This window comes from Erwinia sp. AC075 (assembly GCF_979253995.1).
In genome coordinates, this window is record NZ_CEEDEU010000001.1 from 3,364,704 (window position 1) to 3,480,046 (window position 115,343).

Below are 115,343 nucleotides of genomic sequence, written 5' to 3' on the forward strand. Positions count from 1 at the left end.
ACTTTGCGTTCACCCCTCTCTCCCTGAGCAAATCACCAGCACACCCAGACGACCTGCGCGCTAACAGCAAAAGCCCACACTCACCCTGCCACCAGCACATCCAGACGACTCACGCTAGCAGGCGAAAGTCATCCAGACGACCTGCGCTATTTACTCTTCTTTCTCGATCAGCAGCGTTTCCAGCAGGTCGAGATCGTGCAGCAATTTCTGCATGGTTTCGTTGCTGATTTTCTGCGTGGCGCGCAGGTGATACAGCTCGCCTCGCTCGGCCCGCAGTGCCGTCAGGCGGAAGCGGCGCTCCAGATTCTCGGCGTACAGCGCGCGCTCCAAATCCTCTTTGCCGTCGACGCGGCGGCGCAGGTTGCCGGTCACGCGCGAACTGACCTCTTTTACCAGCTCCGGATCGATGTTCTCTTCGGTATCGGCGGCCAGACGCTCTTCCATCTTGTGCAGACTTTCAATCGCCGTGCCGGCCATCACTGCCCGCGCCATCTGCACTTCATGACGATGGGCGGTTTTATCCATCCCTTCAATGCCACGCAGCAATAATGGCAGCAGAATCACACCCACCAGCAGCGAGAACAGAATCACGCCCGTCGCCAGGAACACCAGCTCGTAACGTGCCGGGAAGGCATCGCCATTGGTCAGGAACAGCGGAATCGACAGCACACCGGCCAGAGTGATCGCTCCGCGCACGCCGGCAAACGAGGCAATCAGCAGCTCACGCGTTGAGTAACTGGTAAACTCCATCGGCTTCTTCTTCAGCAGGCGCTTGCTGATCTGCTGCATCGCCCACAACCAGCTAAAGCGCACGATCATCAGCGCGGCGTAAATCAGCACCACCGACAGCGCCAGCATCCAGAAATCGACGTTAGGATCGGCTTCAGCCAGATTCATCGAGTTGGTGAGGATGTCCGGTAGCTGCAGGCCCAACATCAGGAACACCATGCCGTTAAACACGAATTCCAGCATCTGCCAGACGCTGTTAGCACGCAGACGCATCGCCAGCGGTGCCTGACGGATAATGCCGGAACGGGAAATGGTCATCCCCGCCGCCACCGCCGCCAGGATCCCGGACACGCCGATATGTTCGGCGATCAGGTAAGAGGCAAACGGCAACAGCAACAGCAGCACGGTTTGCGTCGCCGGGTCATCACCGCTCCAGCGGCTGAGCAGACGCAGCGATTTACCGTACAGCCAGCAGATGGCGATACCGGCTAACAGCCCGCCAATGGCGACCTTCAGGAACTCGATGGTGGCCCCGGAGACGGTAAACACCATGGTGCCCATCGCGACCGCGACGGCAAACTTCAGCGACACCAGGCCAGAGGCATCGTTCATCAACGCCTCGCCCTGCAAAATCGCCATGATTTTCTTCGGGATGCGCCCTTCCCCGACAATGCCGGACAACGCCACGGCATCGGTCGGTGACAGCACCGCTGCCAGCGCAAAGGCCGCCAGCAAAGGAATGCCCGGCACCAGCCAGTAAATCAGATAGCCAATCCCGACCACGGTGATCAACACCAGCACCAGCGCCAGCCCGATAATTTCGCGGCCGTGGTTCAGAAACTCACTGGTCGGGGTTTTCCAGCCATCGGCAAACAGCAGCGGCGGGATAAACAGCACCAGGAACAGCTCGGGATCGAAGTCGACGTGCAAACCAAACGTCGGCCAGGCGAGCAAGGCACCCATGGCGATCTGCACCAGCGGCAGCGGGATTTGAAACGGAATGATGCGGGCAGCGACGCCTGAGAGCGACACCATCAGCGTCAAAATGAGGATGGTAAAGAAGATTTCCATGTTGTCCTTATCTGTCTTCCTGCGAAATACACAAATGCCAGTCGGAACGATCGACCTGAGAGAATAGTAAAACAAAAATGCGGTGGGTTTAAAAACAGGAAGTGCGCTATCGGGGGATTAATGCATTTAAAGGCTAAAATCAGGGGCCGACGGGCGGCCCCTGACGGTTTAGATCGCCCAGCCGCCGGCATAGAATGCCACCAGCGCCACCGCGATAATCACCGTGCCAGCGTTCAGCTTGCGCCATTCGCCCGCAAAAATACGGCCAATCACCAGTGAACCGAAGCCCAGCATGATGCCGGTCACGATATTACAGGTCAGCACGATAAACACCGCGGCCAGCAGGCCGGACATCGCATCAACAAAATCGTCAAAATTGATTTTTGATACGTTGCTCAACATCAGCAGGCCGACATACATCAGCGCCGGTGCCGTGGCATAACCCGGCACCAGATAGGCCAGCGGCGACAGGAACAGGATCACCAGGAACAGCAGGCCGACGACGATTGCCGTCAGGCCGGTTTTGCCGCCCGCCGCCGTTCCGGCCGCCGATTCGATATACACCGCCGCAGGCGATGCGCCCACCAGACCGGCGAAGATGCTGCTGACCGAGTCGGTGGTCAGTGCCTTGCCGCCGTTGATGATCTGATTGTCTTTGTCCAGCAGGTTAGCCTGCCCGGCAACGGCACGGATGGTGCCGGTGGCGTCGAACACCGCAGTCATCACCAGCGCCAGCACGCTTGGCAGTACCGCAGGCTTCAGCGCACCCAGAATGTCCAGGCTGAACACCAGCGAATGACCATTGGCATCATTCAGGCTTGGCATGGCAAACAGCCCCTGGTACTTCACCGCCGGATCAAAAATCAGCCCGAGAATGGAAATGGCGATAATGGTCAGCAGAATGCCGCCCGGCACGCGTAGCTTTTCCAGACCGAAAATTGCCGCCAGGCCAACCATCGACATCATCACCGGGAACGAGGCGAAATCACCGAGCGCCACAGGCAAGCCCGGCGCAGGGTTTTTGACCACCAGGCCAACGCCGTCCGCGGCGATCAGCAGCAGGAACAGGCCAATCCCAACGCCCGTGCCGTGCGCCACGCCCATCGGCAGATTACGCAGGATCCACGAACGGATGCCGGTAGCGGAGATGATGGTGAACAGGATCCCCATCAGGAACACCGCACCCAGCGCCACCGGCACGCTGATATGCTGTCCCAATACCAGGCTGAAGGCGGTAAAGGCGGTCAGTGAGATTGCACAACCAATCGCCATCGGTAGATTGGCCCACAGGCCCATGATCAGCGATCCGAAGCCCGCTACCAGACAGGTGGAGACGAAGACCGCCGTCGGCGGAAAACCGGCTTTGCCGAGCATAGACGGCACCACGATCACCGAATAAACCATGGCAAGGAAGGTGGTCAGGCCCGCCAGAATTTCCTGACGGACCGAACTGCCGCGCGCAGAAATGTTAAACCAGCTGTCCAGCGAACCGCCGGGCTGATGAGAAGGAGTCGACATAGTGAAAAATCCCCTGAGATTTCTTATGAGTTATTGATGCGTGACGCATGAAGCTGACTGATTCAACGTTTCACCATCCCAGGACGCACTGTTCACAGACCGCGAAAACCCGTTAGCCGGGCAACGGTCGGAAAAAAGGCAAACGTTTACTACGTCACGCATTAAGCCGCACTATTTTAAAGGCAAACGATTATCCAGCCTTTATCAGTGCATTATCAACTCCTGATCGCACCTATATTTGCAGCAACCTGAAACGCAGGGGCATTTCAGGCAGAAATCCATTCAGTCGAGCTTCACTTCACCACCCTGTTGCAGGGCACGCTGCCAGGCGGCACGGTTTTGCACTTTCGCAAGCCAGGCCTGGATGGCCGGGGAGTTGGCGGCACCGCCTCGCGCGGTCAGCGCCTGGATCGGGAAGCTCATCTGCACGTCGGCAATGCTGAACTGCTCGCCGGCAAACCACGCGTGGCTGGCCAGATGCTGTTCGATAAATTCGCGATGGGTCGCCAGCTGTTTATCCAGATAGCCTTTCTGCACGCCCTTACCAAAGGCATTGCCAATGGGACGCAGCAGCCACGGCACCGGCGGCTTGCCCATCCGGCTGAAGATCAGCTTCATCACCAGCAGCGGCATTAACGACCCTTCGGCATAATGCAGCCAGTAACGAGACTGCAGGCGCTCGTCCTCATCATTTAGTTTCAGGCGATTTTCTGCGTCATAACGCTCGGCGAGGTATTCAAGGATCGCGCCGGATTCGGCAATCACGCGATTTTCGTCGGTGATGACCGGGGATTTACCCAGCGGATGCACTTTTTTCAGCGCGTCCGGGGCCAGCATGGTGCTCTCACGCTGATAGCGTTTGATCTGGTAAGGCACTTCCAGCTCTTCCAGCATCCAGAGCACACGCTGCGATCGGGAGTTATTCAGATGGTGAACGGTGATCATGCTCTAACCTTGTGTTATACGAAGAGTTATCAGTATAGACCCTCCGCCACAGCCTGATGCCGCTCACTTCCGCTAAGACTCCAGCAGGATTGCGCCGGTGCCGCGCTCGCTCAGCCTGTCGTCCGGGTTGCGCAGCGGGCAATCCTGCATCGACAAACAGCCGCAGCCAATGCAACCGTCCAGATCGTCACGCAGCCGGGTTAAGGTTTCGATGCGCCGATCCAACTCCTCGCGCCATTTCTCGGTCAGCACCTTCCACTCTTTCGGCGACATGCGGTTTCCCGCCGGCAGCTGCATCAGATGGTCACCAATGGTGGCCAACGGAATACCGATGCGCTGCGCAATTTTCACGATCGCTACCCGGCGCAGCACGTCGCGGTGATAGCGCCGCTGGTTACCGGCATTGCGGAAGCTGGTGATTAACCCTTTGCTTTCATAGAAGTGCAGCGCAGAGACCGCCACGCCGCAGCGTTGCGCTACGTCGCCTGGGGTCAGTTCTCGCTTGTTGGGGCAGTTGCGACTTTTTTTCACTTAGCTCTTTACCTCAAGTTAACTTGAGGAATTATACTCAGCAGCCATTGAGAAGACGACCAGAAATTATTTCGCCAGGGAGAAGAGCAGCATGCATGACGACATCATCCACACCCTTACCGACTGGATTGAAACCAACCTGGATAAAACCCTGTCGATTGATGAAGTGGCCGCGAAATCGGGCTATTCGAAGTGGCATTTGCAGCGGATGTTCCGCACCGTCACCAAACAGACGTTGGGCGGCTATATTCGTGAGCGTCGGCTGACGCTGGCGGCCGAAGCGCTGAGTCAGACCCAGCGCCCGGTTTTTGATATTGCCATGCAGTACGGTTACGACTCGCAGCAGACCTTCTCCCGCGTGTTCCGCCGCCAGTTCTCGCAGACGCCGACTGCCTACCGTCACACCATGCGCCGTCAGTCGCTGACCCGCCAGGTGAGCTACAGCTTCGACTGCAGCGACTTTGCCAGCTCCGCTTACGGCAAAGTGCAGCAGGACAGCAACAGCCCGGCCTGCAACTAGGCCCGGTTACGCATCTTTGGCGCGGCCTGCGGATCCTGTCCCCAGAATGACGGGGAGAAGTACCAGCCGCCGCCCAGTTCCTTGATGTGGTACATCGCCGCATCGGCCTGGGCAATCATCGCCTCGCCGGTGCGGTGATTTTTGGCCAGCGCCACGCCAATACTCAGCGATTGCGCCACCGTCTTGCCGTCGGTCAGCCTGATTGGCTCGCGCATCGCTTCGATGACGTTTTCAGCCATTCTGGCCGCCTGCTCACCGTTTTCGATGCCCGCCAACAGCACCGCAAACTCATCACCGCCCAGACGCGCCACTAAATCATCTTTCCTCAACCTGCCACGCAGGCGATGTGCCGTTTCCGTCAGCACGTTGTCCCCGGCAGCGTGACCATAGGTATCGTTCACCTCTTTAAAGCGGTCAACATCGATAAACAGCACCGCCACCCGATCGGCGGTTTGCGGATTGTTCATCAGCGTGTGCAACGCCTGCTCAAACGCTGTCCGGTTAGGCAAATCGGTCAGCGCATCATGGCGTGCCTGATGGGCCAGCGAGTCGTTTTCGCGCTGCAGATGGGTCTGCCAGTCTGACAGCTCATCCAGCAGGCTGTTGAAATCCCCGCTTAGCTTGTTCAGCTCGGCAATCGACGATGACGGCACCCGCAGCGAGAAGGCGCGCCGTCGGCGTACGTCGTGCGCCACTGAGGCAATATTTTGCAGCCCGCTGAGGATCCCCGCGTGCATGCGGTTGGACAGGCACGAGGCCAGCAGCGCGGTCACCAGCAGGCTGCCGCTCAGCCACTTCAACGCCTGGCTAAGATAATGCAGCACCCGGCTGGCATCACCGCTCAACCACACCTGTCCAATCACCTTGCCGTTGTGCACGATTGGCACGTTGGCAGGCTGCGGGAAAATCCAGTGGGTGACCAGCTCCCCGGCGCCCTGATGATGTTGCGCCCCGGATGGAGGCCAGTTCACCAGCAGGCGATTACGGGCATCGACAATTCTGGCGTGGCCAAACTCCGCCTTCGCCCCGATTTGCCGCACGATGTCGTTAGCCGCATCCGCATCGCCCGCCAGCACCGCCGGCTGCACGCTGTAGCCGAGGGTGGTGGCCACCAGCTGGAGATTGTTTTCCGCATAGCTGCGCAGGGCAAACATCGACAGCACCGACAGCGAGATGCCGCTGAACAACAGCGACACCACGATGATCACCAGATGAATGCGTTGCAGACTTTTGCGTAAGGTCAGCAGCGGTTTTTTAGCCGTAGAATTAGCCTTGTGCACGGAGTGCTTCCACAGAGGTAATGTGGCCCTGTTGGTTGTGCTGGACCCGTAACACGTAGTGGCTACTCAGGATCGCCACGTCATCAGGCGTCAGCGGGCGCTGTTTTGCGTCAGTCGAAAACACAAAGCCTCCTTTATTGTTTTTATTGCTCCGTTACCGCATTTCGCTTTAGCGAATATGGCGTGAGCTGTATTTGAGGTGTAGAGATCCCGCCCTGTGGAAATGGAAGGGAATGAGTTATAAGGATTTTTACCATGAAAAATCCTACAACCCATTGGCGGGTTGTACAACTTTTAAGAGGTCAGATTCATCTCAAAGAGGAAATTTGACTTAAGTCGCGTCAAATAAAAGCTAAGTAAGGTTTAAGTATGGAACAACCCCGTTAATTGCTAGCAATATCAAGCACCTGTTTTTGCTGAGTTTTCATCAGTGCCGTTGAAAATAAGAGGTGGAACCGGACGATCGGGCTAATCATTTATAATGAGTTTAATTGTCATTTGTCGTCTCAAAATAAAGCTAACTGCCTTAAATTAAAGATAAAATTGATATCGGAGAGTAATTATTTTCCAAAATATAAGGAATTATGCGCAGTAATATAGCCTGTAAGACGGTTTTCATTCTTTCCCTATACGGATTATTCCCCATATTTTGGAATTAAATCGGTAAACCTCAGTTAATAAAAGGCTTAATGTTCCACTGACAAAAAACTACCATACCAGGCCTAAATTTTGTTCAAATTTTAAAATCGAGTGATATAATGTGACCGTCATCACACTTCTGTGACCTGTTATGTCCGTTCAAGTGAAAAGCAACCTGGCAACTTTTCGTCTGGATCGGTGATGACACCGCCTCTTGTCAGGGCAGTAAATCTCGGAGTTTGAACGATATGGGTACCTTAACCGCTAGCCTGGTATTGATGAGATGGGAACTGGTTAGTGCAGTAATGATGTTTATTGCCAGCACCTTTAACGTGAAGTGCCGTCAGGCCAGCCACAAAGGCATTGCCTTTGTCTTCACCGGCGTGGGTATCGGCATGTCATGCTGGTTCGTTACCGGGCTGTTAGGTATCACTCTGAGTATGGATAACCTGCATAACTTCTGGCACATCACCAAAGATGTGTTTATCGACGTGATGAGCCACACCCCAACTGATTATCCTATGCCCTGAAAACAAACGAGCCGCTGACTCAGAGAGTCAGCGGCTCGTTATTGTATTCGGCTCAATCAAAACTTCTTAAAGGCCACCGGCAGCGGCGTAACGCTTCCTGACGTTGCTGGCAATACGGCTGCTTTGTGTTCCTGCAACCACATATCACCCATCATCTTATCCAGGCCCATATCCAGCCCGGTCACCATGCCGGCACCTGGCGTAAAGGTCAGCTCACCAAAGAAGATTTGCCCTTCGCTGATGTACCAGTCAACGCGAACATAGTCGAAGTCACTGGCCAGCTTTTTGCTCAGCTCCAGCGCCTTCTTCAACGTTTCCATATCCCCGCTGATATCCAGTCCGGTATCGCGGATCTTGTAGAAGCACTGCTCCAGGTTGTTGACGTAGAAGTTCATCGACAGCGGTGAGTTGCCACAGCGGTTGTAGATGATCTGCAGCACGTACTCAAAGTTGCCGTCTTTCTTGTTGAACATGTGGAATTTGTAATCGATGGCGGCAAACTTGCCATCACCAACATACTCTTCCACCAGAATGCGCGGCTTAATGTAGCGATAATGAATTTCCCGCGACTGATGCGAGAAATCACAGCGCAACCACTCTTCACAGCGGCGCACCAGCAACTGTTTTTGAATACAGTCTGGTTCTTCAAGAAAGATTTCTACCATACCAGAACCGTGGTTCGGTTTAATAACGGTGTTTTTTAAGGATTTAAGCCCCAGCAATGAAATCGGATCGGCCGTTTCATGCAGCAAAGGAATTAAATACTCTTCACCAATTGTTTTTGCTATGTAATCGCGCACTAAAACTTTATCCGAAAGATTCCCATAACGAACATAGTCGCCAGTGACGAATTTGCGGTACAGAATTTTCTCATTAAACAGTTTCGGCTGGCGAATGTTAGGTAACCGCTTAAAAGTGTGAAAATAGTAAACTCGGTCCTGATAAGACCATGGCATTTTCTTGAGCAGGTATAAGACGCCTTTTCTCAATTCTGCTTTGAGTTTTAACATTTTTTACCTCATTTGTATGTTTTGTAGTTAAGTGAGGAAAGCTGTATTTTAAGAATGACGGCATTCTTAAAGAAATAATTCATTACGGTCAGGGAGAGCAGTTCGGTGACCAGAACGCTCCAGGCTGCGCCTGTTAATCCCCAGAAACGGATGAAGAACCAGTTGGTTGCCACGCTAATTACGACCAGCACCACGATCTTGACCAGCAGGTAATTAAAACCACCTTCCTTCACCATGTAGCGGTAAGCTACTGTTCCCATTGCCGAAAAGCAGGTTGCTAACGACAATAACGTAACGAGATTTCCTGATTGTGTGTAGTCATGCCCATAAAGGGTAGTGATGATCTTTTCGCCAAACAGCGCGACGACAAGAAGCATCAAAAAGGAAACTGCCATTACATAGCCATTCAGCCTTGCGGCCAGTTTTACTGCCACATCCGCACGCTCCCTGAAGATCTCAGAAAAGCAGGATGTAATGATCGCTACCGGGATAAAAATCCACGAAGCAGAGATAGTGTTGGCGGCGGTAAACAGCCCCAGCTCATGCGCTGAGCCCACGCCTACCAGGAAAAATTGTGCCAGCTTAACCTGTATTGAGATGAACACGCTGGAGATGGCCAGCGGGAGTCCCGCATGTAACAGGTAGCGCAAATAGCTTCTGTGCTTGCGCTTAGGCGGCGAGCTGATGGTGTTCGCCTGAAGGAACCGGCTGCGCTTGATCATGTACGGCACCAGCGTGACCGCCACGATTGAAAACGACAGCAGCAAAGGACTCAGTTTGAACCAGGCCACCAGAAAGCTGATGCCAAAACTGATGATCATTCCCGTGGCATTCGCCACCGTGTTCATCCGGGACTCTAACCGGGCATTGTTGTAAACGCTGAAGATATCCTGCGTAACAAACATTGCCGACAAGAATGACGCGACCGCAAAAACCAAAAAGTTTTCCCGCATCTCCAGCCAGACGTAAATTAATACCGGCAAAGATAAGACTAACAACAAAACCATTCTCAGCTGTTTGGCCACCGCCATCAGCCGTATTCCTTTTGGCGCACTTTTGCTGATACTTTTAAACAGAATGGTTTCAGTACCGAAAATAGCGATAGTCTGAACAATTGAAAAAAGTGATGCAGAAAATGCTATTTGCCCGAATATTGAGGGGCCAAAGGATTTTGCGACATAGGATGTGACAAATATCACTCCAAATACGGAAACGACCTTTTCCGACATCATCCAGATGGCGTTTGACATTGCGCTGTGTTTCATCGAAGCATCCTTTGTAAAACTAATCACTTATTGCAATAACTCGGCACGTCCATGTCGAAAACGGAAAAGATTAACGCTCAATATACCTGGCGATAAAAATGGACCTAAAATTTATAATACGGACAATTCCTAATCCGCTCGCAATCAAATGCGTTTTTTTGTCTGAGCGCTTCACCGCTGAAAAATAGCCAGGGTAATTACGCGCTTAAATTCATGTAAACCTTTTCACAAGTCACTTTTTGGCGCTAATTATCATGGCACAAATTTCAGGCTGCACATGCGGGAGTATTCTGAATCACATGTTGGCATTGAAGATTTCATGAGACGAATTTATATCAAAAACCTGCATATCGAAAGCTAACTAAGGGGTTTGGAAATAAAATAGGAGAAATCCCATGATGATATTTCTTCATAATCACTTAACTTAATCCCTGCCATTCAAATCGCGCACTTAACGACACTGCTGTGATTTTTGGAATAATCAGATCCACTAATTATTGCAGTCGTTCTCATCACATTATTGTTAAGAAAGGGAAGAGCATTTATGAGAAAGTCACGATATACAGAAGAGCAAATCACCAGTGCCATTAAAGCATCGGAATGCGGTGTAAAGGTGAAAGAGATCTGCGACGAACTGGGTATCTCTGAAGCGACCTTCTATAGCTGGAAGAAGAAATTTGCCGGTTTATCTTCTGAAGAAGGCCGTAAAATCAAAGACCTGGAGGAGAAAGTGCATAACATGGAGCGCGAGCTGCAGACCCTTAACTCCGACAAAGAGATGCTGCAAAGCGTGCTTAAAAACTTCTTTACTACCAATGACAAGCGCCAGGCCGTTAATTACCTTCAGGATACCTTTGATATCGGGACTCGCCGCAGTTGCCGCCTGCTGGATATTAGCCGTAGCGTGTATCATTACCCGTACAACATTGAAAACCATTAATTGAGATCCACAGCACGTTTCTATATTAGACGCAGGACCAAAATAAAATATTCCCAATGCTAATTGAAAAGTACGGTTCGATTTTCTGGAGACGCTTTTTCTTGATGAGTTAATTGTCTGGATTGTCCCCTGTTAGGCTGTATATTTACTAACCACCAGCTAAAAACCCATCTGTTTCAATCCCTTCTGAGCGCATTTATCTTTGAACCCAAAGATAAATGCGCCTTTCCTGACATTAACCTCGCTAACCGGAAGGTCAAAAAACACCCGCCCACCTTCAAATTCCGTTAACATTCTCTTTTAATCAATGGTTCATGGTTTTCATCTTTTGGGCAAAAGTGCATTTCATATGCTACTCACCAATTTGGCTTAAAACCCCGCCTGATGGTGCATCCGTCACGATCAGAGCCAGTCATACTGTAAGAAACCATAAAGTAACACTTAAGATTTACACCCTTTAGGCCTCTGAAGCGTTCGCCAAAGGAATCATAATCACGGATTTTCTAATGTGTTCGCCCTTACCTTTCGCCGATATTAACCTTTAGATGAACTGGAAATTTGAGTTAAGGCTGGTTTGAGAATATAAAAACCGTCTCAAAAAGCGCGCCTTTACCATTAAGAAGCGTCCGTACACTGTCCAAAAAGCGGGTGATTATCATTAACGATTATTCTTATAGCGGAACAATTAGAGACTGTGCCTGGTAAAAGAGTGCGGTGTAACCGCTATTCGGCCTGCGGTATTGTCCTAAAAACACGGTGCGCTTCACAGATTTGACATAATAAACCGCGCATTTGCGGCCAGCCGAGAAAGAAGCTTTACCCGCGGGATTGGTGGGAGAGTGAGCAAAGAAGCAGGCAGGCTATAGCCCGCAGGCAGCCTGAACAAGCGCACCCGTGAACCGGGCTTGAGTCCAATAGCCTCATTAGCGGGCCGTTTATCACCTTGATTTGCCTTAAGTCGTCAGCAAATTAAACGCCGCTTCAACCGACTGCGAACAGGGCCATTCGCGGCCAGGATGTTTACCAAACGTTGAGCGTGATCATGGTTGACTGTCATTTTCATCCCTGGAATGCCGACCATGACCGATACCACACTCGTTCCCCATCAGGAAAACAGCCTGACCTTTTTTCTGTCACTGATCTCCGGAAAAGTTAAGCCGGGCAAGTTGTGGTATGACCCGGAGTATCGCATCAAGTATCTGTTCCGCTCGCTGGCCTGGCCTGTCGCCACCCACAAGATGCTGACGGCGATCACCGAAGAGCCGGTGATGCGCGAGGTTCTGCCGATCCAACACACGCTGCCGAGCAAGATCCACCGCCCTTACCTTTATAATGGCATGCCGATGGCCGCGCGCACCCACGCCATCATCAGCCATTACCAGTATGTGAAGCAGCTGTCCTCCCTGCGCTTGCGCCAGGCGATGCTGACCCAACAGGGCGTGGAGCTGGTGAATTTTGCCGGTAAAAACGGCGAAACCTTTACCGTCACCCTGGCCTGTACCGGCCGGTGCGAACGTGAAGGTGAAGTGAACCTGCTGTTCCGCCGGGATGGCGTGCAGCTGGCGATGCTGACCTTTGCAGTGACAACGGTCGACGGTGAGAAGGTGGCGATGATTGGCGGTATTCAGGGTGCTCATCGCGATACGCCGCATGAGCTGATCCGCGAAGCGACCAAGGCGTGCTATGGCCTGTTTCCAAAACGGCTGTTAATGGAAACCCTGTCGCTTATCTGTGCCGAGACGGGCGTGACGAAAATTGAGGCGGTCAGCGACAATGGCCACATCTTCCGCAGCCTGCGCTATCGTCTGAAGAAACGCAGCCTGTTCCATGCCAGCTATAACGAGTTTTGGGAAACGCTGAATGCCCAGCCGTCAGGCAACAAGCTCTACTCGTTGCCGCTGAGCTTCCCAAGGAAGCCGCTGGAAGAGATCGCCAGTAAAAAGCGTTCGGAGTACCGTAAACGGTACGATCTGTTGGATACGCTGCGTGAGCAATTCAGTCAGGTCATCGCCTGATATCAGGAAGGTCCAGCCCTGTGCAGAGGTCAGGGCTGCTTATTCTCTTCTTTTTCCACGTCATCGATCTTCCAGATCGCGCCTTTTTTTTGCAGTGTCACCACCAGCAGCTGTTGATCGTTGGGATCGTTACCCAGAGTGACGTCGCCCGTGGCGGTAAGCCCGTTCAGGGTAAAGCGCCCGACGCTGACATGATCGACCCAGGAATCGCTGTAATCCTGATCCTGCAGGAAGAAATCATCGTCCATGCCATCCGGACTTTTGATCAGCACATTGATTTTGCTCAGCAGCTCAGGCGTCACATAGGTGTTGAGCAGCGGATCGTGCTCATCGATGGGACTCTCATCTTTGCTTAACGCTGTCAGATACCAACTGTAAAAACTCTGGCTGACCGCTTCAGGATCGCTGCGGTGTTCTGCCGCCGCAACCTGCCAAGCCATCAGCACGATAACCGGTGCCAGTAACCATCTTTTCATCTAATGCCATCTCTACCCGGGAATGCCAAAATGCCCCGCTAATTTACCCTTTCGCGACAGTATTTGAGCGATTATCTGCGTTATTTTTGGTAAATGTTTATAGCGGATGCGCCGTCAGCCAGCGCGTCATCACCGTGGCCAGCGCTTGCGGCTGTTCCAGCGGCAGCATATGGCCGGAATCTTCAATCACGGTAAGCGTTGCACCGGCAATGTTATCGCGCAGCACTTCGGATTCACGTAACGTCCGCATCCGATCTTCAGCTGCAGCAATCACCAGGGTTGGGCAGGTTATCTGCGGTAAAAGTGCCGTGTCGCTGTTGCGGGCCATCAGCAGCTGACGACAGTACGCTTCCCTTCCCATCCGCTGGCTCATGGCGAGCACCTGCTGCTGTAATCCTTCATCGCCGGCATGCTTTTCACTGAGCGACAGCGCAATGGCCTTATGGCCAAGACCGCGAAACGCGCCGCGTGCAGACTGCAGCGTTTTCGCCGTCGCCGCCTTAAAGGCCTGAGCCTGTTCACTGTCCTGCTGGCTGGAGGTGGCAATCAGTATCAATTTTTCCACCCTTTCTGGCGCCTGACGGATCATTTCGCGCGCCACAAATCCGCCCATCGAAAAGCCGACCAGCGTGAAGCGTTCGGGTGCCTGTTGCAGTACCCGCGCCGCCATCGCCTCCAGCGAGCTATCCTGCGACAGATCGCCAAATACCAATGGACCAAACGCCGCCAGCTCGTCGGTCATTGCCTGCCGTAATCCGGCGTCACACATTACGCCCGGCAGTAAAACCAGTCCCGCCATCTTGTTTTTCCTTTGTTTTTTGCCTGCCCGCAGGATAGCAGGCGACGCTGGTGATGGCGATTGGCTCAGCGGATGCATTGCCGGCGTGATAAAGGTATAGTGTTCATATATACGCACAACCGCACACATATGGAATGGTTATGAATGATGTCGTTCGCTCGGCCGCCCGGGTTCTGGATTTGCTGGAGTATTTCAGTGAGGACGAAAGGGAAGCCAGCCTTGCCGCTATCTCCGAGACCTTCAGCCTGCCGAAAAGCAGTGCCCTGGGGTTACTGCGTACCCTGTGCGTGCGCGGCTACCTGGTTAAGAACGATCGCGGCATCTACCGGCTTAACGAGATGTTTCGTCTGCATGGCTTCAGCTGGGGCGGCGCGAAGCTGACTCAGGTGCTGTCGCTGGCCAAACCGATCATGGAGCAGATGGCCAGTGAGCTGGAAGAAACCGTCAGCCTCGGCGTGATGACCTCTGAAGGCAAGATCCGTCTGGTGCATCAGGCTCTCTCCTCACAGGCTATCCGTTATGAGATGTCGCCAACCATGCTGCTGCCAATCCACTGCACCGCGATGGGCAGGATGTTTTTGTCATTCAAAAACCCGGCGCAACGCCAGGCGTTGCTGGCCCGCAGCCCGTTGTCACCCTGGACAAAATACACCGTGACCGATCCGCTTGAACTGGAAGCGTTGATCAACCAGGCCGGTGCGAGAAATTACGCCATTTCCGCAGATGAGGTCGACGTTGGCGGCACCGGCGTCTGTACGGCGATTTGCGACAGCAACGGCGAGCCAATTGCTGCGCTGAACGTCTCATCGGTTTCGGCCCGCTTTAGCGATAAAAAATCCGCCATTATCCGCACGGTGTTGGAACAGGGACAGCGTTTAACGGCGCTGTTCCAGGCTGCGGAGAAGGGCTGATCGGGTTCTGCGAAAATGCGCAGAATGATACGAACTTCTTATTTCTCACTTTTTTATCTGGCCTGCTGGCTGATGTTCACCACAGTGTTTAACGCTGCATATAAACCAACGGAAGGTGAGTAATTTCACCTTTCTCATCATCACCACTCTTTAATACTACAAACCCGCATAAATTCGATCACACCGCCGCGCTAAATTGACGATTTTTTGCCCTGTGCCGATGTTGCCGGCAGGCTGGATCTGCTTTCAGCTGTGTGTCAGGATGAATTCATATATGAGAATTTAAGTTCATATATATGAACATTCATTTTTCATGCAGTTCTGACTGAGAGCCTGACTATGAGCCAAGACCAGTTCACCCAGGAAATGAATCTCTATCCTGCCGACAGCCTGACGCGGCACAAGCGGCGGCAGTTGTTTGCCGCGATGATCGGCAATGTTCTTGAATACTATGACTTCATTATCTTCGCCTATATGGCCACGCTGATCGCCCGTAATTTTTATCAGGGCGATGGTGCCACCGGTCTGCTGGCCAGCTTTGCCACCTTTGGCGTTGGCTTCCTCGCAAGACCATTAGGCGGTGCCGTGATTGGCCGCATTGCCGATAAATATGGCCGCCGCGTGGCGCTGCGTATCACCATCTACGGGATGGCGCTCGGCACCGTCGGCATTGGCTTACTGCCGACCTACGAAACCATTGGCATGCTCGCACCCATATTGCTGGTCACCATTCGCCTGATCCAGGGCCTGTCTGCCGGCGGGGAATGGGGCACCGCCACCGCCTTTGTTGTCGAATCGGCCCCATCGGACCGCCGTGGTTTCTTTGGTGCGCTGGGCCAGGCGGCCATCGCTTCTTCGCAGCTGATCACCAGCCTGGTGGTGGCGGGGATCACCCTGATTTTCAGCGAGCAACAGATGGTGGACTGGGCCTGGCGCATTCCGTTCCTGCTGGGTGTGCTGCTGCTGCCGGTCGGGGTGTATATGCGACGGAATCTGGAAGAGACCCCGGCTTTTATTGAAGCCCAGGGCAAGCCGAAAGCGGTGACCAAAACCCCGATGGGACCGGCGATACGCATGATGGCGCAGACTTTTGGTTTCGCCATCATCTGGACGGTTTCCTATTATGTGATGCTCTCTTATATGCCCACCTTCCTGAATAAGCAGGTCGGCTTCACCCAGACCCAGGCGCTGACCTCCAACGCCATTGCGCTGGCGGTGATGGTGCTGACCATTCCGTTTTTTGGTGCCCTTTCCGACCGTATTGGCCGCAAACCTCTGCTGCTGATGTGCTGCGCGGCTTTCGTGATCCTTCCCTACCCGTTGTTCTCGCTGGTGCTGGCGTATAAGTCCTTCTACGTGGTGCTGGCGGTGCAGATCGTCTTCAACCTGTTTATTGCGGCCTTTTCCGGTGCGGCGCCGGCTGCGCTGTGCGAAATCTTCCCAACGGCTTCGCGCACCATGCTGCTGTCGATTGGCTACAGCTTGTCCACGGCGATTTTTGGCGGCTTTGCGCCGTTTATTGCCACCGGGCTGATCGAATTTACCGGTTCACCGGTATCGCCGACCTTCTATCTGATGCTGGCAGGCCTGGCATCGGGGCTGGTGATTATGCGCCTGCGTGAAACGGCCACTGAAGCCCTGCGCTAACCGGAGAACAACCATGAGCAAAGATATTTTGATTTGGGGTGCAGGCGCGATCGGCGGAACCGTCGGGGCCTGGCTGCTGCGGGCAGGCTATGACGTTACCTTTGTTGACGTCGATAGCCAGCATGTGGAGTGCATTCGCGATCCGCACCGCGGACTGAAGATTACCGGCGAGGTCGACAGCTTCACCGTTCAGGCTAAGGCGTTTCACCCTTCGGAACTGAGCGGTAAGTGGCAGCGCATTTTTCTGGCGGTGAAGGCGCATCACACTGCGGACGCCACGCGCCAGCTGGCGCCTTTCCTCGACGCCGACGGCTATGTGTTATCACTGCAAAATGGCCTGTGCGAAAGCACCATCAGCCAGATCGTCGGTGAAGAGCGCACCGTCGGCGCCTTTATTAATTTCTATGCCGACTGGACCGCGCCTGGAGAAATCAACTATTCCAATCGGGGTGCTGCGGTGATTGGCGAGCTGGATGGCAGGCTGACACCGCGTCTGGCCACGCTGCACGCCGATTTAAGCCACTTTGAACCGGGCATTATCCAGTCTGAAGAACTGTCGGGCTGGCTGTGGGGAAAACTGGGCTATGCCTCGCTGCTGTTTGCGCAGGCAGTGGGTGAAAAAGGCATTGCCGATTGTCTGGCGCGCGAGGATATCCGCCCGGTTCTGTTGGCGCTGGCGCGGGAGATTGTGCAGGTTGCTGATGCCGAAGGCATTGCGTTGAAGGGCTTTAATGGCTTCGATCCGCAGGCTTTCCGCGCGGGTGCCAGCGTTGAAGCCATTAACAGCACCTTTCATAACATGGTCGAATTTAACCGGCCTAATACCAAAACCCATTCGGGAATATGGCGCGATCTGGCGATCCGCAAGCGCCCGACGGAAGTGGACGGTCAGCTGGGCATCGTTGTCCGCATCGCCGGCGATCACGGCATTCCAACGCCTGCACTCAACGCGCTGATCGCCCAGATCCATCAAATCGAACGCGGCGAACGTCCGCTGGTCGAAAACAATCTTAATGAGCTGCTTATATGACCCTTTCATTCAGTGGTAAACGCATCGCAATCAGTGGCGGTGCCATTGGTTTCGGCCGCGAGATGGCGCTGCATTTCGCCTCGCTTGGCGCAGAAGTGCACGTATGCGATATCCGTGCGCTGGCCGGGCTGGAGCAGGAAGGCATTATCAACTGGCAGGTGGATTTGTGTGACCGCGAAGCCGCCGCCAGCTGGATTGCGGAGCTGAGCCAGAATGGCAGCCGGCCGGTGGATATTCTGGTCAACAATGCCGGTGGCGTGGCGGGCCAGCAGGGAAAAGCAATTGAAGAGGTGAGCGATGCCGACTGGGACAGCGTGGTCGACATCAATCTGGGTGCCACTTTTGCCCTGTGCCGGGCCGCCGCGCCATTAATGAAGCAGGCCGGGCAGGGAAACATTATCAACATCAGCTCCGGTGCGGCGTTAAAAGCTTCGCTGACTGGCGTGCAGGCCTATTGCGCCTCCAAACACGCGGTACTCGGCCTGACCCGCCAGCTGGCCCATGAACTCGGGCCGTTTGGTATCCGGGTTAACGCCATCGCGCCAGGCTTTGTCTTCACCAATGAAGCCACGAAAAAACAGTGGGATAACTTTGGCGAGGAACGCCAGCAGCAGCTGCTGAACAGTATTGCGCTTCGCCGTCTGGGCACCGCCCGCGATATTTCGAATGCCGCCGTGTGGCTGGCGTCCGATCTGTCTTCATTTATTAACGGACAAATCATCTCAGTTGATGGAGGTAGTTAAGCCCATGCACCCGACAGAATCACAGCAGGAACCCTGGCAGTGGCCGGACGAAATCTGGCAGCAGAAGGTTAATCACGTCAGAGCGGGGAAAACCCTGAAGCCTACGCACTGGCCGAATAACGCGCCCTTCGCTATCGCGCTCTCTTTTGACAGCGACCATGAAACCAATGAGCTGCGGGAAGGCGGAAAATCCTTTGGCCGCATGAGCTGGGGCCAGTTTGGTACCCGCGTTGGCATTCCCCGTATCGAAGCGCTGCTGAGCAAGGCGGATGTGCCGGCCAGTTTTTACGTCCCGGCGGTGTGCGCCCTGCTTTACCCTGAAGAGCAAATCAGACTGACCGCACAAGGACACGAAATCGCGCTGCATGGCTGGATCCATGAGCTGAACTCGGTGCTGTCGTATGAGGATGAACGCAGCCTGATGCTGAAAGCGTCCGAGACGCTGGAAAAGGTAACCGGCAACCGGCCTGTGGGGATGCGCACGCCCTCGTGGGATTTCAGCCCGCACACGCTGCGGATCGCCAAAGAGATGGGGTTGCTGTACGACTCTTCATTAATGGCGGACGAGAACTGCTACGAGCTGCTGCTGGACGGTGAACAGACCGGCGTGGTCGAGCTTCCCGTGGAGTGGATCCGCGATGATGCGGTCTATTTTATGATGAACCGTTTTCAGGCCTTACGCCCTTATACGCCACCGGAAGCGGTGTACGATATTTTCCGCCGCGAGCTGGAATATGCCCATCAGGATGGCGGCTTGTTCCAGCTCACCATGCATCCGCATATTATTTCTGCCCGTTCGCGGGTGTGGATCCTGGAAGAGATCATCAAGCTCGGTCGCTCGCATGGCGCCTGGTTTGCCACCCATGCCGATATCGTGCGATGGGTAAAGGAACACGCTGAATAGCCGATCCGTCCCTCTCCGTAGAACAAGCGCGGAGAGGGAATGATGATGAAGGCGGGCGATCAGCATTGGGATATTTGCCGGGATAGGTTAACTTCGGAACGCTGGGGCCATGCGATCCTGCTCGCGGTTTGGCAGCCCCAATCCATTCGCAATCACTCGCCATTGAGCCACAACATCACTGAAATTTTCGATGATTTCGTTGGCATCATCCGAGCGAACACGAAAGTAACCTGCAACTTCCCGTGCCAGTTCAAGATCAAGCGCATTATCAGCCTCAGTGATATTCAATTTGAGACCATCCGCGAAGGGGACAGGATTCATGTCATAGGCTTCTGAAAGCCGCCATCCGGCACCGGGAACCAAAATAAAACCATGATTACGCAAGTGATCGTCCGTATTGGACACCAGAATGTTGAATACAATTCTTGACCACAACTCGCGAAGATCTTTGTTGGTCTGAGAACCCTGCCTGATAAGGACATCAGCAAGTTCAAGATAGCTAACGCCGTTGGAGGCATCATCGCCATCAAGGTGTCGGGTCATTGTCATCGCCGAGGCAAAATGCAGGCGCCGCCCGTGTTCTGTGCGATCAAAACGTCTGACCATAAAACAGTGATAGTCGCTCGCAAATTTTCTGGCCTCAGCAGCGGCCACATTCAGTCCACATCCTTTCGCCAACACATTCACTACCATTTCCCAGCCACCGACATCGTAGTCGTCTCGTGCGCTGGGAAATTTTGCGATACACAGCCTGCCCTGATCGTCAGCCACACTGGCTTTAGGTCTTGCTCCCCCCAGGGATCCGCCCGGTGCAATAAGCATTCGCAACCACTCCTGCCCCTGAGGATCACGGTTATCAGGATCCTGCTCCAACGCGATGCTGGCCCTTTCCAGAGCATGAATTTCCGTAAAGGGTGGCGCGGCGATCCCTGCTCTGTCGTCAAGAAACTCCCCACGATCTTCACGGCGATAACGAAGCGCACCGACTCTATAGAGATCGTGTACACCCAGCAGATAATCCGACTCATAAAGCCGTGTTCCCCCGGGCTCAGTGCCGGCTCTGATATCCCTTTCAAGACGTCGATCCATCAGGACTCGCCCCCATCTATCAGGACTGGAATCACCAATGACCCCGAAACTCTCGCGATGCTGAGAAGGGTATTGGGGTCCCGGATACAAATGAATATCAGGGTCAAGTTGCAGATACCCCAGGCTGGGATCGGCTAATGCGAGGGGATCATACTGAAACTCAAATAATTCCCGCGCACGTGTCTTACGGACATGCAGAAATCCAATTCGTTTCGCAGCAGGCAGTCCTTCCCAATCTGCATAGACACCGATCATGGTCATTGTCAGTCCTCATCCTTTTTGTTGACTGGTTTCAGTAGGGCAACCAATTCGGTTGCCGTTTTACCTACTGCTGCGGGTTCTCTCAATCCCTTGTTCTGCACTGACTTATATTCAGGGCTGGCCGGCTCTTTAGCGGAGGAGTTATCGAATGTGGCAATCAGCTCGTCTGATTTAACCGTGGCGGCTTTGGTCCGATTGCGTCGCTCAATCTTATCGGTCTGAATTGGTTTCCTGGCTCTCACAGTTTTCTCACCCATCAGACGGGCGTCCTGAAGCTGTCGACCAAGCTCATCATCGGCAATCATCTTTGCCAGATCGTTTTCCAGCCCAAGGACCTGCATAACTGAAAGCCAGGCACCTATTGTCACTCCCGCGCTGCCAGACTCCAATGAGCGAAGGGTTACCGCTGTCATGCCCGCACGCTCTGCAACCTGTTTGGCGGTCAGTTTCCTTCGTAAGCGGGCCATTTTCAGACGCTCGCCCAACCCTGCCAGCAGCTTTTGGGTATGAGGTAATAAGGGAGCTGTTTTTTGTGCCATAACGATACTATTTCCGCTTTTTAAGGATAAAAACGTCATAATATTATCACTTTTAAAAATACTTTCCATCTATTGCGCGTTTATTGAGCGATACAATAACGATAATATTTTATCGTTATTGGGTGTTTTTCAATAAAATACTATCATTTTACCCACCACTAACAGGCTTCACTCCCCGCCAACCTACATCACCCTTTTCCCTGTGATTTGAGCAGGAAAATAAAGTACGGCGCGCCGATAAAGGTGGTGAGCAGTCCGGCCGGGATTTGGTTGGGGAATAACACCATCCGGCCACACCAGTCGGCCAGCAGCATCAGCAGTGCACCGACGATCGCGGCCATCGCCAGTTGCGGCATCGCGCGGCGGAAACCGAGCATGCGCGCCATATGCGGTGACATCAGCCCGATAAAACTCAATGGGCCGACCGTTAAGGTTGCGCCCGCCGTCAGTATCGAGGCTAACAACAGAACGATCAGTCGGGAGCGCATCAGCGGTACGCCCAGCGCTCTGACGGTATCGCCGCCCAACGGCATAACGTTCAGCCAGCGACGGCACATCGGCATTAACAGCATTAGCACCAGGGCGAGCACCGCACTGGCGATGGCCTGCGGCGGCTCGACGCCGTAAGTCGAACCGGAAATCCAACTCAGCAGGTTACCGAGGCGCGGATCGCCGCTGGCCAGTAACAGTGAAATGATGGCAGAAAACAGCGTGCCTAAGGCAATGCCCGCCAGTAACAGGCGCTGGGTGGAGAAATGGCGCCTGCCCGCCACCAGCAAAATGGCCGCCAGGGTGATTGCCGCGCCGCCGCTCCCCGCCACTAACATCGCTGCGAATCCGCCGGCGGGCAGCAGGAACAGAGTGAGCACCACCCCTGACGCCGCGCCGGCGCTGATGCCTAACACTTCCGGACTGCCCATGACATTGGCGGTGAGTTTCTGTATCAAGGTGCCCGCTGCGGCGAGCATCACACCGGCACTCAACGCCGCCAGGGTGCGCGGCCAGCGCCAGGGCCAGACGCGCCAGAGGTCGCCACCCGCCCAATGAATGCCCTGGCTGTCGCGTCCGAACATCAGCACCACCACTAATGTCGCCAGCAGCAGAACGCCGCCACCGGCAATCCATCCTGCTGGCCGCTGGCGCTCAGTCGGTAACTCGCCATACTGGCCGGAGACTGCAGGCTGGCTGGCGTGTCGCAGGCGGGGTAACAGCCAAAGCAGAACGGGTGCGCCGATCAACGCCGTTGCCGCGCCCGTCGGCACCTCTTGCCAGACGCGCGCCAGCATCACCATCGCCTGATCGGACAGGCACAGCAGCAAGGCCCCTAACACCGGCGCAAGCAGTAGCCGGTGCAACAGGCGTCGGGCACCGAGTAATTTGGCCAGCAATGGCGCAAACAGGCCGATAAAGCCGACCACGCCGACGGCATTCACCATAAAGGCGCTCAACACCACCGCCAGCGCCAGCGCGACAAAGCGGGCAGACGACAGCCCCAGCCCTAACTGTTGGGCCACATCATCATCCACACCCAGTAAGGTCAGCGGCCTGACCAGCATCAGCGCCAGCAGCAGGCACGGGATCAGCCTTGGCAGAAGAGACTGTACCGCTGACCAGTCCTGCTGATTGAGCGCCCCGCTGCTCCATAAAAACAGGCTCTGAAGTTCCTGAAAATGGAAGATCGCCAGCAGGCTGTTAAGGGCACTGCAATACAGGCTCAGCACCAGCCCCGCGAGGATCAGGGTGACGGGAGAAAGCTTTTTACCCCAGGCGGTGCCAAACACCACCACGGCAATCACCAGCGCGCCCAGCATTGCGGCACCTTGCTGACCGACAATACCGGCGGGCAACATGCCCAGGCTGGCCAGGGTGACGCCCATTTGCGCGCCGCTGGCGACGCCAAGGGTGGCGGGTTCGGCCAGCGGATTGCGTAACACCTGCTGGAATAAAACGCCGGCCAGCGCCAGCCCCGCGCCAACCAGCAGCGAGATCGCCACGCGAGGCAGGAAACTGTAATAAAACAGAACCTGTTGGATATCGGTTTTATCAGGATGGAGGATCGTCGCCGCCCACAGATGGTGGGGAAGCAGCTGCTGCGCGTTGCTGAGGCTCAGTATCAGCGTGGCGGCAACCGCCAGCGTCAGCAGGATCAGCGCAAAGGGTGTGCGGTGCGGTTTGCCTGCCCGCCGTGCGTTCAACGTCACCATTGTTTCTCCAGTCCCTGCAGCATGCGGCAAAATTGCATCGCGGTGAGGGTTGCGCCAAAAATCCAGATGGCGGGCACGGTACGCACGCTGTTTTGTCGTACAAAGGGAATCGCCTGCCAGACCGGCGTGGCGCGAATGCGCGTCCTGGCGGCTTCATCGCCATGATCCAGACAAATCGCCCGGCAGGCCGGCAGGCTGGCTAAACGTTCAATCCCCACCGTTGCCGTTCCCCAAAAGCCGTTATCTCCCTGCCAGGCATTTTTAATCCCCAGTTGCTGCATCACGTTACCAAACAGGCTGGTTTCACCGAGGATCACCGCATGTCTTTCATCAATAAGTGAGAAAACCAGTAACGGCTGATGGCGGTAAGCCGCCAGCTGTTCGCGCGCGTCAGCCAGCTGGCGATCGAACCAGGCCAGATGATGTTGCGCAGCCGCCTGGCAATTCAACCGCTGCGCAAGCGTCACCAGCCCTGCCCGCACCGTCTGCAACGGCTGGCCGTGCTCATCGGTGAACGCCACCGCCTGTGCTGGTGAGATAGCGCGTAACTGCGCCTCGCGCGGGCCATAGCCCTGCGAATAGAGGATCAGGTCAGGCTTCAGTTCAGCGATGTACTCAAGATTGGGTTCGGAACGCGTGCCGACATCAATCACGCTGGCGGGTATCGCCGGTTCGCGCACCCACAGCTGATAATCGCGGGTATCGGCCGCCGCCATCGGGGTGATCCCAAGGGCAAACAGCATTTCCAGCGGCAGCCATTCCAGCGCAATAATGCGCCGGGCAGGCTCAGCCGCCCGAAGCGGAAAGCCCACCAGCAGCGGCGACAGCATCAACGCGGTGACCAGGCGGCGACGCGGTCTGTCGATGCTGGCTGACGTGCCCGGCGCTACGCTATCAGAAGGCATAGGAGAGATTGACGGAGTAGTTGCGTTCATCGCCATACACCGCGTAGTCGCTCAGCCAGGAGTAATAGGTGCGATCGAAGACATTGTTGACGTTGGCCTGCACCGCCAGCTGTTTGGTCAGCTGGTAACGGGCAAACAGATCAACCAGCGGATAGCTGCTTTGATAGACGCGCGTCGTTTCGCCATCCGGCCCGGTAGCGTCCTGGAAGGTCTTGTTCTGCCAGTTTACGCCGCCACCGATGGTCAAATCGGGCAGCATCGGCAGCTGATAACGGCTGAACAGTTTGAGCTGCGTTTGCGGCATATTGCTGTTTAAGCGCGCGCCGGTATCATCCCTGGCCACATAGCGCGTCGCGCCGAAGGTCAGCTGCAGATTGTCGGTCACCGCGCCATTGATTTCGAATTCAGCCCCCTTACTTACCGTGCCCTGCGCGGCATAATAGGCCTGCTCGCTGCTGTCATTGACGAAGTTGGAGCCATCGGCCTGGCCCACGTTCTCCTGCTCGATGCGGAAGATGGCGAAGGTGGCCGTCAGACGCCCGTTCATCCAGTCAGATTTCAGGCCGGTTTCGTAGTTCTTTCCGGTCACCGGCGAGAGGTAAGTGCCGTTGCGATCGCGATAGGTCTGCGGCTGGAAGATCGAGGTGTAGCTGGCGTAGGCCGACAGAGAGTCGTTGATGTCATACACCAGGCCCGCATACGGCGTGAGGTTGTTTTTATGCACGTCGCCGCTGGAGCCGATGGTGCTCCACTGGGTGTAACGGCTGCCTAAAATCAGCGACAGCGGATCGGCCAGTGAAAAACGCGCGGCGATATAGCCCGCTTTCTGACGAACGGTGTCGTCCAGGTTCTGATACCAGTCGCCCCACTCCGGTTCGGCGACGTTGCCGTCCCAGTTACTGCCAAAGCTGCCCATTTGTTCGCTGTCTATTGGACCATCCGCGCTGTAGGTGGTATTGCGCTGACGGCTGTAACTCACCCCGGTGATCAGCTCATGCTGGCGGCCAAACAGGTCGAACGGCCCGCTGGCATAGGCGTCAACGGATTCAAGCTTACGCGTTCCTCGATCCTTACTGCCAAAGCCGGTGGTGCCTTCGCCCGTCGTGGCATCCGGGAAACCTTCTATATACAGCAAGGCATCGTTAAAGGTCTCTTCGGCATGGGTGCCATTGACCCGGAAGCTCCAGCCGTTATCAAAATCATGGCGAATATTGGCGAAGACCTTGCGCGAGTTGATGTCGTAATGCGTCCAGTCGGTCGAGGTGCTGGTATTGCGGGTGTAATGGGTTTTCACCCCGTTGCTGTACCAGGTTGGCAAGCCGCCCCAGGTCGGGTCGCTGGTGTTGGTTTGCTGATAGTCGTAGCCCAGCGACAGCGTGGTGTTTTCAGTCAGATCGGCATCGACCACGCCGTAGAGGAATTTCTTGGTTTTGTGGTAGCGATCCAGCTGCCCGTCCTGATCCTGATAGCCCGCCACCACACGGCCGCGCACGGTGCCCGCCTCGTTTAAGGGACCGGAGACATCCGCCACAGAACGCTGCTTGTTCCAGCTGCCGTAGCTGGCGCTGACGTTGCCGGTAAATTCACGGCTGTCCGCCTGCTTACGCACCATATTGACGGATGCCGCCGGGTTTCCGGCACCGGTCATCAGGCCGGTAGCACCACGGACCACTTCGATGCGGTCATAAATCGCCGTGTCTTCTGCCGCATCGCCAAAGTTCCAGGTATCGCTAACCGAGCTGGGAATATCATCGTAGGTGTAGCTGCTGATCATAAATCCGCGGGAGAAGTAAGATGCGCGCTCGCTGTCGATCACTTCCGTCGAAATACCGGTGGTGTTATTTAACACATCGCCGACCGACTGCAGGTTCTGGTCCTGCATACGCTGTTTGGTCACCACGCTGAGCGACTGGGGCACATCGCGTGGCGTCAGCAGCATTTTGGTGCCGGCGGTGGTGGTTTTTACGCTGTAATCCTGCTGCTCGTCGGCAGAATCGTCCACCGTTGCGCCAACCACCATATCCTGCTGAGTGGTGGATGGAGCAGAAGAGGTTTTGGCCGGGGTTACGGCGGCATTTGCTGCCGGAGCAGCGCTATTACTGTCGGCGGCCTGCACCAGCGCAGGGTTTACCAGCACCAGCATCGCCAGTGCCGGGAGTGAAAAATTGACGCGTGTTTTGTTCTCAGGCGCGCGTGATTGCGGCCCTTTTTCCCTGCCAAATGAAGACATAACCGTATCCCATAGAATTTTATTATTGGAAGCTGAGGCTTCTTTTTTGTCTTTCTACGCCGGTGCAGCTTGCCACTGTTATCCGGCTGAACTCACATCAGGTGCGATGCGCACGAAATGAGAATGTGAATAGTAATCATTTGGCTTCAAGGAATCTTGCAAAGGTTCACTGCGATTACGTAACAGAATGTAAGGCGAGGGAAAGCAGAGGGATACGGGGAGAAAGCTGGTCGCGCAGGCATAAAAAAACCCCGCCGGAGCGGGGTTTTTATGAGAGGTTCAACGACATTCTGAAATCAGAATGGGATATCGTCGTCGAAGTCCATTGGTGGCTCGTTGTTAGCCGGCGCGCTGTTCTGCTGTGGCTGAGCCTGCGGACGTGCCTGCTGGCCGCCGCTGAACTGGTTGCCGCCGCTCTGTGGCTGCTGTGGCTGGCCCCAGCCGTTGTTGCTGCCCTGACCGCCGCCGCCAGCCGGTGCGCCTGCACCGCCACCCTGACGTCCACCCAGCATCTGCATGGTGCCGCCAACGTTGACGACCACTTCGGTGGTGTACTTCTCAACGCCAGCCTGGTCAGTCCATTTACGGGTCTGCAGTGCGCCTTCGATATACACCTGAGAACCTTTACGCAGGTACTCTGCCGCGACTTCCGCCAGTTTGCCAAACAGCACAACGCGGTGCCATTCGGTTTTTTCTTTGGTTTCGCCGGTTTGCTTGTCACGCCAGCTTTCGGACGTGGCCAGCGTGATGTTGGCAACGGCGCCGCCATTAGGCATGTAGCGGACTTCCGGATCTTGACCCAGGTTGCCCACCAGGATCACTTTGTTTACGCCTCTGCTGGCCATGTTCGAGTCTCCGATAATTGTTCTGCTTTAAGTCTAAGCCGGAAATTCTAACATGCCACTCCCTGAGATCCTACTTTCAGATCCGGATCTCAAAGGCCTTTATCACGCTTGCGCCGTTGCAGATTGCGGCCTGAGCAGGATCGAGATTTTTTACGGCCAGGTCGCAGCCTGCATCAGGATCCTGCTGAGTGCTTTCGGCAAAACACTGGATATCCAATCAGGTTATTTTGTGCCATAATTACAGGCTTAATTCTGGCCATGCCGGACCGGCATGGTGAGATCTGTGTTAATCCGGGAATTGTGAATGGATAAGATCGAAGTACGGGGTGCACGCACCCATAATTTGAAAAATATCAACCTGACCATCCCGCGCGACAAACTGATCGTTGTCACCGGCTTGTCAGGTTCCGGTAAGTCCTCGCTGGCGTTTGATACGCTGTACGCCGAGGGGCAACGCCGCTATGTAGAATCCCTGTCGGCCTATGCGCGCCAGTTTCTCTCGCTGATGGAGAAACCGGATGTCGATCATATCGAAGGTTTGTCGCCAGCCATTTCGATCGAACAGAAATCCACCTCACACAACCCGCGTTCCACCGTGGGCACCATCACTGAAATTCATGACTACCTGCGCCTGCTGTTTGCCCGCGTCGGCGAGCCGCGCTGCCCGGATCATGACATTCCGCTGGCGGCACAGACCGTCAGCCAGATGGTGGATAACGTGCTGGCGCTGCCAGAAGGCCGCCGGCTGATGCTGCTGGCGCCGATCGTGAAAGAGCGTAAGGGCGAACACACTAAAACGCTGGAAAATCTGGCCTCGCAGGGCTATATCCGCGCCCGTATCGATGGGGAAGTGTGCGATCTTTCCGATCCGCCGAAGCTGGAACTGCAAAAGAAACACACCATTGAAGTGGTCGTCGACCGCTTTAAGGTGCGTGAAGATCTGCAGCAGCGGCTGGCTGAATCGTTCGAAACGGCGCTGGAGCTCTCCGGTGGCACCGCCGTGGTGGCGGATATGGACGATGAAAAAGCGGAAGAGCTGGTGTTCTCCGCGAACTTCGCCTGTCCGGTCTGTGGCTACAGCATGACCGAACTCGAACCGCGCCTGTTCTCCTTTAACAACCCGGCCGGTGCCTGCCCAACCTGTGATGGCCTGGGCGTGCAGCAGTATTTCGATCCTGACCGGGTGGTACAGAATCCTGAGCTGTCGCTGGCGGGCGGCGCAATCCGTGGTTGGGATCGCCGTAACTTCTATTACTTCCAGATGCTGCGCTCGCTGGCGGAGCACCTGAAATTTGATATCGAATCGCCGTTTGAGTCGCTGGAAGATCATGCCCGTCAGGTGATCCTGTTCGGCTCCGGTAAAGAAACCATCGAATTTAAGTACATCAACGATCGCGGCGACACCTCGGTGCGTCGCCATCCGTTTGAAGGCGTGCTGCACAATATGGAGCGCCGCTATAAAGAGACCGAATCTTCCGCCGTGCGCGAAGATCTGGCGAAATTTATCAGCAACCGCTCCTGCACCAGCTGCCACGGCACCCGTTTGAAGCGCGAAGCGCGCCACGTGTTTGTTGAAAACACCACGCTGCCGACCATTTCCGATATGAGCATTGGTCATGCGATGGAGTTCTTCCAGAACATGAAGCTGAGCGGCCAGCGTGCGCAGATTGCTGAAAAAGTGCTGAAAGAGATTGGCGACCGCCTGAAGTTCCTGGTCAACGTCGGTCTGAACTACCTTTCGATGTCACGCTCCGCCGACACGCTGTCCGGTGGTGAAGCGCAGCGTATCCGTCTGGCAAGCCAGATTGGTGCGGGCCTGGTCGGCGTAATGTACGTGCTGGATGAGCCGTCAATCGGTCTGCATCAGCGCGATAACGAACGCCTGCTGGAAACGCTGGTGCATCTGCGCGATCTCGGTAATACGGTGATTGTGGTTGAGCATGATGAAGATGCGATCCGCGCCGCAGACCATGTAATTGATATCGGGCCCGGTGCCGGTGTGCATGGCGGCCAGGTGGTGGCGGAAGGCACCGTTGATGACATTATGGCGGTGGAGGAATCTCTGACCGGTCAGTACCTTAGCGGCAAGCGCGGTATCGCCATCCCGAAAGAACGCGTGAAGGCCGATCCGAGTAAAGTGCTGAAGCTGACCGGCGCGAAGGGCAACAACCTGAAGGATGTGACGCTGTCGCTGCCGGTCGGGTTATTCAGCTGCATTACTGGCGTCTCCGGTTCCGGTAAATCCACGCTGATCAACGATACGCTGTTCCCGATTGCCCAGCGTCAGCTGAACGGGGCGACCATCGCCGAAGCGGCACCGTATCGCGATATCACCGGCATGGAAAACTTCGATAAGGTTATCGATATCGACCAGAGCCCGATTGGCCGTACGCCGCGCTCGAACCCGGCCACCTACACCGGTATTTTCACCCCGGTGCGTGAACTGTTTGCCGGCGTGCCGGAATCCCGTACGCGCGGGTACACGCCTGGACGTTTCAGCTTTAACGTCCGTGGCGGCCGCTGCGAAGCCTGTCAGGGCGACGGTGTGATCAAGGTAGAGATGCACTTTTTACCGGACATTTATGTGCCGTGCGACCAGTGCAAAGGCAAGCGCTATAACCGTGAAACGCTGGAAGTGAAGTACAAAGGCAAGAACATTCACGAAGTGCTGGAAATGACCATTGAAGAAGCCCGCGAGTTCTTTGATGCCGTGCCTGCACTGGCGCGTAAGCTGCAAACGCTGATGGACGTCGGCCTGTCTTATATCCGACTGGGCCAGTCGGCGACCACCCTTTCGGGCGGTGAAGCGCAGCGCGTGAAGCTGGCGAGAGAACTCTCCAAGCGCGGTACCGGCCAGACGCTGTATATCCTTGATGAGCCGACCACCGGTTTGCACTTCGCGGATATTCAGCAGTTGCTGGAAGTGCTGCATCAGCTGCGCGACCAGGGTAACACCATCGTGGTGATTGAGCACAACCTTGATGTGATCAAAACCGCGGACTGGATTGTCGATCTGGGTCCGGAAGGCGGCAGCGGCGGCGGGATGATCCTCGCCTCCGGCACGCCGGAAACGGTCGCAATGTGCAAAGAGTCGCACACCGCACGCTTCCTGAAACCGCTGTTGAATCTGGATTAAGCTAGCTGCCGTTTATCGCAAGGATAAGCGGGAGATTCAGGACAGTTCGGGCAAAGTGTGAGCAAGGGGCGGATTTCATCGCCCCTTGTTTTTTTCGCCGCCGTCCGCCGGGCGGATGACAGTTTTATTTGATTTACATGAAGAAATAAACTCCACACTCAGCAACAAATTAGCGTCCTTTTCCCCTTCCTTTTGCCGCTTCAGAGCAAATCCTGCAGGATCAGGCAAGATTTAGACAGGTTCCGGCATACCCCCTTTGCCAATAGCTAACTATCCTTAATGGGCTCGACTCCCTACACCGATTCTGCCAGCACGGTCTGTCAGAACATCCTCTAAGCAATAAGTTCTAAACACTTTCAATGACTGGAGACACCATGAATATTACGCATGCTTATGCCGCACAGGACGCCAAATCAAAGCTGGCTCCGTTTGAGTTCCAGCCGCGCGAACTGCGTGAACACGATGTCCAGATTGAAGTTATGTTCTGTGGCGTCTGCCACTCGGATCTGCATCAGGCCCGTAACGAGTGGAAAAACACCATTTTTCCTGTCGTCCCTGGTCATGAAATCGTCGGCCGTGTTACCGCTGTTGGCGGACACACCCATAAATATAAAGTGGGCGATTTAGTTGGCGTTGGCTGTCTGGTTGATTCCTGTCGCGAGTGCGACAGCTGTAAAGAAGACCTGGAGCAGTACTGTGAAAACGGTTTCACCGGCACGTATAACGGCGAAGACCGCATTTCCGGCGACATCACCTACGGCGGTTACTCCACTCAGGTAATCGTTAACGAAGACTTCGTGCTGCGTATTCCTGAGAACCTGGATCCGGCTGGCGCAGCGCCACTGCTGTGTGCGGGCATCACCACCTTCTCGCCTCTGCACCACTGGAAAGTCGGTCCGGGTAAGAAAGTCGGTATCGTTGGTCTCGGCGGCCTGGGTCACATGGGCGTGAAAATTGCCCATGCGATGGGCGCACATGTGGTGCTGTTCACCACTTCGCCCTCTAAAATCGAAGACGGCAAGCGCCTGGGCGCAGATGAAGTGGTCATTTCCAAAGATCCTGAGCAGATGGCGGCGCACACCAACAGCTTCGACTTTATTCTCAACACCGTTGCCGCTCAGCACGATCTGAACCAGTTCATCACCCTGCTGCGTCGCGATGGCACCATGACCCTGGTCGGCGTGCCAGAACATGACCACCCGGCACCCCAGGTGGTTAACCTGGTGTTCAAACGTCGTAGCGTGGCCGGTTCTCTGATCGGTGGCATTAAAGAAACGCAGGAGATGCTGGATTTCTGCGGTAAGCACAACATCACCTCTGATATCGAAATGATCAAGATGGATGAAGTGAACGACGCCTACGAACGTATGCTGAAAAGCGATGTGAAATACCGCTTTGTGATCGACATCGATACCTTACGCAACCAGTAAGGCCGATGGGCACAACCGGCCTCAGATTGTAGTGGCCGGATAATAAAGAAAGGGCGGAAGGGTTTCCGCCCTTTTTTGCGTCTGAACCGCCGGACACTCCCTCGCCCGTCAGCTTGCTTCCGCATAGGCGGCGCTATGGAAATCAATTTCCCACTTCAGTACCTTGCCATACAGGTCAGACAGCGCGAATTTCTGCTCGGCGCTCAGTTGTGCCGCACAGCGATCCAACTCCGTTTTTAACCAGCTGGCCTGCAGGAAAAATTCCTCTTCCGCGTGCAGCTCAATCCACCGTCGCACATCTTCATCGGATTGCGTTTTCAGGCTGACGCGCTTGCACCAGTGGTAATACATCCACTCCGCGCCGAACATCAAGGTGATGATCTCTTCATAGCTGCCGCGCTGGGCTACGTTCAGCATGCCGTCGCGAAATCGTCTGACGCCAGGCAGATCGTCCGTATAACCGGCCGGATTGACCTGCCGTTTGGCCAGCACCGTGTCAAACCAGGCAATCTGCGTATCGACCAGCGCATTCAGCACGCCGATCAACCAGCGCTGCTGACGAATATCGGGCGCTTTACTGACGCCCAGCGCGAAGATGGCGATGGCGGTGGCGACAAAGTTACCTTCAAACACCAGGTAGCGATTGAAAACGTCGGCAGACAAAACGTCCTGCTCAATCTCGCAGACAAAGCGATGCTGCTGCATCTCATGCCAGGCTCCCTGATGCTCCCGCAGCAAACGATCGCTGAAGGTTTCCATCTATTCGCCCTCCAACACGGACGCCGCCGCAGCCATAAAATGCTTCACCCGCGCCAGCTCAACCTCATTCCACCAGACGCCATCCACCTTCAGCGCGCTGGCGACGATCACGCCCTGGGTACGCGACAGGATCTGGCCAACGTTATCCGGCGTAACGCCCGATCCCACCAGCAGCGGCAATTCGGTGGCCCCGCGGATCTCATCAATTTCGCTCAGCGTGGCGCTGTCGCCAGTGCGCTGACCGGTGGCGATCACCGCATCGGCTTCAAAGAAGTCGACGTCACGGGTCAGTTCCTGAATTGAGCGGTCGGCGACGATGGCATGGCTGCCATGCTTAACGTGGCTGTCGGCAAAGACCTTGATGTGTTCAGCGCGCAGCTGGCTGCGATAGCGCAGCGCTTTGGCCGCCGCACCTTCGATAAAGCCTTCGTTGGCGATGTAGGCGTTGGCCCATTGATTGACGCGGATAAAGTCGGCGCCGCCGGCAAGCGCGGTAGCCAGCGCAGGGATCGCCGCATTTGCCAGCACGTTGATGCCTAACGGCACGTTAAAACGGGTGCGCACCTTTTCGGTGATCACTGCCATCAGCGCCGCCGTTTCCGGGCCGATATCTTCCGGTTTAGAAAAAGGAATATCGCCGTGGTTTTCAATTATCAGGCCATGAACGCCGCCGGAAACATAATTATCCGCATCGCGTAACGCACGCTCAATAATATCCCCGATTGTTTTCCCTCTGTATTTCGGCGTGCCGGGAAAAGGGTCACAATGAATAACACCAATGACCACTTTCTTACGTGAAAAAATAGCTTGTATTGCGTCTGTTTTTCCTGCTGATATAGAAACCATCTTCTTCATCCTGTTCAAGGAAACACTATGCGTGTTTATGTCACCGGGAATATAGCCGTCGATGAAATCTGGTCAATTCCCGATATTCCCACAAAAGGCTCATCCATTCATGGCAATAAAATGTCACAAGATATCGGTGGCAAAGGCGCTAATCAGGCAATATTACTTTCCCGCTGCGGCATAGAAACGACGTTAGTTGCCGCGATCGGAAATGACAGTAATGGCAAGTGGATCAAAGAGCAGATGCTCGCTGAACCGCTGCAACTGTTGCCTGACACGTTATTCCCTTGTCACAGTGATACCTCAATTATTTTCAATAGCGCCGACGGTGATAATGCCATTATCACCACCACCACCGCGGCGGATTCATTATCGCTCACCGGGATTACGCAGGCGCTTTCTGCCGCCCAGCCCGGTGACGTTTTGCTGCAACAGGGTAATTTCTCCGTTGAGAAAACCCGTGGCCTGTTCGCGTTCGCCAAGGCCCGTGGCATGATCACCGTGTTTAACCCTTCACCGGTCAAAGCCGCCTTCGCTGAGCTCTGGTCTCTGGTCGATATTGCCGTCCTCAATCAGCATGAAGCGGCGCTGCTGAAGCCAGAAGGGGTCAAAACGTTAGTGGTCACTCACGGTTCACAGGGCGCGTTGCTCAAAGCCCCTGATAACGAAGCGTTTTGTCGCGCAATCGCGGTGACGGCTGTCGACAGTACCGGCGCTGGCGATACCTTTCTGGCAGTGATGCTGGCCTCTGCGTTGCTGCGTCATACAGAGATTGATAAGTTAGCACTCACTCACGCCAGTCAGGCGGCTGCCATTACCGTTAGCCGTGCCGGAACCTACAGCGCGTTCCCCAGCATCAGCGAACTGACCGCCTTACTGCAAAACTAAACTGCAGGGCCCACAGTTTCATGTGGGCCTTCAGCCTTATTTAAACAGCGTGCGATAGGGACCGACATTGTCTTTGGTGACCACGGTTGCCGGCACCAAAATACGCTTCGGTACCGTTTTACCGGCGGTAATCTCATTCAGGGCTTTTAACGCTTCTTCGCCCATCTTCTGCGGATCCTGCTGCAATACCGCGGTGACGTAGCCACCATCAATGCCGCTGATGGCTTTCGCGGTCAGATCCCAGCCAAAGACTTTGATATCTTTCTGGCGACCCTGGTTTTCTACCGCCGCAATCGCGCCAAGCAGCGCCGGTTCACCTGTGGCATAAATTGCGGTGATATCCGGGTTACCGGTGATCAGGTTTTCCGCCGCGGTCATCGCGTTGTCTTGAATATTCTGGCCATCGACCACGTCCGCAACGGTAATCTGTTTATTGCTTTTAATCGTCTCTTCAAAGCCTTTCTGACGGTCATTCTGAATAGCCGAGTTCAGCGCACCGACGATGCCGACGCGTGCCTTACCACCCATGTCTTTTTTAACGTAATCAACGAAGTATCGGCCAAGGATTTTGCCGCCTTCGATGTTGTCCACGCCCACCTGCGCGGCCTGAGGACCGTCTGGCAGCACGGCATCAATGGCGATCACCGGGATTTTCGCCGCTGCGGCTTCTTTAATTGCCGGCATAATACCGTTCACATCAATCGCATCGACTAATATGCCCTTCACGCCCTGCTGAATATAGTTTTCGATGGCATCATTCTGAGCAACGGGATTATCCGTGGCGTTAAAGATCACCAGATCTTTGCCGCTGGCTTTCGCCGCGTCTTGCGCACCTTTATTCATCAGGTTGAAAAACAACGCCTGCTGATTAATCTGCACTAATGCATAAGTCGGTGCTGCTGCCAGCGCCGAGGTCATATAACTGCCAGAAGCCAGTAAAACGGTTGTCAGGGCTACAATTCGCAATTTTCCGGTGTTAAAAACCATCATCATGATCCTCAATGGGAGTAAATCTCTACCTCGGCGTAAAATACACCGGGCGGAATTATGGATGGCAGGGCAAATAGTAGCGTGATGGCGTAAACACCCGGTAGAAATGGGGCGTTAAGGTGAAACCGTGAAAAAAACATTTAGGCAGCCGGTCCATTTCGGTGCAGGGATAAAATGTCTCTTAAACGGGTGGGAATCTCTTCCCGGGTCATGCAGGTAAACTGCCTATTACAATTCTCTCTGGCCGTTTTTTTGTCAAGCGCTATTTTTGCCAGCGCGAATTGCAGCGAAAAGGGTATAACAGCGGCGCTTAACTATGTTACAGATACCCTTCTTTTTCTGATGTGGCCGGCATGATGATTAAAAAACGCGTTTTGCTCTCCGATGTGGCATCCCATGCGGGACTGTCGAAAGCGACGGTTTCCCGCTATCTGAATAACAGTATTGTGCTGCCACAAGAGACCATTGCGCGCATTGAATCCGCGATTGCCGAGCTGGATTATCGCGGAAACAGCCTCGCCCGCCGGCTGAGTAAAGGCGGCAGCGAAACGCTCGGCCTGGTGCTGCCGGATATTACCAACCCCTTTTTTGCCGAACTGGCCGATGCGGCGGAAGAAGCCGCTTTCGAACACGGTTACAGCCTGGTGCTGTGCATCACCCGGAACAATCCCGAAAAAGAAACGCAGTTTATTCGCTGGCTGGATACCTGCCAGGTTGATGGCCTGCTGTTTACCACTAACCGCCCGGATAACGGCCTGTTATGTCGTGAGATCCAGCGCCACCAGCGCATTGTCCTGCTGGATGAAGATATCCCCGGCAGCAAGGTACCAAAGGTGTTTGCCGACAACGTTCAGGGTGGCTTTATCGCCACCCAACAGCTGATCGCCGCTGGCCACCAGCAGATCGCCTTTATCGGCGGGCCCGATGAGCTGATGAGCGTGCGCGAACGTTACCAGGGTTTTTGCACCGCGCTGGCGCAGGCCGGTTTGCACTGTCCGCCAGAGTGGGTGATGTACGGCGAATATCAGCGCGAGTTCGGTCAGCAGGCGCTGCACACGCTGTTCAGCAAGGCGATCCGCCCGACGGCGATCTTTGCCGCCAGTGATTTTCTGGTGCTCGGTTTGTTAGATGGTTTGCGGGAACTGGGCCTGCGTGCACCAGAGGATTTATCGCTGGTTGGCTTCGATGACGCCAGCTACGCCGATTTCACCCAACCGCGCATTTCCACCATTCGCCAACCCGCACGGGAACTGGGCAGAACCGCGGTCAGCCTGATGCTGCGGCTGCTAAAAGGCGAGGAAAATGTCCCTGCCGAAACCCGCCTGCCGGTCACCTGGATTGGACGCGATTCCATTCAATCACGTTAGCCCGGTCCAAAATAGCGCAGTAATCGCACAACTTTGGCGCAAAAACTGTTCAACCCTTTCAGGCGATGAGTTATCTGGTAAACCGGTTTACCGATACATTTAAAATTATCCCATTAGATTACAGCCAATTAGAAATCCTCTCTCCGCCCTCCTCACAAGCCTGGCATGGAAGCTGCTTAGTCATCAGTGGCGAACAAATAGTTAGCGTTTTGTCCCGATGTGCACTGGAGACAGTTCCGCTGTTCAGGTAAACCGGTTTACAAGAAGTAGACCGCGACCAGCGGAACCCTTTTCGGCCATCACCGTCCCGGGTAATCGATGTCTGGCGAGAGGGTTTTCCCTCATAAACGAACTGCGATGGGAGTCAACGATGCAACAGCCACAGCCTGCCAGAGCGCGGGTAGAAATGGTCAATATCACCAAGACCTACGGTGCGATCCGCTCGCTGCGCGGGGTGAACCTCAAGCTGGCGCCGGGTGAAGTGTTGGGCCTGGTGGGTGATAACGGCGCGGGGAAATCCACGCTGACCAAAGTGCTTTCCGGCGCGGTGGTGCCCACCAGTGGCGCGATCCGCATTGATGGTGAAGAGATGCACTTTACCAATCCGGCGGACGCCCGCCGGTGTCATATCGAAATGGTTTATCAGGATCTGTCGCTGTGCGACACCGTTGACGTGGCCGGAAATCTGTTTATGGGCCGCGAACCGCTGAAGCATCTGCTGGGCATCCCGTTTCTCGACCAGGCAAAAATGCATGCCGATGCGCGGGAAATGCTGAAAGGATTGGGCATTTCGATTCCGGATACCCGCCTGCTGGTGCGCAATCTCTCCGGCGGTCAGCGCCAGGCGATTGCCATTGCCCGCGCGGCCGCCTTTGAGCCAAAGGTACTGATCATGGACGAACCGACCGCCGCGCTGGCGGTGGCCGAAGTGGAAGCGGTACTCGAACTGATCCGGCGCGTCAGCGCGCGTGGCGTCAGCGTTATTCTGGTCACCCACCGATTGCAGGATCTGTTCCTGGTCTGTGACCGCATCATGGTGATGTACGAAGGCACCAACGTGGCGGATCGTCAGGTGGCTGATACCAGCCTCAGCGATATCGTTAACCTGATTGTCGGCGAGAAATTCACCGCACATTCTGCCGCCGCGCACTGAGGTAAACGGGATGAGTATGATCAATTTAAGCGGTACACGCATGATCCGGCATTCGCTGCCGCGTCGCCTGCTGCACAGCCATTCTGGCGTGGTCAGTATCGCGCTGTTTTTCATCTTCTGTTGCGTGGTGTTCTCGTTTATCACCAGCAACTTTCTCAGCAGTACCAACTGGCTGAATATTATCCGTCAGAGCGCCCCGCTGCTGATTGTCGCCACCGCAATGACGCTGGTGATCACCACTGGCGGTATCGATCTGTCGGTCGGCTCCACGCTGGCGCTGGTTGGCGCGCTGTCGGCCATTGCCCTGAATAGCTGGGGACTGCCCTGGCCGGTGGTGCTGATTGGCGGCCTGATGCTCGGCGCGCTGGTTGGGGCGATCAACGGCTTCTTTATTGCTTACGAAGGCATTCCCGCCTTTATCGTCACTCTCGCCACGCTGGCAGTGGTGCGCGGGGTGGCGCTGCTGATCACCCAGGGCTATTCGATTCCGATTCCGGCTGACAGCCCGTTTACCTTGATGGGCCGCGCGTGGGTTGTAGGCATTCCGATGCCGGCATTGATTGGCATCGTGGTGCTGCTTGTCGGTCATATTGTGCTGAATCATATGCGCTTTGGCCGTTACGTCACCGCCATTGGTGCCAACACCGAAGGCGCACGCCGCAGCGGGATCAACACCAAAGCGGTAACGATGCGCGTCTATATGATCAGCGGCATGGCGGCGGCACTGGCCGGGATGATTATCACCGCGCGTCTGGGCAGCGGTTCCTCAAACCAGGGCGAAGGCTTTGAATTGCAGGTGATTGCCGCGGTGGTGCTGGGCAGTACCAGCCTGTTTGGTGGCTTTGGCACCATTATCGGCACGCTGCTGGGTGCTCTGTCGATTGCCATCATTCAGAACGGTTTGATCCTGTCGCATATCTCGCCGTTTTATACCCAGATTGCCACCGGCACCATCATCCTGCTGGCGATTTGGCTGAACACCCGCATTCTTAACCCGGCGCGCGCGCCCTCGAAAGGATAGCTGATGAAAGGGTCTATTTTTCGCCATGCCGATCCCCTACCCGTTGGGGTAAGCAGTGGCCATGTGATGACCGTATTGGGACCGATGCCGCTGAGTGAGATGGGCGTGACGCTGATGCACGAACACATTCTGCTGGATGCGTCCGGCAAGTGGGTGGCGCCTTGCTGCTGTAGCGATCGTCATGTGGCCGAGATGCCGGTCAAAATTGAAAATCTGGGCGAGCTGTCGCTTAACCCGTTGATGAGCCGCGATAACTGCCAGCTGTTTGATGTCGATGTCGCCATCGAGGAGCTGATGAAGTACCGCGCGCTGGGCGGCCAGACGGTGATCGACCCGACCAACATTGGCATCGGCCGCGATCCCAAAGCGTTGCAACGCATTTCCCGACTGACCGGGCTGAATATCGTGATGGGCACCGGCCTGTATCTGGAACCTTCGCATCCCGAATGGGTGAAGACTATCTCCGTTGAACAGCTGACCGCAAAGCTGATTTACGATGTCGGCGGCGCGGAAGAAAAGCCGGAGGTGATTGCCGGTCTGATTGGCGAAATCGGCGTTTCCAGCCGCTTTACCGCCGATGAAGAGAAGTCGTTGCGGGCCGCCGGCCGGGCCAGCGCGGCAACGGGCGTGCCGATTGAGGTGCACCTGCCGGGTTGGGAACGACTGGGCCATAAGGTGCTGGATATTCTGGAACAGGAAGGCGCCGATCTGCGTCATACCGTGCTGTGCCATATGAACCCCAGTTTTGCTGACAAACGTTATCAGCGTGAACTGGCGCAGCGCGGTGCCTTTCTGGAATACGACATGATCGGCATGAGCTACTACTACGCCGATGAGTCTGCGCAGTCGCCTTCTGATGAAGAGAATGCGCGGGCGATCCGCGAGCTGATCGATGACGGCTTTATTCAGCAAATTCTGCTGTCGCAGGATGTTTTTCTCAAAACCATGCTGACCCGCTACGGCGGCCACGGTTACGGCTACATCCTTAAACATTTCGTTCCCCGTCTGCGCCGCCATGGCGTCAGTGGTGAGCAGCTTGAAACATTAATGATTGCTAACCCGCAGCGCGTATTTGGCGGGTAAAGGGAGAGAATAATGCCAAAGAAAATTCTGCTGGTCGGTGAATCCTGGACCAGCACCTCGACACACGTTAAGGGCTTCGACCAGTTCGCCACGGCAACCTGGCACAACGGTGCCACCGATTTTCTTACCGCGCTGGCGGACAGCGATTACGCCATCACGCATATGCCGGCCCATGAAGCGCCGGTGAGTTTTCCGCTGACGCTGGCAGGCTTACAGGAGTGGGATGCGATTATCCTGTCCGATATCGGTGCCAATACGCTGTTGCTGCATCCCGATACCTGGCTGAAAAGCCAGCGCACGCCGAATCGTCTGGCGTTGATCCACGATTATGTTGCCGGCGGCGGCAGCCTGATGATGATTGGCGGCTATTACAGTTTCCAGGGGATCAACGGTGGCGCGCGCTATCGCAACACCGCGGTGGAAAAGGTACTGCCGGTTCGCTGCCTGGCCTGGGATGACCGGATTGAATCGCCGGAAGGCATTTATCCGGAGATCAAAGAGTCACACGCGGTGTTCAACGATATTTCGGGCGACTGGCCGTGGCTGCTGGGCTACAACGAAGTGGAGATGCATCCGGAAGGCACGCTGCTGGCGACCATCGCGGGCACTGAGCATCCTCTGGTCGCGGTGCGCGAATATCAACAAGGGCGCTCGTTAGTCTGGACCAGCGATATGTCTGCGCACTGGCTGCCGACGGAGTTTGCCGCCTGGCCGGGCTATCGCCAGCTGTGGGTCAACTGTCTGGACTGGCTGACGGAGAAGGCATAATGGCCGTGGCTAACCTGCTGTCCCCACCTGAGGAGTCCGGCGCATGACCGATCGAACGCTTCAGCTTGCCCAGCGCCTGCTGGGCTTCGATACCATTAATCCGCCCGGCAACGAAGCGGCCTGCATGGCCTTTTTTGCCGGCTGGCTGGAGGACAATGGCTTTGAGGTGACGCTCAGCGGGTTCGGTGAGGATCGCGTGAACCTGATCGCGCGGATCGTCGGCGAAACCGCTGGCGATCCGCTGGGCTTCACCGGCCATCTCGATACCGTGCCGTTGGGCAATCAACGCTGGCAGCGCGATCCTTTTGGATCGTCGATCGACGGGGATCGTCTGTACGGTCGTGGCGCCAGTGATATGAAAGCGGCCGTGGCGGCTTTTGCCGTGGCCTGCGTGGGCAATCTGGCGACGATCCGCAAGGGTTCAGGCGTGGTACTGCTGCTCACCGGCGGAGAAGAAACCGGCTGTGACGGGGCGAAAGCGCTGATTTCGGCTGGCGATCTGCCGGCGGTGGGCGCATTGATCGTCGGTGAACCCACGGCTAACTATCCGGTGATTGGGCATAAAGGCGCGTTGTGGTTACGGTGCGAAACGCGGGGCAAAACGGCGCACGGTGCGATGCCGGAGCTGGGGATCAACGCCATTTATCTGGCGGCGGAAGCGTTAGGCAAGATCCAGAGTTTTACGCCTGGCGCGCCTCATCCACTGATGAAGAAGCCGACAATTAACGTTGGCCGCATCCAGGGCGGGCTGAATATTAATTCGGTGCCGGACCGCACGCAGTTTGATGTGGATATTCGTACCGCACCCAATCTGCAGCACGCCACCATCCGTCAGAACCTCACCACCACGCTGGGCGAAAAGGTGATAGTGTCCACGCTGGTCGATCTGCCTGCGGTGCTGAGTGAAGAGGATAACCGCTGGATTGCCGGCGTGTATCGGCGTTGTCAGCCGCTGCACGACCAGCCGATTGAGGCGAAAATCGTCCCCTACTTTACCGATGCATCGTTGCTGTTGCCGGCAATGGGCAATCCGCCGTGCATTATTTTGGGGCCAGGAGAGCCGACCATGGCACATCAGACCGATGAGTATTGCCTGCTGAGCCGCCTTGCCGAAGCGGAAAGGCTGTATGGCCAGCTGATAGTTGACTGGCAAAACGGCTGAATTTTAATGGGCGCCGCGGGTATCCAGCGCTTTTTGCAGCGAGGCATCGACCAGATAATAGATCTGCGAATCCTTTAAGGTGCCGTCCAACAGGACGGTACTCCAGTGCGACTTATTCAGATGGTCGCTGGGACGGACGTCGGTATGCGCTTCACGCAGTAAATCGGCCAGCGCCGGTGTGGCTTTCAACGCCACGGCCGGTCGGCCATCCACCTCATGCACCAGCGCAAACAGCACATCATCCACTTTAATTTGCGTCGCTTTCCAGTCGCTGTGCACGCTTTGCTCCGCGCCTGGCTTATCCATACAGTAAGACAGAAGATCCGATACGTTCATCTTTTACATTCTCCTTTCAGCCTGGCAATGTTGTCGGTTTTTTGCCCGGCGTTGGTAGGTGAGTATAGGCGATCTGGCGTATCTGACGACTTATTCGCCTTGCAGCGTGGCAACAATCTGCCGCGATCCGCCCTGCACGCGGTGCTCACCGAGCCAGATCCCCTGCCACGTGCCAAGCATCAAACGCCCACGACTGATGGGCAATAGCAGCGACGTGCCTAACAGCGACGACTTGATATGCGCGGGCATGTCATCTGCCCCCTCATAATCGTGTTTGTAAGGCGCGTTTTCCGGCACGGCGCGCAGGAAATGCTGTTCCATATCGCTGCGCACCGTTGGGTCGCAATTCTCATTCAGGGTCAAAGACGCGGAGGTGTGTTGTAGCAGCAGATGAAGCAGCCCAACCTGCACGTCGCTCAAGCGCCGCAGCTCGTCGACGATCTCTTCGGTAACCAGATGAAATCCGCGAGATTTGGGGCTTAAGGTAATCGTCTGCTGATACCACATTGTCTTGTTCCTTTAACTCAATGAGTGCTGGCGTGCAGTTACATTACTGCAGCCATGGCTTCGGCCACCTGGTGAACGTTTTGGCTGTTCAGCCCGGCGACACACATGCGGCCGCTGGCGATCAGGTAAACGCCGAACTCTTCACGCAGGCGATCAACCTGTGCTGCGCTCAGGCCAGTGTAGCTGAACATGCCACGCTGCTTCAGCAGGTAGTCGAAGCTTTTACCCGGCATCGCCTGGGTCAACGCGTCAACCAGCGCCTGACGCATAGAGGAGATACGTACGCGCATCTCTTCTACTTCGGCCAGCCAGCTGGCTTTCAGTTCAGCATCGTTCAGCACGCAGGACACCACCTGGGCACCGAAGTTGGGTGGGCTGGAGTAGTTGCGACGTACGGTCGCTTTCAGCTGGCCCAACACGCGAGAGGCTTCTTCCGCATCATCACAGACCACTGACAGACCGCCAACGCGCTCACCGTACAGCGAGAAGATTTTAGAGAAGGAGTTGCTGACCAGCGCCGGCAAGCCTGCGGCGGCAATAACGCGGATGGCGTAGGCATCTTCTTCCATTCCGGCACCAAAGCCCTGATAGGCGATGTCGAGGAACGGGATCAGATCGCGGGTTTTCAGCACTTCGGTCACGCTGTCCCACTGGGCGTTTGTCAGGTCGGCACCGGTCGGGTTGTGGCAGCACGGGTGCAGCAACACGATGGTCTGCGCGGGCAAGGTGTTCAGCTTGGCCATGAACTGGTCAAACTTCACGCCGTTGGTCGCTTCGTCGTACCACGGATAGGTGCTGACTTCGAATCCGGCACCGCTGAAGATCGCCACATGGTTATCCCAGGTCGGATCGCTGACGCACACAGACGAGCCAGGGAAGTAGGTTTTCAGAAAATCTGCACCGACTTTCAGCGCGCCAGAGCCGCCCACCGTCTGGATGGTGGCGATGCGGCCGGCTTTCAGCGCCGGGTGATCCTGCCCAAACAGTAACGGAGCCACCGCGCTACGGTAAGGTGGCAGGCCATCCATCGGCAGGTACACCGAGGCATTCTGTGCCTGGGCCGTCAGACGCGCTTCCGCCTCCGCCACGGCTTTCAGCTGTGGGATCACACCGTGGCCGTCATAATACAGGCCGATGCTCAGGTTCACCTTTTGCGGTCGGGTATCCTGCTTGAACGTCTCCATCAGGGAGAGAATTGGATCGCCAGCGTAGGCATCAACGTTTTGAAACACGGTGCAGATCTCCATTAATTGGTGTGGTGCTGTAGGTTAACAACTTATCAGACGTAATAGCGGCCAGGGCGATGGTTCATGGCAATGATCAGATTGAGGATCAGCGCGCCAACGATTGAAGCGGCCAGCATCGGCATGGAAACCACAAATAACGACGCCAGTACCACGCAGGTATCGACGCCCATTTGCAGCTTCCCGGCACGAATACCGTACCGATCCTGCAGCCATAACGCCAGAATATTGATGCCGCCGAGGCTGGCTTTATGGCGAAACAACACTATAAACCCAATTCCCATTATCACGTTACCGAACAGTGTGGCGTAAAAGGGATCCAACGCGGAAAAGTGGATGAAAAGCGGATGTAAATGGGTGAACAGCGAAACCAGCCCGACCGCGCAGAAGGTTTTCAGGGTGAATGCCCAGCCCATGCGGCTTGCCGCCAGCCAGTAGAACGGCAGATTGATCACAAAGAAGGCCACGCCGAAAGAGGTGTGCGTCAGGTAACTGATCAGGAAGGCGATGCCCGCAGTGCTGCCGGTTAACGCACCAGCCGTTTTCAGCAGCGTAATGCCAAAGGAGACCAGCAGCGTACCAAACAGGATCGCCAGCGCATCTTCAACCAGGGTGTGGGGGACTTTTGTGGGGGAAACGACATTATCCATGGTGCTGATTCTCAGAGAAATAGTCTCTGGGTATAGCAAAAATCGCACCAATCCGGCAGTAAAGACGACTGCCGGATGGTGCCAGCGAATTATCCCATTGAATACAAGGCGCTTTACTACTTATTTTCGTGCATGAAAGACGGGCTACTCCGTCAGATCACGCACTCGAATTCTTTTTACTACACGCTTCACGCATCAACACCGCGTTTCATGCACTAACACGATCCACCCGCGCACTGTTTTGGTGCGCTCAGCCCTCAGGCGGGGATCATCACGCCGTTCTCTTTCAGACGGGTTAACACCACGGACGTTTTGACATGAGATACGCTTTGGTGACCGGCAACCAGCTGGCTGATTAAGGCACTGAGCCCGGCCAAATCCTTCACCGCCACCTTCAGTAAATAGTCGGCATCGCCAGTGGTTTTATAAGCATCAACAATCGCTGACTGCTCGGCAACCATGCTGTGGAAGCTGTCAACGTAATCTGAAGTATGGTTAATCAGGCGCACTTCAATCAGCCCAATCATGCCTAAACCGACGGCATCCGGCGACAGCCGCGCGTGGTATCCCAGAATCAAGCCCGCCTGCTCAAGGTTGATACGGCGGCGTGAGCACTGTGAGGCAGAAAGCCCCACCAGATCGCTCAGTTCCTGATTGGTCAGACGACCATTAGTTTCAAGTAAAGTCAGTATCTTAAGGTCGAAATCATCTATCTGGGTCATTATCGATCCGGGCGGCTAATCAGGGACGCTACCCAGACAGATAACCGCATTCTTCGCCTGGTTGTCCAACACTATTTTCTGATGGATAGGCCAGGCGATGCACATTTCGTGCATGACGGGTTATTCGTCGTCGTATTGCGGGCCAGCGTAGTTATCAAAACGCGACCACTGACCGTTGAAGGTCAGGCGCACCGTGCCGATCGGGCCGTTACGCTGTTTACCCAGAATGATTTCCGCAATGCCTTTCTGATCGCTGTTTTCGTGGTAGACCTCATCACGGTAGATAAACATGATTAAGTCGGCATCCTGCTCGATGGAGCCTGATTCACGCAGGTCGGAGTTGACCGGGCGCTTATCGGCACGCTGCTCCAGCGAGCGGTTAAGCTGCGACAGCGCCACCACCGGCACCTGAAGCTCTTTCGCCAGCGCCTTAAGGGAACGGGAGATTTCGGCAATTTCTAACGTACGGTTGTCAGAAAGCGACGGCACGCGCATCAGCTGAAGGTAATCGATCATGATCATGCTCAGGCCGCCGTGTTCGCGGAAGATGCGGCGGGCACGGGAACGGACTTCCGTCGGCGTCAGGCCCGAGGAGTCATCGATAAACATGTTCTTTTTCTCCAGCAGAATGCCCATGGTGCTGGAGATACGCGCCCAATCCTCATCATCGAGCTGGCCGGTACGGATACGGGTCTGATCGACGCGGGAAAGTGACGCCAGCATACGCATCATGATCTGTTCGCCGGGCATCTCCAGACTGAAAATCAGCACCGGTTTGTCCTGCAGCATCGCGGCGTTTTCACACAGGTTCATGGCGAAGGTGGTTTTACCCATCGCCGGACGCGCCGCGACGATAATCAGATCCGAACGCTGCAGACCGGCGGTCTTCTTGTTCAGATCCTGATAGCCGGTATCCACGCCGGTCACACCATCGTGCGGCGTCTGATACAGCGATTCGATCCTGGCGATCGTCGCCTCAAGGATCTGATCGACACTCTTCGGGCCGGTATCTTTATTGGCACGGCTTTCGGCAATCTGGAACACGCGGGATTCCGCCAGATCGAGCAGATCTTCGCTGGTGCGGCCCTGCGGATCGTAACCCGCATCGGCAATTTCATTCGCCACCGAGATCATCTCACGCACCACCGCACGTTCGCGCACGATATCCGCATAGGCGCCAATGTTCGCCGCACTTGGGGTGTTTTTCGACAGTTCGGCCAGATAGGCGAATCCGCCAACCAGATTCAGCTCATTTTTGGTTTCCAGCGATTCAGACAGGGTGATCAAATCGATGGGTTTGCCCAGTTCCAGCAGGCGCTGCATTTCGCTGAAGATCATCCGGTGCGGGCGGCTGAAGAAGTCCAGCGCGACCACGCGTTCGGAGACGTTATCCCAGCGTTCGTTATCCAGCATTAACCCGCCCAACACGGACTGTTCCGCCTCCAGAGAATGCGGCGGCAACTTCAGCCCTTCCATCTGCCGGTCGCGCGGTTCACGGTTTTCGTTGGATTTGTTGGTGGGTTTATTTCCTGCCATAGTGATGCAATACCGAAGAGTGTGGGGACGGGCAAGTATACCCGTTTGGGATGCTGTCGTCCTCCCTCAATACAGCGGAATCAACAGGAGTGAGCATGGCAAAACGTATACAAATCAGCCAGCATGGCGGACCGGAAGTGATGCAACTGATTGATGTCGCGATCCCTGAGCCAGCGGCCGGGGAAGTGGTGGTAGAGAATAAAGCGATCGGCATTAACTACATCGATACCTATATGCGCACCGGCCTGTATCCGGCGGCATTGCCTTCTGGCTTGGGCACGGAAGCGGCTGGCGTGGTCAAGAGCGTGGGTGACGGCGTGACGGCGGTTAAGCCGGGCGATCGCGTGGTGTATGCGCAGTCGGCGTTGGGTGCCTACAGCGAGTTCCATGCAGTGCATGTCGATAAGCTGGCGTTAATTCCGGACAACATCTCCTTTGAGCAGGCCGCCGCCTCGTTCCTGAAAGGGCTGACGGTTCACTATCTGCTGCGGCAGACCTATGTGGTACAACCGGGCGAGATTTTTCTGTTCCAGGCCGCGGCGGGCGGCGTCGGTCTGATTGCCTGCCAGTGGGCGAAAGCCTTGGGCGCACATCTGATCGGCACGGTGGGTTCGGCTGAGAAAGCGCAGCGTGCGAAAGCGGCCGGCGCCTGGGCAACCATTAACTACCGCGAAGAGGACATCGCCAAACGCGTCAGCGAGTTAACCGACGGCAAGAAGGTGCGGGTGGTTTACGATTCGGTCGGCAAAGATACCTGGGAAGCGTCGCTGGACTGTCTGCAACGGCGTGGATTGATGGTCAGCTTTGGTAACTCGTCCGGCCCGGTCAGCGGCGTGAATCTGGCAATCCTCAACCAGAAAGGCTCGTTATACGTCACCCGCCCTTCCCTGAATGGCTACGTCACCAACCGCGACGCGTTAACCAGCGCCAGCAATGAGCTGTTTTCGCTGATTGGCAGCGGAGCGATTAATGTCGATGTGCCGGAGCAGCAGAAGTTTGCCCTGAAGGATGCGCAGCAGGCGCACAAAACGCTGGAGAGTCGGGCTACGCAAGGCTCAAGCCTGCTGATCCCCTGATCGTCGGTTGCGGTAATTTTCCCGATCGCCAGATGCAAACAGGGCTTCCCGTAGGAAGCCCCTTTTTTCTTTTTTTAGTTCGCGCTGGTTGTAGGGTCAGAGCGATGAATTCGTGTCAATTCAGTGGAAACATCCTGGCAGAATTCATAAGTAAATAATATGTTTAATTGCTGATTCGTCTATGCAATATGCCATCTTGTGATCCAGTGCGCATTCTTTACGGTAATTTACCGACTAACACGTTGATATTACCGGGATAACCAACGGTCCAGTTTCGAGTTCGGTTTTTTATATGCGCGATAAATCCATACCGCCACCACCGCCAACGCCAGCCAAGGCAACAATTTTATAACAATCGCCAGCATGCCGCCAAAGAACATCACCACGGTAGCGACGACCAGCGCGGCGATAATTCCGAGCACGGAGATGCCGGTCAGCAGCAGCATGACAAAGAAGCCAAGCACAAATAAGATTTCCATCAGGTTCGCTCCAGAGAAAAGATTCCTCAGAGACTATTACAAGAAGCGTGCCAGGGTTGGCGTTGGATTAAGTGATTGAATTGACTGGGATGCAATAAACATCGGTGAAGTGCACCTGGTGAAATTGATGACTAATTGGTGAAGCGGTGACGATAATCGCACAGTTCAAACCGTCGCGGCTTGACCTGTGCGTTCATCCTGGTTCTGACGCTTAAACCGCGGCCGGGATTTTATCCGCCACCAGCGCCAACGCCTGCTCAACCGTTTCGATATTGGCTCCCGGCTTATGGGCGTTCTCGCTCAGGTGACGTCGCCACTGGCGCGCGCCCGGAATGCCCTGGAACAGGCCCAACATATGGCGCGTGATGTGGCCAAGATAGGTGCCGTTCGCCAGTTCAGCCTCAATGTACGGATACATTGCCCGCACGACGGCCACCGGATCCGGGGCAGGTAACTCGCTGCCAAACAGTTCGCGATCGACCTGCGCCAGCAGCCCAGGATTCTGATACGCCTCACGGCCCATCATCACGCCATCGACGTGCTGCAAATGCACTTTGGCTTCTGCCAGCGACTTAATGCCGCCATTGATCGACATCGTCAGATGCGGAAAATCACGCTTCAGCTGATAGACGCGTTCGTAATCCAGTGGCGGGATTTCGCGGTTCTCTTTCGGGCTCAGCCCCGACAGCCAGGCCTTGCGGGCATGAATGATAAAGCTGTCGCAACCGCCCTGCTCGGACACCTGACGGATAAACTCACAGAGGAATTCATAGCTGTCCTGCTCGTCGATGCCGATGCGGGTTTTCACCGTCACCGGGATCGACACCTGGTCGCGCATCGCTTTAATGCCATCGGCGACCAGCGCCGGTTCGCCCATCAGGCAGGCACCGAAGCGGCCGTTCTGCACACGATCCGACGGACAGCCGACGTTCAGATTGATTTCGTTGTAGCCTCGCGCTTCCGCCTGCTTTGCGCATTCGGCCAGCGCCGCAGCGTCATAGCCGCCCAGCTGCAGGGCAACAGGCTGTTCTGCCTGATTCCACGCCAGATAATCGCCTTTGCCGTGCACAATGGCACCGGTGGTAACCATCTCGGTGTACAGCAGGGAATGACGCGTTAACTGACGCAGGAAATAACGGCAATGACGGTCGGTCCAGTCAAGCATCGGGGCAACGGAAAAACGGTGTGCAGGTAAAATCTGGGTCATAAAGCGCGCAAACTCGGTGTGATTAACAAATGACGATAATGTGCGCAATGATAACACGCCTGCCGACGGAGACACACCTTCAGCACGCGGGCTAACGCATTATCGCGGGCATTGCCGCCGTTAACCGCTGCGACGGTGAGAGGAAATACAGGGCGGAAGAGGATCCCGCCCTGTTGTTAACCCTTCAGGCTGAGGCAGCCCGAAGCATCAGAAGGTGAAGTTCAGCTGGGCAACCGCACCCCAGGTTCTGTCGTCGCCTTTCATACCGGCCAGATCCAGATGCACCTTGCCAAACGGTGACAGGCCAAAACCGGCGGTGTAAACGTTGGTGTCGTTGGACTTCATATCGGCACGGTAACCGGCACGCAGCTGTAACCAGCTCAGCAGACGGTACTCGGCACCCACGCCCGCATACTGGCTTTCTTCCTGCGTTTTGAAGCCTTTGGTTGGCGTTACGTCAACGTCCAGCGCTGCGGTCAGTCGCTCAGTATGGAAAGACACGCCAGGCGTGACGATTGGGCTGATCTGGTAGGTATCTTTGTAGCCGTTCACTTCTTTGGTATCGATATCGCGCGAAATAAGGTTCTGCGCGCTCAGACCCAACGTCCAGTTGTCGCCAATATCGGTGGCGGCGCCGGCATCAAGGTTGAAGCCGCTGTTGGTGTTTTTGTAACGACCGTTGGTGAAATCTGATTTGTCGTAGTTATAAACCGAGGCGCTGTAGTTATACAGGTAGGTTTTCTGCAGCTTTGGCGTGACGCCAAAGGAAACCGGATGGCCTGCGATATTGAACTCGTGCGCAACCGCCACACCGTAATCATAAACAATCGCACCACGCCCGAGGCCAGCCGACGTCAGCTTGCTCTGATCGCCTGGCAGTGGGAACACGGTGCCATCGGCGACGCCCTGAAGATAATCAATATCGCTTTGGGTGACATCAGCCGTAACGTGCGCGGTACCGTAGGCCTTGGTTACGAAAGCAAATGGCAGCGTTTCATTGGGAATGGTCACCGCAAACGCCGCGCCCGCCGTGCCGTGGGCCTGATTCCCCTTGATCCCCCGCAGTTGACTGGCCAGGTCTCCGGCCGCCGCCTGCACTTTTGGGTAATCGGCAAAGCTGGTGATGTTGTTGGCAATGTCCTGATAGCGATCGACGCTGTCAGTCAGGTCATCAACTTTATCCACCAGATTGTTTTTATCCGTCACCTGCAAACCGGCAGCCGGAAGGATCACGCTGACCGTGTCATCCGGTTTTGCTTTGGTCATCAACGCGGGGTTAGCCAGCACCGCCGTGCCGTAAGTAGAGGACGCCACACCCGTCCCACCCATGGCGTCATTACGGGCATCGTAATAGTTGCCAGCGGCTAACGCGCTAAGGGGGGCCAGAAACACTATGGGAAAAACTGCAGGACGGGAAAAACTGTTCAACTTACGGATTAATTTCGCCATTTTACCTAGAACCCACCGTGACAAAAGAGGAAAAACGCCCGTTCAGGCGTGAAGATTTCTGCTGCCTGAATAATGGACACAAAGGCAACATTTCATTGCTGTGAAGTAAGTAACAATGGTGGGGCTTATCTGCTCATTGGCTGTTTGTTTATCTGTTATCAGGCTAATCAATAAGCATTTTGATCCCGTCATTTAAGGCCGGGATCGCTGTAACACCCAGTAAAAAGGTAGTCAGTAACATTACAGCCTGCAAATTACATTAATAGAGTTTTATAGAAATTTTATGGCACGGTTTGAAACTCTTAAACCAATCAGTATCGCTAACTGTTTTCTCTTGAGGGAAATACCAGTCATTTTAAGAGTTTTTTCAGTCTGTTAAACGGTAACAGCCGGCGGATTGACGCGTTAAGGCGGGATTCGGCGATTTTCGGTGGACGTGATAACATAACAAACTGATCTGACCTGAGGGGAAAGTTATGAACGTAAGCAGTCCTGAAAAAATCCTGTCGCAGGCTGAAGCCTTGTGCCAGCAACGCAACGTCAGACTGACGCCTCAGCGTATGGAAGTATTGCGGCTGATGAGCCAGCACCATGGGGCGATCAGCGCCTATGACCTGCTGGATCTGCTGCGGGCAAGTGAGCCTCAGGCGAAGCCGCCAACGGTTTATCGCGCGCTGGATTTTCTGCTTGAACAGGGATTTGTGCACCGCGTTGAGTCCACCAACAGCTACGTAGTCTGCCATCATTTTGAACAGCCTTCTCACACTTCTGCGATGCTGATCTGCGATCGCTGCGGGTCAGTTGCAGAGCAACAGGCTGAAGGGGTGGAAAACATTTTGAAAATGCTGGCCCTGACCTCGGGATTCGCACTGGCTAATAGTGTTATCGAAGCTCATGGGTTGTGCCGGGGTTGTGTCGAAGTGGAAGCCTGCACGCATCAGGATGCATGCCAGCACGATCATACTGTCGCCAGCAAGAAGCGTGGCAAGTAGAGCGTCATCGCAGGGTAATTTCTTAGGTTAAAGAAGGGATAGTGCTGGGGGATTAAGTGGCACTGTCCTTGTGCCGGGGTAGGAGCATCGTCCTGAAACTAAATCTTGTCAGAGATTTTGCTGCAAATCAGAAACGGTGGTTATTGTGGGTTTCCCACTCACCGAGTTCCTTCTCTGCTTGCTCTTTGCCATATCCGTAGCGTTCCTGAATCTTGCCTACAAGCTGATCGCGTTTACCTTCGACGACGGTCAGATCGTCATCAGTCAGCTTGCCCCATTTTTCTTTAAATTTACCTTTCAACTGTTTCCAGTTACCGCTGGCTTCGTCTTTGTTCATCTTATAACTCCTCAACCTTAGGTTCACAGCTTTAGGGATTTCGTCTTTGCAGACCACACAGCAGCAACATAAAACGCTGCTTAACTGCTTAACGTACAGATAATTGTAGTAGATGATGGCGAGTTTGCCCGTAATGGCGAAAGATAAAGCCACATTTTTAGCTAAAAGTGACAACGAAAAGTGAAAAAAGGCAGGGAGATCAGCAGATAACGAAGCGGCAGGTGGGTGTAACGAATTATTTCAGCCCGCAAACCAGCTGTTGTTGCGCCAGTGCCTGCGCCAGATGAGCCACAACGTCAACCCACGCAGCAGCAGGAACACGGTAACGGCCAGCCACAGACCATGGTTGCCTAACGACGGCACGGTGAACAGCGTCGCGCCGTAGCCCAGTGCCGCAATCAGCATGCCGTTGCGCATTTCACTGGCGCGCGTGGCACCAATAAACATGCCATCCAGCAGATAACACCAGACACCGCAGACCGGCAGGACAATCTGCCAGAACAGATAGGTGTCAGCCTGCTGCTGCAGTTCGGGGATTGAGGTCAGTAAGGCAACAATATGCGTGCCGGCAAGGCCATAGAGAATTGAAAAGGCCAGTGCCACCAGTCCTGCCTGGCGACAGGCCGCGTGCCAAATCAGCAGCAACCTTTTTGCGTCCTTTGCCCCATAAGCTTCGCCGGAGCAGGCTTCTACCGCATAGGCAAAGCCGTCCAGCGCGTAAGCGGTAAAGGTCAGGAACATCAACAATACGGCGTTGACGGCGACGACCTCACTGCCCAGCCGCGCACCCAATATCGTCAAGGAAACAAAGCACAGTTGCAGCAGTAAAGATCGCAACATAATGTCCCGATTCAGCCGCAGCAGCCGGCCGAAATTGCCCTGCCAGGCGGTTTTCAGCATCGGCAGCGAAATGCCCCGCAGCTTCAGCACCCGCCAGACCATAACCAGCCCAATCGCCAGCGTGACGTATTCTGCAATCGCCGTGGCCGCCGCCGCACCCTGCACGCCCCAGCCCAGCCCCATCACGAACCACAGATCCAGCACGATGTTGACCAGGTTTCCGACAACCAGCAGGATCACCGGCGCACGGGCATACTGTACGCCCAGCAGCCAGCCCAGTAATACCAGGTTGGCCAGCGTCGCAGGTGCACTTAACCAGCGGATATTCATAAACAGGGCGGCCTGATGCAGCACGGCAGGATCGCCACCCACGACAGAGAGCGCCAGGTGGTTAAGCGGGGATTTCAGCAGAATAAACAGCAGGCCAGCCGCCAGGGCAATCAGTAGCGGCTGCATCAGTGCGCGGGCCAGCGCCGGTTTATCACCCGCACCAAAGGCCTGCGCGGTTAATCCGGTGGTGCTCATCCGCAGGAACAGCAGCAGCATAAACAGGAAGCTGGTCGCGGTAGTGCCCACGGCAACGCCGCCGAGGCAGGAAGGACTGTCAAGGTGACCAATGACCGCGGTATCCACCAGGCCCAGTAAGGGCACGGAGATATTCGACAGGATCATTGGCAGCGCCAGCCGCCAGAGTTGGTTATCTGAGGGAGAAAATAATCGCATGGTCATCCACTGTGCGACTGGCTTAAAAGCATCACGGAAGCTGAATATGCCAGTCAATAAGGCATACAGCTTACCAAAAGAGAAACGCGCCGCAAAAGCAGCGCGTTAAGGTCAGGCGTTTACAGCCAGTTGCCGTTGCGGATTACGCCGACGGCCAGACCTTCAATCGACAGGGTCTGCAAGCGCAGATCGACCACGATCGGTTGGAATTCGCCGTTTTCAGGCAGCAGATGCACGATATTGCCCTGCTTCTTGAGGCGCTTTACCGTCACCTCGTCGTCAATGCGCGCAACCACGACCTGGCCGTTACGCACATCCTGAGTCTTATGCACAGCCAACAGATCGCCGTCCATAATCCCGATATCTTTCATCGACATGCCGCTAACACGCAGCAGGAAGTCGGCGCCCGGCTTGAACAGTTCAGGATCCACCTTGTAGTGGCCTTCAATGTGCTCTTCCGCCAGCAAAGGTTCACCTGCGGCGACACGGCCAATCAGCGGCAACCCTTCCTCTTCTTCCATCATCAGACGGATACCGCGAGACGCGCCGGAAACAATCTCGATCACGCCTTTACGTGCCAGCGCTTTGAGATGCTCTTCAGCCGCATTCGGGGAACGGAAACCGAGCTGTGCAGCGATTTCTGCCCGCGTCGGTGGCATGCCGGTCTGGTTAATGTGGTCGCGTATCAGGTCATAAACCTGCTGCTGCCTTGCAGTTAGTGCTTTCATCCCGCCCCCTGGTTGTTTATACAGTCAGCTGTGAGTATATACAGGTATTTGTGCGTTGAAAACCTAAAGATGTGGAAAAAACAGCAGTTTGTCAGATTATGGAAAGCGCGCCGCAATCAGGGAATTAGCAGCATTACCCAGACGAAAACAGCGAGTAGTATCGTCAGCAACACGGCAGCGGAGCCCATATCTTTGGCGCGACCCGATAAAGGATGCATCTCGCTGCCAATGCGGTCGACCACCGCTTCCAGCGCGCTGTTAAGGATTTCAACAATGATCACCAACATCACGGACCCTATCAGCAACACCCGCGTGACGGCGTCCACATCCAGCCAGCACGCCACAATCACCGCGACAATGCCGGCCACCGCTTCCTGGCGAAAAGCCGCTTCGTTTTGCCAGGCGGCGCGTATTCCTTTCCAGGAATAACCGGCGGCATTAATGATACGAGTCAATCCGGTGACGTTATTTGCCATAATCAGGGAACCCTTTGAGATGTTTAACGTCAATGTCTGGGTGGCGCACATTTTGCAACACCACAGATCTCACTGGCGCTTTCTGGTATGCTTGCGGCGCTTTGCTAACAAGAGGCTTCATGGTATCTATGTCAGGTTGGCGTAACTTATATTATAACTTATTGAATTTACCAGTAAAATTCCTGGTAAAAAGTAAAGCGATTCCCGCCGAGCCGGTTTCCGAGCTGGCGCTGGATACATCGCGCCCTATTATGTATGTGCTGCCTTATGATTCAAAGGCCGATCTGCTGGCGTTGCGTGAGCAATGCCGTAAACAGGATCTGCCCGATCCTTTAGATCCGCTGGAAATCGACGGTACGGTTTTGCCACGTCATGTGTTTATCCATGACGGCCCACGCGTATTCCCCTATTTCGTGCCTAACGTTGAATCGGTAAAACTGTTCCACGAATACCTCGATTTGCACCGCAGCAACCCGCTGCTGGACGTGCAGATGGTGCCGGTATCCGTGATGTTTGGCCGTGCACCAGGCCGTGAAGTGCAGGGCGACGATCAGCCTCATCTGCGCGTGTTGAATGGCATTCAAAAATTCTTTGCCGTGCTGTGGTTAGGCCGCGACAGCTTTGTCCGCTTCTCACCGATGGTTTCCCTGCGCCGTATGGCAACGGAACACGGCACCGACAAAATCATTGCGCAGAAGCTGGCGCGCGTGGCACGCATGCACTTTGCCCGTCAACGCCTGGCGGCCATTGGCCCGCGTTTGCCGGTGCGTCAGGACCTGTTCAATAAACTGCTGCAGTCCAAAGCCATCGCTAAAGCGGTGGAAGACGAAGCGCGCAGCAAGAAAATCTCCCATGAAAAAGCCCAGCAGAACGCCGTTGAGCTGATGGAAGAGATCGCCGCCGACTTCTCTTATGAAGCCATCCGTCTGACGGACCGCATCATGGGCTGGACGTGGAGCAAGCTGTATCAGGGCATCAACGTCAACGGCGGCGAGCGCGTGCGTCAGCTGGCGCAAGACGGCCACGAGATCGTCTACGTGCCCTGCCACCGTAGTCATATGGACTACCTGCTGCTCTCTTATGTGCTGTATCACCAGGGTCTGGTGCCACCGCACATTGCCGCCGGTATCAACCTGAACTTCTGGCCAGCGGGCCCGATTTTCCGCCGTCTGGGCGCATTCTTTATCCGCCGTACCTTCAAGGGTAACAAGCTCTACTCAACGGTATTCCGAGAATATCTTGGCGAGCTGTTCACCCGTGGTTACTCGGTAGAATACTTTGTCGAAGGCGGTCGTTCCCGTACTGGTCGTCTGCTTGACCCGAAAACCGGCACGCTGTCGATGACTATTCAGGCGATGCTGCGCGGCGGTAACCGCCCTATCACACTGGTTCCGATCTATATCGGTTATGAGCACGTGATGGAAGTGGGAACCTACGCCAAAGAGTTACGTGGTGCGACGAAAGAGAAAGAAGGGTTTATGCAGATGGTGCGCGGACTGCGCAAGCTGCGTAACCTCGGCCAGGGGTATGTGAACTTCGGGGAGCCGCTGCCGCTGGTGACCTACCTGAACAAGCATGTGCCGGAGTGGCGTGATGCCATCGACCCCATTGAAGCCCAGCGTCCAGCCTGGCTGACGCCTGCGGTGAATGACATCGCGCAGCGCGTGATGGTGCGTATCAACAACGCCGGTGCGGCCAATGCCATGAACCTGTGCGTTACCGCCCTGCTCGCATCGCGCCAGCGCTCGCTGACCCGTGAACAGTTGACCGAGCAGTTGGCGTGCTACGTTCAGTTGCTGCGTAACGTGCCGTATTCGCCGGACTCGACCGTGCCGGATATGACGCCAGAAGCGCTGCTGAACCATGCGTTAAGCATGAACAAGTTCGATATTGAGCAGGATAACATCGGCGAAATCATCGTACTGCCGCGCGAGCAGGCCGTGCTGATGACCTACTATCGCAACAACGTTCACCATATGCTGGTGATGCCGTCGCTGATCGCGGTGATCCTGTCGCATTACCGCGAACTGAGCCGGGCCGAACTGCTGCGTCAGATCAGCGTGATTTACCCGATGCTGAAGAGCGAGCTGTTCCTGCACTGGAATAAAGAAGATCTGCCTGCCGTGCTGGATTCGCTGGTGAGCGAGATGGCGCGTCAGGGCCTGCTGACGGCCGATGACCAGACGCTGCGTCTGAGCCCGGCACGCTTCCCAACGCTGCAACTGCTGGCGGCGGGTGTGCGTGAAACGCTGCAGCGTTATGCCATCACCTTCTCTATCCTCAGCGCGAATCCGTCGATCAACCGCGGTACGCTGGAAAAAGAGAGCCGGACCATGGCTCAGCGCCTGTCGGTACTGCACGGTATCAACTCGCCGGAGTTCTTCGACAAAGCGGTGTTCTCTTCACTGGTGCTGACCCTGCGTGATGAAGGCTATATCAGTGATACCGGCGATGCGCAGGTAGAACAGACGCACAGGGTCTATCAGATGCTGGCTGACCTGATCACTCAGGAAGTGCGAATGACGATTGAAAGTGCGGGACCGCACGAGTAAGCGTCAGGGCATAAAAAAAGGGTCGATGAGCAATCATCGACCCTCTTTTATTGGCATCACTCAGAGCCAGCCAGAGAATGGCGCCGTGCTGAGGGCAATCCCCAGGAACAACACCAAACCAACGTAGTTGTTGTTCAGGAAAGCCTGGAAACAGGGATCGCGTTCGCGGGCTGAGATCAGCTTCTGCTGATGCACGAACAGCGCGCCAGCCACCAGAATGGACCAGTAGAATGCGCCGCCCAGCTGCATCCGCCAGCCAATCACCGCCATCAGTACCAGCGTCGCCAGCTGCAACAAACCCACGATCAGCTTATCGAAACGACCAAACAGAATGGCGGTGGATTTGACGCCAATCTTCAGGTCATCATCGCGATCGACCATCGCATACAGCGTGTCATAAGCCACCGTCCAGCAGATATTCGCGGCGAACAGCAGCCAGCAGGTCAGCGGCACGGTTTCACTGACCGCCGCCCAACCCATCGGGATAGCCCAGCCAAACGCCGCGCCCAGCACCACCTGCGGCAGATGGGTGTAGCGCTTCATAAAGGGATAGACCCACGCCAGCGCCAGCCCACCAAACGACAGCCAGATGGTCATCGCGTTCATGGTCAGAACCAGACAGAACGACACCAGCACCAGTCCGGCAAACAGCAGCTTGGCCTCTTTTGAGGTTACCGCGCCGCTCGGCAATGGCCGCGACTGGGTGCGCTTTACATGACCATCAATCTTACGGTCAGCAAAGTCGTTGACCACGCAGCCTGCGGCACGCATGAAAAAGACCCCCAGCACAAAGACGATCAGGATATTCAGCGGCGGGATCTGCATTCCCGCCAGCCACAGCGCCCAGAAGGTCGGCCACATCAGCAGCAGCGAACCAATCGGCTTATCAATACGCATCAGGCGGCTGTAGGCCCGGAATTTACTCATTGGCAGACTTCTCTCCACGTTACTCATCTCCGGTACCGGTTAGCGAGGCATACAGCGGCGCCGGCGGTAAAAATAGCTCGGTCAGCAATAACGGCTTGCCGGAAAGGCGCAGCAAAGAGCGACGTCCCCACAGCTCGCCACTCTTGCCCGGCTCGATAAAATCCCGCGTCAGCGTGGAAGAGGCAAACAGGTAACGGCCCAGCGGGCGCGTGCCAAGCTGCTGCAACATCTGCTCAGGCCCGTTCAGGGTGGATTCCGGTACGATGGTCCGCCCGGCAAGCCAGGGTTCGCCATCGCCGCACAGCAGAATTTCACGCAGCCAGTAGCGGGACTCATGCGGCAGCAACGCCACGTCGTCACCGACCTCTTCTGCGGTAATAAAATCTTCCTGCACCACTTTTACCGTCACTTGCTGACAGTGGCGCTCAAAACGTTGGGTCATGGAGTCTTCTTCCATCAACCAGTCCAGCAGCGGGGCTGAAAGCAAGGGTGATGAGGCTGGCAGCCAGTCGAGGGCGCGCAATTGCACCAGCGCGTTATCAGCCATTCGGCTTCTCCGGGCAAAAATTTTGGTGCCACAGTGTAACGCAGAGGCTGGGAGAGAACACAGATTGCTGGAGGAAATAGTGCGGATTTCAGGTCGGTAAAGTAAGAGGTTGGCGCGCCTGGGACGGCGCGCCGACATGTTATTCGCGTTTCAGCCGGTTACTGTTTGCCAGCCACAGCGTGACCACCAGGATCAGAATGGCAATGGAGTAGGCCAGCGTATCCACCGGGTTTTTGTGATCGACAATGATCAACCGGATGATCGCCGTGATACCGATATAGACAAAATAGCGCAGCGGGAAGTGATAACCCGACTGGAAGTATTTGACTATTAAGGCAATAAACTCGAAGTAAAGGAAGTAAATCACTATGCCATCGATCAACAGATAAGAAGACGTCTGTTCGCCGGTGTTCAGCAACACGTTGGCCAGATGGAAGGTCTCCTTGCCAAGAAAGATCGCCAGAATAGCGGCCAGGACGATCAGCCCTATATTCAGCACCATCTGTAACAACCAGGCAATACGCGTCGCGGTAATCATGCAAAAACCCTCAAAAGTCACTGTTATCCGTCAGGATAATCCTGACAGTGACAATATGCTTTAGTGTGAGCTGGTTCACAAGTTTTGCTTGATGCCGGAGAGATAAGCGGGCGACACCGCCGTCCAAATGCGGCGGCGGTGTCGCGGCTATTTTTAGCGGAAATCGATGTCGCGGTCGGTGGTCATATCATACAGCTGGTACTTACGTCCCAGCATCTGACCGCCATCACGCGTCAGCGGCGTCCAGTTAACCTGTGCACGGCCACGCGTTGGTGAGGCGGTGAACAGATCCATCGGAATCGAGATATAGAAGCCTTTGGTGAAGTCGCCTTCGCCATACTCTTCGGCCGACACGTTGGTTTTGGTGGCATAAGCGCCAACGATCACGCCGCTGTCGAACTGGCGGGAGACATCAATCGTCGCCCCTTTATCTTCTGCCAGATACTGACCTACGCTCGCCTTCACCAACACCTGGTTGTTGAAGAACGACGGACGCCAGTAAGCCGTCAGGTTCCCGACCTTCGCGTTGTAGTCGGTAAACTGCATCATGTTGTCCCAGTCACGCTGCTTCACGTAGTTGGCATCAACGCCAAACGCCCAGTCAGAATCCAGCGGACGGTACAGCACTTCGCCACCCACACCGCCGTACATGGTTTCCAGATAACCGCCGTAAACCTGGCCGTAGAAACCATTGCCCAGCGCATGCATGTAGTTGGCTTGCAGGTTGTTAACGTAGACGTTGTTTTCAACATAGTCGCGAATATGGGTACGCACGCGCGGCAATGAGGAATCGCTCGGCGCACCGTTATAGTTGAACTTGTCGTAGTTATTCGCCAGGTTGCCAAACACGCTGCCATCAATCAACAGGTGCTTCGTCAGCCAGTAGTTAGCGTTCGCCATCACGCCAACCTGATACAGGTAGAAGCTTTCCGGTCCACCGACGGACTGATTCAGTACCGGTGCCAGGCTGTAGTTAAAGTCATCGGCATCGATGTAATAACCCTGCTCGGTATGACCCGGATCGACCGGCTCCACGCGTTTCTGATCCAGCGGCTGCTCTTTGCCCAGCGGATAGCCTTCAAGCTGCTGACGCAGGCTGGCGACGTTAGTTACCGTGGTCACCTGCGGCATACGGCTGCGGGTTTCGGTCACTTTCAGCGTATCAATGTTGGCTGGCAGATTGTTCATCAGGATCACGTTGGCACGATCGACGCCTTCCTGGGTATTGCGGTACTTGCTCTGCTGGCCAGAGGCATACATCGTATTGCCCTGTACCTGAATGTTTGGCGCATCCAGACCGGCATTGTATTTCAGGTCGGTCAGCTGGCCAGCAACGGTGGTCTGCTCAAGGAATTCGCCCTGCGGACGCGGCTGATAGGCCGGTTTCGCCGAATCGATCGAGGCGGTGTGCAGATCGTTGAAGTTAGTACGCAGCGTAAAGCCGGCCATAAAGGTATTGCCGCGCTCATAACTGACGTTCACATCTGCCCAGTCGGTAATACGGTAAATGGCGCCGACGTTAACTTTGCTTTTCTGCTCAATCTTGCCGGCAAAGTCATCCTGGTAATCATTCCCTTCGTATTCTGCTTTCAGGCGCAGCGGCTGCCATGGCGTCTGGTATTCCACCCCACCAAAGAACGCCGCCGGGCCTTTGAACATGTCTTTGCCGTTAACCGAACCGGCGGTGCCGTTGCTGCCAGAGCGATAGCAATAGCTGCTGTCGGCTTCACAGAACGGGTTCTTCACCGTGCCGCTGTTGCCGAGGTAGCCGAAGCCCAGTCCGAGGGTGAAATCAAACGGTCCCCAGGCCTTGGTGCCGACCAGGTATTCACTGTCGAACAGGCCGGTACCGCCAAGGTCACGCGCCCCGACCGAGACTTCGGGCAGCCAGTAGCCTTCCTGCCAGAGACGGGCTTTCAAATCGAAGGCTTTGTCTTTGTAGGTCTGGGTGCCACTGAAGCTCTCAACCGCACTGTACTCGCGCGTTTTCACGTCGGTATAGCGGATGGTCGCTTCCAGCCACGGGAACAGCTGCACCGAGGAGGAGTAGAAACGGTACTGATCGTTATAGCGGTAGTTCAGGCTGAATTCGCCGTCTTTTGCCATACGCGCAGTAGGAACCTGTAACAGACCGACGCCGCCAAAATCTGACTGCGAAGGCCCTACCGGATCGGGATACGTCGCCGCCTGAACCTGGCAGGCACAGGCAACGGAAACAGCTATCAGGCTGAGAAGATAGGTTTTTTTCATCAGTCAGGGATCCGGTGCGTCAGAACAGAAACAATCTGCTGGTTAAGGTCTTCATCGTCGCCAGGCAACGTCCATGAGGAAAAGCCACGGTACACAATGCTGCCCACTTCAGGCTCCACGTGGCGGCGATTCCAGTAGGCGACAGGAACGTCACTCACTTCGCCATTCGGCGCAATCAGCACCACGAAGTTACGTTCGCCCCCTGACAAACGGTCATGATCCTGCAAGTAATCCACCACGCTGCGGCCCGGTGCCCACGGGGTTTTACCGCTGTTAGCCAGCACCCCAGCCAGCGTAATGCTGGTCGGTTTTAGCAGCGTGTAAACGCTGTAATCCCCTTCCAGACGGCGATTCTGTGCCGGACGCATCCGCACCCAGTCCGGATCGAGATTGGCCCGCTGACGGCCAGTGACTTTCACTGCCGACACCTGCTGCCAGACGTTATCGACCACTGCAGCCTGTTCGCTATCGCCATCGGCGTGAAGTTGATTGCTCCAGGCTTTCAGCCGCGCCAGCACCTGCTGCTGTTGCTGAATCGCCGCCGCGGTGGCCAGTTTTTCGGCAATCACCGTTCCCGGCCACCAGGTTTTATCCATCAATGCCGGGCTGCTGACCAACTGCGCCAGGTTCTGTGCATGGCTGACAATCGAGGTCTGCGTCTGGCCAGGGGAATAGACCGTCACCTGGCTTTCTGCAGACACGTTGAGCGAAACGCAGGCTGAAATTCCTGCGAGAAGGAGGGTTATTTTTTTCATGATTTCGCAGGCTTCAGGATGGTGGTTTCGAGAGGGAAATAGTCGCCCCCCAGCGTTTGCTGTGACTGGCGAACCTGGCCGGAAGTGGTATCAATCCAGAAGGTGTTAGTCCAGGATTTTCCCTCGGCAGGCAGCTCAACCTCTTCCTGCCAGACGCGGCAGGCGACGGTGTTACCGGCAAGCGTCAGCACCTGATCTTTCAGGCGGCTGAAGCGTGAGGTCGCCGTTGTCGAGCGGAATTTACCGGCTTCCGTCCAGCTCAGCGTACGGGTCCAGCTTGCGCCTTCGGTCAACGACAGCGGGGCGGTCAGCGGATCCTGTTGCAGGTTGTTCACCTCCAGCAGGTTGTCGCTTAACCCGAGGGTTTTCACCACGCGGCCATGCTGAGTCACCACCATCGACTGGTCGCGGGTGATCCATTTTTGTTGACCGTTTTCATCGAAGCCCAGCACCACGAAGATCTGCTGCCCATTATTCACGCGCAGGTACATGCTGGCATAAGGCAGACTTTCTATTTGCTCATCAGAGACCTGAACATCGTCCGGCCCGAGCAGAGCGAGTTTTACCGTCTCTCCCAGCCCTTTTTGTGTTTGTGTACAGGCCTGGAGAAGCAGGCATAAAAGCAGCAGTGGTAGGTAGCGCACCTGTGTGTGTCCCTGAACAAAGTCTGACAATGTCAAAAAATAACCACACGAGCGTGTGGTTATGAGTAATTTACCGCACTTAACGCGTGGTACTGGTCGTGGTCGTGGTGGTGGTGCCGGTATTAGAACCGTTTCCGCCACTCGATGCTGCCAGAGCAACACCAACCAGTGCGCCAAGCGCACCAATACCCACCGCAGTGGTGGTTCCTGCGGAAAGGGTTCCCGCTGAGGCACCCGCCGCGGCGCCAGCTTCTTCAGGCGCAGCGAACGCGGCTGAAGCACTTGCTAAGTACACTATGGCTGCAGCAGCACATAAGACTTTTTTCATAACATTTCCCTTCATTAAATGAATGGATACTTCACCTGAAGGGTTTCAGGCGCGTTCAGTATAAGGCAATAAATGACCAGAATTGAGGGGGGTCGCCTTCGATTCAGCGGGCGATTTCTGATGTCTAAAATAAGCACGTTTCGGCTGCTCAAGGCAACATTTGACTAATTAATTCAATATATTGGAATTTATGACTGATTTAACCCTGCTTGTTAGTGCCATTCGCTGACAATAGCCTTTAGCATGGCGAATTCACTGGGAAAAGCGCGTCACGGAGCTTTTAATGAATTAAAGGATTTATTTTCAATAAGTTAACAGGCTTTAAGGGCAGTTAAGTAGCGTAATGGTCGCCATGGCTTTAGGATTTATCTTGGCGGGATTCGGACAATAATGGGTAATTTTAAGAATATCCTCAGCCTCATAACGCTGACTTTATTCATCTTTGGGGGTATTTCAGCACTAGCAGCCGCCTGATTTCCGCGCTAAGCGGTGGCATGCTGGGATCGCGCAGAAAACAGGGTGATGTCAACCAGGTCCAAAAGTAGCTAAAGGCGGTCCTGATGCCGGACGGGATAGCTGAAAAAACAAAGGGCTGGCGCATTGGCACCAGCCCCTTTATGCAGGACGGTTAACGGCTAGACGCCGCTTAGCCGCGCCAGTTTTTATAACGGTTAATCAGCCCGTTAGTTGAACTGTCGTGGCTGCTGACCTGCTCGCTACCCGACAGTTCTGGCAGGATACGGTTCGCCAGCTGTTTGCCAAGCTCAACGCCCCACTGATCGAAGGTGAAGATGTTGAGGATCGCGCCCTGAGTGAAGATTTTGTGTTCGTACAGCGCAATCAACGCACCCAGGCTGAACGGCGTGATATCACGCAGCAGGATGGAGTTGGTTGGGCGGTTACCTTCAAACACTTTGAACGGCACGATGTGCTCGACCGACTGCGCATCTTTACCTGCGTCGGTGAACTCTTTCTCGACCACATCGCGTGACTTACCAAACGCCAGCGCTTCAGTCTGTGCAAAGAAGTTCGACAGCAGCTTGGCATGGTGATCGCCCAGCTTGTTGTGGGTGATGGCAGGGGCGATAAAGTCGCAAGGAACCAGCTTGGTGCCCTGGTGGATCAGCTGATAGAACGCGTGCTGACCGTTGGTGCCCGGTTCGCCCCAGATGATTGGGCCGGTTTCATAAGAGACCGGTGCGCCGTTACGGTCAACGTTCTTACCGTTCGACTCCATGTTGCCCTGCTGGAAATAGGCAGAGAAACGGTGCATATACTGGTCATACGGCAGGATCGCTTCGGTTTCAGCACCAAAGAAGTTGTTATACCAGATGCCGATCAGCGCCAGGATCACCGGCAGGTTCTGCTCTGCGGGTGTGGTAGAGAAGTGTTTGTCCATGGCGTGTGCGCCACTGAGCAGCTTCTCAAAGTTGTCGAAACCGACCGACAGAATGATCGACAGGCCAATCGCCGACCACAGTGAATAACGTCCGCCAACCCAGTCCCAGAATTCGAACATGTTGGCGGTATCAATCCCGAACTCACCGACCGCTTTACCGTTGGTTGAGAGCGCAGCAAAGTGCTTCGCAACGTGCTGCTCATCGCCAGCGGTTTTCAGGAACCAGTCACGCGCGCTGTGGGCGTTGGTCATGGTTTCCTGGGTGGTGAAGGTTTTTGACGCCACCAGGAACAGGGTGGTTTCAGGATCCAGATCCTTCACGGTTTCCGCGATATGCGTGCCATCAACGTTGGACACAAAGTGCATATTCAGGTGATTCTTGTACGGGCGCAGCGCCTCGGTGACCATAAATGGCCCCAGGTCAGACCCGCCGATACCGATGTTCACCACGTCGGTGATGGGCTTGCCGGTGTAGCCTTTCCAGTCGCCGCTGATGATGCGTTCAGAGAAGGATTTCATCTTCTCCAGCACCGCGTTCACTTCCGGCATCACGTCTTTACCGTCGACCACGATCGGCGTGTTGCTGCGGTTGCGCAGCGCAACATGCAGCACGGCACGATCTTCAGTGCGGTTGATTTTTTCGCCGGAGAACATCGACTTAATTGCGCCCTGCAGATCGGTCTCTTTAGCAAGAGCCTGCAGTTTTGCGAGGGTGTCACTGGTGATGCGGTTTTTGGAGTAGTCCACCAGCATCAGATCGTCGAAGGTGGCAGAGAAGGTCGCAAAGCGATTGCTGTCTTTCGCAAACAACTCTGAGATCTGAACGTCTTTCATCTCTTCAAAATGCTGCTGCAGCGCCTGCCAGGCAGCAGTTTGTGTCGGATTGATATTTTTCATAACAACACACTCTTTTTATTTAAGAACCGTAAATCAGACCGGACGCCATGTTACCCGAGGTGCCGTTTCGGCTTCCCTCTTCCTGCAACAGGTTGCAACTATCATAAAGGCAGGATTTTCCCACCTTTTTGTCCGGGGCTATTTATAATTCAGTCGGCGGTCAGCTTGTCCGCTCAGCGTTTCAGTATGACTATTCTTGCTGTCGAAAGGAAAAATTTTATGGAGTTATCCGCCCCACTGCTGTTGGTTATCATTGGATTAAGTTCGCTGGTAGCCCAGTGGCTGGCCTGGTTGCTACGGCTGCCCGCCATTTTGCCACTGCTCGTTTTCGGCATTGTCCTGGGGCCGTTGTGCCATGTTTTGCAGCCGGATGCGCTGTTTGGCACCCTGCTGTTCCCCTTTGTCTCACTTTCTGTCGCCATCATTTTGTTCGAAGGTGCGTTAACGCTTCGCTTCGATGAAATTCGCGGGTTGGGCAACGTGGTCCGCAATCTGGTTACCGTCGGCATGTTAATCACCTTCCTGGTGATCAGCGTCGCCTGCTGGGCGTTGCTGGATTTCCCGCCCGAGCTGGCGGCGTTAGTCGGTTCCGTCACCGTGGTGACCGGCCCAACGGTGATCGCGCCGTTGATGCGCGTGGTTCGGCCAAATAAAGCCATTAACCAGGTTTTACGTTGGGAAGGCATCGTCATCGATCCGGTCGGCGCTATCTTCACGCTTCTGGTGTTTGAATTCATTGTGCTGCGTCAGAAAGCTGAATCGTTAACGCACTTGTTCTGGACCTTAGGCCAGACCGCTGCGGTGGGCCTGATTGCCGGCGTGGTATTTGGCTGGCTGCTGGGCGTGGCCCTGAAGCGGGTCTGGCTGCCGGGCTATCTGCAGAACTTCGCGGTGCTGGCGGTGATGCTGACCGCATTTGGCCTGTCGAACGCGCTGGCGGATGAATCGGGGCTGCTGACGGTCACGGTGATGGGGATTTGGCTGGCCAATATGCGCGACGTCGATCTGACCGAGATCATCGCCTTCAAGGAAGAGTTATCCGCGCTGCTGATTTCCGGGCTGTTTATCATTCTGGCGGCGCGACTGGACTTGATGGCGCTGCTGTCGATGGGCTGGCCGTTAGTGGCGGTGCTGCTGATCGTGCAGTTTGTTGCCCGTCCGCTCTGTATTGCCGTCTCGACCTGGGGATCGTCACTGCCGATGCGGGACAGGCTGATGCTGAGCTGGATTTCGCCACGCGGGATTGTGGCGGCGGCGGTCAGCTCGCTGTTTGCACTAACGCTGGAAAAAACCGGCTTCGCTGGCGCAGACAAACTGGTCACCGTGGTGTTCGCGGTGATTATCGGCACCGTGGTGCTGCAAAGCCTGACCAGCTCGCTGCTGGCGAGAATGCTTAAGGTACAGCAGCGTGAACCGCGCGGCGTGTTGATTATTGGCGCCAACAGCGTGGCCAGAACTCTGGCGGCGGCGCTGAAGAAACTGGATATCCCGGTGCTGGTGACCGACAGCAGCTGGGAATACTATCGCCTCGCCCGCATGGAGGGGATACCGGCCTACTATGGTAATGCCTGGTCGGAACATGCGGAGAACTTCCTCGATCTGAGCGAAACCTCGCAGGTTCTGGCGCTGTCGCCCAACCGCCACCAGAATGCGCTGGCGGTGTACCACTTCAGCCATCTGTTTGGCGAGAAAAAGGTCGCCGCGATCCGCTCCGGTGCAGCGCTGCGTGCGAAGCGTGACAGTGAAAGCCCGCGCTTCCGCCGTCATGAAGTGCTGTTCGGTCATGAGCAGACCTATGCCCGCCTGAGCAGCCTGCTGTCACAGGGCGCGATCATCAAAGCAACCCGACTGAACGAGAATTTCGGCTGGCTGGAATACCTTGAGAAAAACCAGGGCGTGATCCCGTTGTTTGTGCAAAATGAGGCCGGCATTCTGAGTCCAGTGCAGGGTGAAGAGACGCCGGCGCTGCCCTGTACCCTGATTGCGCTGGTGCAAAATGAAAATTCCTCAGACGGCAGAGATTGACAGCAGCGCCATAAACCGATATTTCTAGTCCGCTTGTTGCGCATCTGATGCGCAAGCCAGAAGAGGCGCGTCGCCCAGGCAGTGTGTTGGAGGAACCGAATCCGCAGAAAACACATCATGGGGTGCGACGCCGAGGTACTCTCCCCGCGGAAGGGAGCGTATCGACCGCAGGGGCTGAATCCTCTGGGTTGTCACCAGCATCGTTCGTAAACCGGGCGATCAATATTTACCGTTTTGGCGCAGTTACAGGCGACGTCAGACCCGGTAGGTATACAAGGTGGGGCGCTTCTGGGTGATTCGTAGTTCATCCCTTTTCTACGTCTGCCCCGTTTCTGCTCCTCCCTTGTACCAAGCTGATGGAAACTTATCCTGACACGAGGTATGTCAACAACTATGTCCCAATCCCTGATCGTGGCCAAATTTGGCGGCACCAGCGTTGCCGATTTTACTGCCATGAACCGCAGCGCCGATGTGGTGCTGGCCGATCCCAACACGCGCCTGGTGGTCCTTTCCGCCTCTGCGGGTGTGACTAACCTGCTGGTGTCTCTGGCTGAAGGCCAGGAGCAGGAGCAGCGGGCTTACCAGCTCGATGAGATCCGCCGTATCCAGTACGCCATCGTCGACCAGTTATCGCAGCCTGAAGTGATCCGCGACGAAGTGGACCGCGTGCTGGAAAACATCACCATGCTGTCTGAGGCTGCCTCCCTGGCGACCTCGACGGCGCTGACCGATGAACTGGTCAGCCACGGTGAACTGCTCTCCTCGCTGTTATTCGTCGAAGTGCTGCGCCAGCGTAATGTCGCCTCGCAGTGGTTTGACGTGCGCAAGGTGATGCGCACTGACGATCGCTTTGGCCGTGCCGAGCCCGATGTCGCCCTGCTTGCCGAACTCACGCAAACGCAACTCGCCCCGAAGCTGGCGGAAGCGCTGATCGTGACGCAAGGTTTTATCGGCAGCGAAGCCAAAGGCCGCACCACTACCCTTGGTCGTGGTGGCAGTGATTACACCGCGGCGCTGTTAGGCGAGGCGCTGCATGCCAGCCGCATCGATATCTGGACTGATGTACCGGGGATTTATACCACCGATCCGCGCGTGGTGCCGACCGCCAAACGCATTGATGAGATCACCTTCGAAGAAGCGGCCGAAATGGCCACCTTCGGCGCCAAGGTTCTGCACCCGGCCACGTTGCTGCCTGCAGTCCGCAGCGATATCCCGGTGTTTGTGGGCTCGAGCAAGGATCCTGCTGCCGGCGGCACGCGCGTCTGCAATGAAACCCAGAACCCACCGCTGTTCCGCGCGCTGGCGCTGCGGCGTAAACAGACGTTGCTGACCCTGCATAGCCTGAACATGCTGCACTCACGCGGCTTCCTGGTGGAAGTGTTCACCATCCTGGCGCGCCACAATATTTCGGTGGATCTGATCACCACCTCCGAAGTGAGCATCGCGCTGACGCTGGACACCACCGGCTCAACCTCGACCGGGGACAGCCTGTTAACCCAGGCGTTGCTGACCGAACTCTCTTCCCTTTGCCGGGTGGAAGTCGAAGAGGATCTGGCACTGGTGGCGATCATCGGCAACAAACTGTCGCAGGCCTGTGGCGTGGGCAAAGAAGTGTTTGGCGTGCTTGAGCCGTTCAACCTTCGCCTGATCTGTTATGGCGCCAGCAGCTATAACCTGTGCTTCCTGGTGCCCGGCAGCGACGCCGAGCAGGTGGTGCAGACGCTTCATCACAATCTGTTTGAATAGTTTTACTAAACCGGGCCTGGCCCGGTTTTTTTCGCCATCGGAAAAAAGGAAGTCTGGCTATGCTCGCCTTTGTTACCCGACTGTTCCCGTTATGGGCAGTCCTGCTCTCTGTTGCCGCCTATTACACCCCGACCACCTTTCTCGCGATTGGTCCGTGGGTGACGTATCTGCTGATGCTGATCATGTTCGGCATGGGCGTGACGCTCAATATTGGTGATTTTAAACGTGTACTGACCCGCCCTGCACCGGTGATTGCCGGGACCTTCCTGCATTATCTGGTGATGCCGCTCGCGGCATGGGGCCTGGCAAAATTGTTCCATATGCCGCCTGACCTGTCGGCCGGGATGATCCTGGTGGGCAGCGTGGCCAGCGGCACGGCATCCAACGTGATGATTTATCTGGCGAAAGGCGATGTGGCCCTTTCCGTTACCATCTCGTCCGTCTCGGCGCTGGTTGGCGTGTTCGCCACGCCACTGCTGACCAAACTGTATGTCGATACCCATATTCAGGTGGATGTGGTCGGCATGCTGCTGAGCATCGTGAAGATTGTGGTGGTGCCGATCGGCATTGGCCTGATTGTTCACCACACCATGAACGGTCTGGTGAAGCGCGTTGAGCCGTACCTGCCGGCCTTCTCGATGGTCTGTATTTTGCTGATTATCAGTGCCGTGGTTGCCGGCAGTCAGGGCTTTATCGGCTCGGTGGGCCTGGTGGTGATTGCTGCGGTGATCCTGCATAACGCCATTGGTTTGTTAGGCGGTTACTGGGGCGGGAAGCTGTTTGGCTTTGATGAATCCACCTGCCGTACGCTGGCGCTGGAAGTGGGTATGCAGAACTCGGGCCTGGCGGCCACGTTAGGCAAGCTGTACTTCTCGCCACTGGCGGCACTGCCGGGCGCGCTGTTCTCGGTCTGGCACAACCTGTCTGGTTCTCTGCTGGCCGGTTACTGGTCCGGCAAGCCGATCAAAAAGAAATAAGCCTGTTTCCCCCGCCGCCAGGCGGGGGACGTTTCCTCAGTCGTCGTCCCTGTCATCATCCGGTTGTTCAAGCACGTTATACGCCACGGCACAGAACAGCGAATTCAACCGCTTCATATCCCCCAACAATCCCAGATGCAGCGAGCTGGTTTCGATGCTCTGCACGTTATGCTGATGCAGGCGATTCACATGCTTGTGGGAGTAACGGCGGTTAGTAATGCGGAAACGGTGCTTTGAGCGGCGCAGGCGCTTGGCGCTGGTCACGTCCTGCGATAAAAACACCGACAGGCCCAGCCGCAGATTGCCGGAAAGCTGTTCTATCAGCGCATCCAGCTCTTTCATCCCCTCTTCGGAGAAGGCGCGGCGCGCGGTCAGCGATTTGTCAGCCACATCGCCACTCATCCTTTCCAGAATGTCGCCGGCCATCTCCAGGTTTAACGCCATCTCGATGATTTCAGCCCAGCGGCGCGAATCTTCCTCGGGCAGATCCTCTTTCGGCATCTGCGCCAGATAGAGTTTGATCGCGGTGTACAGCACATCCACATCATCATCCAGCTTGCGGATTTCACGTTCTTCCCGCAGTTCGCCATGCACCACTTTGCTGAAGGTGGCCAGCATCTGCTCCAGCACATCGCCCATGCGCAGCGTCTCGCGCGAGGCATTGGCCAGTGCCAGCGCCGGCGTATCCAGCGCGCTGGCGTCCAGATGACGCGGTTTCAGGCGCAGATCGGTTTCCGGCTCATCGCGGATTAACGCGGTACACAGCCGGGCCATGGCATCGGCAAACGGCACCATAATCAGGCAGCGGATCAGGTTGTAGAAAACATGGAAGAAGATCACCAGTTCTTCATCGTTCACCGGCAATTTTTGCAGCCACTCTGCCAGCAGATCGATAAACGGCAGCACCAGCAGCGAACCGATAAACTTGAAGATCAGACTGCCGAGGGCCACGCGTTTCCCGGCGGCATTCGAGCCGCTGTTATTGAGCATCGCCAGCAATCCGCTGCCCAGATTGGCACCGATCACCAGACACAGCGCCACCTTGAACGAGATAACGCCGGTCGCCGTCAGCGTGGCGGTGATCAGCACCGCCGCGAGGCTGGAGTAACTGATGATGGCGAAGACGGCACCAATCAGCGCATCCAGCATTACGTCGCCGGTCAGCGAGGAGAACAGCACCTTAACGCCAGAGGCCTGGGTGATCGGCGTCGCCGCGGCAACAATCAGCTGCAGCGCCAGCAGGATCAGCCCAAGGCCAATACTGGCGCGGCCAAGCTGCCCGGCGCGCGTTTGTTTGCGCCCGAGGAAAAAGACCACGCCAAAGAAGATAAACAGCGGCGACAGCCAGGAGAGATCAAAGGTCAGGATCCGCGCCATCAGCGCAGTGCCGACGTCGGCACCGAGGATTATCACCAGCGCAGGCGTCAGCCCGACCAGTTCCTGTGCCACAAACGACGTGACCAATAACGTGGTGGCATTGCTGCTCTGGACCAGCGCGGTCACGCCAATCCCGGCGACAAAGGCCATTGGTTTTTTCGACACGCTGCGGCTGAGCACGCGGCGTAAATCCGCGCCATAGACACGCATAATGCCGGTACGAACAATGTGCGTTCCCCAGATCAGCAACGCGACAGCAGAAAGCAAATTAAGCAGGGTTAACACCGATATCGACCTCACAACTTCTCAAACTAAACGGACTGAGAGCGGATTTCTCCGCCCAGCTTACCGCAGTAAGTTTAGTCGAGTTACTGAAAAAATCTGTTTAATCAGCGTGATATATCCGCAAAATCAGGCCACTTCCCGCAGCGTAAGCTTGTCCAGATGCAGGCCAACCTGATGGCCCGCCGCATGCAGATCCGCCACCGAACGGTTAAGCACATCGACAAAAAGCTCAACCTCACGCGCTTTTACGCGATAACGGATGACGTTACCCAGCAGGCTGTGGCTGAGGATTTCAGCCGGGACCCCCTGCTCCGGTGCGCAGAAGGCCACCGATTCCGGGCGCAACGCGACCTGACTGGTGAAGGTCTCGCCGGTCAGGCGCGAAGCCTGTTCGGCACTCAGCAGGTTATAGTTACCAATAAAACCGGCGGCAAACAGGTCTACCGGCTGGGTGTAGAGCGATTCGGCGTTGCCATTCTGCACAATTTTGCCTTTGTTCATCAGCACGATGCGGTCAGAAAGCGTCAGCGCCTCTTCCTGATCGTGGGTGACAAACAGGGTGGTGAGATTGAGCTCTTTCTGGATGCGGCGGATCTGGTCGCGCAGATGGCGACGAATGCGCGCATCCAGCGCGGACAGCGGTTCATCCAGCAGCAACAGGCGCGGCCGGGTCACTAACGAACGGGCCAGCGCGACACGCTGACACTGCCCACCGGACAGCTGATGCGGATAGCGTTTGGCGTAGTCATTCAGCTCCACCAGCTCCAGCACTTCACCGACCCGGCGCTGAATATCGGCGGGGGTGCATTTCTGCATTTTCAGGCCAAAGGCGACGTTGCGTTCGACGGTCATATTCGGGAACAACGCATAGCTCTGGAACACCATGCCAATCGAGCGCTTTTGTGGGGTCAGCGGCACGATGTCCTGGCCCTGAAGCAGAATTTGCCCGCTGTCGACCGAGGTCAGGCCGGCCAGACAACGCAGCAGCGTCGATTTACCGCAGCCGCTTGGGCCCAGCAGCGTAACGAACTCCCCTTCGCTGGCGGTGAAATCAATGTCCTGAAAAATGGTCGTCGGTCCGTAGCTCTTGTTCAGTTGCGTGACGTGTAAATAAGACATCTTCAGCCTCTCTCGCGGTTCAGGGCATTCGCCAGCCAGGTCACCAGCAGCACAACAAAGAAATAGGAGATCACCAGCGCACTGCTGAAGTGACCGCTGGCATTGCGCACGTTGTAGAGGTAGACCTGCAACGTTTCATAGCTAGTGCCGACCAGCATGTTGGCAAAGACGAATTCGCCGATTAAGAATGAAAAAGAGAGCAGCACGGCAATCAGCGCGCCCTTACGCAGGTTCGGCAGAACCACCAGCAGTGCCGCTTGCCAGGTGCTGGCACCCAGCAGATTGGCGGCATCAATCAGCTCGCGCATATTGATCGCCTGCATGTTGTTGGAAATCGCCCGGTAGATAAACGGCAGCGCGATAGTGAAATAACAGCCGATCAGGATCCACGGCGTGCCGGTCAGCATCAGCGGCGGTTCGGAATAGAGCTGCAGCAAACCGACCGACGAGACCACCGGCGGCACCGCAAACGGCATCAGGATCAGAATGTTCATCACCGCATCGAGTTTCGGGAAGTAGTAGGCGATCACAAACATCGTCGGCAGTACCAGCACCAGCGAGAAGATCAGCGCGCCGAAGCAGATCAGCAGCGAATGCCCCAGCGCCACCAGGAAGCGCGGATCGCTCCACAGCTGGATCATCCATTTGAAGGTAAAGCCATCCGGCAGGATGGTTGCGCCCCAGCTGGTCGCCAGCGCATATAACAGCGTCGCCACCAGCGGCAACGCCAGGATCAGAAACACCAGCCAGACAACGATCCGGTGCCAGACATATTCCATTTTCGACATGAATCGCCTCCGTTAACGCGCGTTCTGGTAGCTGCGACGCACCAGCCACTGATGAACCACGGTGATCACCGACATCAGCGCCACCAGCACCATCGCCAGCGCACTGCCCATATTCGGATCGAGCGAGATATCGCCCGAAACCAGTGCTGCAATGCGCACCGGGATCACGTTAAAGTTTCCGGTGGTCAGGGCATAAATGGTGGCGTAAGCGCCGAGAGCATTCGCCAGCAGGATCACAAAGGTGCCGAGCAGCGCCGGCGTCAGGATCGGCAATCCGATATGCAGCCAGTAACGCATGCGGCTGGCACCGAGCAACGCGGCGGACTCTTCCCAGTCCTTCTTCAGCCCGTCAAAGGCGGGATACAGCAGCAACAGCCCAAGCGGGATCTGGAACCAGGTGTAGACCACGATCAGGCCGTCGGTGGAGTAGAGTTTGAATCCCTCCAGCAGGCCATATTTGCGCATCAGCAGCGTCAGGCAACCGTTCAGACCCAGCAGGATCACAAAGGCAAACGCCAGCGGCACCCCGGCAAAGTTACTGGTCATATTGGTAAACGACATAAAGAAGCGGTGCAGCTTGCCGCTGCCCAACTGATGCAGGGAATAGCCGCCCACCAGCGCGATCAGCAAGCCATACACGCTCGACCAGATCGAGATATCCAGCGAGAAGCGGATTGCCTGCTGATAAAAGGTCGAGGTGAAAATATCGCGGTAATTTCCCCAGCCCCAGGCTTCGTTCATCTCGCTGTAGAAGCTGTTAATCGCGATCCACACTAAAGGCGCGATCTGAAAAGCGATATAGAACAGCGCAAAGGGCAGCAGGCACAGCAGCGCTATTCCTTTGCCTTTCATCATGCGTTCTCCTGGGTGTTCAGCAGTTCCGGGCATACCGGCTTATCGTGATCGATGCCCAGGATGTCGCACAGCGTGCCGCACAGTTCGGTCTGCAACGGCGCGGCGTCTTTCTGTAACGAGAAGGCGCTGCCGAAAACAAACAGCGGCACCTGCGTTTCTTCCGGCAGGATCCCGCCGTGGCTGCGGTCATCATTCATGCCGTGATCGGCGGTGACCACCACCTGATAGCCTTCCTCCAGCCAGCCCGGCATCCAGTGCGACAGATAGCCATCGGCCATGCGGGCGCGGTTGCGGTATTGCGGCGTGGAGAGGCCAAACTTATGTCCGGCATCGTCGATGTTCATCGGGTGGATCAGCAGGAAGTCAGGGTTGAAGCGCAGGCGCAGGCTTTCCGCATCCTCGAACAGGTGCGAGTCCGGATAGCCGTCGTCAGAGTAAAAGTGGCCGTACTGAATCGGCAACGAGGCATCTTCAGTGTGGCGATCGCGGGCGGCCTGCCACGGGGAGCGATTGTAGAGTTCGCTGACCCAGTGATAGGCCGCGGCCGCCGTTGTCAGCCCGGCATCGCGCGCATAATGGAAAATACTGCGCTCTTTGCTCAGGCGGCTGACACCGTTGTGAATAATGCCGCTTTTCACCGGCGGCACGCCGGTGAGGATGCATTCGTACAAAGGACGTGAGAGCGACGGAAGCTCGCAGGTCATCTGGTAGAACTGCCCGTTCCCCTGCGCGCATTCCGCAAACAGATACCCCATGGCATGTTGCGCCACTTCATAACTCAGGCCGTCCAGCACTACCAGAATCGTTTTCATCCCGAATCCTTATTGCTTCATGTTAACAATGACATTTTCCTGCCACAGACGCGGCAGCATTTTTGATGCTTTATCCCAGGCTTCAGGATCGGCAATCGGGTGCGCATTTTTGTATTCCGCGTTAGGCAGCAATTTCGCCTGCACGTCCGCTGGCAGCGTCAGATGCTCTGCACGGATTGGACGGGCATAGCCACGCGCCAGGTTGATCTGACCGGCATCGGAGAAGATATATTCGCGCGTCAGTTTGGCGGCGTTCGGGTGCTTGGCGTATTTGTTGATGATGGTGGTGTAGCCAGAAGTGATTGAGCCGTCAGACGGGATAACCACTTCGAACTTGCTCTTATCAATCTGATCGCGGTAGTTCAGGCCATTAAAGTCCCAGACCACGGCAACCTGGATTTCACCCTTCTCAATGTTGGCAATCACCGGATCGGTTACGCCCAGACGGCCTTCTTTCGCCAGGTCACTGAAGAAGCTCAATGCCGGCTTCAGATCTTTCTCGCTACCGCCCATTGCATAGGCAGCTGCCAGCACGCCGTTCGCTGCCTGCGCCGCCACGCCAACGTCACCAATGGTCACAACGTATTTGCCTTTTTTCAGGTCAGCCCAGCTGTGCGGGATGTCTTTAACCTGATCTTTGTTGACGATAAAGGCGATGGTGCCGGTATAGGCCAGCGCCCAGTTACCCTCTTTGTCTTTTGCCCAGGCAGGAACCTGATCCCAGGTGCTGGGCTTGTACGGTTGCGCCAGGCCTTTCTGCACGGCAACCGGGCCGAACGCGGCGCCGACGTCACCGATATCGGCGGTGGCATTGCTCTTTTCAGCGGCAAATTTCGCCAGTTCCTGAGCAGAGGACATGTCGGTATCGCTGTGCTTGATACCGTATTTGCTGCTGATATCGGCCCAGGTGCCTTTCCAGTTAGCCCAGCTGTCAGGCATACCGACACTGTTGACCTGACCTTCCGCTTTCGCGGCTTTCTCCAGTGCAGCAAGGTCGGATTCGGCGGCGTGGGCGGCCGGAAGGGCAAGGAAGATGGCGCTGGCTAACACAGATGCGAACAAAGATTTCATAACTGCTGCTCCAGATGATAAGTTGAGTGGCCTTCTGGACTAGTCCAGCAAGATCCGAGCCAATCTAGCCTGGCGATATGACAGTTTTATGTCAGGGCCTTGTGGGCTGTGGACTAGTCCAACATCTCTGATAGCATTGGAATGTGGGATCTGCGCGAAGATTGTTCTGTTTATGTGCAGCTTCGCACCAAATTGAGGCTTTGATGTGATGAAAGCGTTAACTGTAGATGTCATTTGCCATACGCTGGCCGCGCGGATCGCCAGCGGTGATTTTGCGGCCAGCGGACGCCTGCCGTCGGAGCGTAGTCTGAGCGAGCAGTTCTCCACCACACGCATCACCCTGCGCGAGGCGCTGGGCCAGTTAGAGTTTCAGGGGATGATTTACCGTGAACTGCGCCGCGGCTGGTTTATCGCGCCTCCCCGGTTAGCTTACGATCCGCTGCTGCGCAGCCACTTCCATGCGATGGCTGAGCAGCAGGGCCGAAAAGCCCAAACGGAGGTGCTGGATGCGCAACGCGTTCAGGCCAGTGCCGGACTGGCCCGACAGCTGGGCATGAACGAAGGCGAGGACGTCTATCGCATCCAGCGGCTGCGGCGGATTGATGGCCGCGCGGTGCTGTATGTCGAGCACTACCTGAATCCCCAGTATTTCCCGGACCTGCTGAGCTTTGATCTCACCCGTTCCTTGACCCACCTGTATCAGGAAGAGTACGGCATCAATTACGGACGCGTGGGTTTCACCATGTTACCCGCGCCATTGCCAACCTTTGCCGCGCCGGCGCTGAAAGTGGCATCAGGCAGTCCCGCGCTGTTTATCACCCGCGTTAACCGCGATCAGCACGATCGCATCATCGACTGTGACTACGAATACTGGCGCTATGACGCGCTGTATATTGATGTGCAGGTGAGACAAGCAGAGCAAACCAGCCGCCAGCCGGCTTGCCCTGAAGAGGAAGGTTAGTCTGCGTCGTAGCCCAAATTCGGTGCCAGCCAGCGTTCAACCTCGCTGACCGCCATGCCTTTGCGGCGGGCGTAGTCTTCAATCTGATCGCGCTGCAGCTGTGCTACCGCGAAGTACTTACTGTCCGGATGGCTGAAGTACCAGCCTGATACCGCCGCGCCTGGCCACATGGCGAAGGATTCGGTCAGCTTCATCCCGGTGTGCTTCTCCACGTCCAGTAGCTTCCAGATAGTCTCTTTCTCGGTGTGTTCCGGACAGGCCGGATAACCCGGCGCCGGACGGATGCCCTGATAGTTCTCGCGGATCAGCTCGTCATTACTCAGGTTTTCCGTGGCGGCAAAGCCCCAAATCACCTTACGCACCCGCTCATGCAGGTATTCAGCAAACCCTTCTGCCAGACGGTCTGACAACGCCTTCACCATGATTTTGTTGTAGTCATCATGTTGCGCGTCAAACGCGTCGGCCAGCGCATCTTCCTCCAACCCGCCGGTGACGGCAAAGGCCCCCAGGTAATCGGCCTTACCGCTGGACTTCGGCGCGACAAAATCGGCGAGGCAATAGTTCGGGAAGCCCGTCTTTTCTGTCTGCTGACGTAAGTGATGACTCACTTGCAAAACATGGCTGCGCGACTCGTCCTCATAGATTTCAATATCGTCATCCACGCGGTTAGCCGGGAAAATCCCCACCACGCCCCGCGGATTTAAGGATTTTTTGGCGCTCAGGTCATCCAGCATCGCGTTGGCATCCGCTAGCAGCCGTCTGGCCTCTTCACCGACCACTTCATCTTCCAGAATGCGCGGATATTTACCCGCCAGCGACCAGGTCATAAAGAATGGCGTCCAGTCGATGTAATGTCGCAGAGTTTCGATGTTAGCACTTACTTCGCTTACACCCATTCTGTGTGCTACGGGTGGCGTGTAGGTTGCCCAGTCAAATGGCAGATCGTTGTCCCTGGCAACCTGCAGGCTGACCGGCGGCGTTCGCGGCTTCTTACGTCCATGCTGGATCCGCACCGTGTCGTACTCTTTGCGCGTGCGCGCAACAAAGTCATCGCGCTGGGCGGCGGACAGCAGGGCCGACACCACGCCAACGGTACGCGAGGCATTTTGTACATAGACAACCGGACCACTGTAATTCTGTTCGATTTTCACCGCGGTATGCGCTTTCGAGGTGGTCGCCCCACCGATCAGCAGCGGCAGCGTAAAGCCCTGGCGCTCCATCTCTTTCGCCACGTTGACCATTTCATCCAGCGATGGCGTGATCAGACCGGACAGGCCAATGATGTCGGCGTTATGTTCGCGGGCGGTTTTAAGGATTTTATCGCTCGGCACCATCACGCCCAGGTCGATGATTTCATAGTTATTACACTGCAAAACCACGCCGACAATGTTTTTGCCGATGTCATGCACATCGCCCTTCACCGTCGCCAGCACGATCTTGCCGTTGGTGCTGCCCTTCTCTTTGCTGGCTTCAATATAGGGTTCGAGATAGGCCACCGCCTGCTTCATCACGCGGGCCGATTTCACCACCTGCGGCAGGAACATTTTGCCTTCGCCAAACAGATCGCCGACCACGTTCATCCCGGCCATTAACGGCCCTTCAATCACTTCGATCGGGCGGCTGGCATTCTGGCGGGCGGCTTCGGTATCTTCTTCGATAAATTCGGTAATGCCCTTAACCAGCGAGTACTCAAGGCGTTTTTCAACCTCCCAGTTGCGCCATTCGGCCTGCGGTTTGGTGCTGCCTTCGTCGGATTTGGTGCCACGGTATTTTTCGGCAATCTCCAGCAGACGCTCGGTTCCCTGATCGGTGCGGTTAAGCACCACATCTTCCACCGCATGACGCAGGTCTTCGTCCAGGTCGTCGTATATCGCCAGCTGACCGGCGTTAACGATGCCCATATCCATACCGTTACGGATGGCGTAATACAGGAACACCGCGTGGATGGCTTCACGCACCGGTTCGTTGCCGCGGAAGGAGAAGGAAACGTTCGAGACGCCGCCGGAAATCATCGCGTGCGGCAGTTCGCGTTTGATGTCTTCACAGGCGCCAATAAAGTCCATCGCGTAGTTGTTATGCTCTTCAATCCCGGTCGCTACCGCGAAGATATTTGGGTCGAAAATGATGTCTTCAGGCGGGAAACCGACCTCTTCGGTCAGGATCTTGTAGGCCCGACGGCAGATCTCGATTTTACGTTCACGGGTGTCTGCCTGACCGATTTCATCAAAGGCCATCACCACCATCGCGGCACCGTAACGGCGTACCAGCCTGGCGTGATGCTTAAAGGCGTCGACGCCCTCTTTCATCGAGATCGAGTTAACGATGCCCTTGCCCTGGATGCACTGCAGGCCTTTTTCAATCACCTCCCATTTTGAGGAGTCGATCATGATCGGCACGCGGGCAATATCCGGCTCGCCGGCGATCAGATTGAGGAAGCGCACCATCGCCGCTTCCGCATCCAGCATCCCTTCGTCCATATTGATATCGATAATCTGCGCGCCGCTTTGTACCTGCTGCAGCGCAACTTCCAGCGCTTCGTTATATTTATCTTCTTTAATCAGACGCTTGAATTTGGCTGAGCCGGTGACGTTGGTGCGTTCGCCGACGTTCACAAACAGCGAGTCGGCGCTGATGGTCAGCGGCTCAAGGCCCGCCAGGCGACAGGCGACCGGCAACTCAGGCAGCGCACGTGGCGCCACGCCTTCAATCACTTTCGCCATTGCCGCAATATGCTCAGGCGTGGTGCCACAGCAGCCGCCGACAATGTTCAGGAAGCCAGACTGCGCCCATTCGCCGATCTGCTCCGCCATAATCTTCGCATCCAGATCGTATTCACCGAAGGCATTTGGTAAACCGGCGTTAGGGTGGGCAGTGACGTAGCCTTCGGCTATGCGCGAGAGTTCAGCCACGTACTGACGCAGCTCGTCCGGGCCCAGCGCGCAGTTCAGGCCAAAGGAGAGCGGCCTGGCATGGCGCAGTGAGTTATAGAACGCTTCCGTCGTCTGGCCAGACAGCGTACGACCAGACGCATCGGTAATGGTGCCGGAAATCATCAGCGGCAGCGTAATGCCCAGCGCTTCAAATTCGCTTTCGACGGCAAAGATGGCGGCTTTGGCATTCAGGGTGTCGAAAACGGTTTCGATCATGATGATGTCGCAACCGCCTTCCACCAGCGCGCGGGTGGATTCGCGGTAGGCGTCCACCAGCTGATTGAAGGTCACGTTGCGGAAAGCAGGATCGTTGACGTCGGGCGATATTGAGCAGGTGCGGTTGGTCGGGCCGAGCACGCCCGCCACGTAGCGCGGGCGATCCGGCGTGCGCGCGGTCCATTCATCGGCGGCGGCGCGTGCCAGTTTGGCGGCGGCAAAGTTAATTTCTGCCGACAGCGACGCCATATGGTAATCCGCCATGGCGATGGTGGTGGAGTTGAAGGTGTTGGTTTCCAGAATATCGGCACCCGCTTCCAGATAAGCGTGGTGGATCTCGCTGATAATGTCCGGACGGGTCAGCACCAGCAGGTCATTGTTTCCTTTAAGATCGCTTTGCCAGTCGGCAAAACGCTGACCGCGAAAATCGGCCTCGTCCAGCTTATAACTCTGGATCATGGTGCCCATGCCGCCATCAAGCAGCATGATACGTTTCGCCAGCTGCTGCTGCAGTGCTTCAATTCTGTTGCTCACTCTCGCCCCTTCAACGTCTACCCACTGGCAACACGGCCAGCTGAACATACTGGCACAACTTTTGAGCGGGTAAAAGAAATCGACGGTGAGACATTTTCAGGCAAAGCGCCAACACCTCCGACCAGTAAAGCTCACGTTGCATTATTAACCAATAAAACGAAAATGATTTCCACATGGTGAAAATTAAGGAGTCAGATATGGCGACCCCCGTCGTGGTTAAACGCGGTAAAAAACCCCGCGCGGCTGCTGCTCAGCCCGCCCAACCAGCCGGACAGGTTCAGTCACTGACCCGTGGCCTGAAGCTTTTGGAATTTATCGCTGATTCGCACGGCAGCGTGGCGTTAACCGAGCTGGCACAACAGGCCGGCTTGCCCAACTCCACCACGCATCGCCTGCTGACCACCATGCAACAGCAGGGCTTTGTCCGCCAGGTGGGCGATCTGGGGTTGTGGACCATCGGTGCGCATGCCTTTGTGGTCGGCAGCAGCTTTTTACAGAGCCGCAATCTGCTGGCGCTGGTCCATCCGATGCTGCGCCAGCTGATGGAAGACTCCGGCGAAACCGTCAATCTGGCGGTGCTGGACCTGAGCGATCGCCAGGCGGTGATTATTGACCAGGTGCAGTGTACGCAGCTGATGCGGATGTCCGCGCCGATTGGCGGCAAGCTGCCGATGCACGCCTCCGGCGCGGGCAAAGCGTTCCTCGCCAATCTGAATGATGCGCAGGTCAGCGAGCTGCTGCACCGTCAGGGCTTACATCACTACACGCCAAAAACCCTGATGTCGCCGCACAGCTTAAAAGAGAACCTCGCGCAGGTACGCAAAGTGGGCTTCTCCTTCGATGATGAAGAACATGCGCTGGGCCTGCGCTGCGTGGCGGCCTGCATTTATGACGAGCACCACGAACCGTTTGCCGCGATTTCGATTTCCGGCCCGATTTCCAGAGTGACCGATGACCGGGTGACCGAGATGGGTGCGCTGGTGATAAAAGCCGCGAAAGAGATCACCCGCGAATACGGCGGCGCGCGCTAAACAAAATTTGAACCAGATCACAATTACCGCCGATTCCCCGCTGTTCTGATTGCGTCCTCAGCGCATTCCCCCAACAATGCTAAGGAAAGATGTTACCGGTAACAACGCCAGCGAGCGTCGTGCCTTTGCTATTTTGGAGCTGAGCTATGAGCAATCAACACCACCGAATCTACGTCATCATGGGGGTTTCCGGCAGCGGAAAATCGGCCGTGGCGTCAAGCGTCGCCCGCCAGCTCTCGGCAGGCATGCTGGATGGCGATTTCCTGCATCCCCGCGATAACATTCAGAAAATGGCCTCAGGCGAAGCGTTAAATGACGGCGACCGCGCGCCGTGGCTGACGGCGCTCAACAATGCCGCCTTTGCCATGCAGCGTACTAACAGCGTGTCGATTATCGTCTGCTCCGCGCTGAAAAAGCAGTATCGCGACCGTCTGCGCGCCGGTAACAGCAACCTTTCGTTTGTCTATCTGCATGGCGATTTCCCGGTGATTGAAGCGCGCCTGGCCGCCCGCAGCGGGCATTTCTTCAAAACCCAGATGCTGGTCAGTCAGTTTGCCGCGCTGGAACAGCCGGGCGTCGAAGAGAGTGACGTCAAAATCATCGACATCAATCAACCGCTGGAGCAGGTGATTGCCGCCACGGTTGAGCATATCCAGCTCTTCCAGCCACAGGAAGCCTGCGCATGAACAGCGTTCACCCCGCCATTGCCCGCGTCACACAGCGCATTATCGATCGCTCGGCTGAGACCCGCGCTGCCTATCTGAAGCGTATCGACGCAGCCCGATCCAAAACCGTGCAGCGTGCCAAGCTGGCCTGCGGCAACCTTGCCCATGGCTTTGCCACCTGCCAGCCAGACGATAAGGCATCGCTGAAAAATATGGTGCGCAGCAATATCGCCATCATTACCGCCTATAACGATATGCTCTCCGCCCACCAACCTTACGAGGTTTACCCGGATAAAATTCGCCGCGCCCTGAATCAGGTCGGTGCCGTGGGTCAGGTGGCGGGTGGCGTGCCCGCAATGTGCGACGGCGTAACGCAGGGCCAGGACGGCATGGAGCTGTCGCTGATGAGCCGCGATATCATCGCCATGTCTTCGGCTGTCGGCCTGTCACACAATATGTTCGATGGCGCGCTGTTCCTTGGCATCTGCGACAAAATCATTCCCGGTCTGGTGATGTCCGCCCTGTCCTTTGGTCATCTGCCGGCGCTGTTTATTCCCGCCGGACCAATGAGCAGCGGGCTGCCCAATAAAGAAAAGGTCCGCGTTCGCCAGCTGTATGCCGAAGGGAAAGCCGATCGCCATGCGCTGCTGGAAGCGGAAGCCGCCTCCTATCACGGCATTGGCACCTGCACCTTCTACGGCACCGCGAACACCAACCAGATGGTGATGGAAGTGATGGGCATGCATCTGCCGGGTTCGTCATTTATCCATCCTGATACGCCACTGCGCGACGCGCTGACCGATGCCGCTGCCCGCCAGGTCACGCGCCTGACCGAAATGTCCGGCAACTATCTGCCGTTAGGCAAACTGGTTGATGAAAAAGTGGTGGTGAACGGGATTGTGGCGCTGCTGGCGACCGGTGGCTCCACCAACCTGACCATGCATATGGTGGCGATGGCCCGCGCGGCGGGAATACAGATTAACTGGGATGATTTCTCCGACCTTTCCGAAGCTATTCCGCTGCTTTGCCGGATCTATCCCAATGGCCCGGCCGACATTAATCAGTTCCAGGCTTCCGGCGGCGTGGCGCTGCTGGTGCGGGAACTGCTGGCGCACGGCCTGCTGCATGAAGAGGTGCATACCGTGGCCGGTTTTGGCTTGCAGCGTTATACCCAGGAACCGTGGCTGGAAAACGGCCAGCTGGCGTGGCGGGACGGCCCGGAAGTGTCACTTGATGACAAGGTGATCGCCAGGGTTGCGCAGCCTTTCGAGCAGCATGGCGGCACCAAGGTGCTGCAGGGAAATCTGGGCCGCGCAGTGATGAAAACCTCTGCCGTGCCGGCGGATAACCAGATCATTACCGCGCCTGCGGTGGTGTTTGAAAGCCAGCATGACGTGCTGCCCGCCTTCGAGGCCGGTGAATTAAACAAAGATTGTGTGGTGGTGGTGCGTTTCCAGGGCCCACAGGCCAACGGCATGCCGGAGCTGCATAAGCTGATGCCACCGCTCGGCGTATTGATGGATCGCGGCTTTAAGGTGGCGCTGGTCACCGATGGCCGCTTATCTGGCGCATCTGGCAAGGTGCCTTCCGCCATCCATGTGACGCCTGAGGCCTACACCGGCGGACTGCTGGCGAAAGTGCAAAACGGGGACATCATTCGGGTCAATGGCCGCACTGGCGAGCTGGAACTGCAGGTTGATCCGCAGGTTCTGCATGACCGAATGGCTTATCAGCCTGATTTAAGCGCTGAACATATCGGCTCCGGGCGCGAATTATTTGGCGCGTTGCGTAGTCAGCTTTCCGGTGCCGAACAGGGCGCCTGCTGCATCAAATTTTAACGGAGAATAGGCTAATGAATAACTGGAAAATCAGTGCTGAGCAGATCCTGACCTCAGGTCCGGTGGTCCCGGTCATCGTGATCAATAAGCTGGAGCACGCGGTGCCGCTGGCTAAAGCCTTAGTGGCGGGCGGTGTTCGCGTGCTGGAAGTGACGCTGCGTACCGCCTGCGCCCTTGACGCCATCCGCGCCATTGCCAAAGAAGTCCCGGACGCGATCGTTGGGGCCGGCACGGTGATCAACCCGCAGCAGCTGCGCGAGGTGACCGAAGCGGGCGCGCAGTTCGCCATCAGCCCAGGTCTGACTGAGGATCTTCTGCAGGCCGCAAACGCCGGCACGATCCCGCTGATCCCTGGGATCAGCACCGTGTCCGAGCTGATGCTGGGACTGGATCAGGGTTTGCGTGAGTTTAAATTCTTCCCGGCGGAAGCCAACGGCGGCGTGAAAGCGTTGCAGGCCATCGCCGGTCCATTCCCTCAGGTTCGCTTCTGCCCGACGGGCGGCATTTCACCGGCGAATTACCGTGACTATCTGGCGCTTAACAGCGTGCATTGTATCGGCGGCTCCTGGCTGGTGCCGAATGACGCGCTGGAGAGCGGCGATTACGATCGCATCACCTCGCTGGCACGTGAAGCGGTAGCAGGCGCCTCCGCCTGATCCTGACGCAGAGCCTGGCTTTCGGTCAGGCTCTGCGGATAACGCTGGCAGAAGCGCTGCCGGCGACGATAGGCAAAAACATCCTCAATATGCCCTTCCGCAATACGCTGCTGCAGGTTTTGCCAGAACGCAGCGGTAAATAATTCCCCATGCATCTCATCAAACAGCCGCGCAATCGCCGGATCGGCACAAAGATAGTGGCGAAATTCTTCCGGGAAAACATCTTCAGGCGACACGCTGTACCAGGGTTCATGGCTCAGCTCATCCTCCGGATAGCGCGGCGCGGGGATCTGCCGGAAATTCACCTCGGTCATGTAGCTGATCTCGTCGTAATCATAAAACACCACCCGACCGTGACGGGTGACACCAAAGTTCTTGAAGAGCATATCGCCGGGGAAAATATTGGCGGCGGCCAGCTGTTTAACCGCATTGCCATACTCTTCAATCGCTTCCCGCCGTTGCTGCACATCTGCCTGTTCCAGCCACAGATTCAGCGGCGTCATTTTGCGTTCGAGGTACAAATGGCTGATCACCAGCTTGTCGCCCTGCGGCTGCAATTTTTCCGGGATCTCCTGCTGCAACGCCTGTAACAGCGCAGGGCTGATACGCGCCTTGTCGACGGCGAAGTTTTCAAACTCCTGCGTATCCGCCATGCGCCCAACGCGGTCGTGTTCCTTGACCAGCTGATAGCACGCGCGGACGCGCGCCGGCGTCACCTCCTTTTGTGGTGCAAAGCGGTCTTTGATCACCTTAAAAACCCGGTCATATCCCGGCAGGGTGAATACCAGCATCACCAGTCCCCGCACGCCAGGCGCAATGATAAATTCGTCCTCAGTCGCGCGCATATACTGCAAATACTCGCGGTAACACTCGGTTTTGCCATGCTTCTGGCAACCGATCGCCATATACAGCTCGGCGGTGGTTTTTCCCGGCAGGATTTCGCGCAGCCACTCCACCAGCGCGGCGGGTAGCGGCGCGTAAACCATAAAATAGGCGCGGGCAAAGCCGAACACGATGCTGGCTTCGCGCTTGCGCGTCAGACAGGTATCAATAAACAGTTCGCCCCGATCGCTGCGGTGGATCGGCAACAGAAAGGCATAGACACCCGACGCCAGATGCAGTTTTGCCACCAGCCAGGCGGCTTTATTGCGGTAGAACAGCTCGTTGGCCACTTCAAGCGATGCGCCAGCCAGCTGCTGCGCGCTGAAGTTTTCCTGCAGATGGGCGATCACAAAGCCGATATCCCGCGGGCAGTCCTGCCACGGCAGGCGTAACGGCAGATCGTGCAGCACCCGGCTCAGCAGTGCCTGCCAGTCGCCGTGGGCGTGGAAGGTTTTCGCTAACGGACGCGGAAGGGTGCGAAAGCGTCTCTGCGGCTGTGAGCTGAAGATAAACAGCCGCTCGGGCGTCAGCAGTTGATGCCCAAACAGACGGCAATAGACGGAATTAAAGAAGCTTTCAGCGATTTCAAACCGGGGATAGTCGGGCAGCAGGTCGGTGTAAATCGCCTTCACCCGCAACAGAAAAGCATCGTCATTCACCTGCTCCCCGGTAATGCAGCGCAATTGCTCCACTACCAGACCCACATGGCGATCGTACAGATGAATACGGGCTTTCATTGCCGCCTGTACCGCAGGCCAGTCGGCCTGTTCAAAACGGTGCTGGGCCCCGGCAGTCACTTCCAGAAACCGGCCATACTGCGCATCAAATCCCTGCAGGATGGTGTGTGCGATCAGCGTTTCTCGTTGCGGCATGGGGCCCCCGTTGTTCCACTCAGAACTGCTGTTCTTCCGTTGATCCGGTCAGCGCGGTCACTGACGAGACGCCGCCCTGGATGATATTGGTGACGCTGTCAAAATAACCGGTTCCGACTTCCTGCTGATGGGAGGAGAAGGTGTAACCCTGCTCCCGCGCGGCAAACTCCGGCTGCTGCACTTTTTCCACGTAATGGCGCATCCCTTCCCCTTCGGCGTAGCTGCGGGCAAGATCGAACATGTTGAACCACATGCTGTGGATGCCCGCCAGGGTAATAAACTGGAAGCGGTAACCCATTTCACTCAGCGACTGCTGGAAATGCGCGATGGTGTTGTCATCGAGGTTCTTCTTCCAGTTAAACGAAGGCGAGCAGTTATAGGCCAGCAGCTTGCCCGGGAAACGGGCATGAATAGCGTCGGCAAAGCGCTTCGCCAGCGACAAATCCGGCGTCGAGGTTTCGCACCACAGCACATCGGCATAGGGCGCGTAAGCCAGCCCGCGACTGATCGCTTGCTCAATACCGGCATGCGTTTTAAAGAAGCCTTCAGGCGTGCGCTCGCCGGTGATAAATTCGCGGTCATAGTCATCGCAGTCGGAGGTGATTAAGTCGGCGGCATCCGCGTCAGTGCGGGCAATCAGCACCGTTGGCACCGCCATCACATCCGCCGCCAGCCTTGCCGCAACCAGCTTCTGAATCGCTTCCTGGGTGGGCACCAGCACCTTGCCGCCCATATGGCCGCATTTTTTCACCGACGCCAGCTGATCCTCAAAATGCACCCCGCCTGCCCCGGCCTGAATCATCGCCTTCATCAGTTCAAAGGCATTCAGCACGCCGCCAAAGCCCGCTTCTGCATCGGCAACGATCGGCAGGTAATAATCCACATGACGCGCGTCGCCAGGTTCAATCTGATTGGCCCACTGGATCTGATCGGCTCGCTGGAAGGTGTTGTTAATGCGTTCAACCACCGATGGCACCGAGTTGGCCGGGTAGAGCGACTGATCGGGATACATGCTGCCGGCGAGGTTGGCATCCGCCGCCACCTGCCAGCCGGAGAGATACACCGCCTCGATCCCCGCTTTCGCCTGCTGCAGTGCCTGGCCGCCGGTCAGCGCGCCAAGGCTGTTGATATAGCCCTTCTTCGACCCACCGTTCAGCAGATGCCACAGTTTTTGTGCTCCCAGCTGTGCCAGAGTGCAGGCCGGATTAACCGAGCCGCGCAGCCTCACCACCTCTTCCGCTGTGTAAGGACGGGTAATGCCTTCCCAGCGTGCATCGTTCCAGGATTGCGTCAGGTGTTCGATCTGTTGGGTACGAGATGTCATAGCAAATTCTCCGGTCGATCAGTGAAGTAAGCTGTAGCCCGGCAGAGTCAGGAACTCCACCAGTTCAGGTTCAGTGGTGATGCGTTCCATCAGTTCGGCGGCTTCACAGAAGCGCCCCTGAGAGAAGCGTTGGTCGCCAAGCTCTTGCTGGATCACCAGCATCTCTTCGGCCAGCATCTGGCGGAACAGCGCTTCGGTCACCTGCTCACCGCTTTGCAGCGTTTTGCCGTGGCGGATCCACTGCCAGATCGAGGTGCGGGAGATTTCGGCCGTCGCGGCATCTTCCATCAATCCGTACACCGGCACGCAGCCATTGCCGGAGATCCACGCTTCGATGTACTGCACGGCCACGCGAATGTTGGCGCGCATACCAGCCTCGGTCCTTTCACCGTCACAGGGCGCCAGCAGCTGTTCCGCGGTGATGGCTGCGTCGTCGTCCCGTAGCACGTCCAGCTGATTGGGTTTGTCGCCCAGCACCCGATCGAACACCGCCGTGACCGTATCTGCCAGCCCGGGGTGAGCAATCCAGGTGCCGTCGTGGCCGTTGGTCGCCTCACGCTCTTTATCGGTCTTCACCCGGTTGAGCACCCACTGGTTGCGCTCCTGATCTTTGCTCGGGATAAAGGCCGCCATTCCGCCCATCGCAAACGCGCCCCGGCGGTGACAGGTTCTGATCAGCAGCCGCGAGTAGGCATCGAGGAAGCCTTTTTCCATCGTCACCGACTGGCGATCGGGCAATACGCGGTCCGGGTGATTTTTCAGGGTTTTGATATAGCTGAAGATGTAGTCCCAGCGACCGCAGTTCAGGCCGACGATATGATCGCGCAGGCTGAAAAGGATCTCGTCCATCTGGAAGACCGCCGGCAGCGTCTCGATCAACAGCGTGGCCTTGATCGTGCCGCGTGGCAGATCGAAACGATCCTCAGCAAAACTGAACACCTCGCTCCACCAGGCCGCTTCCTGCCAACTCTGGGTTTTTGGCAAGTAAAAATAGGGACCGCTGCCTTTGGCCAGCAACGCGTCAACGTTGTGGAAAAAGTAGAGCGCGAAATCAAACAGGCTGCCGGGGATAGCGTCACCGCGCCAGGTGACATGTTTCTCAGGCAGGTGCAGACCGCGAACGCGGCACACCAGCACCGCAGGATCCGGCTTCAGTTGGTAGATCTTCCCGGCTTCATTGCAGTAACTGATGGTGCCGGTAACCGCATCACGCAGGTTGATCTGCCCTTCGATCACTTTGTCCCACGAGGGTGCCAGCGAGTCTTCGAAGTCAGCCATAAAAACGTTCACGTTGGCATTCAGGGCATTGATTACCATCTTGCGTTCAACCGGACCGGTGATCTCGACCCGGCGATTGAGCAGGTCAGCGGGAATGCCGCGAATTTTCCACTCGCTTTGCTTAATGGAATTCGTTTCCGAAATAAATCCTGGCAACTCACCGGCATCATATCGCTGCTGCTGCTGCTTCCTGGCATTCAGTAATTCATTGCGACGCGGGGTGAAGCGCGTCACCAGTTCAGTCAGGAATTCAACTGCCGTATCGGTCAGGATTTGCCGCTCTTTCGGGCCTGATGGGCGCTGGAACGCCAAATCTGTGCTGATAACCTGTTGTGTCATCTCTTCACTCCCAGCCTGGTTGCATTCTCAGAAGGTCGGTTTCGTCATTGGGTGATTTTTAACCCGTAAATCAACATACAATTTTTTAAATTACAAAATCAAAAACTATTTCCATTTTAATGCGAAATGCAATTTAACTTATTGAAAAATAATTGTTTAAAGTTTTGTTATTACAGGAAGGGAGTTTCAATGAAGGATTTCAGAGCCGTAGTGATGGTGTAAGTCTCGGAAGATTAACGGGATAAATACTCGGGCGTGACAGATTTCAGGCAATAAAAAAGGGCCAGCCTTTTTCAGAGACTGACCCTTTCTTTGCGACTCGCCGGTTTATTCCAGGCTGGGATTCATATGGCGCAGATCGAACGGCGTGATCTGGTAAACGTAATAGTTCAGCCAGTTTGAAAACAGCAGGTTACCATGACTACGCCAGCTGGCGCGCGGCGTGAGCTGAGGATTATTCTGCGGGAAATAATTATACGGAATATCGGGGTTCAGACCGGCTTCAAAGTCGCGATGAAATTCTCCCGACAAGGTCAGTGCATCATACTCAGGATGCCCGGTGACAAACGCCAGCCGCTTGTCTTTACTGGCAAACAGATAGGCGCCGGTTTGTTCCGATTCAGCAAAAATTTCCAGATCGGTGTAATCCCGCAGCAATTGCGAAGGGAAATCCGCATAGCGCGAATGTGGCGCCAGGAAGTTATCGTCAAAGCCACGGGTTAATAATGCATGAGGATGCAGGATCTGGTGGTCGTAAACGCCTGACAGCTTGGTTTCACGCGTTTGCTTTGGAATGCCATAAAGGATGTTCAATGCCGCCTGAACCGCCCAACAGACAAACAGCGTCGAGGTCACGTGCTCTTTCGCCCAGTGAAGCACGCGCTGGATCTGCGGCCAGTAGGCCACATCATTAAAATCAACCAGCCCCAACGGCGCGCCGGTGACAATCAGGCCATCGTAGTTGTCATGCTGAATGTCTTCAAAGTTGCAGTAGAAGTTATTCAGGTGCTCCATTGGCGTGTTGCGGGTTTCACGGCTGTCGATGCGCAGCAGCTGGATATCAATTTGTAGCGGCGAGTTGGAAAGCAGGCGGAGAAACTGATTCTCAGTCTCAATCTTTTTCGGCATCAGATTCAGTACCAGCACTTTCAACGGACGGATTTCCTGCGTGCTGGCCCGGGTAGAGGTCATCACAAAGACATTCTCGTTACGCAGAAAATTCACTGCTGGTAGTTCATCGGGTACCCTGATTGGCATAACCTTGCTTCCTCATTTATCCATTCATACGTTTAGACATCCAGACACCCGAAGATAACGTGATGCCCGCTGAATGTCGAGGCTTCATGCTTTAGTTGAAAATGTTTCATCTCCGGTCGCCAAACATTTCGACAAAGGGCAGCGTCACCGCCGCGTCGGTGCTGGCATGTCGATAGAGCAGCCAGGTACGGCTCTTAACCGACTCCCCGCCAACCGCTATCGGCGTGCGGCAAAGCGTGGGCGCCAGCGGTTGATAGCTGGATACGATGGCATAACCCAACCCCCGCTCAACCATCGCCAGACAGACTTCCAGTTTATCAACGTGCATCGCCACGCGCGGTGCCAGCGAGTAATTGGCATTCCACCAACGTTCGATAAGTTTAGTGATATGGCCACCGTGGCTGATCTTTATCTGCGGCAAATGGGGCAGCAGCGCCAGGTCGATCGGCTGCCGGCTAATCAGGTAATAGTCATCCTCATCGATCAGCCTCTTGCCTTCCTTCCAGCCATAGTCGTCTTTGACCACCGCCAGATGCACGTCGCCGCGCTGCAGCTTCAGAAACATCTCCTCACTGAGCCCGCTGACCAGATTGACGCTAATCCCCGGATGCTGTTGGCTAAATTCGGCGAGCAAATCGGGTAACCGGTAGGCGGCGAAATTGCTCGATACGCCAATCTTGAGTTCGCCCTGCTGCGGTCCGTTCAGGCTTTGCAAGGTAGCGCGTAAGAGCTGAAGTTCATCAAGCACCGTTTCAGCATGCTGCGCCAGATAACGCCCCTGCGCCGTGAAGTTAAGGCCTTTACCGCCGGTTTCAAACAGCTGAATAGCCAGCTTGCGCTCGATCTGCCGCAGCCGGTAACTGAGCGCAGGCTGTGAGGTAAACAGCTCTTCCGCAGCGCGCGTAATATTTTTGTACTGCCAGACAGTACGGATGATTAACCAGTCTTTTTCGTTCATTGCATGCCCATTCGCCTTGTGCCCTGCAACCATAAAATAATTTTTGGCAGAGTGATGCAAGCCATAAAAAACTACAATTGGGAATTGCGCATAAAAAAGCCTATACCATTATAACGCACTGGTTTTTCTGTATTTAACTGCACCTAATTGGGGAATCACTATGTCTGAACGCACCAACAGCGCGCAGAAAGATAAAATTATTTATGCGGCTGAACAACTCAGCCCGGCAATGAACGATTTGGCGCTGAGCCTGCATCAGCACCCTGAACTGAGCTTTGCAGAACATCGCTCTGCGGCTGAATTGATCAAGCCGTTGCGCGAGGCTGGCTTCAGCATTGAAACCGGCACCGGCGGGCTGGAAACGGCTTTTCGCGCCAGCTGGAAACAGGGCACCGGCGGCCCGACTATCGCTTTTCTGGCGGAGTATGACGCGCTGCCCGAACTTGGTCATGCCTGCGGTCATAACCTGATTGGCACCGCCTCGGTTGCTGCCGCGCTGGCTCTGAAGGCCGCGAACGTTGAGTTCAATGGCTGCATAGAAGTGATTGGCACACCTGCCGAGGAAGATGGTGGCGGCAAGATCATCATGGTTGAGAAAGGCGTCTTTGATGATGTCGATGCGGCGATGATGTTCCATCCCAGGGAGCGCAACATGGTATTGCGCGGCGCCCTTGCCTGTCATGACTCTACGTTTAAATTCTTTGGTAAACCGGCCCACGCGGCTTCCGCGCCGCAGCAAGGGATCAGTGCGCTTGATGCGGTGATCCATACCTTCAACGCAATCAACGCGTTGCGCCAGTTCTTTACCGATGATGTCCGTGTGCATGGGATAATTACTCACGGCGGCAGCGCGGCAAATATCGTTCCCGCTTATGCTGAAGCCAAGTTTATCCTGCGAGCGGCGACGGTGGGTGGCCTGAGTGAAGTGCGTCGAAAAGTGTATGCCGCAGTGAATGGCGCCGCTGAAATGACCGGAGCACGGGTAGAGATCGAAGAGGGGCTGATTTACGCCGAGCGGAATAATAATCTGGCGCTGGCGGCCAACTTTACCGATAACCTGGCGCTGCTTGGCGTGGAAAGCTACGACCCACCCAAAAGTGGCGGCGTAGGCTCTTCTGATATTGGCAACGTCAGCCAGGTCACGGCGGCAATCCACCCTTATCTGCGCATTGGTGACGTCACCCCGCATACGCCTGAGTTTGCCGCTGCGGCCGGATCGGCTGTCGGGCTCCGCGCCATGTTAACGGCGGCGAAAGCGCTGGCAATGACGGCGTATGACCTTTGCCACGATGAAGCCCAGCTTGCAGCGGTTAAAAACGAATTTACTCAGTGGCATACCCAAAAATTACTGGATGGAGAGAAGCAATGATCAACGTATCCCGTGCTCTGATGCTGGCCACGCTCGCCCTGTGCTGCTCTTCCGCCATCGCGGCCGAGGGTACCTTACGCGTCGCGGCCGATCTGGCTTATCCGCCGTTTCAATATCGCGATGTGAACGGCAAACCTGCCGGCTTTGAGATCGATATTACTAACGCAGTGTGTAAAGCGATTGCGGTGAAATGTGACTATGTCGTCAGCAGCTTTGATGCAGAGATACCTTCGCTGATGGCGAAAAAAGTGGACTTCATTTCACCGCTTGGTGCGACCATTAAACGTAAGAAATCCATTGATTTCAGTGACTTTATTTATCATGTCCCTTCTCAGTTAGTAGCACGTAAAGGCACTAATTTGCAGCCCACTGCAGAGTCGCTGCAGGGTAAATCGATTGCTGTTCAGCAGGGTTCCATTCAGGAAATGTACGCCAATAAGTATTGGGCACCCCACGGGGTTGAGATCAAAACCTATCCGGATCAGGATGTGATTTATCAGGATTTGGCTGCGGGACGGCTCGATGGGGCTTTAAGCCCGGCGGTGGCCATTACATTTGGTTTCCTTCACAAGCCTGAAGGCAAAGACTTTGCCTTGAGCGGCCCGGAAGTGCGTGACGATCTGCTTTACAGCATTGGTTCTGCTTACGGAGTGCGCAAAGGGGATGAGAAAACGCAACAAATGTTGAATCAAGGGCTGGCGAAGATCATGGCCGATGGCACCTGGCAGAAGATCAAGCAGCACTATTTTGGCGATATTGAGATGAAAGTGACGCGCACGGAGGCGAAATAGTCGATTAATGAAGTTGGGATCGGGTGAAAAATGAACTGGATAAGGCGTCGTGCGGCAGCACGGCGTCTTTTTTTGTCTGGTTTTAGGGTGGTTTGGGATTTTTAGGGGGTGTTTGGGGCGGTTTTGGATTTTAGTGGCGGGTTTTGGCCGTTATCAGGCGGGCCTGGGGAGTCCGGGAGCCGTTTTGATGCGGGTCTGGCGTGGGTTTTTGCTTTTTACGCACACAAAAAAGCCCCATGCTTTCGCATGAGGCTTGTCTGCTTAATTGATGCCTGGCAGTTCCCTACTCTCGCATGGGGAGACCCCACACTACCATCGGCGCTACGGCGTTTCACTTCTGAGTTCGGCATGGGGTCAGGTGGGACCACCGCGCTAAAGCCGCCAGGCAAATTCTGTGCTCTGTCCTGTGTATTTCGCTCCGTGGCCGCGTTGGCCGCGCTTGTAAACTCAGTCACATACTTCAGTATGCTCCTTCCTTCACGGCGCTTGCCGCCTTGCCACAAAGCAAAATCCCACGGACCGGGGTCCGCAGAACAGATAATTCTTTATCCGGTTCAAGCTGAAAATATCGTTCGTGTCTCTCAGACACCACCAGAACGCTTCTGGTGTTGTAAGGTTAAGCCTCACGGGTCATTAGTACCGGTTAGCTCAACGCATCGCTGCGCTTACACACCCGGCCTATCAACGTCGTAGTCTTCAACGTCCCTTCAGGGGCCTTAAAGGCCCAGGGAAGATTCATCTCGAGGCAAGTTTCGCGCTTAGATGCTTTCAGCGCTTATCTTTTCCGCACTTAGCTACCGGGCAATGCCATTGGCATGACAACCCGAACACCAGTGGTGCGTTCACTCCGGTCCTCTCGTACTAGGAGCAACCCCTCTCAATCTTCCAGCGCCCACGGCAGATAGGGACCGAACTGTCTCACGACGTTCTAAACCCAGCTCGCGTACCACTTTAAACGGCGAACAGCCGTACCCTTGGGACCTACTTCAGCCCCAGGATGTGATGAGCCGACATCGAGGTGCCAAACACCGCCGTCGATATGAACTCTTGGGCGGTATCAGCCTGTTATCCCCGGAGTACCTTTTATCCGTTGAGCGATGGCCCTTCCATTCAGAACCACCGGATCACTATGACCTGCTTTCGCACCTGCTCGAGCCGTCACTCTCGCAGTCAAGCTAGCTTATGCCATTGCACTAACCTCACGATGTCCGACCGTGATTAGCTAACCTTCGTGCTCCTCCGTTACTCTTTAGGAGGAGACCGCCCCAGTCAAACTACCCACCAGACACTGTCCCCACGCCGGATTACGGCGCCAGGTTAGAACATCAAACGTTAAAGGGTGGTATTTCAAGGTTGGCTCCACGCAGACTGGCGTCCACGCTTCAAAGCCTCCCACCTATCCTACACATCAAGGTTCAATATTCAGTGTCAAGCTATAGTAAAGGTTCACGGGGTCTTTCCGTCTTGCCGCGGGTACACTGCATCTTCACAGCGAGTTCAATTTCACTGAGTCTCGGGTGGAGACAGCCTGGCCATCATTACGCCATTCGTGCAGGTCGGAACTTACCCGACAAGGAATTTCGCTACCTTAGGACCGTTATAGTTACGGCCGCCGTTTACCGGGGCTTCGATCAAGAGCTTCTCCTTGCGGATAACCCCATCAATTAACCTTCCGGCACCGGGCAGGCGTCACACCGTATACGTCCACTTTCGTGTTTGCACAGTGCTGTGTTTTTAATAAACAGTTGCAGCCAGCTGGTATCTTCGACTGGCTTCAGCTCCGGGAGCAAGTCCCTTCACCTACGCGCCAGCGTGCCTTCTCCCGAAGTTACGGCACCATTTTGCCTAGTTCCTTCACCCGAGTTCTCTCAAGCGCCTTGGTATTCTCTACCTGACCACCTGTGTCGGTTTGGGGTACGATTCCGTGTTACCTGATGCTTAGAGGCTTTTCCTGGAAGCAGGGCATTTGTTACTTCAGCACCGTAGTGCCTCGTCATCACACCTCAGCGTTAAAAAGAGTCCGGATTTACCTAAACTCTCCGCCTACATGCTTAAACCGGGACAACCGTCGCCCGGCTAACATAGCCTTCTCCGTCCCCCCTTCGCAGTAACACCGAGTACAGGAATATTAACCTGTTTCCCATCGACTACGCCTTTCGGCCTCGCCTTAGGGGTCGACTCACCCTGCCCCGATTAACGTTGGACAGGAACCCTTGGTCTTCCGGCGAGCGGGCTTTTCACCCGCTTTATCGTTACTTATGTCAGCATTCGCACTTCTGATACCTCCAGCAGCCCTCACAGGCCACCTTCGACGGCTTACAGAACGCTCCCCTACCCAACAACGCATAAGCGTCGCTGCCGCAGCTTCGGTGCATGGTTTAGCCCCGTTACATCTTCCGCGCAGGCCGACTCGACCAGTGAGCTATTACGCTTTCTTTAAATGATGGCTGCTTCTAAGCCAACATCCTGGCTGTCTGTGCCTTCCCACATCGTTTCCCACTTAACCATGACTTTGGGACCTTAGCTGGCGGTCTGGGTTGTTTCCCTCTTCACGACGGACGTTAGCACCCGCCGTGTGTCTCCCGTGATAACATTCTTCGGTATTCGCAGTTTGCATCGGGTTGGTAAGCCGGGATGGCCCCCTAGCCGAAACAGTGCTCTACCCCCGAAGATGAGTTCACGAGGCGCTACCTAAATAGCTTTCGGGGAGAACCAGCTATCTCCCGGTTTGATTGGCCTTTCACCCCCAGCCACAAGTCATCCGCTAATTTTTCAACATTAGTCGGTTCGGTCCTCCAGTTAGTGTTACCCAACCTTCAACCTGCCCATGGCTAGATCACCGGGTTTCGGGTCTATACCCTGCAACTTAACGCCCAGTTAAGACTCGGTTTCCCTTCGGCTCCCCTATACGGTTAACCTTGCTACAGAATATAAGTCGCTGACCCATTATACAAAAGGTACGCAGTCACACCACGAAGGTGCTCCCACTGCTTGTACGTACACGGTTTCAGGTTCTGTTTCACTCCCCTCGCCGGGGTTCTTTTCGCCTTTCCCTCACGGTACTGGTTCACTATCGGTCAGTCAGGAGTATTTAGCCTTGGAGGATGGTCCCCCCATATTCAGACAGGATGTCACGTGTCCCGCCCTACTCATCGAACTCACAGCAAGTGCATTTTTGTGTACGGGAGTATCACCCTGTACCCTGCGACTTTCCAGACGCTTCCACTAATGCACAAACTGATTCAGGTTCTGGGCTGTTCCCCGTTCGCTCGCCGCTACTGGGGGAATCTCGGTTGATTTCTTTTCCTCTGGGTACTTAGATGTTTCAGTTCCCCAGGTTCGCCTTGCAACACTATGTATTCATGTTGCAATGATGCACCAAAGTGCACCGGGTTTCCCCATTCGGGTATCGTCGGTTATTGCGGTTCATATCACCTTACCGACGCTTATCGCAGATTAGCACGCCCTTCATCGCCTCTGACTGCCTAGGCATCCACCGTGTACGCTTAGTCACTTAACCTCACAACCCACAAGCGTCCCGAAAGACACATTGCTGTTGTAAGCATTTGAGAGACTCGAACATATCGTTGATTTCATTCTTATTACGGAGAATGAAAACGACATGTCGTTTCAATTTTCAGCTTGTTCCGGATTGTTAAAGAGCAAATATCTCAAACGTGACTCGTCCTTGCGGAGAGAATCAGTTTTGAGATACGGGTTGATAATGTCTTTCACTCATTATCAGGAGATGGCGTCCCCAAGGGGATTCGAACCCCTGTTACAGCCGTGAAAGGGCAGTGTCCTGGGCCTCTAGACGATGGGGACTCTGTTACTGTTGCTCATTACGTTTTCTATCAGACAATCTGTTGTGGACACTACGCGGGAAGGTATCTTCAGGTAAGGAGGTGATCCAACCGCAGGTTCCCCTACGGTTACCTTGTTACGACTTCACCCCAGTCATGAATCACAAAGTGGTAAGCGCCCTCCCGAAGGTTAAGCTACCTACTTCTTTTGCAACCCACTCCCATGGTGTGACGGGCGGTGTGTACAAGGCCCGGGAACGTATTCACCGTAGCATTCTGATCTACGATTACTAGCGATTCCGACTTCACGGAGTCGAGTTGCAGACTCCGATCCGGACTACGACGCACTTTGTGAGGTCCGCTTGCTCTCGCGAGTTCGCTTCTCTTTGTATGCGCCATTGTAGCACGTGTGTAGCCCTGGCCGTAAGGGCCATGATGACTTGACGTCATCCCCACCTTCCTCCGGTTTGTCACCGGCAGTCTCCTTTGAGTTCCCGACATTACTCGCTGGCAACAAAGGATAAGGGTTGCGCTCGTTGCGGGACTTAACCCAACATTTCACAACACGAGCTGACGACAGCCATGCAGCACCTGTCTCACGGTTCCCGAAGGCACTAAGGCATCTCTGCCGAATTCCGTGGATGTCAAGGCCAGGTAAGGTTCTTCGCGTTGCATCGAATTAAACCACATGCTCCACCGCTTGTGCGGGCCCCCGTCAATTCATTTGAGTTTTAACCTTGCGGCCGTACTCCCCAGGCGGTCGACTTAACGCGTTAGCTCCGGAAGCCACGCCTCAAGGGCACAACCTCCAAGTCGACATCGTTTACGGCGTGGACTACCAGGGTATCTAATCCTGTTTGCTCCCCACGCTTTCGCACCTGAGCGTCAGTCTTTGTCCAGGGGGCCGCCTTCGCCACCGGTATTCCTCCAGATCTCTACGCATTTCACCGCTACACCTGGAATTCTACCCCCCTCTACAAGACTCTAGCCTGCCAGTTTCAAATGCAGTTCCCAGGTTAAGCCCGGGGATTTCACATCTGACTTGACAGACCGCCTGCGTGCGCTTTACGCCCAGTAATTCCGATTAACGCTTGCACCCTCCGTATTACCGCGGCTGCTGGCACGGAGTTAGCCGGTGCTTCTTCTGCGGGTAACGTCAATCGATAAGGTTATTAACCTTATCGCCTTCCTCCCCGCTGAAAGTACTTTACAACCCGAAGGCCTTCTTCATACACGCGGCATGGCTGCATCAGGCTTGCGCCCATTGTGCAATATTCCCCACTGCTGCCTCCCGTAGGAGTCTGGACCGTGTCTCAGTTCCAGTGTGGCTGGTCATCCTCTCAGACCAGCTAGGGATCGTCGCCTAGGTGAGCCATTACCCCACCTACTAGCTAATCCCATCTGGGCACATCCGATGGTGTGAGGCCCGAAGGTCCCCCACTTTGGTCCGAAGACGTTATGCGGTATTAGCTACCGTTTCCAGTAGTTATCCCCCTCCATCAGGCAGTTTCCCAGACATTACTCACCCGTCCGCCACTCGTCACCCGAGAGCAAGCTCTCTGTGCTACCGTTCGACTTGCATGTGTTAGGCCTGCCGCCAGCGTTCAATCTGAGCCATGATCAAACTCTTCAATTAAAAGTTCGATTTGCTGAAACAAGTTCAGCGGTGCTCAAGTGTAAAACGTCATAATGAATTTCATTATGTGTTCACTCTTAAGGCTTGATATTTTTTTGCGCCTTGCGGCGCTGATATCAATCCTGCGAGTGCCCACACAGATTGTCTGATAAATTGTTAAAGAGCGTTGCGGTAAGTGCCTTGGCGCCTTACTGCGAGGTGGCGTATATTACGCTTTCCTCCTTCAGAGTCAACTTCTTTTTGGGAAGTTTTTCTCCGGCGATTCAGCTTCCTGAATCTCTCAACCCGATGACTCGTAAGTCGTTGTGCCATGTTGATGGAGTCGCATTATAGGGAGTTCTCGCACCCTGACAACCCCTAAATTGCGAAAAACAGACCGTTCGCTGCAATCCACAGCAAAAGGGCTGTTTATACGCAGTTATGCACAATCTTATCCACATTCGTCAGCGCCCGTTAAATTAGACAAGCACCACGCAAACGTTTTCGCTACAATGCCCCCGAAAAAAACTGCCGCTGTTAAGGGCGTTACCTGAGGCTGAATTCACTCTTCTTCTATATAGAGGAAGAAAATGGCTAAGCTTGAGGTAACGATCTTATCGATGCGAACCAAAGCCAAGGGATAAACCTCATGCAACAACCTCGTCCTGTACGCCGCGCGCTTCTGAGCGTGTCTGACAAAGCCGGCATTCTCGAATTTGCTCAGGCGCTGACTCAGCGCGGCGTCGAGCTCCTCTCCACTGGCGGTACTGCTCGCCTGCTGGCAGACGCGGGCCTGCCTGTTACTGAAGTGTCCGACTACACCGGTTTCCCGGAAATGATGGATGGACGCGTCAAAACCCTGCACCCGAAAGTGCATGGCGGCATCTTAGGACGCCGCGGACAGGATGATGCCATCATGCAGGAGCACAGCATCTCTCCTATCGACATGGTAGTCGTTAACCTTTATCCGTTCGCCCAGACCGTTGCCCGTGAAGGTTGCTCGCTGGAAGATGCGGTTGAGAATATCGATATCGGCGGGCCAACCATGGTGCGCTCAGCGGCGAAGAACCACAAAGACGTGGCGATTGTCGTTAAGAGCAGCGACTACCAGGCAATCGTTGCCGAGATGGATGCCAACCAGAACTCTCTGACGCTGGCCACCCGTTTCGACCTGGCAATTAAAGCCTTCGAACACACCGCCGCCTACGACAGCATGATTGCCAACTATTTTGGCAGCATGGTGCCGGCGTACCATGGTGAAACCAGCGAACCGGCTGGCCGCTTCCCCCGCACGCTGAACCTGAACTTCATTAAGAAGCAGGATATGCGCTACGGCGAAAACAGCCATCAGGATGCGGCCTTCTATATAGAAGAGAATGTCACAGAGGCATCCGTGGCCACCGCGCAACAGCTTCAGGGCAAAGCCCTCTCTTATAACAACATCGCAGATACTGATGCCGCGCTGGAATGTGTGAAAGAGTTCACCGAGGCAGCCTGCGTGATCGTCAAGCATGCGAACCCGTGTGGCGTGGCTGTTGGTGGTTCAATCCTCGATGCCTACGAGCGTGCTTACAAAACCGATCCAACCTCCGCGTTTGGCGGCATCATTGCGTTCAACCGCGAGCTGGACGAAGCCACTGCTCAGGCGATCATCAGCCGTCAGTTCGTCGAAGTGATCATCGCGCCATCCGCTAGCGAAGCCGCCCTGAAGATTACCGCCGCCAAACAGAACGTTCGCGTGCTGACCTGCGGTCAGTGGCAGGAGCGTCAGACCGCGCTGGATTTCAAACGCGTCAACGGTGGCCTGCTGGTGCAGGATCGCGATCTCGGCATGGTGAATGAAAGCCAGCTGCGTGTGGTCAGCAAGCGCCAGCCAACCGAACAGGAACTGCGTGACGCGCTGTTCTGCTGGAAAGTGGCCAAGTTCGTTAAGTCCAATGCCATCGTGTATGCCCGTGACAATATGACCATCGGCATAGGTGCAGGCCAGATGAGCCGCGTCTACTCAGCGAAAATTGCCGGTATTAAAGCCAGCGATGAAGGACTGGAAGTCAAGGGTTCGGCCATGGCGTCTGATGCGTTCTTCCCGTTCCGCGATGGTATCGATGCCGCAGCGGCTGCTGGCGTGAGCTGTGTTATCCAGCCTGGTGGCTCGATTCGTGATGACGAAGTGATTGCCGCCGCCGACGAACACGGCCTGGCGATGATCTTCACCGACATGCGCCATTTCCGCCATTAATTACGGAGCAGACTGAACAATGAAAATTTTAGTGATTGGTAATGGCGGACGCGAACATGCGCTGGCCTGGAAAGCGTCGCAGTCGCCACTGGCAGAAACCGTGTTTGTTGCCCCGGGCAACGCCGGAACGGCACTTGAACCTGCTTTGCAGAACGTCGACATCAGCGCCACCGATATTCCCGCGCTGCTGAGCTTCGCCCAGAGTGAAAATATCGGCCTGACCATCGTCGGTCCGGAAACGCCGTTAGTGATGGGCGTGGTTGATGCTTTCCGTGCTGCTGGCCTGAAGATTTTTGGCCCAACGCAGGCCGCTGCCCAGCTTGAAGGTTCAAAAGCCTTCACCAAAGATTTCCTGGCTCGCCACAAGATCCCAAGCGCTGAGTACCAGAACTTTACTGAAGTGGAGCCCGCTCTGGCTTACACCCGAAGTAAAGGTGCGCCAATCGTGATCAAGGCCGACGGTCTGGCCGCCGGTAAAGGCGTGATCGTGGCGATGACCCTGCAGGAAGCAGAAGACGCGATTCAGGATATGCTGGCAGGAAACGCCTTTGGCGATGCCGGACACCGCATCGTGGTAGAAGAGTTCCTTGACGGCGAGGAAGCCAGCTTCATCGTGATGGTCGACGGCGAGAACGTGCTGCCGATGGCCACCAGCCAGGATCACAAACGTGTCGGCAATGCGGATACCGGTCCTAATACCGGCGGCATGGGTGCTTACTCTCCGGCTCCGGTCGTGACCGATGAAATCCACCAGCGCGTGATGGATGAAGTGATCTGGCCAACCGTGCGTGGCATGGCCGCCGAAGGCAACGTTTATACCGGCTTCCTCTACGCTGGCCTGATGATCGATCAGAGCGGTCAGCCGAAAGTGATCGAATTTAACTGCCGCTTTGGCGATCCGGAAACTCAACCGATCATGCTGCGTCTGCAGTCGGATCTGGTGGATCTGTGCCTGGCTGCCGTGGACGGCAAGCTGAATACCAAAGACTCGGTGTGGGATCCTCGTCCTTCTCTGGGCGTGGTGCTGGCTGCTGGCGGCTATCCTGGCGATTACGCTACCGGCGATCAGATCCACGGCTTACCGCTGGAAGAGACGCCGAATGGCAAAGTCTTCCATGCGGGGACCAAGATGCAGGACGATTTGGTGGTCACCAACGGCGGACGTGTGCTGTGCGTGACCGCGCTGGGCGAAGATGTTGCCGCGGCTCAGAAACACGCTTATGAACTGGCTAAGCATATCTCCTGGAACGGTAGCTTCTGCCGCAGCGATATTGGCTATCGTGCGATTGGTCGTAAGTAGTTAAGTCATGCTGACGGGGCAAGCTGATTGCCCCGTTTTTAAAAGTCCGCTTCTTTCGGTTCCATCAGGCACTGATCTTCCGCAGAAACCAGAATCAGCTGCGTCCCTTTTGGCGCTTCCAGCCATGAAATACTCACCGGTTTACCTGACTCGCGCTGATGCTGAGTGATGTAATGCATAAAGAAGCTATCAAAGGTCGGTTTTTCCTCACCGCCCTGGCATAGCGTCACGGTGCCTGAAGGTGACCAGTGCCCCTGCTTCAGCCATACCCGCCCATCTATCAGGTCGTCACTGATTTTCAACATCCGCCCTGCATCAAACTGATACAACGCTATCGCATCTGCTGAGAGCGCTTCTCGTCGTCCGTCCAGCTGGCGTTGCATAAAGCTCAGATTTCCGTCCTGATCAAAACGCAGCGTGACGCTTTCAGGATGGTCGCCTTTAGTCTTCCTTTCAATCGACACCAGCTTGTCTGCCTGCCACTGATAATCCGTGGTCTCGCTCGTGGTTTCATTGAAAGGGGTATAGATGGTGACCAGATGGCTGGAATGCTGATGGCTGTCTTTACGCCAGATCCTCACGGTTCCGCGATCGGCCAGATAACCACTGGCGGTAAAGTCAGGGACTTTCGGGGTTGAACTGCATCCTGCCAGCGTCAGCAGCATCAGGAACAGTGCAGAAGTCGTTATTGGGTTTCGTATCATGGTGTGATTATCACACATTGCAGAAGGGTTTGCCGCAGCCTGGTTGGCGAAAGCAGAGGGATCTCAACGGAGAGCGTCAACAAAAGGGGCTCGACGCCCCCCTGTTTAAACTCTTCACTGTCAAATTATGACTTAACAGCGTCTTTCAGTGCTTTACCAGAAACAAATGCCGGTACGTTAGCAGCAGCAATTTTGATTTCTTTACCAGTCTGCGGGTTGCGGCCAGTACGCTCAGCACGGTGGTTAACTTTAAAGGTACCAAAACCAACCAGTTGTACAGCATCACCTTCTTTCAGAGACTCAGTAATCGCCGCCAGGGTGGATTCCAGTGCAGCTTTAGCCTGGGTCTTAGACAGGTCCGCTTTGTCCGCAATTACATCAATCAGTTGAGTCTTGTTCATAAGTTATCCTTACAGTGTATTTATCGCTTGCTAAGTATCGAGTGCGAGGGAAAAACCAGTTTCTGGCACTCTCCTGCATACACGCACCGATAGCCACATTTTTCAGCCCCCCAAATGTAGACCAGACAGGGGGCGAATGTGAAGCCTTTAGGCGCTACAAATCAGGCCTGAAGTCACGTTTTATCGCCTTACTGCTGAAAATTTATACCGATGTTGCTGATCCCGGCTTCTTTGAGGTCAGATCGCAGTCCTTTGATGAGGTCAAGATCCCTCTCTTCGCAGGCGCTGAGCAGGCGAAAAATCTCCCACTGGATATCCCATTCCTCTTCAACAGCAGGATTCTCTTTTAGCTCTTCATCGGTCATTTCGCGTTCGGCCTGGGTCATTTCCAGCATCGCGACGCTGGTGATCGACGCTTCACTTACCGCAATGGCATGCGCCAGAGTTTCACCGCTCAGACGCGAATGCAGTAATTCGCTTAATGCCACGCAGGCATCGATAGCCGGGTAGACGCCGTACAGATCGTAATCCTCTGCGGCCGGGATCGCTTCTTCAAACTTTTCCAGCTGCGAGTCAAAATTCACCTTGGCGTCTTTAATCACCAGCGTTTCCCAAATCAAATCGAGAATACGGCGGTAAATCTGACTGTCGCCAAAGCCTGTCTGCTGGCAAAACGCCCAGTAGTTGGGGTACATGCGTTCACACAGGCAAGCCATAAAAGTAACGTGCTGCCAGCTTTCCAGTTTCTCAAGCCGCAGATGAATGGGATTACGTAACATGTTCGGATCTCTTAAAGATAAGTGCGCGGCCTGCAGTGTAACTGAAAAGGTGACGGCTCACACCGTTAACCCCTCTGTTGCCAGCGCAGGAAAGCGGGCCGTTGGGAAGCCACTGCATCTGCCCAGCGCGTGGGTTCAGGCAGGCGATAACCTTTCAGGCAGCTCTCCACCAGGCTCAATGCGGTAGCCGGGCTGATGCGATGGCCAGGCGATATAAAAAGCGGATTACAGCGGATTTTACTGCGCAGGACAAAACCGATCTGCTCGCCTTTGTCCATTAATGGCTGGCTGGCGCCCGGCTCATCGGCGAGCGGTTCGAAGGTGCCACACAGCCGGCTTTTTGCTACGCCCAGCGTCGGCACATCCACCAGCAGGCCAAAGTGGCTGGCAACGCCCAGGCGACGCGGATGGGCAATGCCCTGCCCATCGACCATTAACAGGTCAGGACGATGCTCCAGCTGCTGCCAGGCGGCCATCAACGCGGGATATTCACGGAAGGAGAGATAACCGGGGATATAGGGCATGGTGGTGGCGATGCGCGCAACACGATGCTCCACTAACTGGAGCGAAGGATATTCCAGAATAACCAGGGCGGCGCGGGTTATCTCACCGCCCTGCTCAAACCCGACATCGGCACCGCCAATGTAACGGGGCGGCATTACCTCAAAATCATCTTCACGTATCACCTCAGCGGCACGCGCAAGCTGTTCCTGTTTTAATGCCTGAATATCCATGCTTAGTCCTGATGGTATGGGCGAGACAACGTGTGGACTGCCTCGACAAACACGCCTGCGTGCTCTGGCGGCACATCCTGATGGATGCCGTGACCCAGATTGAACACGTGACCGCTGCCATTACCGTAGCCTGCAAGGATAGTTGCCACTTCCTGCTCGATACGGGCAGGCGCGGCATACAGCATGGAAGGATCCATATTGCCCTGCAGCGCGACCTTATCGCCTACACGGCGGCGTGCATCGCCAATATCGGTCGTCCAGTCCAGCCCCAGCGCATCACAGCCGGTCGCCGCCATGGCTTCCAGCCACTGTCCGCCACCCTTGGTGAACATAGTAACCGGTACGCGACGTCCGTCGTTTTCACGCTGCAGGCCATCAATGATTTTGTGCATGTAGTGAAGGGAGAACTCAAGGTAGTCACGACCCGTCAACACGCCGCCCCAGGTATCAAAGATCATCACCGACTGCGCACCGGCGCGGATTTGCGCATTGAGGTACAGGGTGACGCTGTCAGCCAGCTTATCCAGCATCAGATGCAGGGTGGCTGGCTCGGCATACATCATCTTTTTCAGTTTGGTGAAGGCCTTGCTGCTGCCGCCTTCCACCATATAGGTCGCCAACGTCCACGGGCTGCCGGTGAAACCAATCAGCGGAACCTCACCGTTCAGATTCTTACGGATGGTGCGCACGGCATTCATCACATAACCCAGTTCCTGTTCAGGATCGGGGATTGGCAGCTTTTCAACGTCTGCACGACAGGTGACCGGTGAAGAGAAACGCGGACCCTCACCCGTTTCAAAATAGAGGCCTAAGCCCATCGCATCTGGAATGGTCAGGATATCGGAGAACAGGATCGCCGCGTCCAGGTTATAGCGACGCAGCGGTTGCAGCGTCACTTCACACGCCAGTTCGGCATTTTTGCACAGCGACATAAAATCACCGGCTACCGCGCGAGTCGCTTTGTACTCAGGCAAATAACGCCCGGCCTGGCGCATCATCCACACTGGCGTTACATCTACCGGCTGGCGCAACAGGGCGCGCAAATAACGATCGTTCTTCAGTTCACTCATTTTTAAAAGCTCTCTAAGCACACATGCATGCGCGTAGTGTAACATTTATTGGAAATGGCGCTGCCACAGCGTCACAAAAATTGAGCGATCGCCGGGCGGCTGAGAGCGGAAGACAGAATGGGCTCACCCACCGGGCGGTGAACCTCGCGCCCGGTTGGGTGGCTTAATGCGCATATCAAACCCTTATTTAGCGGCTTTATCACCCCGCTCTTTATTGATATTTTTTCCCGGCGCTGGCGGCATTAACTCAGATATTTCTGGCTTTGTCCTCGCCGCGGTCGAGGCTTTATCTGGCAGCCTGTTTTCATCAAGCACATGAGAATTGCCAATAAATACGCCGCCTTTCTCAATAGAGAAATCCTCGGCATAAACATCCCCTTCAATTCGGCCACGGGAAAGAATCGTGACTGACTTCGCGTAACAGCATCCTTTTAGCGAACCATTTACGACAACTTTCAAAGAAGATACCTTGCCATTCACTTTCCCCTCTTGACCGATCTGTACCGTTTTCTTACTGACAATATCGCCAACGATCTGACCATTTATCGAAATATTAGCTTCATTAATTATTTCACCCGTTAATTTACTGCCTGATGAAATACGGGTTTCTTTCGCCGTCGCGCTCTCATCAGCCAGCTCCAGCGCGGCCTTCGGTGCCTGCGGCGAGGCGGTATCGACTGAGCCGTTCACTGGCGAGTCTGTTTCTTTCTTATTGAAGTTAAACATATTGGGATCCATCCTTTTAGCGAGAGTTAATAAAACGAATATTAAATAACAGCCGATCGTCACCCTCAGGCAACAATCAAAGAATTTATATTGCGGGAAGAGGTAACAACAAAGAGAAAAAATCCATAAGAGCCACAGGCCCCATAAGTAATGTTCTTTCCTGAACCTTTCCATGGCATCATTCCCTGATGTTATTAACATGACATTAATATTAATGCAGTCTGGCAGACAAAATCAGAACAATAAAATACGTGATGCTGCACGATTAAGCACAGTAGTTTATTTAAAAAAATGAAATACGATGATTAAACACCCGAGCGGGTTCAGCAAAAGCCGGCAAAGGGTGAATTTGCCGGCCTGGGTACTTACTCAGCCTCTTCGCGGCAAAGCACCACGGTATCCTCAATCAGGCGACGGGCGACCGTTCCTGGAGGAGGAAGCTGCGGTAAGGCATCAAAGCGATACCAACCCGCATCCAGTAGCTCTTTGGGATCGATGACAATCTCGCCGCTGTCGTAATCGGCCATAAAAGCCATCATCAACGACTGGGGGAACGGCCAGGGTTGAGAGGAGACGTAACGCAAGTTTTTCACCTTCAGCCCGCTCTCTTCCATCACTTCCCGCGCGACGGTTTGTTCCAGCGTTTCGCCGACTTCAACAAAACCGGCCAGCACCGTGTAGATGCCGTTACGGTGTTTGGTATGCTGGGCCAGCAGGATCTCTTCCCCACGGCGGATCGCCACAATGATGCAGGGCGCGATTTGCGGGTAATAGCGCTGTCGACAATGGCGGCACAGGCAGGCAAGTTCGGTTTTGCTGTGGTGCATTTCATGACCGCAGTAGCCGCACCACTTATGCGAGCGATAGAACTCCGCCAGCTGGATCCCTTTACCCGCCAGCTGGAACAGGCCCACGTCCAGATCGAGGATCTGACGCAAGGATCCCATGCCCTCTTGACGGTTCTCACAGATCAGCCAGACGGGAGCGCCCTGCCACTCGCCGATTTGTGATCCGTGCGATCCTGTCAGGCTTAATTCTTGTGCGCTACCGAACGGTAATTGACCTTTCGGTAACCAAAGTTTATGTTCATGACTGACAACCCACCAGCCAACGTCTACGCTTGAAATCTCACGTTGCATAAAATTGCTCATCCTCAGCTTTACAGACTTTCTGAAATACTGGATTGGGGCGAAATAGTAATAATTACACTCATGGAGTCACTCATGCTTAACCAGTTAGAAGTTCTGACCGCGCGCGTCGGCGGATGTAGCGACCTGGTAGACTTTTGTCTACGCTCCCGCAGGCAGTTGTTGATTGCCTATTATCGTCTGGTTGGCATCAAGCCTAACAAGGAATCGCTCACTACGCTCGATGAAAACGCGCTGGACAGCTTCTGTCAGGGATTGGTGGATTACCTTTCCACCGGGCATTTCACCGTTTATCAACGCTTTATTCAGGAGATGGAAGGCAGCGAACAGTTGGCTAAAGCCGCGCTGATCTACCCTTCCCTGCAGGCAAACACCGAGATGATCATGCAGGTGTATGATACCCATCTCGAGAAGGCCATCGATCACGATAACTGTCTCGAATTCCAGAATGCTTTGTCCACAGTGGGCGAAGCGCTGGAAGCGCGTTTCACGCTTGAAGACCGCTTTATTCAGCTGGCGCTGGAAAAAACGGCGGATAAGCCTGAGGCAGCTAATGAGAGTGCGCTTGCCCGTCCGGCGTAAACGTTATCAGATTGTAAACCCCTTGTAGTTTCAAAAAAGCCCCTTTATGCTGAAAGGGCACTATGTGGCGAGGCCAGTCCTGCCACGATTGTTTTGCTGGTGCTGTCTGCCAGCAAAATTCTTCTTGTCGGAGTGCCCTTAGGGGCTGAGACCGTTAATTCGGGATCCGCGGAACCTGATCAGGTTAGTACCTGCGAAGGGAACAAGAGTAAATCTTCAGTGACGGTGTGGATCCGACCATTTTCACACCCTGCGCTTACTCCTCCGAACTCCAGGCAAGCAAATTCCCTTTTTTCAGGAACGAGCTATGTCTACCCGTGATAAAAGACCGACCCGCCGCGAACAGCGCGCAGAAGCCCAGCAGTTTATCGACTCCCTTCAGGGCACCGCTTTCCCCAATTCTAAACGCATCTGGCTGAACGGTTCGCGCGAGGATATTCGCGTGCCGATGCGTGAAATCCAGCTCAGTCCGACGATGGTCGGTGGCAGCAAAGACAATCCGCAGTTTGAAGATAACGAACCGGTACCGGTGTATGACACGGCCGGACCTTATGGCGATCCGGACGCAAAAATTGATGTGCATCGCGGACTTGCCAGGCTACGCAATGACTGGATTGAACAGCGTGGTGATACTCAGCACATTGAGCAGCTCAGTTCGGTGTACACCCAACAGCGCCTGGCGGATGAAGGCCTCGATCATTTGCGTTTTGACCATCTTCCCCGCCCACGCAAGGCACTGGCTGGCCGCTGCGTGACGCAAATGCATTACGCGCGTTTGGGCGTGATTACGCCAGAGATGGAATTTATCGCCCTGCGTGAAAATATGGGCCGCGAACGTATTCGGGGTGACGTGCTGTTGCAACAGCATCCCGGCAATAGCTTTGGTGCCAGCCTGCCGGAAAATATCACGGCAGAGTTCGTCCGGCAGGAAGTGGCGGCCGGCCGCGCCATCATCCCTGCAAATATTAACCATCCTGAATCCGAAGCGATGATTATTGGCCGCAATTTCCTGGTGAAGATTAACGCCAATATCGGTAACTCCGCGGTCAGCTCGTCGATTGAAGAGGAAGTGGAGAAGCTGGTGTGGTCCGCCCGCTGGGGCGCCGATACGGTGATGGATCTTTCTACCGGGCGCAATATTCATGAGACGCGCGAATGGATCCTGCGTAACAGTCCCGTTCCGATTGGTACGGTTCCGATCTATCAGGCGCTGGAAAAAGTGAACGGTGTGGCAGAGGATCTCAACTGGGAAGTGTTCCGCGATACCTTGCTGGAACAGGCTGAACAGGGCGTCGATTACTTCACCATCCATGCCGGTGTGTTGCTGCGCTATGTGCCGATGACCGCAAAACGCCTGACGGGGATCGTCTCCCGGGGGGGATCGATCATGGCCAAGTGGTGCCTGTCTCACCACAAAGAGAGCTTCCTCTACGAACACTTCCGCGAGATCTGCGAGCTGTGCGCCGCCTACGACGTTTCGCTGTCGCTGGGCGACGGACTTCGTCCAGGATCGATTCAGGATGCCAACGATGAAGCGCAGTTTGCCGAGCTGCATACGCTGGGCGAGCTGACCAAAATTGCCTGGGAGTATGACGTGCAGGTGATGATCGAAGGGCCAGGACATGTGCCGATGCAGATGATCCGCCGTAATATGACCGAGCAACTCGATCACTGCCATGAAGCGCCCTTCTATACGCTCGGCCCGCTAACCACCGATATCGCGCCTGGCTACGACCATTTCACCTCCGGTATTGGCGCGGCGATGATTGGCTGGTTTGGCTGCGCAATGCTCTGTTACGTCACGCCGAAAGAGCATCTGGGCTTGCCCAACAAGGAAGATGTTAAGCAGGGTCTGATTACCTACAAGATTGCCGCGCATGCCGCCGACCTGGCAAAAGGGCATCCCGGCGCGCAGATCCGCGATAACGCCATGTCCAAAGCCCGCTTCGAATTCCGCTGGGAAGATCAGTTTAATCTGGCACTCGATCCTCATACCGCGCGCGCCTATCACGATGAAACGCTGCCGCAGGAATCGGGCAAGGTCGCCCACTTCTGTTCAATGTGCGGCCCGAAATTCTGTTCGATGAAAATTACTCAGGAAGTGCGGGACTATGCCGCCAGACAGGAGGCGGAAGCCAAACCGATTGAGGTTGGTATGGCCGAAATGTCAGAGGCTTTCCGTACCCGCGGCGGGGAACTTTATCACCCCGCCGATGCGCTGTCGCAGGAGGAAAAAGCATGAGCCGCTCAGCCTTCCCGCCAACGTCGGCCCAGCTTGGACTCTATCCGGTCGTGGAAACGGTGCCCTGGATCGCGCGCCTGCTTGAAGCGGGCGTGCGTACGATTCAGTTACGAATCAAGGATCTGCCTGACGCGGCGGTCGAAAACGATATCGCGGCGGCTATCGAACTGGGTAAGCGTTATCAGGCACGCCTGTTTATCAATGACTACTGGCAGCTGGCGATTAAATATCAGGCCTATGGCGTGCATCTGGGCCAGGAAGATTTGGATGTCGCCGATCTGGATGCGATCCATCGCGCCGGATTACGGCTTGGGCTTTCAACCCATGACGATGCCGAGCTCGATCGGGCGCTGGCTGAGAAGCCGTCCTATATCGCCCTCGGACACGTCTTTCCGACCCAGACCAAAAATATGCCCTCTTCGCCGCAGGGATTGCAGGAGTTGCAGCGCCATATTTCCCGCCTGAAAGGGATTTCCACGGTGGCGATTGGCGGCATCAGTCTGGAACGGGCACCGCAGGTCTTGGCAACCGGCGTGGGAAGCATTGCGGTGGTCAGCGCCATCACGCTGGCGCCTGACTGGCAGGCAGCTACCGCGCAGCTGCTCGATCTGGCTGGAAACGGGGACGAAGCCCATGTTCAGTGACAACGACTTTTTACGCTACAGCCGTCAGCTCCTGCTGGAGGAGTTTGGCCTCGATGGCCAGCAGAAATTGCAGGCAGGCAGCGTACTGATTATCGGCCTCGGCGGATTGGGTTCACCTGCGGCGCTCTACCTCGCTGCCGCAGGCGTTGGCAAGCTGGTGCTGGCCGATGACGATAGCGTGCATATCAGTAATCTTCAGCGCCAGGTGCTGTTTCGCACGAATGAAACCGGTCAGTCCAAAGTCGCCGTGGCGAAGAAGCACCTACAGTCGCTAAACCCGCAGGTGGAGTTTATTGCTCTGGCGCAGCGGATGACGGCTGAATCACTCAGGGAAGTCGTGCAGCAGGTCGACCTGGTGCTGGATTGCAGCGACAACATGGAAACCCGCCATGCGGTCAATGCCGCCTGCGTGGAACAGGGTAAGCCGTTAGTCAGTGCCAGCGCCGTTGGCTTGGGTGGCCAGCTGCTGGTGCTTACGCCTCCTTTTGAACACGGTTGCTATCGCTGCTTATGGCCGGACGCAGATGAACCCCAGCGAAATTGCCGTACCGCAGGCGTGCTGGGTCCTGTGGTGGGCGTAATGGGTACCTTACAGGCGTTAGAAGCCTTAAAGATGCTGGCAGGCCAGCCGTCCTGCCTTGACGGCAAACTTCGGCTGTTTGACGGCAGGCAACAAACCTGGCGAACGCTGTCGCTGCAACGCAGTGTGGATTGCCCGGTATGCGGGGTCAGTGATGAAAATCGTGGTTAACGATGAAAACCTGACGCTGGCCGGCACGCTGACGCTGGCCGGGCTGCTGGAGCAGCTTTCCCGCCACCAGCCAGGCACCGCGCTGGCCGTTAACCAGCAGATTATTCCCCGCGATCGCTGGTCCTCTTACTTATTACAGGAAGGCGATGATCTGGTGATTTTCCAGGCCATTGCCGGAGGCTGACATGCTGCAAATTGCTGATAAAACCTTTTCGTCTCGTTTATTTACCGGTACGGGCAAATTCTCCAGTCCACAAATGATGATTGCGGCGTTGCGCGAGTCCGGCAGCCAGCTGGTCACCATGGCGATGAAGCGGATTGATTTACGCGGTGGCGATGACGGGATCCTGCGGCCTCTTCAGGAACTGGGCGTGCAGCTGCTGCCAAACACGTCCGGCGCTAAAACCGCAGAGGAAGCCATTTTTGCTGCCCGTCTGGCACGCGAAGCCCTGGGCACCCATTGGCTAAAGCTGGAAATCCACCCGGACGTTCGCTATCTGCTGCCCGATGCCATCGAAACGCTGAAAGCAGCGGAGATCCTGGTGCGGGAAGGCTTTACCGTATTGCCGTACTGCCACGCCGATCCGGTGCTGTGCAAGCGGTTGGAAGAAGTGGGCTGTGCGGCGGTGATGCCGTTGGGTGCGCCGATCGGCAGTAATCAGGGGCTGAAAACACGCGATCTGCTGGCGATCATAATCGAGCAGTCCAATGTGCCGGTGGTGATAGATGCCGGCATTGGCGCGCCCAGCCACGCCAGCGAAGCGCTGGAAATGGGTGCTGACGCTGTGCTGGTGAATACTGCGATGGCCTCCGCGCAGCATCCGGTGCAAATGGCGAGGGCGTTCAGACTTGCTGTTGAAGCTGGCGCACTGGCTTACCGCAGCGGGTTGGGCAGTCGCCACCATCAGGCCGTGGCCACCAGCCCGCTGACCCACTTTTTGCAGGCAGGAGAGCCGCAATGAAAAGCTTCGTCTCACGGTGGGAAACGCTCGATTGGGATGATATTCGCCTGAGGATCCACAGCAAAACGGCCGCGGATGTTGAGCGGGCGCTGAATGCGGTCAACGTCGGGCGGGAAGAGCTGATGGCCCTGCTCTCGCCCGCTGCTCAGACCTATCTGGAGCCGCTGGCGCAAAAGGCCCAGCGCTTAACCCGGCAACGCTTCGGCCATGCGGTTAATCTCTTTGTGCCGCTGTATCTGTCCAATCTCTGTGCCAACGACTGCACCTATTGCGGCTTCTCGATGAGTAACCGCATCAGGCGTAAGACGTTAGATGCTGATGAGATTGCCCGGGAATGTCAGGCTATCCGCAAGATGGGGTTTGATAATC

The 115,343-nt window shown here is 55.6% G+C and carries 100 protein-coding genes, 1 tRNA gene, 3 rRNA genes and 2 riboswitches (1 of these 106 only partly in view); of the genes, 41 read left to right on the forward strand and 63 right to left on the reverse strand.

Annotation, left to right across the window (positions count from 1 at the left end):
* Window positions 1-150: 150 nt before the first annotated feature.
* The 4 genes from AC0IXH_RS15865 to soxR all read right to left on the reverse strand — a co-directional run bounded on the left by AC0IXH_RS15865 (window position 151) and on the right by soxR (window position 4,794).
* A complete protein-coding gene (locus AC0IXH_RS15865) occupies window positions 151-1,800 on the reverse strand; it encodes a Na+/H+ antiporter (protein ID WP_013200395.1) in 1,650 nt (549 codons plus the stop codon).
* 168 nt (window positions 1,801-1,968) lie between these two features.
* Complete coding sequence (locus AC0IXH_RS15870) at window positions 1,969-3,318, reverse strand: NCS2 family permease (protein ID WP_013200394.1); 1,350 nt, start codon at window positions 3,316-3,318, stop codon at window positions 1,969-1,971.
* A gap of 282 nt (window positions 3,319-3,600) precedes the next feature.
* On the reverse strand, window positions 3,601-4,263 hold the full coding sequence (locus AC0IXH_RS15875) for a glutathione S-transferase family protein (protein ID WP_013200393.1): 663 nt from the start codon (window positions 4,261-4,263) through the stop codon (window positions 3,601-3,603).
* A gap of 72 nt (window positions 4,264-4,335) precedes the next feature.
* Window positions 4,336-4,794: a redox-sensitive transcriptional activator SoxR gene (gene soxR / locus AC0IXH_RS15880; RefSeq protein ID WP_013200392.1), complete on the reverse strand. Its 459-nt coding sequence runs from the start codon at window positions 4,792-4,794 to the stop codon at window positions 4,336-4,338.
* A 91-nt stretch (window positions 4,795-4,885) separates the two neighbouring features.
* Between soxR and soxS the strand changes: the two genes are divergently transcribed.
* The gene (soxS, locus tag AC0IXH_RS15885) at window positions 4,886-5,314 is read left to right on the forward strand and encodes a superoxide response transcriptional regulator SoxS (RefSeq protein WP_013200391.1); all 429 of its coding nucleotides are present in this window, start codon (window positions 4,886-4,888) and stop codon (window positions 5,312-5,314) included.
* On the opposite strand, the gene dgcN is transcribed toward soxS, so the two are convergent.
* Window positions 5,311-6,594: a diguanylate cyclase DgcN/YfiN gene (dgcN, locus tag AC0IXH_RS15890; RefSeq protein WP_471720704.1), complete on the reverse strand. Its 1,284-nt coding sequence runs from the start codon at window positions 6,592-6,594 to the stop codon at window positions 5,311-5,313. The two genes, soxS and dgcN, sit on opposite strands and share 4 nt — an antisense overlap.
* Entirely contained in the window at window positions 6,581-6,718 is a 138-nt protein-coding gene (locus AC0IXH_RS15895; protein WP_167738393.1) for a hypothetical protein, read from the reverse strand. The genes dgcN and AC0IXH_RS15895 overlap by 14 nt, the downstream gene beginning before the upstream one ends.
* Window positions 6,719-7,481: 763 nt before the next feature.
* Here AC0IXH_RS15895 and AC0IXH_RS15900 point away from each other — a divergent pair.
* Window positions 7,482-7,763 (forward strand): YjcB family protein, encoded by a 282-nt coding sequence (locus AC0IXH_RS15900; protein ID WP_013200389.1) that lies wholly within the window; start codon window positions 7,482-7,484, stop codon window positions 7,761-7,763.
* Window positions 7,764-7,819: 56 nt separating this feature from the next.
* Here AC0IXH_RS15900 and AC0IXH_RS15905 read toward each other — a convergent pair whose 3' ends face one another.
* Together AC0IXH_RS15905 and AC0IXH_RS15910 are read right to left on the reverse strand one after the other, a co-directional pair.
* On the reverse strand, window positions 7,820-8,773 hold the full coding sequence (locus AC0IXH_RS15905) for an ATP-grasp fold amidoligase family protein (protein WP_013200388.1): 954 nt from the start codon (window positions 8,771-8,773) through the stop codon (window positions 7,820-7,822).
* Between the two features lie 8 nt (window positions 8,774-8,781).
* Window positions 8,782-10,038: an MATE family efflux transporter gene (locus AC0IXH_RS15910; RefSeq protein WP_013200387.1), complete on the reverse strand. Its 1,257-nt coding sequence runs from the start codon at window positions 10,036-10,038 to the stop codon at window positions 8,782-8,784.
* A gap of 544 nt (window positions 10,039-10,582) precedes the next feature.
* Here AC0IXH_RS15910 and AC0IXH_RS15915 point away from each other — a divergent pair.
* Entirely contained in the window at window positions 10,583-10,978 is a 396-nt protein-coding gene (locus AC0IXH_RS15915; RefSeq protein ID WP_041691865.1) for a transposase, read from the forward strand.
* Between the two features lie 1,079 nt (window positions 10,979-12,057).
* Window positions 12,058-12,993 (forward strand): VirK/YbjX family protein, encoded by a 936-nt coding sequence (locus AC0IXH_RS15920; protein WP_471720705.1) that lies wholly within the window; start codon window positions 12,058-12,060, stop codon window positions 12,991-12,993.
* Between the two features lie 29 nt (window positions 12,994-13,022).
* Here AC0IXH_RS15920 and AC0IXH_RS15925 read toward each other — a convergent pair whose 3' ends face one another.
* Both AC0IXH_RS15925 and AC0IXH_RS15930 read right to left on the reverse strand, forming a co-directional pair.
* The gene (locus tag AC0IXH_RS15925) at window positions 13,023-13,469 is read right to left on the reverse strand and encodes a DUF3828 domain-containing protein (RefSeq protein ID WP_013200384.1); all 447 of its coding nucleotides are present in this window, start codon (window positions 13,467-13,469) and stop codon (window positions 13,023-13,025) included.
* Window positions 13,470-13,566: 97 nt separating this feature from the next.
* Window positions 13,567-14,268 carry an alpha/beta fold hydrolase gene (locus AC0IXH_RS15930; RefSeq protein ID WP_471720706.1) on the reverse strand — a complete coding sequence of 234 codons (702 nt, stop codon included), beginning with the start codon at window positions 14,266-14,268 and terminating at the stop codon, window positions 13,567-13,569.
* A gap of 140 nt (window positions 14,269-14,408) precedes the next feature.
* On the opposite strand from AC0IXH_RS15930, the gene AC0IXH_RS15935 reads away from it, so the two are divergent.
* The 5 genes from AC0IXH_RS15935 (at window position 14,409) to AC0IXH_RS15955 (ending at window position 19,503) form a co-directional block, all read left to right on the forward strand.
* Complete coding sequence (locus AC0IXH_RS15935; protein WP_013200382.1) at window positions 14,409-15,179, forward strand: IclR family transcriptional regulator; 771 nt, start codon at window positions 14,409-14,411, stop codon at window positions 15,177-15,179.
* 339 nt (window positions 15,180-15,518) lie between these two features.
* Complete coding sequence (locus AC0IXH_RS15940; RefSeq protein ID WP_013200381.1) at window positions 15,519-16,826, forward strand: MFS transporter; 1,308 nt, start codon at window positions 15,519-15,521, stop codon at window positions 16,824-16,826.
* Between the two features lie 13 nt (window positions 16,827-16,839).
* Entirely contained in the window at window positions 16,840-17,856 is a 1,017-nt protein-coding gene (locus tag AC0IXH_RS15945) for a ketopantoate reductase family protein (RefSeq protein ID WP_346566818.1), read from the forward strand.
* The gene (locus AC0IXH_RS15950) at window positions 17,853-18,599 is read left to right on the forward strand and encodes an SDR family NAD(P)-dependent oxidoreductase (protein ID WP_106381904.1); all 747 of its coding nucleotides are present in this window, start codon (window positions 17,853-17,855) and stop codon (window positions 18,597-18,599) included. Before AC0IXH_RS15945 ends, AC0IXH_RS15950 begins: the two co-directional genes overlap by 4 nt.
* Window positions 18,600-18,603: 4 nt before the next feature.
* Window positions 18,604-19,503 (forward strand): polysaccharide deacetylase family protein, encoded by a 900-nt coding sequence (locus AC0IXH_RS15955; protein ID WP_013200378.1) that lies wholly within the window; start codon window positions 18,604-18,606, stop codon window positions 19,501-19,503.
* A gap of 87 nt (window positions 19,504-19,590) precedes the next feature.
* Here the strand turns inward: AC0IXH_RS15955 and AC0IXH_RS15960 are convergent, their stop codons facing one another.
* From AC0IXH_RS15960 to ssb1, 6 genes are all read right to left on the reverse strand, one after another.
* Window positions 19,591-20,853: a type II toxin-antitoxin system HipA family toxin gene (locus AC0IXH_RS15960; RefSeq protein WP_013200377.1), complete on the reverse strand. Its 1,263-nt coding sequence runs from the start codon at window positions 20,851-20,853 to the stop codon at window positions 19,591-19,593.
* 2 nt (window positions 20,854-20,855) lie between these two features.
* Window positions 20,856-21,392: a helix-turn-helix domain-containing protein gene (locus tag AC0IXH_RS15965; protein ID WP_106381901.1), complete on the reverse strand. Its 537-nt coding sequence runs from the start codon at window positions 21,390-21,392 to the stop codon at window positions 20,856-20,858.
* 188 nt (window positions 21,393-21,580) lie between these two features.
* Window positions 21,581-23,596 carry a Fe(3+)-hydroxamate ABC transporter permease FhuB gene (fhuB, locus tag AC0IXH_RS15970; RefSeq protein ID WP_471720707.1) on the reverse strand — a complete coding sequence of 672 codons (2,016 nt, stop codon included), beginning with the start codon at window positions 23,594-23,596 and terminating at the stop codon, window positions 21,581-21,583.
* Window positions 23,590-24,501, reverse strand: coding sequence for a Fe(3+)-hydroxamate ABC transporter substrate-binding protein FhuD (gene fhuD / locus AC0IXH_RS15975; protein WP_471721156.1), 912 nt, complete (start codon window positions 24,499-24,501; stop codon window positions 23,590-23,592). Before fhuD ends, fhuB begins: the two co-directional genes overlap by 7 nt.
* Window positions 24,491-26,731 (reverse strand): ferric-rhodotorulic acid/ferric-coprogen receptor FhuE, encoded by a 2,241-nt coding sequence (fhuE, locus tag AC0IXH_RS15980; protein WP_471720708.1) that lies wholly within the window; start codon window positions 26,729-26,731, stop codon window positions 24,491-24,493. The genes fhuD and fhuE overlap by 11 nt, the downstream gene beginning before the upstream one ends.
* A 296-nt stretch (window positions 26,732-27,027) precedes the next feature.
* Window positions 27,028-27,576, reverse strand: coding sequence for a single-stranded DNA-binding protein SSB1 (ssb1, locus tag AC0IXH_RS15985; RefSeq protein WP_013200372.1), 549 nt, complete (start codon window positions 27,574-27,576; stop codon window positions 27,028-27,030).
* A 52-nt stretch (window positions 27,577-27,628) separates the two neighbouring features.
* Between ssb1 and AC0IXH_RS15990 the strand changes: the two genes are divergently transcribed.
* The 3 genes from AC0IXH_RS15990 (at window position 27,629) to AC0IXH_RS16000 (ending at window position 32,142) form a co-directional block, all read left to right on the forward strand.
* A complete protein-coding gene (locus tag AC0IXH_RS15990) occupies window positions 27,629-27,814 on the forward strand; it encodes a hypothetical protein (protein ID WP_471720709.1) in 186 nt (61 codons plus the stop codon).
* A 66-nt stretch (window positions 27,815-27,880) separates the two neighbouring features.
* Window positions 27,881-30,712, forward strand: a complete 2,832-nt coding sequence (uvrA, locus tag AC0IXH_RS15995) for an excinuclease ABC subunit UvrA (protein WP_013200371.1) — start codon at window positions 27,881-27,883, stop codon at window positions 30,710-30,712.
* 374 nt (window positions 30,713-31,086) lie between these two features.
* Entirely contained in the window at window positions 31,087-32,142 is a 1,056-nt protein-coding gene (locus AC0IXH_RS16000) for an NAD(P)-dependent alcohol dehydrogenase (RefSeq protein WP_013200370.1), read from the forward strand.
* Between the two features lie 108 nt (window positions 32,143-32,250).
* Here the strand turns inward: AC0IXH_RS16000 and AC0IXH_RS16005 are convergent, their stop codons facing one another.
* On the reverse strand, window positions 32,251-32,901 hold the full coding sequence (locus AC0IXH_RS16005) for a TenA family protein (protein WP_471720710.1): 651 nt from the start codon (window positions 32,899-32,901) through the stop codon (window positions 32,251-32,253).
* Entirely contained in the window at window positions 32,902-33,747 is an 846-nt protein-coding gene (locus tag AC0IXH_RS16010) for a BtpA/SgcQ family protein (protein WP_151038504.1), read from the reverse strand.
* A gap of 27 nt (window positions 33,748-33,774) precedes the next feature.
* Between AC0IXH_RS16010 and AC0IXH_RS16015 the strand changes: the two genes are divergently transcribed.
* A complete protein-coding gene (locus AC0IXH_RS16015; protein WP_471720711.1) occupies window positions 33,775-34,635 on the forward strand; it encodes a PfkB family carbohydrate kinase in 861 nt (286 codons plus the stop codon).
* A 36-nt stretch (window positions 34,636-34,671) separates the two neighbouring features.
* Here AC0IXH_RS16015 and AC0IXH_RS16020 read toward each other — a convergent pair whose 3' ends face one another.
* A complete protein-coding gene (locus AC0IXH_RS16020; RefSeq protein ID WP_471721157.1) occupies window positions 34,672-35,625 on the reverse strand; it encodes an ABC transporter substrate-binding protein in 954 nt (317 codons plus the stop codon).
* A 353-nt stretch (window positions 35,626-35,978) separates the two neighbouring features.
* Between AC0IXH_RS16020 and AC0IXH_RS16025 the strand changes: the two genes are divergently transcribed.
* The 6 genes from AC0IXH_RS16025 to AC0IXH_RS16050 all read left to right on the forward strand — a co-directional run bounded on the left by AC0IXH_RS16025 (window position 35,979) and on the right by AC0IXH_RS16050 (window position 42,179).
* The gene (locus tag AC0IXH_RS16025) at window positions 35,979-36,992 is read left to right on the forward strand and encodes a LacI family DNA-binding transcriptional regulator (protein ID WP_162096471.1); all 1,014 of its coding nucleotides are present in this window, start codon (window positions 35,979-35,981) and stop codon (window positions 36,990-36,992) included.
* A gap of 406 nt (window positions 36,993-37,398) precedes the next feature.
* The gene (locus AC0IXH_RS16030; RefSeq protein WP_162096478.1) at window positions 37,399-38,145 is read left to right on the forward strand and encodes an ATP-binding cassette domain-containing protein; all 747 of its coding nucleotides are present in this window, start codon (window positions 37,399-37,401) and stop codon (window positions 38,143-38,145) included.
* 19 nt (window positions 38,146-38,164) lie between these two features.
* Entirely contained in the window at window positions 38,165-39,166 is a 1,002-nt protein-coding gene (locus AC0IXH_RS16035; protein WP_191907225.1) for an ABC transporter permease, read from the forward strand.
* 3 nt (window positions 39,167-39,169) lie between these two features.
* A complete protein-coding gene (locus AC0IXH_RS16040) occupies window positions 39,170-40,249 on the forward strand; it encodes a phosphotriesterase family protein (protein ID WP_346595308.1) in 1,080 nt (359 codons plus the stop codon).
* Between the two features lie 12 nt (window positions 40,250-40,261).
* A complete protein-coding gene (locus AC0IXH_RS16045; RefSeq protein ID WP_013200361.1) occupies window positions 40,262-41,017 on the forward strand; it encodes a glutamine amidotransferase in 756 nt (251 codons plus the stop codon).
* 43 nt (window positions 41,018-41,060) lie between these two features.
* Window positions 41,061-42,179: a M20 family metallopeptidase gene (locus AC0IXH_RS16050; RefSeq protein WP_471720712.1), complete on the forward strand. Its 1,119-nt coding sequence runs from the start codon at window positions 41,061-41,063 to the stop codon at window positions 42,177-42,179.
* A gap of 3 nt (window positions 42,180-42,182) precedes the next feature.
* On the opposite strand, the gene AC0IXH_RS16055 is transcribed toward AC0IXH_RS16050, so the two are convergent.
* The 6 genes from AC0IXH_RS16055 to dnaB form a co-directional block, all read right to left on the reverse strand.
* Complete coding sequence (locus AC0IXH_RS16055; RefSeq protein ID WP_013200359.1) at window positions 42,183-42,515, reverse strand: MmcQ/YjbR family DNA-binding protein; 333 nt, start codon at window positions 42,513-42,515, stop codon at window positions 42,183-42,185.
* A gap of 90 nt (window positions 42,516-42,605) precedes the next feature.
* Window positions 42,606-43,022, reverse strand: coding sequence for a secondary thiamine-phosphate synthase enzyme YjbQ (locus tag AC0IXH_RS16060; RefSeq protein WP_013200358.1), 417 nt, complete (start codon window positions 43,020-43,022; stop codon window positions 42,606-42,608).
* Window positions 43,023-43,060: 38 nt separating this feature from the next.
* Complete coding sequence (locus tag AC0IXH_RS16065) at window positions 43,061-44,254, reverse strand: amino acid aminotransferase (protein WP_013200357.1); 1,194 nt, start codon at window positions 44,252-44,254, stop codon at window positions 43,061-43,063.
* Window positions 44,255-44,301: 47 nt separating this feature from the next.
* Complete coding sequence (locus AC0IXH_RS16070) at window positions 44,302-44,916, reverse strand: YitT family protein (RefSeq protein WP_013200356.1); 615 nt, start codon at window positions 44,914-44,916, stop codon at window positions 44,302-44,304.
* 257 nt (window positions 44,917-45,173) lie between these two features.
* Window positions 45,174-45,638: an Lrp/AsnC family transcriptional regulator gene (locus tag AC0IXH_RS16075; protein ID WP_471720713.1), complete on the reverse strand. Its 465-nt coding sequence runs from the start codon at window positions 45,636-45,638 to the stop codon at window positions 45,174-45,176.
* Between the two features lie 120 nt (window positions 45,639-45,758).
* Window positions 45,759-47,174, reverse strand: a complete 1,416-nt coding sequence (gene dnaB / locus AC0IXH_RS16080) for a replicative DNA helicase (protein WP_013200354.1) — start codon at window positions 47,172-47,174, stop codon at window positions 45,759-45,761.
* 95 nt (window positions 47,175-47,269) lie between these two features.
* Here dnaB and AC0IXH_RS16085 point away from each other — a divergent pair, with 95 nt between their 5' ends.
* Window positions 47,270-48,250 carry a quinone oxidoreductase gene (locus AC0IXH_RS16085; RefSeq protein ID WP_013200353.1) on the forward strand — a complete coding sequence of 327 codons (981 nt, stop codon included), beginning with the start codon at window positions 47,270-47,272 and terminating at the stop codon, window positions 48,248-48,250.
* Between the two features lie 248 nt (window positions 48,251-48,498).
* Here the strand turns inward: AC0IXH_RS16085 and pspG are convergent, their stop codons facing one another.
* The 3 genes from pspG to AC0IXH_RS16100 all read right to left on the reverse strand — a co-directional run bounded on the left by pspG (window position 48,499) and on the right by AC0IXH_RS16100 (window position 51,385).
* Window positions 48,499-48,729, reverse strand: a complete 231-nt coding sequence (gene pspG, locus AC0IXH_RS16090) for an envelope stress response protein PspG (RefSeq protein ID WP_013200352.1) — start codon at window positions 48,727-48,729, stop codon at window positions 48,499-48,501.
* Between the two features lie 211 nt (window positions 48,730-48,940).
* Window positions 48,941-49,936 carry a tRNA dihydrouridine(20/20a) synthase DusA gene (gene dusA / locus AC0IXH_RS16095; protein ID WP_013200351.1) on the reverse strand — a complete coding sequence of 332 codons (996 nt, stop codon included), beginning with the start codon at window positions 49,934-49,936 and terminating at the stop codon, window positions 48,941-48,943.
* Between the two features lie 207 nt (window positions 49,937-50,143).
* A complete protein-coding gene (locus AC0IXH_RS16100; protein WP_013200350.1) occupies window positions 50,144-51,385 on the reverse strand; it encodes a conjugal transfer protein TraF in 1,242 nt (413 codons plus the stop codon).
* A gap of 476 nt (window positions 51,386-51,861) precedes the next feature.
* Between AC0IXH_RS16100 and zur the strand changes: the two genes are divergently transcribed.
* The gene (gene zur, locus AC0IXH_RS16105) at window positions 51,862-52,377 is read left to right on the forward strand and encodes a zinc uptake transcriptional repressor Zur (RefSeq protein WP_013200349.1); all 516 of its coding nucleotides are present in this window, start codon (window positions 51,862-51,864) and stop codon (window positions 52,375-52,377) included.
* 127 nt (window positions 52,378-52,504) lie between these two features.
* Here the strand turns inward: zur and AC0IXH_RS16110 are convergent, their stop codons facing one another.
* The 4 genes from AC0IXH_RS16110 to AC0IXH_RS16125 all read right to left on the reverse strand — a co-directional run bounded on the left by AC0IXH_RS16110 (window position 52,505) and on the right by AC0IXH_RS16125 (window position 55,481).
* Window positions 52,505-52,714 (reverse strand): CsbD family protein, encoded by a 210-nt coding sequence (locus tag AC0IXH_RS16110; RefSeq protein ID WP_013200348.1) that lies wholly within the window; start codon window positions 52,712-52,714, stop codon window positions 52,505-52,507.
* A gap of 240 nt (window positions 52,715-52,954) precedes the next feature.
* Entirely contained in the window at window positions 52,955-54,277 is a 1,323-nt protein-coding gene (gene dinF, locus AC0IXH_RS16115) for an MATE family efflux transporter DinF (protein ID WP_471720714.1), read from the reverse strand.
* Between the two features lie 119 nt (window positions 54,278-54,396).
* Window positions 54,397-55,005 (reverse strand): transcriptional repressor LexA, encoded by a 609-nt coding sequence (lexA, locus tag AC0IXH_RS16120; protein ID WP_013200346.1) that lies wholly within the window; start codon window positions 55,003-55,005, stop codon window positions 54,397-54,399.
* A 116-nt stretch (window positions 55,006-55,121) separates the two neighbouring features.
* On the reverse strand, window positions 55,122-55,481 hold the full coding sequence (locus tag AC0IXH_RS16125) for a diacylglycerol kinase (protein WP_013200345.1): 360 nt from the start codon (window positions 55,479-55,481) through the stop codon (window positions 55,122-55,124).
* Window positions 55,482-55,609: 128 nt separating this feature from the next.
* Here AC0IXH_RS16125 and plsB point away from each other — a divergent pair, with 128 nt between their 5' ends.
* Complete coding sequence (plsB, locus tag AC0IXH_RS16130; RefSeq protein ID WP_013200344.1) at window positions 55,610-58,033, forward strand: glycerol-3-phosphate 1-O-acyltransferase PlsB; 2,424 nt, start codon at window positions 55,610-55,612, stop codon at window positions 58,031-58,033.
* A 60-nt stretch (window positions 58,034-58,093) separates the two neighbouring features.
* Here the strand turns inward: plsB and ubiA are convergent, their stop codons facing one another.
* The 8 genes from ubiA to pgi all read right to left on the reverse strand — a co-directional run bounded on the left by ubiA (window position 58,094) and on the right by pgi (window position 66,318).
* Window positions 58,094-58,978: a 4-hydroxybenzoate octaprenyltransferase gene (gene ubiA, locus AC0IXH_RS16135; protein ID WP_041692188.1), complete on the reverse strand. Its 885-nt coding sequence runs from the start codon at window positions 58,976-58,978 to the stop codon at window positions 58,094-58,096.
* Window position 58,979: 1 nt separating this feature from the next.
* A complete protein-coding gene (gene ubiC, locus AC0IXH_RS16140; RefSeq protein WP_471720715.1) occupies window positions 58,980-59,507 on the reverse strand; it encodes a chorismate lyase in 528 nt (175 codons plus the stop codon).
* 139 nt (window positions 59,508-59,646) lie between these two features.
* The gene (gene psiE / locus AC0IXH_RS16145; RefSeq protein WP_013200341.1) at window positions 59,647-60,045 is read right to left on the reverse strand and encodes a phosphate-starvation-inducible protein PsiE; all 399 of its coding nucleotides are present in this window, start codon (window positions 60,043-60,045) and stop codon (window positions 59,647-59,649) included.
* Between the two features lie 153 nt (window positions 60,046-60,198).
* Window positions 60,199-62,295, reverse strand: coding sequence for a YjbH domain-containing protein (locus tag AC0IXH_RS16150; RefSeq protein WP_471720716.1), 2,097 nt, complete (start codon window positions 62,293-62,295; stop codon window positions 60,199-60,201).
* Window positions 62,295-63,050, reverse strand: a complete 756-nt coding sequence (locus AC0IXH_RS16155) for a capsule biosynthesis GfcC D2 domain-containing protein (RefSeq protein ID WP_106381879.1) — start codon at window positions 63,048-63,050, stop codon at window positions 62,295-62,297. The genes AC0IXH_RS16150 and AC0IXH_RS16155 overlap by 1 nt, the downstream gene beginning before the upstream one ends.
* Window positions 63,047-63,694 carry a YjbF family lipoprotein gene (locus AC0IXH_RS16160; RefSeq protein ID WP_471720717.1) on the reverse strand — a complete coding sequence of 216 codons (648 nt, stop codon included), beginning with the start codon at window positions 63,692-63,694 and terminating at the stop codon, window positions 63,047-63,049. The genes AC0IXH_RS16155 and AC0IXH_RS16160 overlap by 4 nt, the downstream gene beginning before the upstream one ends.
* A 79-nt stretch (window positions 63,695-63,773) precedes the next feature.
* On the reverse strand, window positions 63,774-64,022 hold the full coding sequence (yjbE, locus tag AC0IXH_RS16165) for an exopolysaccharide production protein YjbE (protein WP_041691859.1): 249 nt from the start codon (window positions 64,020-64,022) through the stop codon (window positions 63,774-63,776).
* Between the two features lie 646 nt (window positions 64,023-64,668).
* Complete coding sequence (gene pgi, locus AC0IXH_RS16170; RefSeq protein WP_013200337.1) at window positions 64,669-66,318, reverse strand: glucose-6-phosphate isomerase; 1,650 nt, start codon at window positions 66,316-66,318, stop codon at window positions 64,669-64,671.
* Window positions 66,319-66,537: 219 nt separating this feature from the next.
* On the opposite strand from pgi, the gene AC0IXH_RS16175 reads away from it, so the two are divergent.
* The 3 genes from AC0IXH_RS16175 to panS all read left to right on the forward strand — a co-directional run bounded on the left by AC0IXH_RS16175 (window position 66,538) and on the right by panS (window position 71,066).
* Window positions 66,538-68,343: a cation:proton antiporter gene (locus tag AC0IXH_RS16175; protein WP_013200336.1), complete on the forward strand. Its 1,806-nt coding sequence runs from the start codon at window positions 66,538-66,540 to the stop codon at window positions 68,341-68,343.
* A 52-nt stretch (window positions 68,344-68,395) separates the two neighbouring features.
* A riboswitch (Lysine riboswitch) is annotated at window positions 68,396-68,639 on the forward strand.
* A 97-nt stretch (window positions 68,640-68,736) separates the two neighbouring features.
* Window positions 68,737-70,089: a lysine-sensitive aspartokinase 3 gene (gene lysC / locus AC0IXH_RS16180; RefSeq protein ID WP_013200335.1), complete on the forward strand. Its 1,353-nt coding sequence runs from the start codon at window positions 68,737-68,739 to the stop codon at window positions 70,087-70,089.
* Window positions 70,090-70,148: 59 nt separating this feature from the next.
* Window positions 70,149-71,066, forward strand: a complete 918-nt coding sequence (panS, locus tag AC0IXH_RS16185) for a ketopantoate/pantoate/pantothenate transporter PanS (RefSeq protein ID WP_106381876.1) — start codon at window positions 70,149-70,151, stop codon at window positions 71,064-71,066.
* Between the two features lie 36 nt (window positions 71,067-71,102).
* Here panS and AC0IXH_RS16190 read toward each other — a convergent pair whose 3' ends face one another.
* From AC0IXH_RS16190 to AC0IXH_RS16215, 6 genes are all read right to left on the reverse strand, one after another.
* Window positions 71,103-72,728: a Na/Pi cotransporter family protein gene (locus tag AC0IXH_RS16190; RefSeq protein WP_134823222.1), complete on the reverse strand. Its 1,626-nt coding sequence runs from the start codon at window positions 72,726-72,728 to the stop codon at window positions 71,103-71,105.
* Window positions 72,729-72,854: 126 nt separating this feature from the next.
* On the reverse strand, window positions 72,855-73,847 hold the full coding sequence (locus AC0IXH_RS16195) for an ABC transporter ATP-binding protein (RefSeq protein WP_471720718.1): 993 nt from the start codon (window positions 73,845-73,847) through the stop codon (window positions 72,855-72,857).
* A 2-nt stretch (window positions 73,848-73,849) separates the two neighbouring features.
* Window positions 73,850-74,635: an ABC transporter permease gene (locus tag AC0IXH_RS16200; RefSeq protein WP_013200331.1), complete on the reverse strand. Its 786-nt coding sequence runs from the start codon at window positions 74,633-74,635 to the stop codon at window positions 73,850-73,852.
* A gap of 12 nt (window positions 74,636-74,647) precedes the next feature.
* Window positions 74,648-75,487 carry an ABC transporter permease gene (locus AC0IXH_RS16205; protein ID WP_013200330.1) on the reverse strand — a complete coding sequence of 280 codons (840 nt, stop codon included), beginning with the start codon at window positions 75,485-75,487 and terminating at the stop codon, window positions 74,648-74,650.
* Window positions 75,487-76,302, reverse strand: coding sequence for an alkaline phosphatase family protein (locus tag AC0IXH_RS16210; protein WP_134823220.1), 816 nt, complete (start codon window positions 76,300-76,302; stop codon window positions 75,487-75,489). The genes AC0IXH_RS16205 and AC0IXH_RS16210 overlap by 1 nt, the downstream gene beginning before the upstream one ends.
* Before the next feature lie 9 nt (window positions 76,303-76,311).
* A complete protein-coding gene (locus AC0IXH_RS16215) occupies window positions 76,312-77,373 on the reverse strand; it encodes an ABC transporter substrate-binding protein (protein ID WP_013200328.1) in 1,062 nt (353 codons plus the stop codon).
* A 208-nt stretch (window positions 77,374-77,581) separates the two neighbouring features.
* Here AC0IXH_RS16215 and AC0IXH_RS16220 point away from each other — a divergent pair, with 208 nt between their 5' ends.
* Entirely contained in the window at window positions 77,582-78,334 is a 753-nt protein-coding gene (locus AC0IXH_RS16220; RefSeq protein WP_471720719.1) for a UTRA domain-containing protein, read from the forward strand.
* On the opposite strand, the gene metH is transcribed toward AC0IXH_RS16220, so the two are convergent.
* On the reverse strand, window positions 78,331-82,014 hold the full coding sequence (gene metH / locus AC0IXH_RS16225; RefSeq protein WP_471720720.1) for a methionine synthase: 3,684 nt from the start codon (window positions 82,012-82,014) through the stop codon (window positions 78,331-78,333). The two genes, AC0IXH_RS16220 and metH, sit on opposite strands and share 4 nt — an antisense overlap.
* Window positions 82,015-82,211: 197 nt before the next feature.
* Here metH and iclR point away from each other — a divergent pair, with 197 nt between their 5' ends.
* From iclR to AC0IXH_RS16245, 4 genes are all read left to right on the forward strand, one after another.
* The gene (gene iclR / locus AC0IXH_RS16230; RefSeq protein ID WP_013200325.1) at window positions 82,212-83,045 is read left to right on the forward strand and encodes a glyoxylate bypass operon transcriptional repressor IclR; all 834 of its coding nucleotides are present in this window, start codon (window positions 82,212-82,214) and stop codon (window positions 83,043-83,045) included.
* A gap of 146 nt (window positions 83,046-83,191) precedes the next feature.
* Window positions 83,192-83,731: a gluconokinase gene (gene gntK, locus AC0IXH_RS16235; protein ID WP_471720721.1), complete on the forward strand. Its 540-nt coding sequence runs from the start codon at window positions 83,192-83,194 to the stop codon at window positions 83,729-83,731.
* Window positions 83,728-85,548: a phosphogluconate dehydratase gene (edd, locus tag AC0IXH_RS16240; protein WP_471720722.1), complete on the forward strand. Its 1,821-nt coding sequence runs from the start codon at window positions 83,728-83,730 to the stop codon at window positions 85,546-85,548. The genes gntK and edd overlap by 4 nt, the downstream gene beginning before the upstream one ends.
* A 14-nt stretch (window positions 85,549-85,562) precedes the next feature.
* Complete coding sequence (locus tag AC0IXH_RS16245; protein WP_041691858.1) at window positions 85,563-86,204, forward strand: bifunctional 4-hydroxy-2-oxoglutarate aldolase/2-dehydro-3-deoxy-phosphogluconate aldolase; 642 nt, start codon at window positions 85,563-85,565, stop codon at window positions 86,202-86,204.
* Here the strand turns inward: AC0IXH_RS16245 and aceK are convergent.
* The 5 genes from aceK to AC0IXH_RS16270 form a co-directional block, all read right to left on the reverse strand.
* On the reverse strand, window positions 86,150-87,958 hold the full coding sequence (aceK, locus tag AC0IXH_RS16250) for a bifunctional isocitrate dehydrogenase kinase/phosphatase (protein ID WP_471720723.1): 1,809 nt from the start codon (window positions 87,956-87,958) through the stop codon (window positions 86,150-86,152). The genes AC0IXH_RS16245 and aceK overlap by 55 nt on opposite strands.
* A gap of 19 nt (window positions 87,959-87,977) precedes the next feature.
* Window positions 87,978-89,282, reverse strand: coding sequence for an isocitrate lyase (aceA, locus tag AC0IXH_RS16255; protein ID WP_471720724.1), 1,305 nt, complete (start codon window positions 89,280-89,282; stop codon window positions 87,978-87,980).
* Window positions 89,283-89,300: 18 nt separating this feature from the next.
* Window positions 89,301-90,899, reverse strand: coding sequence for a malate synthase A (gene aceB / locus AC0IXH_RS16260; protein ID WP_471720725.1), 1,599 nt, complete (start codon window positions 90,897-90,899; stop codon window positions 89,301-89,303).
* Window positions 90,900-91,226: 327 nt separating this feature from the next.
* Window positions 91,227-92,156 carry a homoserine O-acetyltransferase MetA gene (metA, locus tag AC0IXH_RS16265; RefSeq protein ID WP_013200319.1) on the reverse strand — a complete coding sequence of 310 codons (930 nt, stop codon included), beginning with the start codon at window positions 92,154-92,156 and terminating at the stop codon, window positions 91,227-91,229.
* A 106-nt stretch (window positions 92,157-92,262) separates the two neighbouring features.
* On the reverse strand, window positions 92,263-93,114 hold the full coding sequence (locus tag AC0IXH_RS16270) for a LysR family transcriptional regulator (RefSeq protein WP_013200318.1): 852 nt from the start codon (window positions 93,112-93,114) through the stop codon (window positions 92,263-92,265).
* 160 nt (window positions 93,115-93,274) lie between these two features.
* Here AC0IXH_RS16270 and AC0IXH_RS16275 point away from each other — a divergent pair, with 160 nt between their 5' ends.
* Window positions 93,275-94,483 carry a M20 family metallopeptidase gene (locus AC0IXH_RS16275; RefSeq protein WP_013200317.1) on the forward strand — a complete coding sequence of 403 codons (1,209 nt, stop codon included), beginning with the start codon at window positions 93,275-93,277 and terminating at the stop codon, window positions 94,481-94,483.
* The gene (locus AC0IXH_RS16280; RefSeq protein ID WP_471720726.1) at window positions 94,480-95,274 is read left to right on the forward strand and encodes a transporter substrate-binding domain-containing protein; all 795 of its coding nucleotides are present in this window, start codon (window positions 94,480-94,482) and stop codon (window positions 95,272-95,274) included. The genes AC0IXH_RS16275 and AC0IXH_RS16280 overlap by 4 nt, the downstream gene beginning before the upstream one ends.
* 270 nt (window positions 95,275-95,544) lie before the next feature.
* Here the strand turns inward: AC0IXH_RS16280 and rrf are convergent.
* The 4 genes from rrf to AC0IXH_RS16300 form a co-directional block, all read right to left on the reverse strand.
* Window positions 95,545-95,660: ribosomal RNA gene (gene rrf, locus AC0IXH_RS16285) — 5S ribosomal RNA — on the reverse strand.
* Between the two features lie 226 nt (window positions 95,661-95,886).
* A 23S ribosomal RNA gene (locus AC0IXH_RS16290) occupies window positions 95,887-98,794 on the reverse strand.
* Between the two features lie 229 nt (window positions 98,795-99,023).
* Window positions 99,024-99,099 (reverse strand) — tRNA-Glu (locus AC0IXH_RS16295).
* A gap of 73 nt (window positions 99,100-99,172) precedes the next feature.
* Window positions 99,173-100,713 (reverse strand): 16S ribosomal RNA (locus tag AC0IXH_RS16300).
* The 16S, 23S and 5S rRNA genes sit together here with 1 tRNA gene alongside, the layout of an rRNA operon.
* Window positions 100,714-101,341: 628 nt before the next feature.
* Here AC0IXH_RS16300 and purH point away from each other — a divergent pair.
* Together purH and purD are read left to right on the forward strand one after the other, a co-directional pair.
* Complete coding sequence (gene purH / locus AC0IXH_RS16305; protein WP_013200315.1) at window positions 101,342-102,931, forward strand: bifunctional phosphoribosylaminoimidazolecarboxamide formyltransferase/IMP cyclohydrolase; 1,590 nt, start codon at window positions 101,342-101,344, stop codon at window positions 102,929-102,931.
* 19 nt (window positions 102,932-102,950) lie between these two features.
* Window positions 102,951-104,231, forward strand: a complete 1,281-nt coding sequence (gene purD / locus AC0IXH_RS16310; protein ID WP_013200314.1) for a phosphoribosylamine--glycine ligase — start codon at window positions 102,951-102,953, stop codon at window positions 104,229-104,231.
* Between the two features lie 38 nt (window positions 104,232-104,269).
* Here the strand turns inward: purD and AC0IXH_RS16315 are convergent, their stop codons facing one another.
* The 7 genes from AC0IXH_RS16315 to nudC form a co-directional block, all read right to left on the reverse strand.
* Entirely contained in the window at window positions 104,270-104,935 is a 666-nt protein-coding gene (locus AC0IXH_RS16315) for a DUF1481 domain-containing protein (protein ID WP_346568849.1), read from the reverse strand.
* Window positions 104,936-105,060: 125 nt separating this feature from the next.
* Entirely contained in the window at window positions 105,061-105,336 is a 276-nt protein-coding gene (gene hupA, locus AC0IXH_RS16320) for a nucleoid-associated protein HU-alpha (protein WP_013200312.1), read from the reverse strand.
* 188 nt (window positions 105,337-105,524) lie between these two features.
* Entirely contained in the window at window positions 105,525-106,115 is a 591-nt protein-coding gene (locus tag AC0IXH_RS16325; RefSeq protein WP_013200311.1) for a YjaG family protein, read from the reverse strand.
* Window positions 106,116-106,180: 65 nt separating this feature from the next.
* Entirely contained in the window at window positions 106,181-106,849 is a 669-nt protein-coding gene (gene nfi / locus AC0IXH_RS16330) for a deoxyribonuclease V (RefSeq protein WP_206404848.1), read from the reverse strand.
* Between the two features lie 2 nt (window positions 106,850-106,851).
* The gene (hemE, locus tag AC0IXH_RS16335) at window positions 106,852-107,919 is read right to left on the reverse strand and encodes a uroporphyrinogen decarboxylase (protein ID WP_013200309.1); all 1,068 of its coding nucleotides are present in this window, start codon (window positions 107,917-107,919) and stop codon (window positions 106,852-106,854) included.
* Between the two features lie 183 nt (window positions 107,920-108,102).
* Window positions 108,103-108,645 (reverse strand): bactofilin family protein, encoded by a 543-nt coding sequence (locus AC0IXH_RS16340; protein ID WP_471720727.1) that lies wholly within the window; start codon window positions 108,643-108,645, stop codon window positions 108,103-108,105.
* Window positions 108,646-109,010: 365 nt separating this feature from the next.
* Window positions 109,011-109,784 (reverse strand): NAD(+) diphosphatase, encoded by a 774-nt coding sequence (nudC, locus tag AC0IXH_RS16345; RefSeq protein WP_206404846.1) that lies wholly within the window; start codon window positions 109,782-109,784, stop codon window positions 109,011-109,013.
* Window positions 109,785-109,868: 84 nt separating this feature from the next.
* Here nudC and AC0IXH_RS16350 point away from each other — a divergent pair, with 84 nt between their 5' ends.
* The 7 genes from AC0IXH_RS16350 to thiH form a co-directional block, all read left to right on the forward strand.
* Complete coding sequence (locus AC0IXH_RS16350; RefSeq protein WP_013200306.1) at window positions 109,869-110,375, forward strand: Rsd/AlgQ family anti-sigma factor; 507 nt, start codon at window positions 109,869-109,871, stop codon at window positions 110,373-110,375.
* A gap of 118 nt (window positions 110,376-110,493) precedes the next feature.
* Window positions 110,494-110,594, forward strand: a riboswitch (TPP riboswitch).
* Between the two features lie 88 nt (window positions 110,595-110,682).
* Window positions 110,683-112,617, forward strand: a complete 1,935-nt coding sequence (gene thiC, locus AC0IXH_RS16355) for a phosphomethylpyrimidine synthase ThiC (RefSeq protein WP_471720728.1) — start codon at window positions 110,683-110,685, stop codon at window positions 112,615-112,617.
* On the forward strand, window positions 112,614-113,261 hold the full coding sequence (thiE, locus tag AC0IXH_RS16360; RefSeq protein WP_346568844.1) for a thiamine phosphate synthase: 648 nt from the start codon (window positions 112,614-112,616) through the stop codon (window positions 113,259-113,261). The genes thiC and thiE overlap by 4 nt, the downstream gene beginning before the upstream one ends.
* Window positions 113,251-114,012, forward strand: coding sequence for a HesA/MoeB/ThiF family protein (locus AC0IXH_RS16365; RefSeq protein ID WP_346596478.1), 762 nt, complete (start codon window positions 113,251-113,253; stop codon window positions 114,010-114,012). The genes thiE and AC0IXH_RS16365 overlap by 11 nt, the downstream gene beginning before the upstream one ends.
* On the forward strand, window positions 113,996-114,196 hold the full coding sequence (gene thiS / locus AC0IXH_RS16370; RefSeq protein WP_206404843.1) for a sulfur carrier protein ThiS: 201 nt from the start codon (window positions 113,996-113,998) through the stop codon (window positions 114,194-114,196). Before AC0IXH_RS16365 ends, thiS begins: the two co-directional genes overlap by 17 nt.
* Before the next feature lies 1 nt (window position 114,197).
* Window positions 114,198-114,974: a thiazole synthase gene (locus tag AC0IXH_RS16375; RefSeq protein WP_151038536.1), complete on the forward strand. Its 777-nt coding sequence runs from the start codon at window positions 114,198-114,200 to the stop codon at window positions 114,972-114,974.
* Window positions 114,971-115,343: the beginning of a 2-iminoacetate synthase ThiH gene (thiH, locus tag AC0IXH_RS16380; protein WP_471720729.1), read on the forward strand. It continues 755 nt past the right edge of the window; only the first 373 of its 1,128 coding nucleotides appear in the window; it begins with the start codon at window positions 114,971-114,973; its stop codon lies beyond the right edge, outside the window. Before AC0IXH_RS16375 ends, thiH begins: the two co-directional genes overlap by 4 nt.

What these genes read in the sequence shown, in the direction of transcription:
- AC0IXH_RS15865 (WP_013200395.1), bottom strand. Translation starts at nt 1,800, where the DNA reads ATGGAAATCTTCTTTACCATCCTCATTTTGACGCTGATGGTGTCGCTC.
- AC0IXH_RS15870 (WP_013200394.1), bottom strand. Translation starts at nt 3,318, where the DNA reads ATGTCGACTCCTTCTCATCAGCCCGGCGGTTCGCTGGACAGCTGGTTT.
- AC0IXH_RS15875 (WP_013200393.1), bottom strand. Translation starts at nt 4,263, where the DNA reads ATGATCACCGTTCACCATCTGAATAACTCCCGATCGCAGCGTGTGCTC.
- soxS (WP_013200391.1), top strand. Translation starts at nt 4,886, where the DNA reads ATGCATGACGACATCATCCACACCCTTACCGACTGGATTGAAACCAAC.
- AC0IXH_RS15900 (WP_013200389.1), top strand. Translation starts at nt 7,482, where the DNA reads ATGGGTACCTTAACCGCTAGCCTGGTATTGATGAGATGGGAACTGGTT.
- AC0IXH_RS15905 (WP_013200388.1), bottom strand. Translation starts at nt 8,773, where the DNA reads ATGTTAAAACTCAAAGCAGAATTGAGAAAAGGCGTCTTATACCTGCTC.
- AC0IXH_RS15910 (WP_013200387.1), bottom strand. Translation starts at nt 10,038, where the DNA reads ATGAAACACAGCGCAATGTCAAACGCCATCTGGATGATGTCGGAAAAG.
- AC0IXH_RS15915 (WP_041691865.1), top strand. Translation starts at nt 10,583, where the DNA reads ATGAGAAAGTCACGATATACAGAAGAGCAAATCACCAGTGCCATTAAA.
- AC0IXH_RS15920 (WP_471720705.1), top strand. Translation starts at nt 12,058, where the DNA reads ATGACCGATACCACACTCGTTCCCCATCAGGAAAACAGCCTGACCTTT.
- AC0IXH_RS15925 (WP_013200384.1), bottom strand. Translation starts at nt 13,469, where the DNA reads ATGAAAAGATGGTTACTGGCACCGGTTATCGTGCTGATGGCTTGGCAG.
- AC0IXH_RS15930 (WP_471720706.1), bottom strand. Translation starts at nt 14,268, where the DNA reads ATGGCGGGACTGGTTTTACTGCCGGGCGTAATGTGTGACGCCGGATTA.
- AC0IXH_RS15935 (WP_013200382.1), top strand. Translation starts at nt 14,409, where the DNA reads ATGAATGATGTCGTTCGCTCGGCCGCCCGGGTTCTGGATTTGCTGGAG.
- AC0IXH_RS15940 (WP_013200381.1), top strand. Translation starts at nt 15,519, where the DNA reads ATGAGCCAAGACCAGTTCACCCAGGAAATGAATCTCTATCCTGCCGAC.
- AC0IXH_RS15945 (WP_346566818.1), top strand. Translation starts at nt 16,840, where the DNA reads ATGAGCAAAGATATTTTGATTTGGGGTGCAGGCGCGATCGGCGGAACC.
- AC0IXH_RS15950 (WP_106381904.1), top strand. Translation starts at nt 17,853, where the DNA reads ATGACCCTTTCATTCAGTGGTAAACGCATCGCAATCAGTGGCGGTGCC.
- AC0IXH_RS15955 (WP_013200378.1), top strand. Translation starts at nt 18,604, where the DNA reads ATGCACCCGACAGAATCACAGCAGGAACCCTGGCAGTGGCCGGACGAA.
- AC0IXH_RS15960 (WP_013200377.1), bottom strand. Translation starts at nt 20,853, where the DNA reads ATGACCATGATCGGTGTCTATGCAGATTGGGAAGGACTGCCTGCTGCG.
- AC0IXH_RS15965 (WP_106381901.1), bottom strand. Translation starts at nt 21,392, where the DNA reads ATGGCACAAAAAACAGCTCCCTTATTACCTCATACCCAAAAGCTGCTG.
- fhuB (WP_471720707.1), bottom strand. Translation starts at nt 23,596, where the DNA reads ATGGTGACGTTGAACGCACGGCGGGCAGGCAAACCGCACCGCACACCC.
- fhuD (WP_471721156.1), bottom strand. Translation starts at nt 24,501, where the DNA reads ATGCCTTCTGATAGCGTAGCGCCGGGCACGTCAGCCAGCATCGACAGA.
- fhuE (WP_471720708.1), bottom strand. Translation starts at nt 26,731, where the DNA reads ATGTCTTCATTTGGCAGGGAAAAAGGGCCGCAATCACGCGCGCCTGAG.
- ssb1 (WP_013200372.1), bottom strand. Translation starts at nt 27,576, where the DNA reads ATGGCCAGCAGAGGCGTAAACAAAGTGATCCTGGTGGGCAACCTGGGT.
- AC0IXH_RS15990 (WP_471720709.1), top strand. Translation starts at nt 27,629, where the DNA reads ATGCCACTCCCTGAGATCCTACTTTCAGATCCGGATCTCAAAGGCCTT.
- uvrA (WP_013200371.1), top strand. Translation starts at nt 27,881, where the DNA reads ATGGATAAGATCGAAGTACGGGGTGCACGCACCCATAATTTGAAAAAT.
- AC0IXH_RS16000 (WP_013200370.1), top strand. Translation starts at nt 31,087, where the DNA reads ATGAATATTACGCATGCTTATGCCGCACAGGACGCCAAATCAAAGCTG.
- AC0IXH_RS16005 (WP_471720710.1), bottom strand. Translation starts at nt 32,901, where the DNA reads ATGGAAACCTTCAGCGATCGTTTGCTGCGGGAGCATCAGGGAGCCTGG.
- AC0IXH_RS16010 (WP_151038504.1), bottom strand. Translation starts at nt 33,747, where the DNA reads ATGGTTTCTATATCAGCAGGAAAAACAGACGCAATACAAGCTATTTTT.
- AC0IXH_RS16015 (WP_471720711.1), top strand. Translation starts at nt 33,775, where the DNA reads ATGCGTGTTTATGTCACCGGGAATATAGCCGTCGATGAAATCTGGTCA.
- AC0IXH_RS16020 (WP_471721157.1), bottom strand. Translation starts at nt 35,625, where the DNA reads ATGATGGTTTTTAACACCGGAAAATTGCGAATTGTAGCCCTGACAACC.
- AC0IXH_RS16025 (WP_162096471.1), top strand. Translation starts at nt 35,979, where the DNA reads ATGATGATTAAAAAACGCGTTTTGCTCTCCGATGTGGCATCCCATGCG.
- AC0IXH_RS16030 (WP_162096478.1), top strand. Translation starts at nt 37,399, where the DNA reads ATGGTCAATATCACCAAGACCTACGGTGCGATCCGCTCGCTGCGCGGG.
- AC0IXH_RS16040 (WP_346595308.1), top strand. Translation starts at nt 39,170, where the DNA reads ATGAAAGGGTCTATTTTTCGCCATGCCGATCCCCTACCCGTTGGGGTA.
- AC0IXH_RS16045 (WP_013200361.1), top strand. Translation starts at nt 40,262, where the DNA reads ATGCCAAAGAAAATTCTGCTGGTCGGTGAATCCTGGACCAGCACCTCG.
- AC0IXH_RS16050 (WP_471720712.1), top strand. Translation starts at nt 41,061, where the DNA reads ATGACCGATCGAACGCTTCAGCTTGCCCAGCGCCTGCTGGGCTTCGAT.
- AC0IXH_RS16055 (WP_013200359.1), bottom strand. Translation starts at nt 42,515, where the DNA reads ATGAACGTATCGGATCTTCTGTCTTACTGTATGGATAAGCCAGGCGCG.
- AC0IXH_RS16060 (WP_013200358.1), bottom strand. Translation starts at nt 43,022, where the DNA reads ATGTGGTATCAGCAGACGATTACCTTAAGCCCCAAATCTCGCGGATTT.
- AC0IXH_RS16070 (WP_013200356.1), bottom strand. Translation starts at nt 44,916, where the DNA reads ATGGATAATGTCGTTTCCCCCACAAAAGTCCCCCACACCCTGGTTGAA.
- AC0IXH_RS16075 (WP_471720713.1), bottom strand. Translation starts at nt 45,638, where the DNA reads ATGACCCAGATAGATGATTTCGACCTTAAGATACTGACTTTACTTGAA.
- dnaB (WP_013200354.1), bottom strand. Translation starts at nt 47,174, where the DNA reads ATGGCAGGAAATAAACCCACCAACAAATCCAACGAAAACCGTGAACCG.
- AC0IXH_RS16085 (WP_013200353.1), top strand. Translation starts at nt 47,270, where the DNA reads ATGGCAAAACGTATACAAATCAGCCAGCATGGCGGACCGGAAGTGATG.
- pspG (WP_013200352.1), bottom strand. Translation starts at nt 48,729, where the DNA reads ATGGAAATCTTATTTGTGCTTGGCTTCTTTGTCATGCTGCTGCTGACC.
- dusA (WP_013200351.1), bottom strand. Translation starts at nt 49,936, where the DNA reads ATGACCCAGATTTTACCTGCACACCGTTTTTCCGTTGCCCCGATGCTT.
- AC0IXH_RS16100 (WP_013200350.1), bottom strand. Translation starts at nt 51,385, where the DNA reads ATGGCGAAATTAATCCGTAAGTTGAACAGTTTTTCCCGTCCTGCAGTT.
- zur (WP_013200349.1), top strand. Translation starts at nt 51,862, where the DNA reads ATGAACGTAAGCAGTCCTGAAAAAATCCTGTCGCAGGCTGAAGCCTTG.
- AC0IXH_RS16110 (WP_013200348.1), bottom strand. Translation starts at nt 52,714, where the DNA reads ATGAACAAAGACGAAGCCAGCGGTAACTGGAAACAGTTGAAAGGTAAA.
- dinF (WP_471720714.1), bottom strand. Translation starts at nt 54,277, where the DNA reads ATGCGATTATTTTCTCCCTCAGATAACCAACTCTGGCGGCTGGCGCTG.
- lexA (WP_013200346.1), bottom strand. Translation starts at nt 55,005, where the DNA reads ATGAAAGCACTAACTGCAAGGCAGCAGCAGGTTTATGACCTGATACGC.
- AC0IXH_RS16125 (WP_013200345.1), bottom strand. Translation starts at nt 55,481, where the DNA reads ATGGCAAATAACGTCACCGGATTGACTCGTATCATTAATGCCGCCGGT.
- plsB (WP_013200344.1), top strand. Translation starts at nt 55,610, where the DNA reads ATGTCAGGTTGGCGTAACTTATATTATAACTTATTGAATTTACCAGTA.
- ubiC (WP_471720715.1), bottom strand. Translation starts at nt 59,507, where the DNA reads ATGGCTGATAACGCGCTGGTGCAATTGCGCGCCCTCGACTGGCTGCCA.
- psiE (WP_013200341.1), bottom strand. Translation starts at nt 60,045, where the DNA reads ATGATTACCGCGACGCGTATTGCCTGGTTGTTACAGATGGTGCTGAAT.
- AC0IXH_RS16150 (WP_471720716.1), bottom strand. Translation starts at nt 62,295, where the DNA reads ATGAAAAAAACCTATCTTCTCAGCCTGATAGCTGTTTCCGTTGCCTGT.
- AC0IXH_RS16155 (WP_106381879.1), bottom strand. Translation starts at nt 63,050, where the DNA reads ATGAAAAAAATAACCCTCCTTCTCGCAGGAATTTCAGCCTGCGTTTCG.
- yjbE (WP_041691859.1), bottom strand. Translation starts at nt 64,022, where the DNA reads ATGAAAAAAGTCTTATGTGCTGCTGCAGCCATAGTGTACTTAGCAAGT.
- pgi (WP_013200337.1), bottom strand. Translation starts at nt 66,318, where the DNA reads ATGAAAAATATCAATCCGACACAAACTGCTGCCTGGCAGGCGCTGCAG.
- AC0IXH_RS16175 (WP_013200336.1), top strand. Translation starts at nt 66,538, where the DNA reads ATGGAGTTATCCGCCCCACTGCTGTTGGTTATCATTGGATTAAGTTCG.
- lysC (WP_013200335.1), top strand. Translation starts at nt 68,737, where the DNA reads ATGTCCCAATCCCTGATCGTGGCCAAATTTGGCGGCACCAGCGTTGCC.
- panS (WP_106381876.1), top strand. Translation starts at nt 70,149, where the DNA reads ATGCTCGCCTTTGTTACCCGACTGTTCCCGTTATGGGCAGTCCTGCTC.
- AC0IXH_RS16195 (WP_471720718.1), bottom strand. Translation starts at nt 73,847, where the DNA reads ATGTCTTATTTACACGTCACGCAACTGAACAAGAGCTACGGACCGACG.
- AC0IXH_RS16200 (WP_013200331.1), bottom strand. Translation starts at nt 74,635, where the DNA reads ATGTCGAAAATGGAATATGTCTGGCACCGGATCGTTGTCTGGCTGGTG.
- AC0IXH_RS16205 (WP_013200330.1), bottom strand. Translation starts at nt 75,487, where the DNA reads ATGAAAGGCAAAGGAATAGCGCTGCTGTGCCTGCTGCCCTTTGCGCTG.
- AC0IXH_RS16210 (WP_134823220.1), bottom strand. Translation starts at nt 76,302, where the DNA reads ATGAAAACGATTCTGGTAGTGCTGGACGGCCTGAGTTATGAAGTGGCG.
- AC0IXH_RS16215 (WP_013200328.1), bottom strand. Translation starts at nt 77,373, where the DNA reads ATGAAATCTTTGTTCGCATCTGTGTTAGCCAGCGCCATCTTCCTTGCC.
- AC0IXH_RS16220 (WP_471720719.1), top strand. Translation starts at nt 77,582, where the DNA reads ATGAAAGCGTTAACTGTAGATGTCATTTGCCATACGCTGGCCGCGCGG.
- iclR (WP_013200325.1), top strand. Translation starts at nt 82,212, where the DNA reads ATGGCGACCCCCGTCGTGGTTAAACGCGGTAAAAAACCCCGCGCGGCT.
- gntK (WP_471720721.1), top strand. Translation starts at nt 83,192, where the DNA reads ATGAGCAATCAACACCACCGAATCTACGTCATCATGGGGGTTTCCGGC.
- edd (WP_471720722.1), top strand. Translation starts at nt 83,728, where the DNA reads ATGAACAGCGTTCACCCCGCCATTGCCCGCGTCACACAGCGCATTATC.
- AC0IXH_RS16245 (WP_041691858.1), top strand. Translation starts at nt 85,563, where the DNA reads ATGAATAACTGGAAAATCAGTGCTGAGCAGATCCTGACCTCAGGTCCG.
- aceK (WP_471720723.1), bottom strand. Translation starts at nt 87,958, where the DNA reads ATGCCGCAACGAGAAACGCTGATCGCACACACCATCCTGCAGGGATTT.
- aceA (WP_471720724.1), bottom strand. Translation starts at nt 89,282, where the DNA reads ATGACATCTCGTACCCAACAGATCGAACACCTGACGCAATCCTGGAAC.
- aceB (WP_471720725.1), bottom strand. Translation starts at nt 90,899, where the DNA reads ATGACACAACAGGTTATCAGCACAGATTTGGCGTTCCAGCGCCCATCA.
- metA (WP_013200319.1), bottom strand. Translation starts at nt 92,156, where the DNA reads ATGCCAATCAGGGTACCCGATGAACTACCAGCAGTGAATTTTCTGCGT.
- AC0IXH_RS16270 (WP_013200318.1), bottom strand. Translation starts at nt 93,114, where the DNA reads ATGAACGAAAAAGACTGGTTAATCATCCGTACTGTCTGGCAGTACAAA.
- AC0IXH_RS16275 (WP_013200317.1), top strand. Translation starts at nt 93,275, where the DNA reads ATGTCTGAACGCACCAACAGCGCGCAGAAAGATAAAATTATTTATGCG.
- AC0IXH_RS16280 (WP_471720726.1), top strand. Translation starts at nt 94,480, where the DNA reads ATGATCAACGTATCCCGTGCTCTGATGCTGGCCACGCTCGCCCTGTGC.
- purH (WP_013200315.1), top strand. Translation starts at nt 101,342, where the DNA reads ATGCAACAACCTCGTCCTGTACGCCGCGCGCTTCTGAGCGTGTCTGAC.
- purD (WP_013200314.1), top strand. Translation starts at nt 102,951, where the DNA reads ATGAAAATTTTAGTGATTGGTAATGGCGGACGCGAACATGCGCTGGCC.
- AC0IXH_RS16315 (WP_346568849.1), bottom strand. Translation starts at nt 104,935, where the DNA reads ATGATACGAAACCCAATAACGACTTCTGCACTGTTCCTGATGCTGCTG.
- hupA (WP_013200312.1), bottom strand. Translation starts at nt 105,336, where the DNA reads ATGAACAAGACTCAACTGATTGATGTAATTGCGGACAAAGCGGACCTG.
- AC0IXH_RS16325 (WP_013200311.1), bottom strand. Translation starts at nt 106,115, where the DNA reads ATGTTACGTAATCCCATTCATCTGCGGCTTGAGAAACTGGAAAGCTGG.
- nfi (WP_206404848.1), bottom strand. Translation starts at nt 106,849, where the DNA reads ATGGATATTCAGGCATTAAAACAGGAACAGCTTGCGCGTGCCGCTGAG.
- hemE (WP_013200309.1), bottom strand. Translation starts at nt 107,919, where the DNA reads ATGAGTGAACTGAAGAACGATCGTTATTTGCGCGCCCTGTTGCGCCAG.
- AC0IXH_RS16340 (WP_471720727.1), bottom strand. Translation starts at nt 108,645, where the DNA reads ATGTTTAACTTCAATAAGAAAGAAACAGACTCGCCAGTGAACGGCTCA.
- nudC (WP_206404846.1), bottom strand. Translation starts at nt 109,784, where the DNA reads ATGCAACGTGAGATTTCAAGCGTAGACGTTGGCTGGTGGGTTGTCAGT.
- AC0IXH_RS16350 (WP_013200306.1), top strand. Translation starts at nt 109,869, where the DNA reads ATGCTTAACCAGTTAGAAGTTCTGACCGCGCGCGTCGGCGGATGTAGC.
- thiC (WP_471720728.1), top strand. Translation starts at nt 110,683, where the DNA reads ATGTCTACCCGTGATAAAAGACCGACCCGCCGCGAACAGCGCGCAGAA.
- thiE (WP_346568844.1), top strand. Translation starts at nt 112,614, where the DNA reads ATGAGCCGCTCAGCCTTCCCGCCAACGTCGGCCCAGCTTGGACTCTAT.
- AC0IXH_RS16365 (WP_346596478.1), top strand. Translation starts at nt 113,251, where the DNA reads ATGTTCAGTGACAACGACTTTTTACGCTACAGCCGTCAGCTCCTGCTG.
- thiS (WP_206404843.1), top strand. Translation starts at nt 113,996, where the DNA reads ATGAAAATCGTGGTTAACGATGAAAACCTGACGCTGGCCGGCACGCTG.
- AC0IXH_RS16375 (WP_151038536.1), top strand. Translation starts at nt 114,198, where the DNA reads ATGCTGCAAATTGCTGATAAAACCTTTTCGTCTCGTTTATTTACCGGT.